Source organism: Rhodococcus sp. 008 (assembly GCF_001682295.1).
GTDB classification, from domain to species: Bacteria; Actinomycetota; Actinomycetes; order Mycobacteriales; family Mycobacteriaceae; genus Rhodococcus_F; species Rhodococcus_F qingshengii.
The window spans coordinates 2,406,504-2,521,846 of sequence record NZ_CP012749.1 but is presented as its reverse complement, the minus strand read 5'-3'; the positions used below and the strand labels follow the sequence as shown (position 1 = coordinate 2,521,846).

General features: G+C 63.3%; 97 protein-coding genes (2 of these 97 cut by a window edge). 40 read left to right on the top strand and 57 right to left on the bottom strand.

Annotation, left to right across the window (positions count from 1 at the left end; all coding sequences use genetic code 11):
• The 4 genes from AOT96_RS11755 to AOT96_RS11740 all read left to right on the top strand — a co-directional run.
• Positions 1 to 753 carry the 3' portion of a decaprenylphospho-beta-D-erythro-pentofuranosid-2-ulose 2-reductase gene (locus tag AOT96_RS11755; RefSeq protein ID WP_007731800.1) on the top strand. It extends 9 nt beyond the left edge of the window, so the window shows 753 of its 762 coding nt (coding positions 10-762); the start codon falls outside the window, past its left edge; its stop codon occupies positions 751 to 753.
• A gap of 90 nt (positions 754 to 843) precedes the next feature.
• Positions 844 to 2,697, top strand: a complete 1,854-nt coding sequence (locus AOT96_RS11750) for a galactan 5-O-arabinofuranosyltransferase (RefSeq protein WP_065352830.1) — start codon at positions 844 to 846, stop codon at positions 2,695 to 2,697.
• Between the two features lie 73 nt (positions 2,698 to 2,770).
• Entirely contained in the window at positions 2,771 to 3,379 is a 609-nt protein-coding gene (locus AOT96_RS11745; protein ID WP_003943927.1) for a TetR/AcrR family transcriptional regulator, read from the top strand.
• Between the two features lie 99 nt (positions 3,380 to 3,478).
• Complete coding sequence (locus AOT96_RS11740; RefSeq protein ID WP_202022615.1) at positions 3,479 to 4,111, top strand: hypothetical protein; 633 nt, start codon at positions 3,479 to 3,481, stop codon at positions 4,109 to 4,111.
• A 21-nt stretch (positions 4,112 to 4,132) separates the two neighbouring features.
• Here AOT96_RS11740 and AOT96_RS11735 read toward each other — a convergent pair whose 3' ends face one another.
• Positions 4,133 to 4,804 (bottom strand): MspA family porin, encoded by a 672-nt coding sequence (locus AOT96_RS11735; protein WP_003943954.1) that lies wholly within the window; start codon positions 4,802 to 4,804, stop codon positions 4,133 to 4,135.
• A gap of 334 nt (positions 4,805 to 5,138) precedes the next feature.
• Here AOT96_RS11735 and AOT96_RS11730 point away from each other — a divergent pair, with 334 nt between their 5' ends.
• Positions 5,139 to 6,971 carry a hypothetical protein gene (locus AOT96_RS11730; protein ID WP_063315256.1) on the top strand — a complete coding sequence of 611 codons (1,833 nt, stop codon included), beginning with the start codon at positions 5,139 to 5,141 and terminating at the stop codon, positions 6,969 to 6,971.
• 9 nt (positions 6,972 to 6,980) lie between these two features.
• Here AOT96_RS11730 and map read toward each other — a convergent pair whose 3' ends face one another.
• Complete coding sequence (map, locus tag AOT96_RS11725; RefSeq protein ID WP_063315966.1) at positions 6,981 to 7,745, bottom strand: type I methionyl aminopeptidase; 765 nt, start codon at positions 7,743 to 7,745, stop codon at positions 6,981 to 6,983.
• A 49-nt stretch (positions 7,746 to 7,794) separates the two neighbouring features.
• Here map and AOT96_RS11720 point away from each other — a divergent pair, with 49 nt between their 5' ends.
• The 3 genes from AOT96_RS11720 to AOT96_RS11710 all read left to right on the top strand — a co-directional run bounded on the left by AOT96_RS11720 (position 7,795) and on the right by AOT96_RS11710 (position 14,777).
• The gene (locus AOT96_RS11720) at positions 7,795 to 8,064 is read left to right on the top strand and encodes a helix-turn-helix domain-containing protein (protein WP_003943854.1); all 270 of its coding nucleotides are present in this window, start codon (positions 7,795 to 7,797) and stop codon (positions 8,062 to 8,064) included.
• A gap of 82 nt (positions 8,065 to 8,146) precedes the next feature.
• Positions 8,147 to 11,401, top strand: coding sequence for an arabinosyltransferase domain-containing protein (locus AOT96_RS11715; RefSeq protein ID WP_030535816.1), 3,255 nt, complete (start codon positions 8,147 to 8,149; stop codon positions 11,399 to 11,401).
• 73 nt (positions 11,402 to 11,474) lie between these two features.
• Entirely contained in the window at positions 11,475 to 14,777 is a 3,303-nt protein-coding gene (locus AOT96_RS11710) for an arabinosyltransferase domain-containing protein (protein WP_058038047.1), read from the top strand.
• Here the strand turns inward: AOT96_RS11710 and AOT96_RS11705 are convergent.
• On the bottom strand, positions 14,774 to 15,724 hold the full coding sequence (locus AOT96_RS11705) for a DMT family transporter (protein WP_003943901.1): 951 nt from the start codon (positions 15,722 to 15,724) through the stop codon (positions 14,774 to 14,776). The genes AOT96_RS11710 and AOT96_RS11705 overlap by 4 nt on opposite strands.
• Before the next feature lie 73 nt (positions 15,725 to 15,797).
• Between AOT96_RS11705 and AOT96_RS11700 the strand changes: the two genes are divergently transcribed.
• Positions 15,798 to 16,709: a LysR family transcriptional regulator gene (locus AOT96_RS11700; RefSeq protein ID WP_065351773.1), complete on the top strand. Its 912-nt coding sequence runs from the start codon at positions 15,798 to 15,800 to the stop codon at positions 16,707 to 16,709.
• Here the strand turns inward: AOT96_RS11700 and AOT96_RS11695 are convergent.
• From AOT96_RS11695 to AOT96_RS11615, 17 genes are all read right to left on the bottom strand, one after another.
• A complete protein-coding gene (locus AOT96_RS11695) occupies positions 16,706 to 18,247 on the bottom strand; it encodes an acyl-CoA carboxylase subunit beta (protein ID WP_003943957.1) in 1,542 nt (513 codons plus the stop codon). The genes AOT96_RS11700 and AOT96_RS11695 overlap by 4 nt on opposite strands.
• Complete coding sequence (gene pks13, locus AOT96_RS11690; protein ID WP_065351772.1) at positions 18,244 to 23,187, bottom strand: polyketide synthase Pks13; 4,944 nt, start codon at positions 23,185 to 23,187, stop codon at positions 18,244 to 18,246. The genes AOT96_RS11695 and pks13 overlap by 4 nt, the downstream gene beginning before the upstream one ends.
• A 37-nt stretch (positions 23,188 to 23,224) precedes the next feature.
• Positions 23,225 to 25,114, bottom strand: a complete 1,890-nt coding sequence (fadD32, locus tag AOT96_RS11685; protein WP_003943899.1) for a long-chain-fatty-acid--AMP ligase FadD32 — start codon at positions 25,112 to 25,114, stop codon at positions 23,225 to 23,227.
• A 182-nt stretch (positions 25,115 to 25,296) separates the two neighbouring features.
• Entirely contained in the window at positions 25,297 to 26,292 is a 996-nt protein-coding gene (locus AOT96_RS11680; protein WP_065351771.1) for an LLM class F420-dependent oxidoreductase, read from the bottom strand.
• A gap of 205 nt (positions 26,293 to 26,497) precedes the next feature.
• Entirely contained in the window at positions 26,498 to 27,451 is a 954-nt protein-coding gene (locus AOT96_RS11675; protein ID WP_003943848.1) for a cutinase family protein, read from the bottom strand.
• Positions 27,452 to 27,460: 9 nt separating this feature from the next.
• Entirely contained in the window at positions 27,461 to 28,012 is a 552-nt protein-coding gene (locus AOT96_RS11670) for a DUF732 domain-containing protein (protein ID WP_003943980.1), read from the bottom strand.
• A gap of 106 nt (positions 28,013 to 28,118) precedes the next feature.
• A complete protein-coding gene (locus AOT96_RS11665) occupies positions 28,119 to 30,002 on the bottom strand; it encodes an alpha/beta hydrolase-fold protein (protein WP_003943922.1) in 1,884 nt (627 codons plus the stop codon).
• A gap of 252 nt (positions 30,003 to 30,254) precedes the next feature.
• Positions 30,255 to 31,265, bottom strand: coding sequence for an alpha/beta hydrolase (locus tag AOT96_RS11660; RefSeq protein WP_007731818.1), 1,011 nt, complete (start codon positions 31,263 to 31,265; stop codon positions 30,255 to 30,257).
• A gap of 331 nt (positions 31,266 to 31,596) precedes the next feature.
• Positions 31,597 to 33,516 carry a flagellar motor control protein ZomB gene (zomB, locus tag AOT96_RS11655; protein WP_063315260.1) on the bottom strand — a complete coding sequence of 640 codons (1,920 nt, stop codon included), beginning with the start codon at positions 33,514 to 33,516 and terminating at the stop codon, positions 31,597 to 31,599.
• Positions 33,494 to 34,399 (bottom strand): decaprenyl-phosphate phosphoribosyltransferase, encoded by a 906-nt coding sequence (locus AOT96_RS11650; protein ID WP_003943808.1) that lies wholly within the window; start codon positions 34,397 to 34,399, stop codon positions 33,494 to 33,496. Before AOT96_RS11650 ends, zomB begins: the two co-directional genes overlap by 23 nt.
• Complete coding sequence (locus AOT96_RS11645) at positions 34,396 to 34,929, bottom strand: phosphatase PAP2 family protein (protein ID WP_003943893.1); 534 nt, start codon at positions 34,927 to 34,929, stop codon at positions 34,396 to 34,398. Before AOT96_RS11645 ends, AOT96_RS11650 begins: the two co-directional genes overlap by 4 nt.
• Positions 34,910 to 36,823 (bottom strand): glycosyltransferase, encoded by a 1,914-nt coding sequence (locus tag AOT96_RS11640; protein WP_065351770.1) that lies wholly within the window; start codon positions 36,821 to 36,823, stop codon positions 34,910 to 34,912. The genes AOT96_RS11645 and AOT96_RS11640 overlap by 20 nt, the downstream gene beginning before the upstream one ends.
• Positions 36,820 to 38,034 (bottom strand): UDP-galactopyranose mutase, encoded by a 1,215-nt coding sequence (glf, locus tag AOT96_RS11635; protein WP_063315967.1) that lies wholly within the window; start codon positions 38,032 to 38,034, stop codon positions 36,820 to 36,822. Before glf ends, AOT96_RS11640 begins: the two co-directional genes overlap by 4 nt.
• A 69-nt stretch (positions 38,035 to 38,103) precedes the next feature.
• On the bottom strand, positions 38,104 to 39,027 hold the full coding sequence (locus AOT96_RS11630; RefSeq protein ID WP_065351769.1) for an MBL fold metallo-hydrolase: 924 nt from the start codon (positions 39,025 to 39,027) through the stop codon (positions 38,104 to 38,106).
• 110 nt (positions 39,028 to 39,137) lie between these two features.
• Positions 39,138 to 40,289 (bottom strand): acyl-CoA dehydrogenase family protein, encoded by a 1,152-nt coding sequence (locus AOT96_RS11625; RefSeq protein ID WP_007731824.1) that lies wholly within the window; start codon positions 40,287 to 40,289, stop codon positions 39,138 to 39,140.
• A 2-nt stretch (positions 40,290 to 40,291) separates the two neighbouring features.
• Positions 40,292 to 41,473 carry a thiolase family protein gene (locus AOT96_RS11620; protein WP_007731825.1) on the bottom strand — a complete coding sequence of 394 codons (1,182 nt, stop codon included), beginning with the start codon at positions 41,471 to 41,473 and terminating at the stop codon, positions 40,292 to 40,294.
• A gap of 90 nt (positions 41,474 to 41,563) precedes the next feature.
• On the bottom strand, positions 41,564 to 42,973 hold the full coding sequence (locus tag AOT96_RS11615) for an amino acid permease (protein WP_003943879.1): 1,410 nt from the start codon (positions 42,971 to 42,973) through the stop codon (positions 41,564 to 41,566).
• Between the two features lie 171 nt (positions 42,974 to 43,144).
• Here AOT96_RS11615 and AOT96_RS11610 point away from each other — a divergent pair, with 171 nt between their 5' ends.
• Positions 43,145 to 44,638 carry a PucR family transcriptional regulator gene (locus tag AOT96_RS11610; protein WP_003943944.1) on the top strand — a complete coding sequence of 498 codons (1,494 nt, stop codon included), beginning with the start codon at positions 43,145 to 43,147 and terminating at the stop codon, positions 44,636 to 44,638.
• A 102-nt stretch (positions 44,639 to 44,740) separates the two neighbouring features.
• Here the strand turns inward: AOT96_RS11610 and AOT96_RS11605 are convergent, their stop codons facing one another.
• Entirely contained in the window at positions 44,741 to 46,303 is a 1,563-nt protein-coding gene (locus tag AOT96_RS11605) for a SpoIID/LytB domain-containing protein (RefSeq protein WP_030535824.1), read from the bottom strand.
• Between the two features lie 331 nt (positions 46,304 to 46,634).
• On the opposite strand from AOT96_RS11605, the gene AOT96_RS11600 reads away from it, so the two are divergent.
• Positions 46,635 to 48,608: an N-acetylmuramoyl-L-alanine amidase gene (locus AOT96_RS11600; RefSeq protein ID WP_054188659.1), complete on the top strand. Its 1,974-nt coding sequence runs from the start codon at positions 46,635 to 46,637 to the stop codon at positions 48,606 to 48,608.
• Positions 48,609 to 48,645: 37 nt separating this feature from the next.
• On the opposite strand, the gene AOT96_RS11595 is transcribed toward AOT96_RS11600, so the two are convergent.
• Genes AOT96_RS11595 through AOT96_RS11585 form a run of 3 tightly spaced genes read right to left on the bottom strand, consistent with a single transcriptional unit; the run spans position 48,646 to position 51,014 of the window.
• A complete protein-coding gene (locus AOT96_RS11595; RefSeq protein WP_037131235.1) occupies positions 48,646 to 49,467 on the bottom strand; it encodes a Cof-type HAD-IIB family hydrolase in 822 nt (273 codons plus the stop codon).
• A gap of 53 nt (positions 49,468 to 49,520) precedes the next feature.
• Positions 49,521 to 50,255 (bottom strand): lysophospholipid acyltransferase family protein, encoded by a 735-nt coding sequence (locus AOT96_RS11590; protein ID WP_054188660.1) that lies wholly within the window; start codon positions 50,253 to 50,255, stop codon positions 49,521 to 49,523.
• 3 nt (positions 50,256 to 50,258) lie between these two features.
• A complete protein-coding gene (locus AOT96_RS11585) occupies positions 50,259 to 51,014 on the bottom strand; it encodes a lysophospholipid acyltransferase family protein (protein ID WP_042921233.1) in 756 nt (251 codons plus the stop codon).
• 93 nt (positions 51,015 to 51,107) lie between these two features.
• Between AOT96_RS11585 and AOT96_RS11580 the strand changes: the two genes are divergently transcribed.
• Positions 51,108 to 51,947: a hypothetical protein gene (locus AOT96_RS11580; RefSeq protein WP_054188661.1), complete on the top strand. Its 840-nt coding sequence runs from the start codon at positions 51,108 to 51,110 to the stop codon at positions 51,945 to 51,947.
• 10 nt (positions 51,948 to 51,957) lie between these two features.
• Here AOT96_RS11580 and AOT96_RS11575 read toward each other — a convergent pair whose 3' ends face one another.
• From AOT96_RS11575 to AOT96_RS11560, 4 genes are all read right to left on the bottom strand, one after another.
• Positions 51,958 to 55,140 (bottom strand): beta strand repeat-containing protein, encoded by a 3,183-nt coding sequence (locus AOT96_RS11575; RefSeq protein WP_065352829.1) that lies wholly within the window; start codon positions 55,138 to 55,140, stop codon positions 51,958 to 51,960.
• Positions 55,141 to 55,392: 252 nt separating this feature from the next.
• Positions 55,393 to 58,608: an Ig-like domain-containing protein gene (locus AOT96_RS11570; protein WP_065352828.1), complete on the bottom strand. Its 3,216-nt coding sequence runs from the start codon at positions 58,606 to 58,608 to the stop codon at positions 55,393 to 55,395.
• Between the two features lie 363 nt (positions 58,609 to 58,971).
• Positions 58,972 to 60,225 (bottom strand): serine--tRNA ligase, encoded by a 1,254-nt coding sequence (gene serS, locus AOT96_RS11565; RefSeq protein WP_007736032.1) that lies wholly within the window; start codon positions 60,223 to 60,225, stop codon positions 58,972 to 58,974.
• A 65-nt stretch (positions 60,226 to 60,290) separates the two neighbouring features.
• Positions 60,291 to 60,686, bottom strand: coding sequence for an ankyrin repeat domain-containing protein (locus tag AOT96_RS11560; RefSeq protein WP_003945404.1), 396 nt, complete (start codon positions 60,684 to 60,686; stop codon positions 60,291 to 60,293).
• Between the two features lie 70 nt (positions 60,687 to 60,756).
• Between AOT96_RS11560 and AOT96_RS11555 the strand changes: the two genes are divergently transcribed.
• The 6 genes from AOT96_RS11555 (at position 60,757) to AOT96_RS11530 (ending at position 66,926) form a co-directional block, all read left to right on the top strand.
• Positions 60,757 to 61,863, top strand: coding sequence for a septum formation family protein (locus tag AOT96_RS11555; protein ID WP_003945397.1), 1,107 nt, complete (start codon positions 60,757 to 60,759; stop codon positions 61,861 to 61,863).
• A gap of 3 nt (positions 61,864 to 61,866) precedes the next feature.
• Positions 61,867 to 62,217, top strand: coding sequence for a metallopeptidase family protein (locus AOT96_RS11550; RefSeq protein ID WP_007736028.1), 351 nt, complete (start codon positions 61,867 to 61,869; stop codon positions 62,215 to 62,217).
• A 134-nt stretch (positions 62,218 to 62,351) separates the two neighbouring features.
• Positions 62,352 to 62,651, top strand: coding sequence for a PE family protein (locus AOT96_RS11545; RefSeq protein WP_003945399.1), 300 nt, complete (start codon positions 62,352 to 62,354; stop codon positions 62,649 to 62,651).
• Between the two features lie 60 nt (positions 62,652 to 62,711).
• The gene (locus AOT96_RS11540; protein WP_030535831.1) at positions 62,712 to 63,965 is read left to right on the top strand and encodes a PPE domain-containing protein; all 1,254 of its coding nucleotides are present in this window, start codon (positions 62,712 to 62,714) and stop codon (positions 63,963 to 63,965) included.
• On the top strand, positions 63,965 to 64,783 hold the full coding sequence (locus tag AOT96_RS11535) for an ESX secretion-associated protein EspG (protein WP_065351768.1): 819 nt from the start codon (positions 63,965 to 63,967) through the stop codon (positions 64,781 to 64,783). Before AOT96_RS11540 ends, AOT96_RS11535 begins: the two co-directional genes overlap by 1 nt.
• 40 nt (positions 64,784 to 64,823) lie before the next feature.
• The gene (locus tag AOT96_RS11530; protein WP_065351767.1) at positions 64,824 to 66,926 is read left to right on the top strand and encodes an acyltransferase family protein; all 2,103 of its coding nucleotides are present in this window, start codon (positions 64,824 to 64,826) and stop codon (positions 66,924 to 66,926) included.
• Between the two features lie 9 nt (positions 66,927 to 66,935).
• Here AOT96_RS11530 and AOT96_RS11525 read toward each other — a convergent pair whose 3' ends face one another.
• From AOT96_RS11525 to AOT96_RS11515, 3 genes are read right to left on the bottom strand one after another with little or no spacing between them, the layout of a single operon-like run.
• A complete protein-coding gene (locus AOT96_RS11525) occupies positions 66,936 to 67,604 on the bottom strand; it encodes a histidine phosphatase family protein (RefSeq protein ID WP_058038060.1) in 669 nt (222 codons plus the stop codon).
• Complete coding sequence (pheA, locus tag AOT96_RS11520) at positions 67,601 to 68,515, bottom strand: prephenate dehydratase (RefSeq protein WP_003945402.1); 915 nt, start codon at positions 68,513 to 68,515, stop codon at positions 67,601 to 67,603. Before pheA ends, AOT96_RS11525 begins: the two co-directional genes overlap by 4 nt.
• 31 nt (positions 68,516 to 68,546) lie before the next feature.
• On the bottom strand, positions 68,547 to 69,185 hold the full coding sequence (locus AOT96_RS11515; protein ID WP_065351766.1) for a hypothetical protein: 639 nt from the start codon (positions 69,183 to 69,185) through the stop codon (positions 68,547 to 68,549).
• Positions 69,186 to 69,324: 139 nt separating this feature from the next.
• Between AOT96_RS11515 and AOT96_RS11510 the strand changes: the two genes are divergently transcribed.
• The 5 genes from AOT96_RS11510 (at position 69,325) to AOT96_RS11490 (ending at position 73,485) form a co-directional block, all read left to right on the top strand.
• A complete protein-coding gene (locus AOT96_RS11510; RefSeq protein WP_058038061.1) occupies positions 69,325 to 70,104 on the top strand; it encodes a DUF2470 domain-containing protein in 780 nt (259 codons plus the stop codon).
• 10 nt (positions 70,105 to 70,114) lie between these two features.
• Complete coding sequence (locus AOT96_RS11505) at positions 70,115 to 70,936, top strand: CPBP family intramembrane glutamic endopeptidase (RefSeq protein ID WP_058038062.1); 822 nt, start codon at positions 70,115 to 70,117, stop codon at positions 70,934 to 70,936.
• A 160-nt stretch (positions 70,937 to 71,096) separates the two neighbouring features.
• The gene (locus AOT96_RS11500) at positions 71,097 to 72,332 is read left to right on the top strand and encodes an LCP family protein (protein ID WP_007736010.1); all 1,236 of its coding nucleotides are present in this window, start codon (positions 71,097 to 71,099) and stop codon (positions 72,330 to 72,332) included.
• Positions 72,333 to 72,431: 99 nt separating this feature from the next.
• Positions 72,432 to 72,902 (top strand): hypothetical protein, encoded by a 471-nt coding sequence (locus tag AOT96_RS11495; RefSeq protein ID WP_042453189.1) that lies wholly within the window; start codon positions 72,432 to 72,434, stop codon positions 72,900 to 72,902.
• A 37-nt stretch (positions 72,903 to 72,939) separates the two neighbouring features.
• Positions 72,940 to 73,485: a ferritin gene (locus tag AOT96_RS11490; RefSeq protein ID WP_003944176.1), complete on the top strand. Its 546-nt coding sequence runs from the start codon at positions 72,940 to 72,942 to the stop codon at positions 73,483 to 73,485.
• 11 nt (positions 73,486 to 73,496) lie between these two features.
• Here AOT96_RS11490 and AOT96_RS11485 read toward each other — a convergent pair whose 3' ends face one another.
• On the bottom strand, positions 73,497 to 74,438 hold the full coding sequence (locus AOT96_RS11485; protein ID WP_064113812.1) for a cytochrome c oxidase assembly protein: 942 nt from the start codon (positions 74,436 to 74,438) through the stop codon (positions 73,497 to 73,499).
• A gap of 126 nt (positions 74,439 to 74,564) precedes the next feature.
• Here AOT96_RS11485 and AOT96_RS11480 point away from each other — a divergent pair, with 126 nt between their 5' ends.
• Complete coding sequence (locus AOT96_RS11480; RefSeq protein ID WP_030535837.1) at positions 74,565 to 75,209, top strand: DsbA family protein; 645 nt, start codon at positions 74,565 to 74,567, stop codon at positions 75,207 to 75,209.
• On the opposite strand, the gene AOT96_RS11475 is transcribed toward AOT96_RS11480, so the two are convergent.
• From AOT96_RS11475 to AOT96_RS11465, 3 genes are read right to left on the bottom strand one after another with little or no spacing between them, the layout of a single operon-like run.
• Positions 75,210 to 76,157: a M56 family metallopeptidase gene (locus tag AOT96_RS11475; protein WP_007736002.1), complete on the bottom strand. Its 948-nt coding sequence runs from the start codon at positions 76,155 to 76,157 to the stop codon at positions 75,210 to 75,212.
• A complete protein-coding gene (locus AOT96_RS11470) occupies positions 76,154 to 76,513 on the bottom strand; it encodes a BlaI/MecI/CopY family transcriptional regulator (protein WP_003944179.1) in 360 nt (119 codons plus the stop codon). Before AOT96_RS11470 ends, AOT96_RS11475 begins: the two co-directional genes overlap by 4 nt.
• A gap of 28 nt (positions 76,514 to 76,541) precedes the next feature.
• Entirely contained in the window at positions 76,542 to 77,171 is a 630-nt protein-coding gene (locus AOT96_RS11465; RefSeq protein ID WP_042453198.1) for a M23 family metallopeptidase, read from the bottom strand.
• A gap of 179 nt (positions 77,172 to 77,350) precedes the next feature.
• Between AOT96_RS11465 and AOT96_RS11460 the strand changes: the two genes are divergently transcribed.
• Together AOT96_RS11460 and AOT96_RS11455 are read left to right on the top strand one after the other, a co-directional pair.
• Positions 77,351 to 78,277 (top strand): cation diffusion facilitator family transporter, encoded by a 927-nt coding sequence (locus tag AOT96_RS11460; RefSeq protein ID WP_065351765.1) that lies wholly within the window; start codon positions 77,351 to 77,353, stop codon positions 78,275 to 78,277.
• 154 nt (positions 78,278 to 78,431) lie between these two features.
• Positions 78,432 to 78,977: a ferritin gene (locus tag AOT96_RS11455; protein WP_030535839.1), complete on the top strand. Its 546-nt coding sequence runs from the start codon at positions 78,432 to 78,434 to the stop codon at positions 78,975 to 78,977.
• Here AOT96_RS11455 and AOT96_RS11450 read toward each other — a convergent pair.
• From AOT96_RS11450 to AOT96_RS11435, 4 genes are read right to left on the bottom strand one after another with little or no spacing between them, the layout of a single operon-like run.
• A complete protein-coding gene (locus AOT96_RS11450) occupies positions 78,974 to 79,792 on the bottom strand; it encodes an alpha/beta fold hydrolase (protein ID WP_065351764.1) in 819 nt (272 codons plus the stop codon). The two genes, AOT96_RS11455 and AOT96_RS11450, sit on opposite strands and share 4 nt — an antisense overlap.
• Positions 79,793 to 79,845: 53 nt before the next feature.
• Positions 79,846 to 80,760, bottom strand: coding sequence for a DUF5926 family protein (locus tag AOT96_RS11445; RefSeq protein ID WP_065352826.1), 915 nt, complete (start codon positions 80,758 to 80,760; stop codon positions 79,846 to 79,848).
• Between the two features lie 11 nt (positions 80,761 to 80,771).
• Complete coding sequence (locus tag AOT96_RS11440) at positions 80,772 to 81,536, bottom strand: glycerophosphodiester phosphodiesterase (RefSeq protein ID WP_064442952.1); 765 nt, start codon at positions 81,534 to 81,536, stop codon at positions 80,772 to 80,774.
• Complete coding sequence (locus AOT96_RS11435) at positions 81,533 to 82,510, bottom strand: DUF4328 domain-containing protein (RefSeq protein WP_083197616.1); 978 nt, start codon at positions 82,508 to 82,510, stop codon at positions 81,533 to 81,535. Before AOT96_RS11435 ends, AOT96_RS11440 begins: the two co-directional genes overlap by 4 nt.
• Positions 82,511 to 82,925: 415 nt before the next feature.
• Between AOT96_RS11435 and AOT96_RS11430 the strand changes: the two genes are divergently transcribed.
• Both AOT96_RS11430 and AOT96_RS11425 read left to right on the top strand, forming a co-directional pair.
• Entirely contained in the window at positions 82,926 to 84,707 is a 1,782-nt protein-coding gene (locus tag AOT96_RS11430; protein ID WP_065351763.1) for a hypothetical protein, read from the top strand.
• Between the two features lie 16 nt (positions 84,708 to 84,723).
• Positions 84,724 to 85,653 carry an LLM class F420-dependent oxidoreductase gene (locus AOT96_RS11425; protein ID WP_065352825.1) on the top strand — a complete coding sequence of 310 codons (930 nt, stop codon included), beginning with the start codon at positions 84,724 to 84,726 and terminating at the stop codon, positions 85,651 to 85,653.
• Between the two features lie 15 nt (positions 85,654 to 85,668).
• Here the strand turns inward: AOT96_RS11425 and AOT96_RS11420 are convergent, their stop codons facing one another.
• The 3 genes from AOT96_RS11420 to AOT96_RS11410 all read right to left on the bottom strand — a co-directional run bounded on the left by AOT96_RS11420 (position 85,669) and on the right by AOT96_RS11410 (position 88,207).
• Positions 85,669 to 86,265 (bottom strand): Rv1733c family protein, encoded by a 597-nt coding sequence (locus AOT96_RS11420; protein WP_231917433.1) that lies wholly within the window; start codon positions 86,263 to 86,265, stop codon positions 85,669 to 85,671.
• 111 nt (positions 86,266 to 86,376) lie between these two features.
• Positions 86,377 to 87,090 (bottom strand): peptide-methionine (S)-S-oxide reductase MsrA, encoded by a 714-nt coding sequence (msrA, locus tag AOT96_RS11415; protein WP_020905733.1) that lies wholly within the window; start codon positions 87,088 to 87,090, stop codon positions 86,377 to 86,379.
• On the bottom strand, positions 87,029 to 88,207 hold the full coding sequence (locus AOT96_RS11410; protein WP_047272742.1) for an acyltransferase family protein: 1,179 nt from the start codon (positions 88,205 to 88,207) through the stop codon (positions 87,029 to 87,031). Before AOT96_RS11410 ends, msrA begins: the two co-directional genes overlap by 62 nt.
• 260 nt (positions 88,208 to 88,467) lie before the next feature.
• On the opposite strand from AOT96_RS11410, the gene AOT96_RS11405 reads away from it, so the two are divergent.
• On the top strand, positions 88,468 to 89,091 hold the full coding sequence (locus tag AOT96_RS11405) for a superoxide dismutase (protein ID WP_003944189.1): 624 nt from the start codon (positions 88,468 to 88,470) through the stop codon (positions 89,089 to 89,091).
• Here the strand turns inward: AOT96_RS11405 and AOT96_RS11400 are convergent.
• From AOT96_RS11400 to AOT96_RS11385, 4 genes are all read right to left on the bottom strand, one after another.
• On the bottom strand, positions 89,088 to 90,437 hold the full coding sequence (locus AOT96_RS11400) for a hypothetical protein (protein ID WP_065351761.1): 1,350 nt from the start codon (positions 90,435 to 90,437) through the stop codon (positions 89,088 to 89,090). The genes AOT96_RS11405 and AOT96_RS11400 overlap by 4 nt on opposite strands.
• Before the next feature lie 43 nt (positions 90,438 to 90,480).
• Positions 90,481 to 91,629: an AI-2E family transporter gene (locus AOT96_RS11395; protein WP_042453218.1), complete on the bottom strand. Its 1,149-nt coding sequence runs from the start codon at positions 91,627 to 91,629 to the stop codon at positions 90,481 to 90,483.
• Positions 91,619 to 92,191, bottom strand: coding sequence for an HdeD family acid-resistance protein (locus AOT96_RS11390; RefSeq protein WP_003944155.1), 573 nt, complete (start codon positions 92,189 to 92,191; stop codon positions 91,619 to 91,621). Before AOT96_RS11390 ends, AOT96_RS11395 begins: the two co-directional genes overlap by 11 nt.
• Before the next feature lie 156 nt (positions 92,192 to 92,347).
• Positions 92,348 to 93,697, bottom strand: a complete 1,350-nt coding sequence (locus AOT96_RS11385; RefSeq protein WP_042453224.1) for a DUF1254 domain-containing protein — start codon at positions 93,695 to 93,697, stop codon at positions 92,348 to 92,350.
• 165 nt (positions 93,698 to 93,862) lie between these two features.
• Between AOT96_RS11385 and AOT96_RS11380 the strand changes: the two genes are divergently transcribed.
• Positions 93,863 to 94,390 (top strand): hypothetical protein, encoded by a 528-nt coding sequence (locus AOT96_RS11380; protein WP_003944138.1) that lies wholly within the window; start codon positions 93,863 to 93,865, stop codon positions 94,388 to 94,390.
• A gap of 294 nt (positions 94,391 to 94,684) precedes the next feature.
• On the top strand, positions 94,685 to 95,398 hold the full coding sequence (locus tag AOT96_RS11370; RefSeq protein ID WP_058227350.1) for a TMEM165/GDT1 family protein: 714 nt from the start codon (positions 94,685 to 94,687) through the stop codon (positions 95,396 to 95,398).
• Between the two features lie 3 nt (positions 95,399 to 95,401).
• Here the strand turns inward: AOT96_RS11370 and AOT96_RS11365 are convergent, their stop codons facing one another.
• Positions 95,402 to 96,436 carry an Lrp/AsnC family transcriptional regulator gene (locus tag AOT96_RS11365; protein WP_054781284.1) on the bottom strand — a complete coding sequence of 345 codons (1,035 nt, stop codon included), beginning with the start codon at positions 96,434 to 96,436 and terminating at the stop codon, positions 95,402 to 95,404.
• Between the two features lie 99 nt (positions 96,437 to 96,535).
• On the opposite strand from AOT96_RS11365, the gene AOT96_RS11360 reads away from it, so the two are divergent.
• The 3 genes from AOT96_RS11360 to AOT96_RS11350 are packed head-to-tail and all read left to right on the top strand — an operon-like array spanning position 96,536 to position 100,514.
• Complete coding sequence (locus AOT96_RS11360; protein ID WP_065351760.1) at positions 96,536 to 97,753, top strand: MFS transporter; 1,218 nt, start codon at positions 96,536 to 96,538, stop codon at positions 97,751 to 97,753.
• Positions 97,754 to 97,766: 13 nt separating this feature from the next.
• Entirely contained in the window at positions 97,767 to 99,029 is a 1,263-nt protein-coding gene (locus AOT96_RS11355) for an amidohydrolase (RefSeq protein ID WP_030535849.1), read from the top strand.
• 33 nt (positions 99,030 to 99,062) lie between these two features.
• A complete protein-coding gene (locus AOT96_RS11350; protein WP_065351759.1) occupies positions 99,063 to 100,514 on the top strand; it encodes an amidase in 1,452 nt (483 codons plus the stop codon).
• 12 nt (positions 100,515 to 100,526) lie between these two features.
• Here the strand turns inward: AOT96_RS11350 and AOT96_RS11345 are convergent, their stop codons facing one another.
• Both AOT96_RS11345 and AOT96_RS11340 read right to left on the bottom strand, forming a co-directional pair.
• A complete protein-coding gene (locus AOT96_RS11345; protein WP_003944194.1) occupies positions 100,527 to 101,540 on the bottom strand; it encodes an ABC transporter substrate-binding protein in 1,014 nt (337 codons plus the stop codon).
• Complete coding sequence (locus AOT96_RS11340) at positions 101,537 to 102,559, bottom strand: ABC transporter substrate-binding protein (protein ID WP_030535851.1); 1,023 nt, start codon at positions 102,557 to 102,559, stop codon at positions 101,537 to 101,539. The genes AOT96_RS11345 and AOT96_RS11340 overlap by 4 nt, the downstream gene beginning before the upstream one ends.
• Before the next feature lie 166 nt (positions 102,560 to 102,725).
• On the opposite strand from AOT96_RS11340, the gene AOT96_RS11335 reads away from it, so the two are divergent.
• From AOT96_RS11335 to AOT96_RS11325, 4 genes are all read left to right on the top strand, one after another.
• Positions 102,726 to 103,448 carry a FadR/GntR family transcriptional regulator gene (locus AOT96_RS11335; RefSeq protein ID WP_065351758.1) on the top strand — a complete coding sequence of 241 codons (723 nt, stop codon included), beginning with the start codon at positions 102,726 to 102,728 and terminating at the stop codon, positions 103,446 to 103,448.
• Positions 103,445 to 104,095, top strand: coding sequence for a sterol desaturase family protein (locus AOT96_RS11330; protein WP_020968076.1), 651 nt, complete (start codon positions 103,445 to 103,447; stop codon positions 104,093 to 104,095). Before AOT96_RS11335 ends, AOT96_RS11330 begins: the two co-directional genes overlap by 4 nt.
• A gap of 144 nt (positions 104,096 to 104,239) precedes the next feature.
• Positions 104,240 to 104,398 carry a hypothetical protein gene (locus AOT96_RS35675; protein WP_003944172.1) on the top strand — a complete coding sequence of 53 codons (159 nt, stop codon included), beginning with the start codon at positions 104,240 to 104,242 and terminating at the stop codon, positions 104,396 to 104,398.
• A 90-nt stretch (positions 104,399 to 104,488) separates the two neighbouring features.
• The gene (locus AOT96_RS11325; protein WP_065351757.1) at positions 104,489 to 105,901 is read left to right on the top strand and encodes an amidase; all 1,413 of its coding nucleotides are present in this window, start codon (positions 104,489 to 104,491) and stop codon (positions 105,899 to 105,901) included.
• Positions 105,902 to 105,921: 20 nt separating this feature from the next.
• Here the strand turns inward: AOT96_RS11325 and AOT96_RS11320 are convergent, their stop codons facing one another.
• From AOT96_RS11320 to AOT96_RS11300, 5 genes are read right to left on the bottom strand one after another with little or no spacing between them, the layout of a single operon-like run.
• Positions 105,922 to 108,120: an acyl-CoA dehydrogenase gene (locus AOT96_RS11320; RefSeq protein ID WP_065351756.1), complete on the bottom strand. Its 2,199-nt coding sequence runs from the start codon at positions 108,118 to 108,120 to the stop codon at positions 105,922 to 105,924.
• 4 nt (positions 108,121 to 108,124) lie between these two features.
• Positions 108,125 to 108,991 carry an SDR family oxidoreductase gene (locus AOT96_RS11315; RefSeq protein WP_007735961.1) on the bottom strand — a complete coding sequence of 289 codons (867 nt, stop codon included), beginning with the start codon at positions 108,989 to 108,991 and terminating at the stop codon, positions 108,125 to 108,127.
• Between the two features lie 41 nt (positions 108,992 to 109,032).
• On the bottom strand, positions 109,033 to 109,908 hold the full coding sequence (locus AOT96_RS11310) for a MaoC/PaaZ C-terminal domain-containing protein (RefSeq protein ID WP_007735959.1): 876 nt from the start codon (positions 109,906 to 109,908) through the stop codon (positions 109,033 to 109,035).
• Positions 109,909 to 109,915: 7 nt separating this feature from the next.
• Positions 109,916 to 110,347, bottom strand: a complete 432-nt coding sequence (locus AOT96_RS11305) for a type II toxin-antitoxin system Rv0910 family toxin (protein WP_030535858.1) — start codon at positions 110,345 to 110,347, stop codon at positions 109,916 to 109,918.
• Positions 110,348 to 110,389: 42 nt separating this feature from the next.
• Positions 110,390 to 111,580 carry a lipid-transfer protein gene (locus AOT96_RS11300; protein ID WP_054825852.1) on the bottom strand — a complete coding sequence of 397 codons (1,191 nt, stop codon included), beginning with the start codon at positions 111,578 to 111,580 and terminating at the stop codon, positions 110,390 to 110,392.
• 102 nt (positions 111,581 to 111,682) lie between these two features.
• Here AOT96_RS11300 and AOT96_RS11295 point away from each other — a divergent pair, with 102 nt between their 5' ends.
• Together AOT96_RS11295 and AOT96_RS11290 are read left to right on the top strand one after the other, a co-directional pair.
• Positions 111,683 to 112,366: a TetR/AcrR family transcriptional regulator gene (locus AOT96_RS11295; protein ID WP_007735953.1), complete on the top strand. Its 684-nt coding sequence runs from the start codon at positions 111,683 to 111,685 to the stop codon at positions 112,364 to 112,366.
• Entirely contained in the window at positions 112,363 to 112,914 is a 552-nt protein-coding gene (locus AOT96_RS11290; protein ID WP_065351755.1) for a GNAT family N-acetyltransferase, read from the top strand. Before AOT96_RS11295 ends, AOT96_RS11290 begins: the two co-directional genes overlap by 4 nt.
• On the opposite strand, the gene AOT96_RS11285 is transcribed toward AOT96_RS11290, so the two are convergent.
• The 3 genes in view from AOT96_RS11285 to AOT96_RS11275 are tightly spaced (at most 35 nt apart) and all read right to left on the bottom strand, a layout consistent with a single transcriptional unit that may run on beyond the window.
• Positions 112,892 to 114,349: an HNH endonuclease signature motif containing protein gene (locus AOT96_RS11285; protein ID WP_065351754.1), complete on the bottom strand. Its 1,458-nt coding sequence runs from the start codon at positions 114,347 to 114,349 to the stop codon at positions 112,892 to 112,894. The two genes, AOT96_RS11290 and AOT96_RS11285, sit on opposite strands and share 23 nt — an antisense overlap.
• A gap of 35 nt (positions 114,350 to 114,384) precedes the next feature.
• Positions 114,385 to 115,035, bottom strand: coding sequence for a DUF6308 family protein (locus tag AOT96_RS11280; protein ID WP_047272733.1), 651 nt, complete (start codon positions 115,033 to 115,035; stop codon positions 114,385 to 114,387).
• Positions 115,028 to 115,343 carry the 3' portion of a hypothetical protein gene (locus AOT96_RS11275; protein WP_030535862.1) on the bottom strand. The gene runs 275 nt beyond the window's last position, so 316 of the gene's 591 nt are visible here — the last part of the coding sequence; the start codon falls outside the window, past its right edge; it ends in the stop codon at positions 115,028 to 115,030. Before AOT96_RS11275 ends, AOT96_RS11280 begins: the two co-directional genes overlap by 8 nt.

Sequence of the window (115,343 nt, the reverse complement as noted above, 5' to 3'; positions counted from 1 at the left end):
GCTGTAGGTAACCCGCAAACCGTTTTGCTTCTCGGTGGAACCTCCGAGATCGGCCTCGCCATCTGTGAGGAATACCTGAAGAAGGCGCCGCTCCGCGTCGTTCTGGCGGCACTCCCTGGCGATCCGGGACGCGAAGCTGCGGTCAAGCAGCTCGAAGCCAAGGGCGCCACCTCGGTGGAACTCATCGACTTCGACGCCGTTGATTTCGAATCGCACCCGAAGGTGATCGACCAGGCGTTCTCGAACGGTGACGTCGACGTCGCCATCGTCGCCTTCGCACTGGACGGTGACTCCGAAGAGCTGTGGCAGAACCAGCGCAAGGCCGTTCTGGTGGCAAACGTCAACTACACCGCTTCCGTCTCGGTCGGTGTTCTTCTCGGCGAGAAGATGAAGGCTCAGGGCTTCGGCAAGATCATCGCGATGTCGTCGGTTGCCGGCGAGCGCGTCAAGCGTGCCAACTTCGTCTACGGATCCACCAAGGCGGGCCTCGACGGTTTCTACCTCGGACTCGGCGAGGCTCTCGCGGAATTCGGACCGCAGGTCACCGTCGTTCGCCCCGGCATGGTGCGCACGCAGTTCAGTGCCCACGTCAAGGAAGCTCCGCTGACGGTCAACAAGGACATCGTCGCGAAGCTCGCTGTTGCCGCCTCGGACAAGGGCAAGGAAATCGTCTGGACTCCCGGCCCGTGGCGCTTCGTCATGATGGGTCTTCGCCACGTGCCGCGCCCGATCTTCCGGAAGTTGCCGGTTTAAGCTCCTCCCGTGCCAGAAACAACAACTGCTCCGAGTACAGACCTTTCGACCCCGTCGCCGTGGCGTAATGCCGCGGCGACGGTGGTGGAAATGGCCCTCGGAGCGCTGGTCGCCGCTGTTGTAGCCGCTGTCGGGCTCTTTGCTTTCGGCCGAGTGCAGTGGCCGGCGTTCACCTCTTCCAATGTCACGCAGGCAGTCACGACGGTGCTGCAGGTGCTCTGCATCGCAGTGGTCGGTGTTGCGGTTCTGATGTTCCGCGCCCGCAAGGCCGAGCGGGTCGCAAAACTCCTCTCGTGGGCCGGGCTCTCCGGCTTCGTCACCACGACGCTCGGACTTCCCCTGGCCGCGACGAGTCTGTATCTGCACGGCGTCTCGGTCGATCAGCAGTTCCGCACCGAGTACCTGACCCGTCTGACGGATTCGGCTGCGCTGCAGGACATGACGTACGTGGATCTGCCGCCGTTCTACCCGGCCGGCTGGTTCTGGATCGGTGGACGCGTCGCGAACCTGCTGGGCATGGACGGCTGGGAAGCCTTCAAGCCCTACGCGATCGGCTCGTTGGCTGTCGTCGCCGTCGTTGCACTCGTGTTGTGGACCAAGCTGATTCGACGCGATTGGGCCGTCGTCGCGGCCTTGGCAGTCACTGCCGTCGTGTTGGCGTACAACTCCCCCGAGGCGTACGGCGCCGTCATCAACCTCCTGATCCCGCCGGTGCTGATCCTCGCGTGGGGTGCATTGGACCGGCCGGGGGCATCTCGATTTGCCGGAGCCGGCGCAATACTCGGGACGGGCCTGTTCCTCGGTTTCGCCGCAACGGTCTACACGCTCTATCTCGGATTCGCCGCGTTCGCAGTGACTCTGATGGCAGTGGTGGCCGCAGTACTTGCCGCACGCGCCCAGAACACGTGGAAAGCCGCACTGGGCCCCCTCGTCAGGCTCGCCGTGATCGCGGTGATCTCCGGCCTGGTGGCTCTGACCGTCTGGACGCCCTACCTACTGAAGGCACTCTCCGGTGCCACCGCAGAGTCCGGCACCGCAATGCACTACCTCCCCGATTCCGGTGCGGTACTGCCCTTCCCGATGCTGAGCTTCACCCTCGTCGGTGGACTGTGCCTACTCGGCACGATCTGGCTGATTTCACGGTTCCTGTTCTCCCGCCGCGCCCGAGCACTCGGTATCGGTGTCATTGCCGTGTACCTGTGGGCACTGCTGTCCATGACGTTCACCGTCGCCGGCAGTACGCTCCTCGGCTTCCGACTGGAGCCGGTCCTGATCGGACTCCTTGCCGCCGCCGGTGTGTTCGGTTTCTTCGAGTTCGCCGGTTGGATCGTGCTGGCCACCAGCGAAAATCCTCGCGTCAAAGCGGTACTGGTTGCACTCGGTGTCATCGGAGCCATCGCTTTCGCGCAGAACATCCCGCAGGTGCTGGCGCCGGATATCGCTGTGGCATACAGCGATACCGACGGTAACGGCGAGCGCGGCGACAAGCGGCCCCCGGGTGCCGAAGCCAATTACGCCGACATCGACCGGATCATTCGCGAGCAGTTGGGACGCGAACCCCATGACACGGTGGTCCTCACTGCCGACATCGGCTTCCTGAGCTTCTACCCGTACTTCGGCTTTCAAGGACTGACGTCGCACTACGCGAACCCGCTCGCCGATTTCCGTGCGCGCGCTGCGCTGATCGAGCAGTGGTCGGAGCTGAAGACGCCTGACGAACTGGTAACTGCGCTGGACTCGGCGCCGTGGCGCAGCCCCGACGCCTTCGTCTTCCGCCAGGGCGCCGACGGGTACACGCTGCGGTTGGCAGAGGACGTCTACCCCAACGACCCGAACGTCCGCCGCTACACGGTCACGTTCCCCAAGGAACTGTTCGACGATCCTCGTTTCACCGTGACCGAGCAGGGGCCGTTTGTGGTCGTTACCCGCTCTGACGCAATCTAACCAGGAGATACGTCACAAAAGGCTTACCGTCGGGGTCGTTGACGCGACCCCGACGCACCCCTAACTTCATACCGTGCCCCGAACCGATGCCCGAGCGGCGATGATCGATGCAGCCGAGCGTCTGGTTGCCGAGCGAGGTCTGGCCGCTCTGACTCTTCGTGATGTTCAGACCGAAGCCGGGCAGGCCAACAAATCGGCTGCGCAGTATCACTTCGGGTCACGTGAAGGTTTGCTGGCGGCCGTCGTCGAGTCCAGAATGCGACCTGCCGGTGAGCGTCGTCGTGAGTTGCTCGACACGATCGATCTCGACGCGAATCCACCGACGATGCGTGCCCTCGTCGAGGCTCTCGTCCTGCCGTTGGCGGAACAGACCATCTACCGCGAGGGCACGTTGTACGCGCGGTTCCTGGTGCAGTCGATCTTCGACCCGGCGATGTCGTCGACTATCCGTGACCACATGCAGGCCGAGAGTTTCCGCGAAGTTCAGCGGCGGATAGTCGCTGCGTCCTCGTTACCGGCAGAGATCGCCGAACTTCGGGCGGGAACTCTGACCGTGCTCACCGTCGTCACTTTTGCCACGTGGGAAGGCCGCGTCGACAGCCGCGAACGTGCTCACGTGATCGTTGCCGACCTGATCGAAAGTTGCCTCGGAGCACTCTCGGCCCCGGCTGCGCAAATCTGACACGCTGTCCGGCGAGTTTGTTTCCGAAACTGCCGGGGTACTCAGCCCCTCCAAGCGCAGTCGAGCAAACGGCCGCATCAACCACCGGCGGGGTAGGTGATGACAGTGAGCGAACTCGTTGCGCAAAGCCGCGAGCTTGTACCGCATCGTGCAGTTCTCGATTCCGCAGAGCATGTTCTGGTCATTGCGCGCGGCAAACCGTTCGGGCGCGAACAGGCTTTCCATGAAGTGTTGAGCGTCGCGATTCGCAATCGCATCGAAGTACTCACTCTGGCAAGGGCTCTCATCGACGTGTCCGAGTCCCGCGACTACCGCGCGATCCCGACCGACACCGCGCACACTGTTGCGGTGCTCGAATGGGGCGAGCTACTCGAGATCCCCACCGAACACCACGAGAAGTCCAGGGCCGAGTCATCCGAGGACGTCGATGAATCGAGTGAACCCGACGATCCGATCGAACCCGAGTATCTGGTCGAGACCGACGTGGGCGGACGGGTCGTCTTCGTCGCCCTCGCGTTCACGATCGGCGGGATAGTCGGATTCTTCGCGCACGACTGGGCACTTCTGCTTCTGATCACCGCCGTGTACCTCGTGTGGATCGCGGCACGGTTGGTCGCGAAACTCGTCAGTGTTTCCCGTAGTGCCCACTGGGCAGACGCTTCGCCGATTCGTGGCGCCGATTCGACCACACGGAACGCGGAAAACTCCCACCATCACGCTGTTGCAGCGTGACGGCGGGAGCATCCGCTTTCGCTAAAGCCTCTGCGGTACACCGTAAGTGACGACGGTATCGCCATTCGACGTGACAGCCTTCGCGTACGGCCTGATGGTCACCGGACCGATTGCTCCCTGTACATAACCGTGAACTCCGGACAGACGGACAGCGGCTTCGGGACCGTCGAACTCCTGATCTTCGAGCAGTGCGACGTCGGTGATACCGCCCGGCGCCAGATCGACGTCCAGTTCCTGCGACGGAATGATGTCACCACCGATGACGAACCCGTTCGATATGTCCAGTCCCAGTTCGAAGTCCGGAACCAGGCCGATCCCGAGGTTGGTTCCACTCTCGACAGCCCAGTCGAGACCAGGACTGTTGAGAACGACCGTCGCGCCGGTTAACGCGATCGGGTAACCGATCTGATAACCGATCGTCAGCTTCGTTCCGGTGAAGCTTGCCGCGTCCGGCCCGTCGATCTTCACGCCGGCAACCCCGTCGTGGAAGAACTCGACACTCAGCGGTGAGCTGTCGAGAGGCGGAAAGACATGGATAGCGGTATCAGCCTGGAAGACTTCTATCCGATTCCCTTTGACGTCGGTGATCGAACTGGTGTTGTCAACGCCTGCCGACGCCGTCCCACCCCCCAGGACAACGGCCAACAAGGCCACTGCTCCTACTGCGCTACTACGAACTGCTGTCTTCGACATGCACAAGCACCATCCCATCCGGTATAGGCCCCGGACGTAGGTTCCAACTCTTCGTCGAGGATGGGATTCGTCGGGGCTGCCTGAACAAACGCGAGCAAGATCCTTGTTGCGATACCCCGGTCACGAACCCGTCAAACGGTGCACGAAAACATTACTTTCCGGACAAGTCGGGCGGACCGGTTTGTCCCGCTGACTGCGCCCGCTCGCGGACGCGAACCGTTTTGTTCGTTACTCTGACAGTGGAAGTTATCGAATCGAGACCTAAGTAGGCCACCCCGAACTTCTGAGATCGCCACTTCAGGGATGGGCGCCAGAACCGAAAGGCACCGACTGCATGACCGAGACCTTGCCCGACGTCCAACTGCTCGAAGAAGCACGTCCAGGGCGAGTCCGTTCAGCAGTGCGGCGCTCGGTCGTCCAGCGCGGTCGTCTGGTCGATTTCGCGATCATGGCGACGTTCACCGTCGCGGCGATCTACGTGATGTCCAACCTGTGGAGCGATCTGCAGTCCGGCTATCTGTTCAACGCGGGCCGCGACCAGGCCATGTGGGAATGGTTCTTCGCCGATACCGCTCACGCCCTCGCCCAGTTCCGCAGCCCACTGTTCAGTGACCTGCAGAATTATCCACTCGGCGTGAACCTGATGGCCAATACCGCGATGTTCGGCATCAGTATCCCGTTGGCCCCGATCACGCTGATCTTCGGACCGACCGCCACGTATGCGATCGGGCTGACCGCCGGCCTCGGCGGCACCGCCATCGCTTGGTACTGGGCATTCTCGCGGCACGTACTGACCGGAGTCTCCGTCCGCTCCAAGGTCGCCGCCGCCGTCGGAGCGGGGTTCTGCGGATTTGCGCCCGCCATGATCTCGCATGCCAACGGCCACCCGAACTTCGTCGCGTTCTTCGTACTTCCGTTCATATTCTTGCAGGTAGTGCGCATTTCGAACGGCAAGCGTCCGGTTCGCGACGGTGTCGTGCTCGGCCTACTCGTCGCCTGGCAGATCTTCCTCGGCGAAGAACCGCTCCTCATCTTCACGATGTCAGCCATGGTGTTCGGCGCCGCCTATGCACTGCCCGACCTGGCCAAATCGCGCCAGGCGATCAAGCGCGCGATGCCCGGCCTCGTGATCGGCGGCGCGGTCACACTCCTGATCACCGCGGTGCCGCTGTGGTCGCAGTTCTTCGGCCCAGCGAGCTACGACGGCGTCTCACACGGTCAGGCAGGCAACGACACCGCTGCCCTCACCACGTTCCCGACCGAGTCGGTTGCGGGAGATCCTGAGGGCGCCGAGTTCCGAATGAACCCGACCGAGGAGAACGCGTACTTCGGATGGCCGTTGGTGCTCCTGCTTCTCGGTGCAACGGTGTGGCTGTGGCGCATCCGTCTGACCCGCGCTGCCGCCGCCGTGATCGTGGTGATGGGTGTGCTCTCGCTCGGTTCCGAACTGACCATCGACGGTGACAAGACCGGCATCACCCTGCCGTGGAAACTCCTCGCAGACTTGCCGTTGTTCGAATCGGTGCTCGAATCCCGATTCGCGATGGGCGCGATTCCGGCGATCGGACTGTTGCTCACCCTCGGCACCTACCGCGCTTTTGTCGAACTTCGTGGACCGCGCCGCACGGCAGCCGGTGTCTGGCTGGTGGCACTCGCCGTCGCGATGATTCCCCTGATCCCGACCCCCATCGACGCCGATCAGCGATCTGCGACGCCCGAATTCATCACCAGCGGCTCGTGGGAGAACTACGTCAGCGACGGCACCCTGGTGACGGTTCCCGTCGCGAGCGCCGAAGACGCCCGCGCACTGAGCTGGCAGGTCGACGCCGACTTCGGCTTCCCCATCGCCGGCGGGTACTTCGTCGGCCCGGATTCGAAGACCCGCGCCGGAATCTACGGCGCCGAGTCCCGGCCCACCTCGACCCTGCTGGTCAATGCCAAACAAACCGGCAAGGTCCCGTTGATCGACGTGGGCACCAGAGCGAACGCACTGACCGACCTGCGGTACTGGCACGCCGACGTACTGGTGCTTCCCCGATTCTCCGGCGACGACGCCCTGCGCCACACGGTCGACGAGCTGGTCGGCTTCGACGCCAAGCGCGTCGACGACGTGTGGGTGTGGGACGTACGAGACCTCGTGAGCGGCAAGACCTCCAACCAGAGCTGAGCGGGTTGATCAGCGGGTCATGATCACCGGACCGTCTTCGGTGATCGCGACCGTGTGCTCACTGTGCGCAGCCCTGGCGCCCGAAACGGTGCGAAGGGTCCACCCGTCGGCGTCGTGCCGGTAGTCGTCGGTTCCGTCGGCGATGAGCATCGGTTCGATGGCGATGACCAGGCCGGGCCGTAGCCGGAAGCCTTTGCCTGCTCGGCCTTCGTTGGGCACGTCCGGGCCTTCGTGCATCTCGCGGCCGATGCCGTGCCCACCGTGATCGGCGAGCATTCCGTATCCGAGGCCGCGCGCGTACTGTCCGATCGCGGCACCGATGTCGCCCAATCGGTTTCCGGGCTGGGCAGCGGCAATGCCACGGGCAAGTGCCTCATCGGTCGCGTCGATCAGTGCCTGATCCTCACTGCTCCCCCGCCCGACAGTGAAGCTGATGGCGGAGTCACCACACCAACCGTCGAGTCTCGCGCCGCAGTCGATGCTGACCAGGTCACCGTCGCGAAGCCGGTACTCATTCGGGATACCGTGCACCACAGCATCGTTCACACTCGCACAGATGGCGCCTGGGAACGGCGTCGGTGCCGTTGCCGGCCGGTAGTTCAAGAACAGCGCCGAGGCGCCGGCCGCCGAAATAACCTCCGCGGCAACGGCGTCCAATTCGAGCAACGTCACCCCGACGCTTGCCGCCTCACGCGCCGCAGCCAGAGCCTGCGCCGTGATTCTCCCAGCCGCCGCCATCGCGTCGATTTCCCCTGCGGTCTTGATTTCGACCATTTCGAACACCTTCCTTGTCGAATAACTATACCGGTATTACTATAAGCACATGGTGCGCGTACCGCTGACGGCGGAAGAACTCGAACGAGGACTACGACTGGGTGAACTCCTGCGATCTGCACGGGGAGACCGAAGCATGGTTCAGGTAGCGCTCGATGCCGGCATCTCGGTCGAAACGCTGCGCAAGATCGAAACCGGACGCATCGCGACACCCGCCTTCTTCACCATCAGCGCGGTCGCGGAAGTGTTGGGTATTTCACTCGACACCATTGCCCGAACACTTGAAACACCACAATCCGAACAGGAAGTTGCATCCTGAGTAGTTCTCTCAGGATGTGCGGGCCCACACTCGCCTAACATCGTTCCTTGTGCCGTCTGAAGTAGTAGTGCCCCCGAAACCCGTGCCCACTGGCCCCGAAGCTCCCCGAGAATCGGATTCCCAGCGAGTCCGGACGGCACGACTCATCGCGATAGTCACCGGCCTTCTTGGCCTGCTTCTTGCACTCGCGACGCCCTTCCTGCCCGTCAAGCAGGAAGCCGCGAGCATCGACTGGCCGCAGGGTGGGACCGTCAACAGCGTTTCGTCGCCGCTTATCTCCTACTCGCCCACATCGCTCGACATCAGCATCCCCTGTTCCACTCTCGGCCAGTTGGGCGGCAGCGGCGGCACACTGCTCTCGACCATGCCGAACGGGGCGCCGGACCGAAACGCCCGCGGCCTCACCGTCCGCACCACTGCCGACCGCCTCGAAGCACTCACCCGCGATTCGGTATTGATCTCGACCCCGCTCGATCAACTGAGCGGGTGCACGGCGATCACCATCACGACCAACTCCGAGCAGACCGTCGCGGCGGTCACCGGAATCGACGGCGTCGGCACCACCCTGACCGGTGACTACCGCCCACAGGTGGTCGGCATCTTCACCGACCTGCAGGGCGCAGCGCCCGCCGGACTGTCCGCCCACATGGACGTCGACTCGCGGTTCTCGTCCAGCCCCACACTTCTCAAACTGTTCGCGATGATCGTGGCGGCACTCTCGACCATCGTCTCGCTGTACGCACTGCACCGGATCGACGGCGTCGACGGCCGTCGTGCGCGGCGGTTCCTGCCGGCGCGATGGTGGAAGTTCACCGGCATCGACGCCCTGGTTATCGGCACGCTGGCGCTGTGGCATGTGTTCGGCGCCAACACTTCCGACGACGGTTACCTGCTCGGCATGGCCCGAGTCTCGGAGCACTCCGGGTACATGGCCAATTACTTCCGTTGGTTCGGCGTCCCCGAAGCGCCGTTCGGTTGGTACTACGACGTGCTGGCGCTGTTCGCGAAGGTCAGCACCGCGAGCATGTGGATGCGCCTGCCCGCGCTGATCGCCGGCATTCTGTGTTGGATGGTGATCAGCCGCGAGGTGATCCCGCGACTCGGTGTTGCGGTGCGCCGCAACAAGGTTGCCATCTGGACCGGCGGGCTCGTGTTCCTCGCCTTCTGGTTGCCGTACAACAACGGCCTGCGCCCCGAGCCCATCATCGCCCTCGGCGCTCTGCTCACGTGGTGCTCCATCGAACGCGCCATCGCTACCGGACGTCTGTTGCCCGCCGCGATGGCCGTGCTGATCGCCGCATTCTCGTTGGCCGCCGGGCCTTCCGGGCTGATCGCGATCGGCGCGTTGATCGCCGGCGCCCGGCCGATCCTGCAGATCCTGATCGCCCGCGGCAAGCGCGTCGGCTTCCTGTCCCAGATCATGCCGATTCTCGCCGCCGGAACCGTGGTGCTCGTCGCGGTCTTCGCAGATCAAACCCTCGCGACAGTTCTCGAATCGACCAGAGTGCGAACGGCCGTCGGGCCGAACGTTCCGTGGTTCGAGGAACGGTTGCGTTGGGACGCACTGATGACCATCTCCCCCGACGGCTCACTCGCACGCCGCTTCGGCATGTTCGTCATGCTCGTCGGACTCGTCTTCTGCGTCATGATGATCCTGCGCAAGGGCCGGATCCCGGGCACCGCTATCGGGCCCTCCCGCCGAATCCTCGGCATCGTGTTCGCGTCGCTGCTCCTGATGCAGTTCACCCCCACCAAGTGGACTCACCACTTCGGTGTGTACGCCGGTCTGGCCGCCACGGTGGCCGTCCTCGCCGCCGTCGGTGTGAGTGCGTCGAGCATGCGTTCCAAACGAAACCGCGCGCTGTTCGCCGCGGGCATCCTGTTCATCCTCGCTGTGGCGTTCACGAGCTCCAACGGCTGGTGGTACGTCTCGAGTTACGGCGTCCCGTGGTGGGACAAGCCGCCGTCAATCGCCGGCAAGGGATTCTCGACGGCCTTCCTCGGCCTCACGATTCTCGCGCTGCTGCTGGCCGCGTGGTACCACGTCATGGAGCCGCGCCGGCGAAACGGCACAGAGGACAGCGTCAAGAAGACCAGGCGACTCCGCCTTCTCGCCCCGTCACCGTTGACCATCGCGGCCGGAGCGGTCGTGCTGTTCGAGGTGCTGTCCCTGCTCAAGGGCGCGGTCGCGCAGTACCCCGCGTATTCGATCGGCAAGTCCAACATCGAATCCGTCTTCGGCGGAAGCTGCGGTCTCGCGGGTGAGGTACTCGTCGAGTCCGATCCGAACGCCGGCGTTCTGCAATTGACGGATCGGCCCACCGATCTCGCCGGCGCGGGTGCATTCGGTGCGAGCGAATCAACCGGGTTCTCGCCGGACGGGGTTGCAGGCGACCTCACGGCCGACGCAGAAGACTCGACGGCAGGCAGTGCAAACAGCCTCGACACCTCGACCTCGCAGTCCGGCACCACCACGCCGGGAACCGGATCCGGCACCGCCGGTGGCTCGCAGTCGACGGCCGGCGTCAACGGCAGCAACGTCGCGCTCCCGTTCGGGCTCGACCCCGCAAAAACCCCGGTGCTCGGTAGTTACGGAGCACCTCAGAACGCGTCACTGACCACCGGTTGGTATTCACTCCCCGAGCGCAACGACGCCGCACCGCTCCTGACCGTCGCGGCCGCCGGACGCATCCGCTACGTCAACTCCGACGGCATCGTCACCCCCGGCGCAGTGCTGCAGGTCGAGTACGGCAAGAAGCAGGCCGACGGGAGCGTCGACGCACTGGGACGTGTCGATCCGATCGACATCGGCCCGTCGCCGTCGTGGCGCAACCTGCGCGTTCCGATGGATCAGCTGCCCGCAGACGCCGACACCGTGCGTCTGGTGGCCAGTGACACCGACATCAGCGCCGACCAGTGGCTGGCGGTCACACCGCCACGAGTGCCGACCATGCGCACGCTGCAGGACGTCGTCGGATCCACCGATCCCGTGCTGATGGACTGGGCTGTCGGTCTGGCCTTCCCGTGCCAACGTCCGGTGGATCACCTGTACGGCGTCGCCGAGATCCCCGACTGGCGCATCCTGCCCGACCGCATCGGCGCGGAGTCCACCAACGCCTGGCAGGACCACTACGGCGGCGGACCGCTCGGCTGGACTACCGAACTGCTCTCGGCCAGGGCATTGCCGACCTATCTGGACAACGACTGGGATCGTGACTGGGGATCGCTCGAGCAGTACACACCGCTCGATTCGGACGCGGTTCCCGCGCAAATGAACGTCACCACAGAGACCCGATCGGGCACCTGGACACCGGGCCCGATTCGTTACCAGTCGTAACTGTTACGCGTGGACCTACCAACCACCTGGGCACGGTAGGTCCACGCTCAGCCCTGACATACCATCGGTAGCCGTGCCCGACGCCGTGACAGCTTCACCTCAGACTTCGAGTTCGCCGCCTCCTGCTGGTCAGGATGCCCGCGAGCGTTTCCATCGCACGCGATGGGTCGCGATCATCGCCGGCTTGCTCGGCTTCGTGCTCGCACTGGCAACTCCGCTGCTTCCCGTCGTGCAGACGACGGCTTCGGTCAACTGGCCGCAGAACGGCGTGATCGGCGACGTCGAGGCACCGCTGATGGCGCAGGTTCCCATCGACGTCAACGCATCGATCCCCTGTACCGCGGTCAGCTCGTTGCCGGAGGGCGGCGGCATCCTGCTGTCGACGGCACCTGCACAGGGCGACGGCGCGGCACTGTCGTCGATGTTCGTCCGGGTGTCCGCGACGAGCGTCGACGTGCTCGATCGCAACGTCGTCGTCGCTTCGGCGGCACGCGAGGACGTCGAGTCCAGTCGCTGTGGCGCCATCGCGTTCAGCTCTGACGTCAACCGAACCACGGCAGAGTTCGTCGGACTGACCTATCCCGACGGCAACCCGATTCGTGGCCAACTCGACGGTGACTTCCGCCCGCAGGTGGTCGGCGTCTTCAGCGACCTGCCCGACGGCGCTGCCCCCGAGGGCCTCGGCTTCTCGATGACGATCGACTCACGTTTCTCGTCGAGCCCGAGCGTCTTGAAGCTGGTCGCGATGATCGTGGCCGTCCTCTCGACCATCGTCGCGCTGGTCGCCCTGGCTCGCCTCGACGGCACCGACGGCCGCAAGCACCGACGCTTCCTGCCCGCACGCTGGTGGAAGTTCTCCGGTATCGACGGAGTGGTGGTCGGCACGCTCGTCGTGTGGCACTTCATCGGCGCGAACACCGCCGACGACGGCTACCTCCTCACCATGGCTCGAGTCTCACCGGACGCGGGATACATGGCCAACTACTTCCGTTGGTTCGGCGTTCCCGAGGCCCCGTTCGGTTGGTATTACGAAGTGCTGGCCGTGATGGCGAAGATCTCGACCGCGAGCCCGTTCATGCGTCTGCCCGCTCTGCTCGCCGGAATCCTGTGCTGGATGGTCATCAGCCGCGAGGTCGTCCCGCGTCTCGGCCGGGCGGTTCGCCGGAGCAACGTCGCCCTCTGGACCGGCGGTCTGGTATTCCTGTCCTTCTGGCTGGCGTACAACAACGGTCTTCGCCCCGAGCCCATCGTGGCTCTCGGCGCACTGCTCACCTGGTGCTCCATCGAGCGCGCCATCGCCACCGGACGTCTGCTGCCCGCGGCCACGGCAATCTTGATCGGCGCCTTCACTCTTGCCGCCGCACCCACCGGATTGATGTGTATCGCAGCCCTTCTCGCCGGTGTGCGCCCGTTGGTGCGCATCGTCGTCAAGCGTCACCGACTGGTCGGCACCCTGCCGCTTCTCGCTCCGATCGCCGCTGCCGGAACCATCGTGCTGGTCGTCATCTTCGCCGACCAGACCTTTGCCGGTGTCATGGAGGCCACGCGCGTCCGAACGATCATCGGCCCCAATCTCGAGTGGTACCAGGACTTCCTGCGCTACTACTACCTCTTCGTCCAGACGGTCGACGGCTCGGTTGCCCGACGCTTCGCGTTCTTGACGATGATCCTGTGCCTCTTCACGACGCTCTTCGTGTTGTTGCGCCGCGGCCGCGTCCCCGGCGCGGCAACCGGTCCGTCGTGGCGCCTGGTCGGCGTCGTCTTCGGCACGATGTTCCTGATGATGTTCAACCCCACCAAGTGGACTCACCACTTCGGTGCGTACGCGGGCATCGCCGGTTCTCTCGCCGCGCTGACCGCCGTGGCCGTGTCCGCGTCCGCCCTGCGCTCGCGTCGTAACCGATCGGTGTTCGTGGCCGGACTGCTCCTGATGCTCGCGTTGACGTTCGCCGGCATCAACGGCTATTGGTACGTCTCGAGTTACGGCGTGCCGTGGTTCGACAAGACCATCTCCTACGACGGCCGTGAATCCAACACCCTGTTCCTCGCGCTCTTTGCTCTCGCCTTGGCCTTTGCCGCCTGGCAGTACCTGCGTGAGGGATTTGCCGCCCCGCCCGAGAAGCCGAACACGGCCAAGGGCAGACGAATTCGCAAGTTCGCGGCCGCTCCCCTCACCGTGATTGCCGGTCTGATGGTCCTGTTCGAGGTGCTCTCGCTACTCAAGGGTGCAGTGTCGCAGTACCCGGCGTACTCGCTGGGCCGAAGCAACATCGAGGCACTCGCGGGCAAGACCTGCGGCATGGCCGAGGACGTTCTGGTCGAGACCGACGTCAATTCCGGGAATCTGCGGCCTCTGACCGCTCCCGGATTCAACGCCGAGGATCCGTTGTCGGGAGTTGATTCGAAGGGCTTCTCCCCCAATGGGGTTCCCAGCGATCTGACTGCGGATTACATCGAAGTCAAGCAGGGCATGGGCAATACCGACAGCCAGAGTGTCGGTCCCACCTTCGCCACCGGTTCCGGTGCCGGAACCAGCGGCGGCACCGGCAACGTCGGCGTCAACGGCAGCACGGCCAAGCTCCCCTTCGGCCTCGATCCGTCGAAGACACCGGTCATGGGCAGCTACCAGCCCGGCGTGCAGGAACCTGCTTCCCTCATCTCGAGTTGGTACGGATTGCCCACTCGCAGTGAAGAATCACCGCTGGTGGTCATGTCCGTCGCCGGGCGTGTGTGGTCCGTCGACAACACCGGTGCGATCACGTACGGCCAGTCACTGCTGGTCGAGTACGGCAGGACTCAGCCCGACGGAACCGTGCAGGTTCAGGGTTCGTACATGCCGCGAGACATCGGACCCGCGCCGTCGTGGCGCAACGTCCGCATCCCGATCGACGAACTCGCGCCGGACGCCGACGCCGTTCGGGTGGTCGCGTTCGATCCCAATCTCACGGGCGATCAGTGGATGGCATTCACGCCGCCGCGCGTGCCCAAGCTCGAGTCCCTGAACTCGTACATCGGCAACGAGCAGCCGGTGCTTCTGGACTGGGCTGTCGGCCTTCAGTTCCCGTGCCAACGTCCGTTCACACATCAGAACGGCGTGGCCGAGATGCCGAACTTCCGCATCCTCCCGGACCGTCCTCTTGCGGTCAGTTCCACCGACACCTGGCAGTCCGCGGACAACGGTGGCCCGCTCGGATTCACCGAGGTTCTTGCCGGTGCGACGACGGTTCCGACGTACCTGAAGGACGACTGGGCGCGGGACTGGGGATCACTCGAGCGCTACGACCGGTACTTCCCCAATGCGGTTCCGGCAGAGGTGGAGACGGGCACCGCAACCCGCTCGGGCATGTGGATGCCCGGCGAGATGCGGGTGCATTAGCCTGCGCTACCTACTCGGGTGACTGCTCGGGTGCGACGTACGGAGACGGCCGAGACCGCTCCGACAACGACGACGCACCCGAGTAGTTGCCCAACGCCTGGCCGTTCGCCGAGCAGCACAACTGCCAGCAGTACGGCGAGTACCGGTTGCATGAGCAGGAGCGTCGCGCCCACCTCGGCGGGAAGCCGAGGGAGCGAGTGCCCCATCAGCATCCAGCCGAACACCTGGCCGACCAGTGCCAGTGCCGCGAGCCAGCCGAACGCTTCCCAGCCCGGGACGAAATCGATCCGGCCCCACAGTGATCCGATGACGGACCCGGCGATGCCCGCGGACGTCGTCGAGATCAGCACCTGGCTCGCGGCCCGATCCGCCTCGCCCGTCCGGCCGACCACGAAGATGTAGCCGCCGTAGGCGATTCCGGAGACGAGCGAGAGCGCCGTTCCCCACAGCAAGTCGTCGCCGGTTCCCCCGCCCCCGAACACGCCGCCCGCCAAGGCGATTCCCGTGAACATGAACGGCAGGGCGAAGACGAACCGCATCGGCACCCGATTGCCGAATACCAACCAGGACAGTGCGGGCACCACGACCACCTGCACGTTCACGACGACGCTCGCCATCCCCGCGCCGATCATCAGAATCGACTGCGACCACAACGCGAAATCCAGTCCGAGCAGCAGACCGCCGAGCACCTGCAGAACGACTGCCCGCCGGCTCGGCTTGCCCACCCGGCGGTACTCCCGCCACGCCAACCACAACAGCGGCGGCAGGGCCAGGAAGCAACGGAAGAAGACGGCCGTCGAGGGCCCGACATCAGCCAACTTGATGAGGAGCGAACTGATCGAGATCGCAGCTGCGCCTCCGACGACGAGCAATCGAGGGTCGATGCGCCCCCGAGGAGTTCGGGTGGGTGTCGGTGTCTGCGCGGTCGCGGAGGTCAGTGTGGTCACTCGACAATGTTCCTGCCGCTAACTATTCAGCACAAGCAAATGTTCAGACCGTATATTCGGTAGCATTACTACTGTGTTGAATCTCGAAAGACTCCGCGCCCTGCACGCTGTCGCCGAGAACGGATCAGTAGCGGCGGCCGCCCGCACTTTGCATGTCACACCATCCGGGATTTCGCAGCAGTTGAACAAACTCGAGCGAGAGGTCGGTGTTCCGCTCCTCGAACCGCAGGGCCGCGGTGTACGACTTACCGAAGCGGGCCGAATCCTCGCGCGCCGAACCGCAGAGGTTCTCTCGACGCTCGCCCAGGCCGAGGCGGAAATCGCGTCGCTGCAGAGCGAGGTGACGGGCCGCGTACGTATCGGCGCCCTGGTCTCCCCCAGCAGGACGGTGCTGCCGCGAGCCATCGCCGAAATCAGGCATGCGCACCCGCAGCTCGAAATCACCTTCAACGAAGGCGAATCCGAAGAACTGCTCCCCGCACTGATTCGCCGCGACCTCGACGTCGTGGTGGTCGACAGTTGGAGCACTCTGCCCGTCGAACTTCCCGACGGACTCTCCTTCACGCCCGTGTACGACGACGTGGCGCTGCTCGCTCTCCCGACGTCACATCCGCTGGCGGAGAACAAGGTCGTCGCGCTCAGCGAGCTGTCCGAGCATGCCTGGGCGACGTGGACACGGGGAACGGACTTTCACACCTTCACCGTCCGGACCCTGCGCGCGCAGGGGTTCGACCCACGAATCGAGTACGAGGTCGCCGAGTTTCCCACCCAGGTCGAATTCGTCGCTCAGGGCCTCGCCGTCGCATTGATTCCACGTCTGGCGAGAGTTGTACCGCCGGAAGGTGTTCGAATGCTCGACACGGTTCCGCCGCTCGGCCGAGACATCTACCTCGCCTGGCGGACAGACAGCGAAAGGCCGGCCGTCCTGGCGGCGATAGAAGCGCTACGCCGCCAGTTCGACGCCCTCGGTGACAAAAAGAACTAGAGCGGCATCAAGTTGTGCTTGCGCGGGTTCTTGAAGATCGTCTTGTCCGCGAGCAACTTCAGAGCCTTACGGATCTCGAGACGCGTCTGCGAAGGCTCGATCACCGCGTCGATGTATCCGCGCTCGGCCGCGATGTACGGCGTCGCGACGAACTCGTTGTAGAAGTTGATCAGCTGAGCACGCACCGCGGGTGCATTCTCACCGGCCTCGGCGAGCTGACGCCGCCCCATGATGTTGACGGCACCCTCGGCGCCCATCACGGCGATACGAGCGGTCGGCCACGCGAGGTTGATGTCGGCACCGAGCTGCTTGCAGCCCATGACGGCATAACCGCCGCCGTACGCCTTACGAACCACCACAGTCACCTTCGGCACAGTGGCTTCGATGTACGAGAACAGGAAACGCCCGCCGCGCTTGATGACGCCGACCTTTTCCTGATCGACGCCGGGAAGGAAGCCCGGTGTGTCGACGACGAAGACGAGCGGGATGTTGAAGGCGTCGCACAGGCGCACGAAGTGGGCGGCCTTGTCGGAGCTGTCCGCGTCGAGGGCGCCACTGAGGTACGTGGGCTGGTTGGCCACGACACCGACGGGCAGGCCGTCGACGCGGGAGAATCCGGTGATCACGTTGTGCGCGACCTGGGCTCCGATTTCGTGGAAAGTGCCGTCGTCGAAGATCCGCAGAATGATGTCGTGCATGTCGTAGCCGGCGTTGTCGGCATCCGGCATGAACGCATTGAGTTCGAGATCCGACTCGGTGATCTCAGGTTCGAGGCCCGGGTTGATCAGCGGCGCCTTCTCCTGGCACGACGACGGCATGAAGCTCAGGTACTCACGCACCCAGTCGAAGGCAGCCTTCTCGTCGGGAGCGACGTGATGGATGTTTCCGTACTCCGCCTGCTTGCGGGCTCCACCCAAGTCCTCGAGGCTGACCTCTTCGCCGGTGACCGACTTGATGACGTCGGGTCCGGTGACGAACATGTACGACTCTTCGGTCGCGACCACGACGTCCGTGTTGATCGGGGCGTACACGGCACCGCCGGCGCATTTACCGAGGATGACCGAGATCTGCGGGCACAGGCCGGACAACGGCTCCTGACGTGAACCCATGTTGGCGTACCAGGCCAACGAGGAAACGGCGTCCTGGATGCGAGCTCCACCGGAATCGTTGATACCGACGACCGGGCAGCCCACCTTCAGCGCAAAATCGTTGACAGCTGCGACCTTACGGCCGAACATCTCTCCGGCGGCACCGCCGAACACCGTCTGATCGTGCGCGAACACGGCTACCGGACGCCCGTCGACGGTTCCGTGACCGGTCATGACGCCGTCGCTGTACGGGTTGCCCTCGCCCGCCATCTTCACCAGGGCACCGATCTCGATGAAGCTACCGGGGTCGAGCAACATGTCGATGCGCTGGCGCGGCGTGCTGTGCCCTGCTGCATCGCGCTTGGCAATGGCCCGAGCCGAGCCGGGTTCCTTTGCCTTCTCCAACTTTTCGCGGAGTTCAGCGAGCTTCTCCGCGGTGGTTGTCGTCACTTCTGAACTCCGGTTTCCGCTGCTTTGGTCTGAGCTGTCTCGATCTGGGCCAGCTTGGTGGTGAGGTCTGCCGCAACCTTCGCGATGTACGGCTCGTCGACGATCTGCAGGTGGTCCCCGCCGATGTAGACGACCTCGAGGTTCTTCACGTAGTCACCCCAGCCACCATCCGCCTTGCGGGTCTTGAATGCAGGCTCGAGCGTCATCAGCTCGTCGTGGTACTTGTCAGCCATGTAGAGCACGACGTCGCCGTCGTAACTGCTGAACTCGGCCGTCTGGATGGCGCGATTATCCAACCACGACGTCCGCTGATGCTCGATGATGCCGCCGGGAATCTTGGCGCCGCTCATCTTGATCATGTCCATCAAGATCTGGATCTGATCCTCGTCGGCTTCGGTGGAAGCCAGAACGTCAAGCGGCAGCGGCACATCCAGGTTGTAGGTGCGCTTGGCGAACTTGCCGTAGCGCTCCCAGCGCTTGCGTCGTTCCGCCTCGGTGTCCGGCACGACCTCGCCGGCCATGACGGTGTCGAGCAGCCCGACCACACGCACGTCGGCGCCCTGCTCGCGCAGCAACTTCGCGACCGCATACGACATCACGCCACCGAACGACCAGCCACACAGCACGTACGGCCCGTCGCCCTGGATCTCACGCAGCAGCGGAACGTAAGCAGCAGCGCGGGTTTCGATCGAGCCCTCGACCCGCTCGAATCCGTACATCGGCGTGCCGGCGGGCAGGCGCTTGAGCAGAGGCTCGTACGTCACCGTCGAACCACCGGCAGCATGGAAGACGAATACCGGTACGGCAGTGGAACCTTCGGGACGGGCACGCAGAGTACGTACGAGTCCGTCGATCTTGCCGTCGTCCTCGAGGTACTGGCGAACGACGTCCGCAAGCTCTTCGATGGTGGTGGAGTCGAGAACGTCGTCGAGAGTGATCTCGCCACCGGCACGCTCGGAAAGCCGAGCAGCAAGCTTCTCGGCGACCTCGTCACCGACGATCGGCAGATCGTTGAAGATGCCCTTGGCCGACTTCCCGGTGACAACCGCCCACGTCGCAAACGTCAAGCGCTCGGCCGCATCTCGCGGCGGAACGTCCGAGCCTGCGTCGTCGGCAGTTCCGGCTCGAGAAGGATCGGAAGGCGCAGCAGCAACCGGAGCAGTGGTAGGTAGTTCCACTGCCACCTCGGCGGGAGCAACGTCCTCGTCAGCAGCGTCGGCCGCCAACTTCTCCGCGGCCTGCTTGTCGGCCATCGCCTGAACCTCTTCGCGATTGTCGATCGCGTAGCGCAGGTACTTGTTGACCTCGTTGAGGCTCGCGTCCTTGACTGCCTGGAGCTGGAGCTGCGGAATGTCGAACTCGTACTCGACGCGGTTCTTGATACGCATCGCCATGAGCGAGTCGAGACCCAGTTCGATGAGCGGAACCTCGGCCGGCAGATCCTCCGGCGAGTACCCCATCGACTCGGCAACCACGATCTTGAGGCGGTCGTCGAGGCTCTGCGAACCGTTCGGATCCCACTTGTCTCCGGCGTCTTCGACGACCTCGGCCAGGGATTCCATCGGCGCACTGGTCTTGACCGGCGCGCTGACGACCAGCTCGGGCAGCGGCTCACCGGACGTGACGACGGCGTCGAACAGCAAACGGAACGTAGCACCCTCACGGGCGTGCACCTGCACCGACGCTCCACCCGGATGCGGGTTGAGTGTCGTGGTCAGGGTCGCAGCGCCGGCCAGCTCACCATGGGGAACGGCGGCGGTGAGAGCGACATCCGAGAGCACCTGTCCGGCAGCAGCGCTCACGAGCACAGCCAGATCGGTGACGGCGGATGCGTCGACCTCCCACACGTGGCGGCCGTCGGGCAGAGCGACGTGCGAACCGGGTACGCGAGCCGAACCGCCGGCACTGACGCGAATGTCGAGCCAATACGGCTTACGCAGGAATGCGGTACGCGGAACCGAAGCGAAATCGCCTGCGGGAAGCAGAGACTCGAGGTTCACGGCATGGCCGTGCACGTACAGCTGTGCGAGAGCGGCAAGAACACCCGCGGACTCGTCTTCCTTACGCTTGAGCGTCTGGATGAGCTCCATGTCGTGCAGGCCCGAATCGAAAGCGGTAGCCGCCACCGACATCAGCGTCACCGGGTTGGGTGCAAGCTCGACAAAAGTGGTGTGGCCGTGGGCAACTGCACCGCGTACCGCATTGGTGAAGTACACGCTGTGGCGAAGACCCTTGACCCAGTACGCCTCTTGATGGATCGGCTCGTGACCGGGACGGTAGAAAGTGTCCTTGTCGACGGACGAGTAGACGCCGAGCTTCAACGTGGTCGGCTCGATACCGGCCAACTCCGCGGCAAGCTCGCCGAGCAACGGATCGACCTGTGAGGTGTGGCTGGCACCCTTGGTCTGCAGGACACGCGCCATCTTGCCGTCGGCCTCGGCGGCCGCGACGATCGCCTGGATGTCCGGCTGTGGTCCACCGATCACCGTGTGCGTCGGAGCTGCGTAAACACAGACCTCGAGCTTGGGGTACGTGGGCAGTAGCGCCTCGATCTCGGATGCGCTGTACTCGAGCAGAGCCATCAGACGGATGTCGTCACCGACAAGTGCGCCCTCGGCCTCACCCATCAGCCGTGAACGTGAACAGATCACGCGGACAGCGTCTTCCAGGTTCAGACCGCCGGAAACGTACGCGGCAGCGGCCTCACCCATCGAGTGCGGAACCACGGCTTCGGCCTCGGCGCCGTGGTGACGCAGCAATGCGGCCAGACCGACCTGGATGGTGAAGATTCCCACCTGGGCGGTCTCGACGTTGTACTCGATCGAATCGTCGAGGAACATCTCGACCATCGAGTAGCCGGCCTCGTCCTGGATCAGCGCGTCGACCTCGTCGACGGCCGCCTTGAAGGCCGAGTTCTCCGTGTAGAGCTGCTTGGCCATCTTGCGGTGCTGCGAGCCGAAGCCCGAGAACACCCACACCGCGCCCTTGGGCGACGGCGAGTCGGCGGAGAAGACTCCTTGAGCAGGCTTGCCTGCGGCGACGGCGCGCAGCGAGCTGATGGCCTCGGAGCGCGTATTCGCCAGAACAGCGGCGCGCGAGCGTCCGTGGTTGCGACGCGCGAGTGTGCGGGCGACGTCGGCGAGGGGCGTCTTGCTTCCCTCTTCGGTTTCGAGCCAGTCGGCCAGATCAGCGGCTGCGCGGCGACGACGCGACGGCAGCGCGCCGGACACGGCCAGCACAACGGTGCTCTCGTTCTCTGCTGCCGGTTCGTCGACCACCGGGGCATCCACAACCGGTTCATCGACTACCGCGTCGGCAGGTACGTACTCCTTGACCACGACGTGCGCGTTGGTTCCACCGAAACCGAAACCGGAGACACCGGCGACAGCCTTGCCGGTGTAGCGCGGCCAGTCGGTGGCCTCGGGCGTCACCTGCAGGTGCGACTTCTCGAAGTCGATGTGCGGGTTCGGGCCCAGGTAGTTGATCGTCGCGGGAATCTTGTTTTCCTGCATCGCCAGAACGACCTTGATCAGGCCGGCGGCGCCCGCAGCTGCTTCCAGGTGCCCGAAGTTGGTCTTCGCACTACCGAGCAGAGCCGGCTTGTCTTCGTCACGACCACGACCGACGACACGACTGAGCGCGTCGGCCTCGATGGGATCACCGAGATCGGTACCCGTTCCGTGCGCCTCGATGTAGTCGACGGTGGTCGGCACGATGCCGGCGTCGCGGTACGCGAAACGCAACACGTCGGCCTGGGCATCGGGATTGGGTGCGAGCAGACCGTTGGAACGGCCGTCCTGGTTGACCGCGGATCCGGCGATCACCGCGAGGATGGAATCTCCGTCACGCTCGGCGTCTTCGAGGCGCTTGAGCACGACGAGTCCGCCGCCCTCACTGCGAACGATTCCCTGAGCCTGAGCGGAGAAGGCACGCAGTTTTCCGTCGGGAGCGAGCATCCCGGTCTGATCGAAACCGAGGGTTCCGGGAGGGGCCAGCAGCATGTTGACGCCACCGGCCAGCGCGATGTTGGAGTCACCGCTGCGCAGCGAGCGCACAGCCTCGTGAACGGCAACCAGCGAAGACGAACACGCGGTGTCCAGAGCGATGGACGGTCCACGGAAGTCGAAGAAGTACGAGACCCGGTTCGCGACGATCGCCGTCGACGTTCCGGTCAACGCGTACGGATGCGCCGTCGTCGGATCACTGACCGCGAGCAACTGGTAGTCGTTGGCGGAACTGCCGATGAAAACACCGACCTGCTTGCCCTTGAGCCCACTGGCCGGAATGCGAGCGTGCTCGAGTGCTTCCCACGCGAGTTCGAGTGCGAGGCGCTGCTGCGGATCGACGTTGACGACCTCGAGCGGAGACATCGCGAAGAACTCGGCGTCGAAGCCCTTGACGTCGTCGAGGTACCCGCCCTTGGTGTTCGCGTTCTCGACCGCGGCCTTGATGGCGGGATCCGACATGAACTCGGCCCAGCGGTCCTCGGGGAGGTCGCTGATGCCGTCGCGTCCGTCCGCCAGCATTTCCCACATGTCCGAAGGCGTGTGCCCGGCACCGGGGAATCGTGTGGACAGTCCGACGATGGCGATGTCGTGAGCGTCCGTCGTGCCGCCTGAGACGTAGTACGAGGCGTCGACGGTCTCCTGCGGCGCCTCGGGCTCACCTTCGATGATCCGAGTAGCCAGCGAAGCGATGGTGGGGTGTTGATAGGCAACCGTGGCGGTCAGCGTGACGCCGAGCAGATCCTCGATGTCTCCGCTCAGAGCGACTGCGTCCCGCGAGGCGAGCCCGAACTCTTCCATCGGGCGATCGTCCGTGATCGAACCCGCCGGCTGACCGGTCGCGTTGGCGATCCAATTGCGAAGCCACTCACGCAGCTGCGCGACACTCATCTCGCTCACAACGTCTTTGCTCTGCGCACCATCTTGTTCAACCATCAACTCACCAAGCCACCGATCATGAAGGGACTGCTCCTCAAACGCTATCGGGGAATGCGGTCTGCTGATAGCCGCCTCGCAACGTTCCCTCGATATAGCTCGCCTTACACGCGCGGCGAGCGATCTTGCCGCTGGACGTACGCGGAATCGAACCCGCGGGGACGAGCAGGATGTCTCGGGCCGTAACACCGTGACGGGAAGAAATCGCCGCACGCACGGTGTCCGCGATCGGCTGCGGATCGGCCTTGCCTGCGCCGGGAGCACGCTCGGCCACGATGACCAACTGCTCCGAGGAATCGTCGTCGTCGAACTTCAGACCCGAGTGCGTGTTGGAGAACACGACGGACGGCAGCTGGTTGGCCGGTACGGCAAACGCAGCGATGAAGCCGGGGCGCAGAGCCGGGCTGGCTTCCTGAGCCGAAGCCTCGAGGTCCTGCGGGTAATGATTGCGACCGTCGACGATCACGAGGTCCTTGACGCGCCCGGTGATGTACAGCTCGCCGTCGACGTAGACGCCGAAGTCGCCGGTACGCATCCAGTTGGCATCCGCCGGCGTGCCCTCGGTGTGGCTGTCTTCGCTCAACCGATTGTCCAGCTTGTTGTGGAAGGTCTCCGCCGTCTCGTCGGGGCGACCCCAGTAGCCGATACCGATGTTCTCGCCGTGCAACCAGATCTCGCCGACGTGATTGTCGGGGACCTCGGTCAGCGTCTCGGGATCGACGATCGCCGCCCACTGACTGCGCGAGACGTACCCACAGGAGACCTGCGCGATTGCGTTCTCGGAGTACTGGTCGACGATGACCATGCGTCCCTTGTTGAGTTCCGTGCGGTCGACGTAGATGACCTTGGCCTCGTCGGAATGCTTGGTCGAGGAGACGAAGAGCGTCGCCTCGGCCATGCCGTACGACGGCTTGATCGCAGTCTTGGGCAGACCGTACTGAGCAAAAGCGTCGTTGAACTTGCGCATCGACGACGTCGTGACCGGCTCACTGCCGTTGATCAGACCGATGACGTTGCTCAGGTCCAGGGTCTCGCCGTCCTTCGGCAGGCCACGCGCGGCAGCGTGCTCGAAAGCGAAGTTGGGAGCGGCAGCAAAGGTGCCGGCGCCGTCGGAAACCGCAGCAAGTTCCTTGATCCACCGGTACGGCCGCTGCACGAAAGCGCGCGGGCTCATGATGGTGATGTACTTGCCGCCCAGAGCAGGCAGGATGACCGTCAGCAGGCCCATGTCGTGGAACAGCGGCAGCCACGTGACACCGCGTGAGTCCTCGTTGAGTTCGATGGAGTCGACCATCTGGAGCGCGTTCGTTCCGACAGCACGATGGGTGATCTCCACGCCGGCGGGAACTCGGGTCGAACCCGAGGTGTACTGCAGGTACGCGATGTCGTCGAGTTCGATGTCGGGACGAACCCACGTTTCACCGACGGTATCGGGAATCGCGTCGACGGCGATGATGCGCGGACGCTCGGCAGCGGGAAGCGAGCGGAACAACTGGCGAACACCGGCCGCCGACGATGCGGCAGTCAGAATCGCAGTCGGCTTGCAGTCACCGAGAACAGCGTGAAGACGGTCGGTGTGACCGGGCTCGTCCGGATCGAAGAGCGGCACCGCGATGGAACCGGCCTGAATGGCCGCGAAGAACGAAATGACGTAGTCGAGTCCCTGCGGAGCAAGAATCGCGACGCGGTCGCCACGCTTGGTGACCTGCTGCAGACGGGCTGCAACAGCGCGCAGACGCACACCGAACTGCTCCCAGGTCAGCTCCAGGGCTTCACCGTCACGCTCGCGTGAGTAGTCGATGTACCGATACGCGAGCTCGTCCGCGTTGACACGCGAGTGTTGCTCGACGTAGTCGACCAGCGTGAAGCCTGGTTGCAGGCGGATCTGGCCCTTCTCGTCGAGAAAGCCATCGAACAGCGCGTTCATTCCATCTCCTCCGAAGCGATCACACAAGCACTGTCTTTCATGCCTGCGCCCCAGACTTCCTTCGCTCTCTCGGGTCCATCTTCGATCAATCGAATCGCACTTTGTGCGCAACTCACCTGAATCACTTCATCGATCCCAAACCATCGATATGTTACAGATTCGCATCGTCCGTATTCTCCGGCCTACTCGCCCGCCAGTAACGGGATGATCGGGGCGAACGCTTCCATCTGCGTCGGGAAGACCCCGACGTACGACATCGACGTCTTCTCGCGGACCAGTCGAATCTGGTCTGCGATTTCCTCGAAAGTGCCCACAGCCAGGTATGGAGAGTTCAACAGCTCCTCCACGCTCAGCTTACGATCCACTTCGATGTTCGGCGGAAAACCTTGGTCCAGAGCGGCGATTGCCATTTCGGCAGCCTGCTCTCGATCGTCGGTGATCATGATCATGGTGATGGTCCAGTTGAGTTCGATCTCATCGAAACGCTCGCCGGCAGCTTCGCGGATCCGCTCGACACGTTCGATGGTCTTTTCCATCGTGATTCCGGAGAGCAGAAGCCGCCCGTCACGGTTCGTCGGTGTGGCGACCGAGATGATGTCCGCGTACTTCGCCGCGAGAGCAAGCATCTTCGGGCCTCCGCCGCCCACGATGATCGGTGGCCGCGGGCCCTGCCGCGGTCGCGGGCTGCCCTTGAGGCCGCGCACCTGATAGTGCTTGCCTTCGAAAGTGCATTCCTGCCCGCGCAGAAGAACGTCGAGAATCTGCAGAGACTCCTCGAGCTTCTCGATGCGAACGCCCGGACTTTCGTAGGCGATGCCGCCCTTGTCGAACTCTTCCTTCATCCAGCCCGCACCGATACCGAGTTCGAGTCGACCACCGGACAGCACGTCGATAGTCGCCGCGTCCTTCGCGAGCACAGCAGGATGACGGAAGCCGTTGGCCAACACGGCGGTGCCGATACGAATCTTGTCGGTGGCCACCGCGAGCGCTCCGAGAGCGGCGATCGGGCCGACCTGATTACCCAGGTGATCCGGAATCATGAACGAGTCGTAGCCGAGTTCCTCGGCCTTCTGCGCGAGCTTGACGAAGCGTCGCGCACCACCCTCTTCGGCGTTGCCCTCGCCACCGGCCGCAAACCGAAATTTGCGTAGGGCATCGCTGCCGTGGGTGGAACTCATATATCGATCTCCTGTGATGGACACGTACGTCGTTCTCGAACTACAAACTCGGACAAATCGAACCTACTCGCCAGTCACTTACGTGACAGCACTGTAGAGGAAGCCCCCGGACCGTGCAGCACTCTACCGGGACCAAACGAGCAGATTACCCGCGAGCGAACTCCCGAGACGCCCGATTGTGACGAATCAACAGTGCGGCGGTGACTCAACTGTGGGGCGGCGTCGGTGCAGCGTCGATCTTCTCCGCAGCCCACTGTGCCATCCATTGGGTGGCCGTCGTGCCGTTCGGATCGACTTGGAAGGAGTTGTACATCGCGTGCACAGGGTTGTTGTAGTACTCGAGCAGTCGCGGCGCCGAACTCAGCCAGTTGGTCGGGTTGAGAGCGGCTGCCGGCGCGTCGCAGATACCGTCGCTCGGCGCGCAGATCTGATAGGTCCGATCGTTGAGGTCACCGAACCCGCCGGGCCTCGGGCCGGTCATCGTGAGACCGGGCAGCTTCAGCCCGTTCAGCGACAGCTCGGCGCCGACACCGGCAACGCTCGGGCCAACGGTGTTCCCGAACGCCGGATCGCGCCGACCGTCGGCGATCAAGCCGACGCCCAGAACCAGATCGGCAGGCACCGCGCCGGTACCGTCGCCGATACTCGCGGCGACGTCACCCGCGATCACCGCGCCCTGGGAAAATCCGGTCAGGACGTAACTCGTGAGCGGGCACTCGGCGTGCCGCTTCATCAGAAAGTCGTTAGTGGCAGCAGTTCCCGCGGCCCGACTGTTGTTGTAGGACTGCTGTCCGTCCGGCGGGATCGCAACCGGATTCGAAAACTGTGCGACATACGGAACGGTGTAGACGTCGGCCCGTGAAGTATCGAACTTCTCCTGCAGAGGACGGGTCACGTTCAGCATCAACGACGCCGGATTGGCCGTCGGGTTGTACGGGTCGTCGGTAGCGCTCGACTCCCACGTACCCGGTATGGCTACTACCTGGACATCGGGGCAACTGGCCGGCTGAGACACCGGAGGCTCCGGGCTCGGCGGGATCGGAGTCGGCGAAGGCACCCGCCCGGCCAGGATGTACCAACCGCCGATCACGACCGCTGCGACCACAAGAATGATCAGCAGCGGGATCAGGCACCCACGACGCTTTCCAGACCTCGCCATGACCCGCGCCTACTTGCAGTAGGTGGCGTTGGCGACGTCGATGTAGATCTGAGCGTTCGCACCTGCCTGCTCGGGAGTGATCTGCTTGCCTTCCGCCGACGCTTCCTGGCCGACGAAGGCGGTCACGAAGGTCAGGACCTCGTCGTCGGTCTGAGGACCGGCAGCGCAGATGTAATTGGCCGTGTTGACGGCGATGCTTCCGTCACCGGCTGGGGTGATGCCCTTCGCCTTCAGTCCGTCGAGGAACTTCTGTGCCTCGGGACTGACCTCGACGACTGTGGGACCCGGGAAGCCCTCGATGCTCTGCGGCTGCTCCGGCGGCGCGGTGGCCGCGGCTCCCGGACTGGTGGGCGCAGCCGACGCCGTCGTGGTCGCAGAGGCGGACGCAGATGCCGAACCGCTCGAGGACGAAGCCGCCGCGGACGTCGTGGTGACCGGATTGGAGGTTGCAGTGGAGTCGTCACTACCGCACGCGACAAGCGCGCCACCGGTGGCGAGCGCCAGGGCGCCGACCGCGATCGCGCGTGCACAAGTGTTTCGGTTACCCGAGAAAAGCGACATCAATGTCCGTCCTTGCCTTCAGTCGAAAGTCCATCAACAGGTTACGCAACGCACGCGGGCGGGCACCGATCCGTGATCGGGCCCGCCCGTCGTGCACCACTGTGAGTTAGTGAACTTCTGTCTTGTCACCGATCACCGTGATGTAGCCGAACTGGAAGTTCTGCTGGACACCACCGGGAATGTCGAACTTGTCACTGATCGGGAATCCGAGTCGTCCACCTTCGTATCCGACGCTCTTCCAACCGTCGAACAGCGGACCGTTCTCGACGGACCATGCACCGGTGCCGGGGCTCCAGTAGATGTTGCCGCCCTCGAACTCGGTGAAGCGTCCGTTGTCCTTGATCGGAACCTCGTTCGACTTCGGGAATCCGAGCCAGCCGTTTTCCCAGCCGAGTTCGCCGTACTTGCCCATGATCATTCCGAGAACCGCGTGAGTTCCATTGGCGCTGCTGTACATTGCGCCGATCTCGAATCCCTGGACCTTGCCCGGCTTGCCGGGGGTCGCGATCTCGTCGGCAGTCGGGTAGCCGAGCGGGCCACCTTCCCAACCCTGTGCGGACCACTCGGCGAGGATGTCACCGCTGACGGGGTGAGCGCCGGTCTGCGGGGTCCAGTAGATGGAGCCGTTCTGGAAGTGGTTGAAGCGTCCGCGTCCGTCGGGGGTACCGAGTTCGGGGGTACGCGGGAAGCCGAGCGGGCCGGCCGCTGCTCCGGTGTTCATGTACGCGCCGGCGATACGACCGGCGACGGGCTGGGCGCCCGTTCCACTGGTGAAGTAGATGCGACCGTTGCGGAAGTCCTGTGCCAGGCCACCCGCGACGCTGTACTCGGGGGTGATGCAGTCACCGATCCAGCCGTTGGCTGCGGCCGTCGCACCGATCTCACCCGAAGTGCCGCAAGCCGGCTTCTCGACCTCGACGCCGATGGCGTTGGCCAACTGCGGCCACAGCTGATGAAGCTCGAACTGCCAGTACGGCCACGAGTGGGTTCCGGACGGGCGGTAGTTGACCTGCGCGGGGATGCCGAGCTGGTTGAGCTTGGTCGCGAAGGTCTGCGAGGTCAGGCGAGCGAGGATCTCGAGGCCCATGCCTGCGTAGTTGGTGCTCACGCCGGGAATTCCCGACGGCTGGTCGTACGGGCCGGTCGTACCGCTACCACTCGAGACGTACAGGCTGACGCCCTTGAGCTTCTCGGCGAGCGCGTACGGATCGTGTGCAGCCCACTGCGGGTTGGACGGCGGCCCCCACATCGCGGCGGAGTTGTATCCACCGGCGTCGGTCATCGCGAACTGGATTGCCTGAGGCATGCCGAGCGAGGTGGTGGTGAGGATGCCGGAGAGCGAAGCGGCGAACTTGAAGAAGCCGGGGTTGCGCGCCGTGAGGAACATGGCGGACGTACCGCCCATCGACAGACCGACGACACCGCGTGTCTGCGTGGTCCGCCAGTCCTTTTCGAGGATGGGGGGCAGTTCCTTGGTCAGGAACGTCTCCCACTGGTAGTTCTTGCCGTTGTCGGGCTGGAGCCAGTCGGAGTAGAAGCTGGACTGACCGCCGACCGGGAGGATGACGTTGACGTTCTTGTCCGCGTAGAAGGACTCGGCGTCGGTCTCGTAGGTCCAGGCGTTCTCGTTGTCGGTCGCGCGAAGACCGTCGAGCATCCAGACCGAGGGGAAGCTGGCCGACGGATTGACGTTCCAATCGCGGGCCAAGAGGATCTGCACCTGAATCGGGGTGCCCATCGCGGGAGAGTTCACCCACAGCGCGACGCGACGCTCGCTGAGCCAGTCGACCTTCGTGACCGCTGCTCCGGTGGGGTTCTGGGTGGCGGCCGGTGCGGCCTGAGCAGGTGCCGGCGCGGCTGCCGCGGTTCCGGCCGTCGTCAAGCCCGCGGCGATCGGCAGAACCAGCATCGCTGCCAGTGCGCCGACGACCTTTGTCCGGAAGGTTGCCCGGGACCGGCGACGGTCCTCCGTGGCAAGGCCTACTCGCATGAGCTCACTCTCTTTCCTTACGTTCGGTCCGCGCGTCGATCGTGTGGCCGCCTGAGCAGCCAGACCCCCGTTGAAACTATTTCTACACGCAAACGATCCCCGCTTGGGGTAGCCGCGCTGTTACTGGTGGTGCAATTGTTACTGACATCGGGCGCTTGTGCAGCACCTGAATACACAAGTGCCGTCCCGGTTCTCCTTCGAGGAGTCCGGAACGGCACTGGTGAAGTGACTAGGTCACGGGATCGCGCACGATCACCAAGCGTTCATGGTGTCGAGGATCTGGCCGCGAGCCTTCCACAGCTCTGCCGACCAGTACGGCCACGAGTGCGTGCCGTTGGACGGGAAGCTGTAGGTGGCCGGGATACCCAGCGAGTTCATGCGGATCTGGAATGCACGAGTGTTGACCAGGGCGAGAGCCTCGAGGCCCATGCCGTTAGCCGTGTTGTAGTAGTCGATCGGTGCGCGCGGGTGGTCGTATTCACCGGGCAGGCCGCTTGCCGACGAGATGTACATCGACAGGCCCTGCAGACGCGGTGCGAAGACGAACGGGTCGTTGCGCAGCCAGGACGGGCTCCACGGCGGTCCCCACATGGAGTCGACGTTGAAGCGACCGGCATCGAGCATTGCGACGCGGATTGCCTCGCGCATGCCCGGAGCCGAGATGTTCAGGTAGCCCGACAGCGAGCCGGCGAACTTGAACTGGTCACGGTGGTAAGCAGCCAGCGTCAGAGCAGCGCTGCCACCCATCGAGAGGCCGAGGACCGCGTTGTTGGTGGGCGAGACGCCGTAGTTCGCGAGGAAGTTGGGCAGTTCTTCGGTGAGGAAGGTTTCCCACTTGTACGTGATCTGCTGGCCGTTGAAGTTCGACGGTGCATACCAGTCGCTGTAGAAGCTGGACTCGCCGCCGACGGGCATCACGAGGGTGATGTTGTCGTTGCGGTACTGGTCCATCGCATTGGTCTCGAAGCTCCAAGCGTTGGCGTCGTTACGCGCACGCAGGCCGTCGAGGAGGTAGAGGGCAGCGTTTCCGCCGCGAGCGGCCCACTGGACCTGGACCTTGATGTTGCCCATCGAGGAGGGCACCCACAGCTCGTCGTATCCGCCGGAGGGGGCGGTGTGGCTGGGAGCAGTGTGCGCAGGCGCAGCAGAGGCGACAGCACTACCGGCAACTCCTGCAGCAAGGGGGAGCACAAGTGCTGCGGCACCGATGGCCAACGCTCGGTGCTTGAGGCGCTGGGTCAGCCTCTTTCTGGCAAAACGCATGGATACTGCTCTCTCTCTTCGTCTGCGGAACCCACTCGGTGGAGTGGTTCCGGCGGATTCCGTCGGGGAACAGGCTTTTCTGCCAGCCCGAACGAGTTCGGGTCGGCAGCGGACCTCTTCCAAGTCACACTGCGCTCGCTGGACTTTATGTCACAGGTTCAGCTGTGACAAATAGGTGGACCGTTACGTCCCAATCCGCGAGCAACACCGTCATCACCCCTCGGGGGTGATTCAGGTTAGGTGAATCGTCTTCGAGTACATCGTGGCCAATCAATTCGGTGTTACTGAATCGAAATATTCAAACCCTCAACAGTCGGTGATGCTGATCACATCACCTGGGTGACTCCGGTGGAACGAGACCGCAGCGTTCCAATTCGTAGGCCGGAACCCGGTCGAATCGGTACTTCGCGAAGTCGAATGCCTGCTGGAAGTTCTGTTTGAATCTGGCCCAGGTCAGCTCGGAGCGGTACGACGTGAGCAGCTCCTGAGTTTCCGGGCAGGTGATGGCCAGCTTTGCGTCCGCAACCCAGTCTTCGTCGAGGAAGAACGGCAGCCACGGTCGAACGTCGATCATTCCCGTGTCCGCGACCACCCAGTCCGGATAGAGATTCTTGTCGTGCCCGATCCGGCCGTCCTCGAGTCGCTCGGTGTGAGCTGCCAGGGGATACGCCAGCCCCATCTGATCGAGCACCCGAACGTCGAGGCCGACGTTCATGCTCGTCATTCCGAGGTTGAGGAAGAAGACGACGTGCTCGGCCGGCTCTTCGATCGGTCCGGGTGGTGGGACGACGAACCAGGAGTCGTAGCTCGCGGACGGCAGCAGCAGCCCACCCTCCGGAGTCCGCGCGATGGTCTCGACCATGGCACGCATTCGCGGATAGTCGAGGTAGTCCTCGGCCAGGATCGGATGCTTGTGACCGGTGTTGAGTGCGTAGAACGCTCGCTCGTCGACGATTCCCGAGCGACCCACCACGGATCCTTCGGGCATACCCGTCGTGTTCGCGGCGAAGAAGGCCCAGATGATCGTGCCGATCCACAGCACCGCCGAGACTCCGAAGATCGCGGTGTCGCGATTACTTCCGAACGCTGCCCGCGCCGGCACCCGCAACGGAATGACCGCCACCGGGATGAGCAGGCAGAACAGCACCGGCAACAGGACGCGGCCGTGCATGAAGTCGCCGCCGACGCGCAGAGAGTAGATCCCGAGGATCAGCCCACTGCCGAGAATGAAGGTGACAATCGCCCGCGGCGTGCGCAGAAACTGCTGAAAGCGCTGCCACAGCGGGCGTGCGGGTTGATCTGCGGTAGCGGTAGGTGTGTCCGCTCGGCTTCGCCACACGAGCAGCAGCGCACCGATGAGCAGGAACAGCAACGGTAACCAGAGCAGGTACGGCCCGACGAGGTTCCACAGGTACGCAAAACCCTGCGCCCACTTCGCGCCACCGGCGTCCTTCGACACCGCGGTGTTCGGGTATGGCAAGGCGTAGTAGCCCATTCGCCAGATCTGATAGGCCACCGGGACAAGTCCGGCGACGACGACGATCAGTGTGCGAATCTTCCAGGTCAGGCCTGCGGAGAGAACGATCATCATCAACGCGGCAGCACCGGGAATCGCCATCTCGGGTCGAACCAGTGGTCCGAGTCCGGCCACGAACGAGAGAGTCAGGATCGACGCCGTGGACGGCGTCGACGCCTGCGCCCACCGAACGAGCAGTACCCACAGGAGCGCGATCCAGAAGATCACCAAGCATGTCTCGAGCCCGGAAGTGGCGAAATCTCGCGCAGGCGGAACCGCGATGTAGACGAGAACACCCGCCGGTACCAGCAGGATCGTTCCGCCCGCCGACGGCCGAACGCCGCGGTACAGACGACCGGTGCCGAGCATCGCCAACACGACGGCAGCAGTCGAGAGTACGAGCGCGATCGTCAGAACAACGTATTCGAGACGGATCTGCGTGAGCCAACTGAACGCGTAGACGATGTACGTCCACGCGGTACTCGTGTTCGCCTCGACACGCTCACCCGCGTTGAAGACCGGGCCGTTCCCCGCGAGCAGGTTGCGGACGGTTCGCAAGACGATGAGTCCGTCGTCGGCGATCCAGCGACGCTCCCACGCACCCCAGAACATGAGGGCAGCAGCAAGCACCACCCCGCCGAGAAAAACTCCTCGACTGAGGGTGGTGCGATTCGCCGCAGTGTCGACGTGCGGGTCGGCCTCGGTGCGTGGCTCAGACGAGGTAGACAGCGACACCCACTACTCCGATCCACGCAATCGCGAGGAGTTGCAGCACCCGGTCACCGAGCGCGATCTCCTCAGGCTCTCCGGCTTCGCCGCCGTCGACGTCCACCGCGTATCGCAGCACCGCGATGGTGAACGGCACCATCGAGATGGCGTACCAGTTGGTGCCCTTGATGGCGTCCTGCTGGAACGCCCACAGTCCGTAGCAGAGGACCAGCGTCGTCGCTGCCATCGTCCACACGAAACGCAGGTACGTCATCGTGTAGCTCTCGAGGGACTTACGGATCTTGGCGCCGGTCTTCTCGGCCAACTGCAATTCGGCGTAGCGCTTGCCTGCCGCCATGAAGAGTGAGCCGAACGCCATCATCAGCAGGAACCACTGCGAGAGATCGATCTCGGCGGCAACGCCACCGGCGATCGCTCGAAGCAGGAAGCCGGACGAGACGATGCAGATGTCGATGACGGCCTGATGCTTGAGACCGAAGCAGTAGGCGAGCTGGATGACGATGTACACGCCCATGACCACGGCGAGTTGCCAGTTGGCCAGGAAGGACAGCCCGATCGCACCGGCAAGCAGCACGACTGCCATGCCGTAGGCGATGTTGACGGGTAGAACGCCGGCCGCGATGGGACGGAATCGCTTCGTGGGGTGAGCACGGTCGGCTTCGACATCCATCGCGTCGTTGACGAGATAGATGCCTGATGCCGCCATACAGAACACGACGAACGCCAGCGCGACGGGCAACAGCACGTCGGCTTCGGTGGCGGTTCCGGCCGCGATGGGCGCTGCCAGTACAAGGACGTTCTTGACCCACTGACGTGGGCGAAGCGCCTTGACGATGCCGGCGGGCAGGGACTTCGGGGGTCCGCTGACCGTAGCCGGTTCCTCGCTCATTTATCTCCACATTTCTGTTCGGCTCTGGCTTCTTCGACCCGGCGAACTACCGCCGCGGATGCGGCTCCCAGTGCCGCTCCGGCGAGTACGTCGGTCGGGTAGTGAACTCCCAGGACCAGACGCGAGAGCATCATCGGGGGCACCAGCAACGCCGGTAAGGGTAGCCCGGTGAGCCGACCGATCAGCACAGCCGCCGCCGTCGTCGACGTCGCGTGTGATGACGGGAAGCTGAGCTTGCTCGGTGTCGAGACGTTGACCTGCACCGAAGGATCGGAAGGTCGCTTGCGCCTGACCACCCGTTTGATCACCACGGAGGCGGCGTGTGCACCGAATGCTCCGACGGCTGCTCCGGCCCATTCCCGTCGACGCGGCTTGTCCACAGCAGCTCCGACGGCAGCGATCGCGATCCACCCGAGGGAGTGCTCACCGAAGTGAGACATACCGCGGGCGACCTTGACGGCTCCCGGCAGCTGCCCGACGGTCGACTGAATCCCGGCCAGAATCTGTACTTCAGGAGATGCCGAAGACACGTTCCCACCTTTCCGTGCTGGTCAGTGAAGGAACGGCGTCCTGGTACTGCTTCTTGAGCTCGGGGAAACGGGCGGCGAGTTCGCGGCGCAACCGTGTTGCTTCCTTGAGCAGTTCGAGCGCGAGTTTCGGGTTTCGCTTGCGGTAGACGACGCCGCGACCGTCGGCCGTGGTGACGGTGACGCCGTCGACCTGCGAGAGCAGGAACCAACGGGCGTCGATGGTCGGAACATTGAGCTGAGGGCGCTCGAGGTGTTCCGGCTTGGCCGGCTTCACGTTGTGCACTCCGGCCCTGAGGACCCGGGTGATCTTCGCGACGGTCGACAGCGGCAGGCTCACGTCTCCGACATCCGCACCGGAGGGCAGCGGCAACGCAGTCGACGACGGCAGTACGACGGCGTCGGAGAATTCCTTGCGCTGGGCGTGGACCTCACCGAGTGCCGTCGGCAGCATGTTCGCGATGTGTTCCGGTCCGGCGAGGAAGTCCGCGATGGCCTTGTTCTGGATCGCGACGGTGGAGTACTCGAGGCACAGCAGGTGCTTGAGCGTTGCCTTCACCGTGTTGACCACGAGGCCACGGCCGTTGCCCGGCATGTGGAGCGCGGCCACCACCAGACGGTTACGGAGGTGGAAGTACGCCTGCCAGTCGATGGCGTCGTCCTTGTCGCTCCACGCCATGTGCCAGATCGCGGCACCGGGCAGAGTGACGGTCGGGTATCCGGCTTTCTTTGCGCGCAAACCGTATTCGCAGTCGTCCCACTTGATGAAAAGCGGTAGCGGCTGCTTGATTTCTTCGGCGACCTGGCGCGGGATCATGCACATCCACCAGCCGTTGAAGTCGACGTCGATGCGGCGGTGCAGGAGTTTCGATTCGCGCAGCGGCTTCTTCGAGAAATCGTGGTCGTATTCGACGTTCGGTGCCGCGGTCCACATGAAGATGCCGCGGTCGACCACTTCACCCATCACGTGGAGGTGGCTTCGTTCCTGCAGGTTGAGCATCTGCCCACCCACCAGCATCGGCGACTTCGCGAAACGCGAGAACGAAAGCGCACGCAGAATCGAGTCCGGTTCGATCTCGATGTCATCGTCCATGAACAGGATGTGCTGGCACTGCGTCGTCTTGAGTGCCTCGTACATGATTCGGCTGTATCCGCCCGAGCCGCCGAGGTTGCCCTGATCGTGAATGGCGAGCCGATCACCGAGCGCTGCAGCAGCTTCGGCGAATCCGGGTTCGTCACGCACCTTGCGGGTGCCCTGATCCGGCATGATGACGGCCTTGATCACGTCCGACACCAGCGGATCCGAAGCCAGTGCAGCAAGCGCCTTGACCGCGTCGGTCGGACGGTTGAACGTCGGAATACCAACGGCGACAGTCGCTTCGCCGGGAGCCTCGACGGGCGCGTACCAGCCGCCGCTCTCGACGACCACTGCCGTATCGGTGGTGATGTCAAACCAGATCCAGCCACCGTCCTCGAACGGCGCCAGTTCCACCTCGAACTCGACCGCGGCATCGCCGTCGGCAAATTCCTTGCCTTCCACGTGAATTCGCGAGGAATCCGCCTTGGAACGGTAGATGTCGACGCGGCCGTGGCCGGACAGCTCGAGACGAAGGACCACCGATTTCAGGATGGACCATCGACGCCAGTAGCTGGCAGGGAACGCGTTGAAGTACGTGGCGAACGAGACCTCGGTCTCGGCGCCGAGCGCTACCGACGTGCGCGAGGTCGAGTGCGCCCGCCGACTGTTGGACCAGGACTCTTCCAAGTACAACGTGCGGACGTCGAGCGGCTCACCGGCGCGGGGCAGGATGATCCGCTGAAGCAGGGACTTGCCGAGGTAGGTCACCTCGTCGCCGCTGACGGCATCTTCGCCTTCGAGTAGATGACGTGCGTTCATTCGCTCTCCCCTGCCAATTCCGCACCCGTTTCGAGATGCGGGCGCAGGGTGTTCTCGAACATCGTCAGCGCGCTGGCGATCGCCATGTGCATGTCCAGGTACTGGTAGGTGCCGAGACGCCCACCGAAGAGGACCTTGTTCTCCACGGTCTCCTTCTTGGCGCGTGAGCGGTACGCGGAGAGCTTCTCGCGATCCTCGGGAGTGTTGATCGGGTAGTACGGCTCGTCCTTCGCCTCCGCGGCACGTGAGAACTCACGCATGATGACGGTCTTGTCGGTCGGGTACTCGCGCTCCGGATGGAAGTGACGGAACTCGTGGATACGGGTGAACGGCACGTCGGCGTCGTTGTAGTTCATGACCGGGGTGCCCTGGAAGTCTCCGGTGGGCAGAACCTCGGTCTCGAAATCGAGGGTGCGCCATCCCAGTGCACCTTCGGAGTAGTCGAAGTAGCGGTCGAGCGGGCCCGTGTAGATGACAGGGGCGTCGGGGCTGGCGGTGCGCAGTTCGTCGCGGACGTCGAAGTAATCGGTGTCGAGGCGGACCTCGATCTTCGGATCCTTCGCCATGTTCTCGAGCCACGCCGTGTAGCCGTCGACAGGCAGGCCCTCGTACGTGTCGTTGAAGTAGCGGTTGTCGAAGTTGTAGCGGACCGGCAGGCGGCTGATGTTCGCGGCGGGCAACTCGGTGGGGTCGGTCTGCCACTGCTTAGCTGTGTAGTCACGCACGAACGCTTCGTAGAGCGGGCGTCCGATCAGGGAGATCGCCTTCTCTTCGAGATTGGAGGCGTCCTTCGAATCGATCTCGCTGGACTGTTCGGCGATGAGGGCGCGTGCTTCTTCGGGAGTGAAGTACCGACCGAAGAACTGCGACACGAGACCGAGTCCCATTGGGAACTGATACGCCTGTCCCTTGTGCAGCGCGAAGACACGGTGCTGGTAGTTCGTGAACTCCGTGAACTGGGTGACGTAGTCCCAGACCTTCTTGTTCGAGGTGTGGAACAGGTGGGCACCGTACTTGTGGACCTCGATGCCGGTCTCCGGCTCTGCCTCCGAGTATGCGTTCCCCCCCAGGTGGTGACGGCGATCCAACACCAGCACGCGCTTACCCAGCTGGGTAGCGGCACGCTCGGCGATGGTCAGCCCGAAGAATCCCGAACCGACGACGATCAGGTCGTACTGGGCACGGGCGGTCTCTGAATTTGCAGCGGTCACGATGAACCAGGGTATCGGACCTGTTCGGACGCCGAGGGTTGGATGCGTCACCAGGGACGATGCGGCAAGTCAGGACGTTGCAAGACCGATCAGACCGGAAGCACGAGGTGCACCGCTCGAATCGAATTCGATCACGATCGGTTCGTCGACGGGGAAGTGTGCGGGAAGTAGAAGCAGTCCCTCCGACGCGCAGCGTTCGAGAAGTTCGCGGCGGGTGACCCTGGCGATCTCGGGATCCGCGTCGCCGCCCTGGCTGAGGTCCGGGTACAGAAACTGGATCGGATGGTGGATCACGTCGCCGGCGATGACGGCGCCGCCGTCGGCAGTGCGGATCTCGATCACGATGTGACCCGGCGTGTGGCCGGGCGCGCTGCGAACGACGACGCGTGTGCCTTCGGACTCGGCCAGGACGTGGCCGTCGTCGACCGCCTCCCACTTCGCCCCGTCCAGAACGGGACGGACGCTGTCCTCGAAGGTCTGCGCCAGATCCGAGACCACTCCTTCGTGTGGACCGTCGGCGGCGAGTTGTTGGAGCGCGGCCAGTTCGGTGCGATCGAAAATGTAGGTCGCGCGGGGGAAGGTAGGCCGCCAGGTTTCGGCGTCGAGGGCGGTGTTCCAGCCACAGTGGTCGGGGTGCAGATGTGTGCTGACCACCAGATCGACGTCGTCGACTGACACACCGGTGGCTGCGAAGCGTGAGAGGTAGTCGGTACCGAACATGTGATGCGGCAAGAGGTTCGGCCGGTGCTTGCTGTTGCCGTTGCCGGTGTCGACGACGACGGCCTTGCCGCCGATCTCCACCAGGTAGGTGTGGATGGCAAGCACGAGGTCACCACTACCCTCGTCGAAGAACTCCGGTGTCAGCCGCGCCGACGCTTCCTCTATCTCCGCCTCACTCGCCTGGGGAAAGAGCTCTCGCGGCGGAAACGGCCAGTGCGCCAGCTCTGTCAGTTGGGTGACGCGTGCCGACCCGACGTCGATGGTGAAGCTCATTAGTGTTTGCCTTCCGAACAGCTCGATACCGCTTGTGGGCACACACAAAGGCACCCACCGAAATGCTCGGTGGGTGCCTGGTCGGTGTCAATGGTTTTCGACGCCGGTGATCAAAGACTCTTCGCGATGATGCCCTTCATCACTTCGTTGGCGCCGGCGTAGATCTTCTGGACGCGGGAGTCCTCGTACATGCGCGCGATCGGGTATTCACGCATGTAGCCATATCCGCCGTAGAGCTGCACGCACCGGTCGACGACGGCGCATTGCTGCTCGGTGAGCCAGTACTTGACCATCGCGGCGTCTGCGCCGTCCAGCTCGCCGTTGAGGTGATCCTCGATGCAGTTGTCGAGGAAGACACGGCAGGTGCGTGCGATCGTCTGGCACTCGGCCAGCTCGAAGGCGGTGTTCTGGAACTCGAAGAGGCTGTGCCCGAACGCTTGACGCGCCTTGGTGTATGCGACGGTCTCCTCGACTGCACGCTCGATGGTGCCGATGGCCTGCGCGCCGATGATGAGGCGTTCCTGCACCAGCTGCGCCATCAACTGACCGAAGCCGAGCCCCTCGGACTCACCGAGGAGGTTCGAGACGGGAACGCGAACGTCGGTGAAGGACAGCTCCGACGTATCGGCGCCGTGCTGACCGACCTTGTCGAGCACGCGGCCGACCGCAAAGCCTTCGCAGTCACGAAGATCCACAATCAGGAGCGAGACACCCTTGGCGCCCGCCTTGGGGTCGGTCTTGACGGCAAGCACGATCATGTCTGCGCTGCCACCGTTGGTGATGAAGGTCTTCGACCCGTTCACGACGTAGTGGTCACCGTCACGGATCGCGGAGGTGGTGATTGCCTTGAGGTCGGAACCTGTTCCTGGCTCGGTCATTCCGATGGCGCCGAGGATTTCGCCCGTCGCCATACCTGGCAGCCAGGCCTTCTTCTGCTCTTCGCTTCCGTATTCGAGCACGTAGTGGGCGACGATGCCACTGTGCACGGAGTTACCGAGCGCATAGTCACCGCAGTAGCCCTGCGCCTCGAAGACAGCGAGATCGTGCGCGAAAGTTCCACCGCCCCCGCCGTATTCCTCGGGAATCGAGCAGCACAGCAGGCCGAGCTTGCCGGCTTCGAGCCACACGGACCGGTCGACGCGATGCTGAGCGTCCCACTGCTCACGCTTGGCGATCAGTTCACGATCGAAGAAACCACGGGCCAGTTCGGCTACTGCGGTGATCTCGTCGTCGTGCCACGACGGCTTGCGCTTGGTCGCCATGATCAGACCCGCTTCAGCAGGGCAGCGAGTGCCTGACCGCCGCCGATGCACATGGTGACGATGCCGAATTCGAGGTCGCGGCGGACCATGTCGCGGGCCGCACGCAGGGTCAGGATGGCTCCGGTGGCGCCGACCGGGTGTCCGAGGGCGATCGCTCCGCCGTACGGGTTGGTCTTCTCCGGATCCAGGCCACTGTCACGGATGACGGCGATGGCCTGCGAAGCGAACGCCTCGTTGACCTCGGCGGTGCCGATGTCGGAAGGCTTCAATCCTGTTTGTGCAAAGAGCTTTTCGAGAGCGAGCACGGGAGCGTAGCCCATCAGGCCGGGCTCCATGGCTGCCGTCGTGACGGTTTCGAGCGTGACCAGTCCGGTGAGACCGCGCTTGGCTGCCTCGGTGCCCGTCGCGAGGACGAGTGCGCCGGCGCCGTCGTTGATGCCCGACGCGTTACCGGCGGTGACGGATCCGCCCTCTTCGAATGCGGGGCGCAGCTTGGCGAGGGTTTCGACGGTGGTTCCGGGCTTGGGATGCTCGTCCTCGGTGACGGTGACGGAGCGCCGACCACCGGTCTCGACGGGAGTGATTTCCTCGGCGAATGCCGCCTTCGCTGCGTCGGTAGCGGCGCGGCGCTGAGATTCGACGGCGAACTCGTCCTGCTGCTCGCGACTGACGCCGTACTTACGGGCGACGGCTTCGGCAGTGCGGCCCATGTGAGCCTTGCTGAACGGGTCGGTGAGCATCGCGACGGTGCCGTCGACGAGGCTGCGATCGCCGAGCTTGTAGCCCGAGCGGGCGGCGAAGTCGTAGAAGGGCATGCGAGACATGCTCTCGTCACCGCCAGCGAGCGTGATGGCAGCTGCGCCCCATCGCATCTGCATCGCCGCAGACCACACAGCCTGCAGGCCGCTGCCACAGAGGCGGTTGACGGTGTAGGCGGGGACGTTCTCGGGCAGTCCGGCGGCGATGCCGACGCGGCGTGCGTTGTAGGCGTCCGGGCCGACCTGGCCGATGCAGCCCATGACGACCTCGTCGATGTCTTCGGGCGCAACGCCGGCGCGGCTCAGCGCGGCCTTGGCTGCTGCGGCGCCCAGCTCGTGTGCGGGTACGTCCTTGAAGACGCCGCCGAAGCTACCGACGGGGGTCCTGGCCCCGTCGACGATGACGATCGGTTCGGGTGTGGTCATGATTGTCCCCATCTGCTGTGCTCACGTCGATTTCTCTGTCCGTGGCCGATACTAGGACATCGAAGTATCTCGCAGATGGGGACGTTGGTGTCAGGGTGTGGGAGCGCTCTCGGCGACGGGCACGACCTCGGCGTCGGTGTCGGTGTCTTTGTGGTTCCGGTAGCGGTAGAGCCCGATACCCACGAGGATCGCTGCAAGTCCCAGGGACACGATCATCTGGCTGCGCGTCGAGTCCAGGGTGAGCATTCCGATGCAGAGCGCGATGATGGCGGCGATCGTGGCGTAGGTCAGGTACGGGAAGAACCACATCTTGAGTTCCAGCTCCTGGCCCGAAGCTTCGAGCTTGCGGCGGGTGCGCAGCTGGGACACCGAGATGACCAGCCAGACGAACAGCGCGATCGCACCGGAGGAGTTGACCAGGAACAGGAAGACCTTGTCCGGGGAGAGGTAGTTCATGCCGACGGTGAGGAAGCCGACGATCGTCGAGACCAGGACAGCGCGCATCGGGACGCCGGTCTTCTCGATACGTGAGAGCGACTTGGGGGCGTCGCCGCGGCCGGCGAGGGAGAAGATCATGCGGCTCGCGGTGTAGAGACCCGAGTTGAGGCAGGACAGAACCGACGTGAGGACGACGACGTCCATGATGTTGCCCGCGGCCGGAATGCCGTAGGAGTCCATGACGGCGACGTACGGGCTGAGTGCAACCGACGCGCTGTCCCAGGGAAGCAGGGTGACGACCACCGCGATCGAGCCGATGTAGAAGATGAGAATTCGCCAGACGACGGATTTGACGGCTGCGCGAACAGCTTCGAGCGGGTTGGCCGATTCACCGGCGGCGATCGTGGCGATTTCGGCCCCGAAGAACGAGAACACGACCACAAGGACTGCGGCGAGCATCGCTCCTGTTCCGTTCGGCAGGAAGCCGCCGTGACCGGTCAGGTTTGTCATTCCGGGTGCTTCGACGCCGGGCATCCATCCGCAGATCGCCACGATGCCCATGCCGAGGAACGCGATGATGGCGACGACCTTGATGGAGGCGAACCAGAACTCGAACTCGCCGAACGACTTGACCGAGATGATGTTGGTCAGCGTCAGCACGATCATCAGAATCAATGCCCAGGTCCACTGGGGAACCCCCGGAACCCAGCGATTCATGATGAGGGCACCGGCGGTGGCCTCGATGCCGAGCACGATGATCCAGAACCAGGCGTACAGCCAGCCGATCGAGAAGCCCGCCCAGCGGCCGATGGCCTTGTCGGCGTACGAGGAGAACGAGCCGGTTTCCGGCGACGCTGCCGACATCTCACCGAGCATGCGCATCACGAGGATGACGACGACGCCGGCAAGCGCGTAGGAAATCAGGACACCGGGTCCCGTCTCCTGGATCGCCACACCGGAGCCGACGAACAGTCCGGCGCCGATGACGCCTGCGATCGCAATCATCGACAGATGCCGCTTCTTCAGCGTGTGCTGAAGTGCCGGCTGGTCTGTACTGGACATCAGTACTCCTTGTGGGCTGTTCGGAACGTGGATCTCGGTGGCGCTCTATCCGGAGCGCATTTTCGATAGCGCCAGTGTCGGACCTTCGGCAAGCTCGCGTCAGGCTCCACTTTGTACAAACGTGACCGCAGGCACTACAAAGTGGCGAGTTCGAGGTGTCAGACTGGACTCATGCCCATCACGCTCCGCCAGCTTTGTGCGACCGAACAGTTCGGCCTTCGCGTCCTGGCTGGGCACGACCAGCTCGATCGCACCCTGACCTGGGCACATGTCTCCGAACTTCCCGACCCGACGCCCTTCCTCGACGGCGGTGAACTACTACTCATCACCGGGGTGTCACTACCGACGACGGCCGCGGAAACGACCCGATTCGTACGGACCCTGGTGGCGGCCGGAATTGCCGGAATCGGTTTCGGAACCGGCCTCGGATACGAGCAGGCGCCACAGACTCTGGTGGATGCGGCCACCCGTTTCAGTGTGCCCCTTCTCGACGTCCCATTGCGAACACCTTTCATCGCCCTGACCAAAGCGGTGTCGAAGGCGCAATCCGACGACGACATGAAAGCGCTGCGCAGCAATTACCAGAGCCTGCGGCGACTGCTTCAAGCTGCGGTGACGGTCAACGGCACCCGGGCAGTCGTACGACGGGTGGCGGAATTGATCGGCGGATGGGCGGCTCTGCTGGACTCGGCCGGACATACCGTCGAGATCTCACACACCGCCGCGGCCGCCGGAATCGAGCGAACTGCCCCCGAGCGCGACGCCCGCCCGATGGAAGTCAGTTTCCTCACGAGTGAGAACGAGGACGTCATCTCCCATCCGCTGCTGACGTCGAGGGGAAAGCTGATGGGGTACCTCGTCGCCGGCTGCCCCGGCGCCGTCGGTTCACTGAATCAGGGCATCGTCATCGCAGCCGCGTCTCTGCTCACGTTGATGACGGCTCGAACCCGAGACGCACAGCTGACGATGAACCACCTTCGTACCGTTGCGATGCATCAGCTGTTCGAGGGACAGAATGCGCTCGCCCGCAACATCTCCGGGGAACTGTGGGGAGGATTTCCGGTCGAGCCTTTCCAGGTCTTCCACGTAGCGGGCCCGAGTGGCCTGCTCGAGAGCGTGTCCGTCTCACTGCTCGATGGTCTCAGCCGCGATCTGGCGTTCGGCATCACCGACGGTGCACTGATTGCCGTCGTCTCGGCTACCGACAGCGGGCGAATCCTCGCCCGTGTCAACGAAATCGACGTCACCGTCGGCGTGTCGGACATGCTGTGGTGGGACGATCTCTCGCGCGCCAGACGCCAAGCCGCGCAGGCAGCAGCCGAGGCCGGTGCCCGCAACCTGCCTTCGATGCGGTTCGCCGAACTCTCGGAGAGCGGATTGTCCGCATTTCTCGACCAGGATCGCTCGACGGCATTCGCGGCGGCACACTTGCGCCCGCTTCTGGAAGCGAAGGGCGGTAGCGATCTCTACCGGACCTTGGCCATGTGGTTGGCACACAACGGGGTGGGCGACGCCGCAGCCACAGCGCTGAATATTCATCGGCATACGTTGCGCAGCAGACTCGCTCGGATCGAGAGCCTTCTCCAGCTCGACCTCGGCTCCCCCACGGAACGTGCGGAGTTGTGGCTCGAGTACCGCCTGCTCGGCGACGCCCCGACCATCTGACCGACAACCAACGAACCCTGAACGACCTGAAGGGCCTCCGCCGGGTTACGGCAGAGACCCTTCAGAGTCGATACGTGCGAGTCGCTACCGACCGACCTTCCCCTAGCTTCCGCCCGTCGGTATCCACTCGCGGAGCACGTTGGCATCAACTACCTGCGCGCCCAAAACCTTTGTCCAGATGATGGTTCCGTTTTCGTAGACACGGAAAGTGCCTGCTTCGGAGGGCAACTGCATCTCCGGGCCGGCAGGAGCACCGAGAGAGCCGCTTTCACCGCCGAGCTCCCGATACTTCTTCTCGATCTGCGTCTCCGTAACCGTACCCGATGGATCGTCGGATGGCGAATTGGATTCCGGCACTGTCGATTCCGAATCCGGTGCCACTACCACACCCGCACCGTCACCGATGGTGAACCAGTCGGATTTCAGGCCGAGTTTCTGGCGGAACTGAATTCCGGTGGCGCCAACAGTTGCATCTGTTCCGACTACCTCGACTGCCGTCACTCGCCCGCCGTCGGTACCGAATCCGTTGCGCGAGAGGATCTTGAGCGATTGCAGCTCACCCACATCGAAGGCGTCCGCAATCTGCCCTGCGGTCAGATTCACTGTCCAGTCATGATTCGGAGAAAGGGCGTCACCGAGATCCTCGACGGCCGGGAATTCACCGCCGGAGCTGTAACCTCCTGTGGACGAGGAGAATTCGGTGGCAACGATCTTGCCGTCACGCGACAGAACGGCGCCGGCGGTGGACCGGACGGCTTCGGTGGTGCGGGGATCTTCCTTGCCCGCTCCGCCGTAGACCTGGCAGTCCTGAGTGTCGCAGGTGTCGGCGTACGAGCTGCGATGCTCGGTCGCAGCGTACGAGCGTGCTGCCACGGCTTGCGCCCGTAGCGCTTCGGCCCCACCGGAATCGGCCCATTCGGCCTTCGCTTCGACCGGCACCACGCCGAGCAGGTAGTCCTCCATGTCGAGGAGATTGACTGTCCGAGCCGAGCCGTTGTCGAGCACTACGCCGAGGGCGCCTCGATAGGGCGCGTCGTTGTTGCACAGCTTCAGGAACTGGTCGGCGGGTCGATCAGGACCGAGGTCCACCGGGTCCACCCACGGATGGTCGGTGACCGCTTCCCAGACAACCCCGCCACCACACCCGCTGGTGACCACTACCTGCGCACCGCCACCGGGCAGTGCAGTGAGATGGGCAGCCTCGCCGGGCGCGGTGCGCTGACCGTTGACCACGAGGCCGGCGTCGGAGTAGACGTCGAGCGTCGAGTTGTCCTGGGCCGTGAGCCGCACACTCATCTGGGCAGGCGGCATCGAGTCCAGGACGGTTCCGCCGTAGTAGTGACTGAGGATTCGCTCGCCGGACCAGCCGTCGTTCTTGGCGTAGCCGTAAGCGCCCCACTGGCCCATTCCACGGCCATGTCCGTTGCCGTGCCCGGAGAGCGTGAATTGCGTGTCGGCAGCGACGGCGTGCAGGATCGACGGCTCGTCAGCGCGGATTTGCGTGAAACCTCCGATCGCGACGCCGAGCGCAAGAGCCGGAACGAGACCGAGGACCGAGATCCGCATCAGCGAGGTTCGCCTCCCGGGTCCGCCCACCAGAAAGCGACCTGCGCGACCGGACACAGGCTTCTTACCTGCAGTTCCGCTTCTTCCGCTTCTCGCCATCAATGCTCTCCTCATCGCTACCGGCCTCACGAGTCCGCGAAGTCGGTACTTCGCGCGCAGGCCAGTCCACAACGATTTAACTAAAGTCTCACCCTAAGGTTGAGCGTTATGGACTTTTGTGACTAGTGTGGCAAGAGTGTTTGGAGTTAGCAACACCAGTCACACGAGTCACATCAGCATCACGAGTTGCAGACGTACGCGTCCGAAAACTGGAGTTCAACCCCAGAACATGGCATCCGACCTGCTCGGATCCGGTTTTGAAGGATTCCGTTCACGGCCGTCATCGGCCCTGAAGTTCGCTCGCAAGTAACTACAACCGAGGAGTAATCCCTTGCCACACCGTCGACCGAAGCCCTCGCTCGTACTCGGGGCTGTAGCCGCAGTGGCTGTCGCAAGTCCTTTTGCGGTCTACGGCTTCACGAGCACTACGTCCGATGTACGTTCCGCGAACGAGACGACGTCAGTAGCAGTGCCGACCCAGATCGCAGAGGTGCTCCTCGCGTCGGTGCCCGACATCATCATTCCGGTCAAGGAGCTGACCGGTCTCGATCTCCCCGACATCAACCTCGGTGATCTGAGAAACCTCAAGCTCCCGACCGAAATCCCGCTACCTCCCGGGATCACGCTGCCGACCGAGCTGTTCCCGGCACCCGCTGCTCCCGGCGCCCCGACCGAAACCGCTCCGGTTCCTTCCGAGGAAGAGCCAGGTGCCGTGGTCAAGGAAGTCACCCGCGACACTCCGTTCAGCATGGTCGCGTTGACCTCGGACACCATCGCCTCGGCGCAGTCCAAGGTCCGCGCCCTGGCCGAAGACGGCACCTGGGGCCCGTGGTTCACCCCTGACGCCATCGACTCCGCCAGCTCGGATCAGGCCACCAACTCCGGCACCGCCACCGAACCGGTCTTCGTCGGCGCCACCAAGTCCATCCAGATCCTCACGCCGCAGGGTGCCGCTGCTCCCGCAGCCGAGGTTGCGCCGGCCCCGACTCCGGAAGCTGCCCCCGCGCCCGCTCCGGAAGCTGCCCCCGCTGAAGCACCCGCAGCCACCGGCGAACTCGGGTACACACCCGCTTCGGTGTCCAAGCCGCTTCGCCAGGTGACGACGGCAGCAGATGCCGTCACCGCCGTGTTGATCGACCCGGGCGCCAGCGAGGCAGACAGCAATCTGCAGGCCGTCGCAGCGCCGCTCGGCGGCAGCGGACCGTCCGTCATCACCCGTGCTCAGTGGGGAGCAGACGAGTCACTTCGCTGCGACTCCCCCACTTACGACGACTTCATCGGTGGCGCGACCGTTCACCACACCGCAGGTAGCAACAACTACACGAAGGCCGAATCGGCCGGCATCGTCCGCTCGATCTACGCCTACCACGCACAGACGCTCGGCTGGTGCGACGTCGGATACAACGTCCTCGTCGACAAGTACGGTCAGACCTTCGAAGGCCGCGCAGGCGGACTCGACAAGGCAGTTCAGGGTGCACACGCGGGTGGATTCAACGAGAACACCACCGGTATCGCGATGATGGGCGACTACTCCACCGTCGAGCCTTCGCAGGCGACGCTCAACGCCGTCGGCAAGTTCCTCGGTTGGAAGCTCGGCATGGCCGGACTCGATCCCAAGGGCCGAACGACGATGTACTCCGAGGGCACCGAGTTCACGCCGTACCCGCAGGGCGCAGCAGTCGATCTGCCGATCATCTTCGCCCACCGCGACGTCGGAAACACCGCGTGCCCGGGTGATGCCGCATACGCACACATGAACGACATCCGGAACATCGCGGCCGCGAACATCGGGGGAACGTTGAACCCCTCGAACCCCTCCAATCCGTCGACGCCTGCGCCCAAGCCGACCACTCCGGTCGACACGGTCACCGGTGGCACCGGTTCGTCGATCCCGGATCTGGTCACCCAGATTCTGCAGATCACCGACAATTCACCGCTCGCGCAGAAGTGGATCGCCGAAGGTGGCGAGATCGGACGCCTCGGCCAGGCACTGTCCGGAATTCTGCAGGCGAAGCTCGGCAACCAGGGTGCGCTGTTCCAGAACGGCGCTGTCTACACCTCGCCGAACGGCGGAGTGTTCACCGTGCTCGGCGAGATCTTCAAGTCGTGGCAGAGTTTCGGTTCCGACGCGGGTGAACTGGGATTGCCGATCTCGGACGAGTACTCGATCCCGGACGGCCTGCGAAGCGACTTCGAGAACGGTTCGCTGATCTTCAACCAGATCACCGGCATGGTCACGAAGGTCCTCAAGACCTACAACGAGACCTTTGCCCAGGAAATGGCCAACAGCGCGCCTGTCGGCTGACACTCGAGCAGTACACGTCCTCGGGCGCTGGTGGGTTCTACGACCACCAGCGCTCGAGGACTTTTGCGACCCCGTGTGCCGAATTGGTGTCGGTGACCTCGTCGGCTGCGGCTTTGGCTTCGGGGTGAGCGTTGCCCATGGCAACGCCGAGGCGTGCCATCCCCAGCATCGGGATGTCGTTGGGCATGTCCCCGAAGGCCACCAGACCCGACAGGTCGAAGCCGAACCTCTCCGCGGCGGCAACCAGGCCCGACGCCTTCGTGATGCCCGGCGCCGAGAGTTCGATCAGTCCGTTCTCGGTGGAGTACGTCATGTCGGCGAGCGCACCGACGTGCGGGGCGAGCGTGTCGTACATCGCCGTGCTGGTCATGCCTGGACGGCGAATCAGGAGTTTGACGGCCGGCGCCGCAAGCACTTCGTCCTCGGACATCTCGGTGTTGTCCGGGTTGAGCCAGGCATGTTCGTAGTCCGGTGAGCTGACGAATTGTGGGGTGGCGGCGTCATGTGCGCTCTCCCCTACTCGTTCCGCGGCCAAACCTGCGCCCGGGAGTGCAACCAGTGCCAGCTCGGAGAGTTCGGTGAGTGCGTCGACCGACAAGGTCGCGGCGCTGAGGACGCGGTCGGCGTAGCTGTCGTAGACAACGGCTCCATTGGCGCAGACGGCGAGTGGCGCGTATCCCAAGCCCTCGACGACGGGCGAAATCCATCGCGGAGGACGCCCGGTTGCCAGCAGGAACGGCGTGCCGGATTCGACGACGGCATGCACGGCGGCGCGGGTGCGGGCACTGACCAACTCGTCGTGATCGATGAGGGTGCCGTCGACATCGGTCGCAACCAAGGTTGGGCGGTCAGGGCTGATACGACGGTCTGGGCTCACACCGCCATTGTGCCTGCCCGGTACGACGGTCTCGCTCAGCGCGCCCGCTTCGCGCGTTCCTGTGCGTCCATGGCCGCAGCTTCCTCCGGCGTCGGTGCGCCACCGCCGAGTCGGCGCGGCACCCAGTACGCCCCGGGCTCGTGCACGAACCCGTCCTGCACGTGGCGCAGGATTGCATCCATCTCGATGCGCAGAATCTCGCTCAACGCTTCGGCGGGCTCGACCGGATCGATCGGTGCACCCACCTCCACCGAGATCGGGAAATGATTGCGGCCCAGATTTTTCGGTCCGCCCTTGGTGACGATCCGCTGGGCGCCCCAGACGATCAGCGGAATTATCGGAACGCCGGCGTCGATGGCCATCCGAGCTGCTCCGGATTTCATTTCCTTGATCTCGAAGCTCCGGCTGATCGTCGCCTCCGGGTAGACGCCCACCAGTTCGCCCCGTTTCAGGGCGTCGACTCCGGCTCGATACGCCTGCGCTCCGGCAGAGCGATCCACTTCGATGACGCCGCATCCACGCATGAGGAAGCCGAGGACCTTGTTGTCCGCCAGCTCAGCCTTGGCCATCACTCTGAGCTTGCGTTTCGCGGTGCCGACCGCCAGGGCCGCCGGTATGAAATCGAGGTAACTCGTGTGGTTGATCGCGATGACGGCACCGCCGGACACCGGGACGTGTTCCGTCCCGGTGCGGGTGACTTTCACGCCCTGGAAACCGCTCAGACCACGCGCGACTACCTCGACGGCGGTGTAAACGGGTTCGAAGGGCATGGGTCAGCCTTCGGACTTCCGCGCCTCGCGAGCCTTGGCTTTCGCCTCGGCCTCATCGGCATCCATCTTGTCGGCCTGCTCGAGCGTCGGCGCGCTGCCACCGAGGCGGGCCGGCACCCAGTACTCGCCGGCGGGATGGTCGTAGCTCTTCTGCAGATCGAGCAGCAACTCCTGCATCGTCGACCGCAGCTTCGCCGTCAGCTCACTCGCCGGCTCGAAAGGTGCAATCGGCTCGCCGACGGCAATGGAGATGGGAGTGTTGGTGCGGCCCAAACGCTTCGGATAACCCTTCGTCCACACGCGCTGAGCGCCCCAGATGACGACGGGAACGATCGGGACGCCCGCCTCGATCGCCATCCGAGCGGCGCCGGACTTGAATTCCTTGATCTCGAAGCTCCGACTGATCGTGGCTTCGGGGTACACGCCCACCAATTCGCCGCGCTTCAAGAAATCTACGGCCGCCTTGTAGGAGTCGGCGCCCGCGCCGCGGTCGACCGGGATGTGCTTGAGGGCCCGCATGATCGGTCCGGAGATCTTATTGTCGAAGACCTCTTTCTTGGCCATGAACCGGATGTAGCGCTTCGGGGTCCGTGCCGGCAGTCCCGCATACGTGAAGTCCATGTACCCGGTGTGGTTGATCGCGATCACGGCGCCACCGGACGCCGGGATGTTCTGCTCTCCCTTGACGGAGAACTTCAGGCCCTCGAAAGCGAAGACGGTACGGGCGATGCCGATGACTGTTCTGTAAACGGGATCCACAGTTCGCTAGCGTAGACGGGAATCCGTGATCTGACCCGCAGCAGTTCTGGGGTGGATGTTGGTCAGAATGTCGCAAAAGGGGCGTACGAACGAATGAAGTCGGCAGGACGAGCGGCAGTGGGGGCAGTCGCACTCGCCATGACGTTGGCGATAACCGCATGTGAGGACGACGGACGGACGGGAATCCTGACGGACGAACCGTCTCCGCCGACGACTGAAACCACGACAACAACCACTCTCGCACCCACGACGACAATTGCGCCCGCTGCGCCGGTCGCGCCACCTCCGGTTGGTGACGTGCCCGGCAATCCGGCTGCTGCGCCGGCCTTGGCAGCTTGGGCAACGGACCTGGTGTCCTTGGACGTGGCTGCGCTCACGAATGCATGCTGGACGATGCCGCCCACAACGATCGCCGACCGATATTCGGATGTTCCCGCCATCTTGACGGCCGTCGCTGCACCAGGCGTCGACGGCCAGTACGCGGTCACCTGGAGCAGCGGCGGACTCTCCGTCGCCGCCAAGCGCTCGGAGATCGCTTCCGGCTATGCGTGCCCGTTCGTCTTCCCTGCGGGGCAATCAAACTTCTACACCGCGGCCGACGCTTCCCACGCCGTCGTCAGGTTTCTCTCACGCGCCACGGGACGGCCGGTCAATACCCGCGACGTCGAGACGTTCTATCCACTGATCTGCCCCGGCAACAGCCCGTGGGATCCCGACGGCACCGGCGCAACCGGCCAGCCGCCACTCAAGCTCGATCCGAATCAACTGGCCGGTATCAAGTCTTTCGACGCCGACGCTGCAACAGTCACTCCGGTTCGCGGCGACTACGTCCGTGTCACCCTGCCCGTCCGCGACGGAACGGGTAACTCACGCTCGATGCAGTTCACCCTGTCGATCGGCCCCGAGGGATATTGCCTCGGGGCCGCGACCTGAACTGTTCCGGTCAGGAACCGAACGGAAGGAAATCGCTCGAGCCAGCGCTTCCTGAACCGAGGCTGCCCGTGCCACCGCCGGTTGCAGCCTTGACCTGAATTGCGTGGGCCGCCGAGGTGGAGCCTGTGAATCCGGCTGCGCCACTGTAGATTGCCGAAATCGAATGCGTGCCAGTTGTGGTGAAGGTGTGGTTCAGCGCCGCGATCCCGTTGACCACTGCCACAGCGTCACCGATCGAAGTATCCCCATCCATGAACTGCACCGTTCCACCGTTCTGCACCGAACTGACAGTCGCCGACAGGGTCACCGACTTGTTCACCACGGCATCACCAGGCACCGTCACCACAGTCTCCGTGGTGACATCCGAAGGCGCAGGGTCCGTTACATTCACCGTCCGCGCCTGGGCCGAGGATCCGACTACACCGGCTCCTCCCGAATAGACCGCAGTGATGCTGTGCGCACCCGCAGAGGTAAACGAATGCGTCAGGCCGGCAGCGCCGGCCGTAACCGCTTCAGGACCGCCGATCGCGACGCCACCGTCGTAGAACTGCACGGTTCCGACGCCGACAGCATCATCCGACGACGTTCGGACGGTTGCCCACAAGTCGGTCGCCACACCAGTTTTGGCGTCGGTCGGGATATTCAGTTCGACGACGGATTCCTGGTCGGCAACACTGACCTGAACTGACTTCGCACTTGCAACCGAGTTCTTGAATCCGGCACCAGCGGTGAAATCCGCGGTAATGCTCTGTGCACCAGCAGCATCGAAAGAATGTGAGAGGGTCGCGGTGCCACCGGACACCGTCACCGGGGAACCGATCGCAGTGCCATTTGACTTGAACTGCACCGAACCCACAGCGTTGTTCGGAGCTACCGTCGCGGTGAGATCAACAGCACTACCCGTAACCGCCGTAGCCGGAACCGACAGCGACGTCGTCGTCTCGACATCCACCGGAGCCGGATCAGAAACGGTCACCGTCTGAGCAGATGCCGACGAACTCACAAAGCCAGCACCGGCGGTGAAATCGGCCGTAACACTCTGAGCACCAGCAGCATCGAACGCATGCGACAGCGTCGCAACACCCGACGTGACTGCCACCGGAGTGCCGATCGCAGTGCCATTCGACTTGAACTGCACCGTACCGACAGCGTTGTTCGGAGCTACCGTCGCGGTGAGATCAACCGCCATACCCGTATCCGCCGTCGCCGGAACCGACAACGACGTCGTCGTCACCACATCCACCGGAGCCGGATCAGAGACCGTCACCGCCTGAGCCGATGCCGAGGAGCTGACGAACCCTGCACCGCCGGTGAAGTCAGCCGTAACACTCTGAGCACCAGCAGTATCGAACGTATGGCTCAATGTCGCAACACCGCCAGTCACCGTCACCGGTGAACCGATCGCCGTGCCATTCGACTTGAACTGCACCGAACCGACAGCGTTGTTCGGAGCAACCGTCGCCGTCAGATCAACCGCAGTACCCGTGACGGCAGTCGCCGGAACCGAGAGTGAGGTCGTGGTCTGGACATCCACCGGAGCCGGATCCGACACCGTCACCGTCCGAGCCGACGCCGACGAACTCACAAACCCTGCAGCAGCAGTGAAGTCAGCGGTAACACTTTGAGCACCAGCAACACTGAACGCATGCGACAGAATTGCGGACCCACCGGCAACAGTCACCGGAGAACCGATCGCCGCACCGTTCGACTTGAACTGCACCGAACCCACAGCATTGCTCGGAGCAACCGTCGCAGTCAGATCAACAGCAGTACCCGTAACCGCCGTAGCCGGAACTTGAAGCGTTGTAGTCGTACTCAGCGATGAGCTCGAGATCTCGATGGTCTGAGCTTGCGCGGTCGAACCACCAAAACCTGCAGTACCTGAGTAGACCGCAGTGATCGAGTGCGATCCCGCCGTAGTGAACGTGTGATCCAGGGTCGCCGCTCCGCCAGTCACCGCGATGGGTCCGCCGATGTCGATGCCACCGTCCTTGAACTGGACCGTTCCGCCGTTAGCTGCCGGTGAGATGTTTGCGGTCAGCGCGACCGAGGTCTGCTCGACGGCACTACTCGGGACTGTCAACGACGCAGTCGTCTGTACATCGGCAGCGGCCACGCTCACTGTGCGTGCTGGTGACGTGGATGTCAGAAACTCGAGAACACCGTCGTATACAGCGGTGATGGAGTGATCGCCTGCCGCGGTGAATGTATGTGGCAGTGTGGCAACGCCATTGACGACGGCCACCGGGGCGCCGATGTCAGTTCCGCCATCCTTGAACTGAACGGTGCCGCCTGTCGGTGCCGGGGAGACCTGCGCAACCAAATCGGTCGACTGACCGACCGTTGCAGCCGCGCCGGATGTCACTGTGGTCGAGGTCGCCGCCTGCGAGACGACGTTGACGGTGGCCAATGCCTGACCACCCGCATTCAACCCACCACCACTCGAATCGCGCGGAGAGCAGTTGTAGCGCTCCCAGTACCCCGGCCAAAGGGTCTCGTACTGCAAGAACGTGAACGCATTCTTCGGCGAATTGAACGCACCCGAATCACCATCTGTGGCACGCAACTTCGGCTGCACCGTACTACCCGCGGCACCGGCAACCACCGTCACGTCGATCGCGGGCAACCGGAAGGTCTTCCCTGCCCCTACCTCGATTCCACCGTCACTGTTCTTGCTCGTGCTCGGGCCGTTACCGCCCTTGTTGTTCGAGTCAGCAGTCTGATTGTTCCCCGAAATACGCAGATGCGTACCCGCGCCATCCGGCGAACCGCCGTCGTTGATCCGAATCACCGACGGAGTTACACCGGACAAATTCGACGAAGTACCTGCCACGACCTGAGCATCCACCAACGACACCCCTGCAGGTATATCGAAGTCGTACTTGAGCCGCGTCCATTTACCGACACTGCGGCCTGCATGCCCACCCGTCGGCACCGACATCACGTTCGGCTGAACCCGATAGGTGAACGTCGACCCCGCCACCACCTTCTCCGGTGCAGACACCGTCACACCCGTCGAATGAAACACATCCGCGATATCAACAGCCAGATGTTCATAACCATCGCAACCCAGCTTGAACCCGATCGAGTTCTCCACCGCGGGAGATGACGTCGGAGCTGCCGAAGCAACGCCACCTGCCACCAGCACGCCACCGACCAACGCCGCCACCACGACCGCGGAACTTCTTCTCACCAACACGAACTCTCCTCAGCTAGCAACAGACGTGGATCGGGAACCGCACGGAAGGAGGTCACTCGAACAGAGCGGAAATCGGAATGGAGCTGGACGCTCGTACAGTACCCGTCAAAAGTAGTACTTGTATCAGTTATTTCAGACAAATATTCACGAATTGCCAATAGTTCAGCTAACGACCAATCCGCGATTCCCGAAGAGCAATGCCCCCTTGCACCTATGGGCGCAAGGGGGCATCACATCATCGGAGAATCATGAACCGAACGGCAGCGACAGCGAACCGAGCGAACCGGAGCCACCACCCCCGTTACCGACGTTCACAACCGATGCAGTCGACGTGGAACCCGTGACGCCCTGGGCTCCGCTGTAGACCGCGGTGATCGAATGGTTGCCGGTCGTGGTGAAGGTGTGGCTCAGCACGGCCTGCCCACCGACAACATCAACGGCAGTTCCGATCGGAGTCGTTCCGTCGAAGAACTGGACGGTTCCCGACGTCGCGCCGGAAGAACTGACCACAGCCTTCAGCTGCACCGCCGTGCCGACCTTTGCCGAGGACGGAGCCGTCAACGACGTAGAGCTTTCGACATCCGACGGGGTCGGAACCGTGACATTGACGTCGACAGACTCCGCAGCGGACGACGTGAACACACCGGATCCACTGAATGCAGCCGAGACTGCAAAGGTGCCTTCTGCTCCGAACACGTGCGGCAGCTTGGCAACTCCGTCAACAACCGCGACCGGGGCGCCCAGATCGACTCCACCGATCTTGAACTGGACCGTTCCGCCGGACGGCACCAGGGCGTCCGAGGGATCTTCGGACACTGTCGCGAAGAGATCAACAGGCAGTCCGACCTTGGCTTCACCCTGAACACTCAGCACCGTCTTTGTCGCCTTGTCGACCGGAGCCGGATCCGACACCGTCACCGTCTGAGCAGGCGCCGACGAACTCACAAACCCAGCACCAGCGGTGAAGTCAGCGGTAACACTTTGTGCACCAGCAACATCGAACGAATGCGAGAGCGTCGCAACACCCGACGTGACTGTCACCGGTGAACCAATGGCCGTGCCGTTCGACTTGAACTGCACCGTACCGACAGCATTGTTCGGAGCAACCGTCGCCGTCAGATCAACAGCCGTACCCGTGATCGCCGTCGCCGGAACCGACAACGACGTCGTCGTCTCCACATCCACCGGAGCCGGATCCGACACCGTCACCGTCTGAGCCGACGCCGACGAGCTGACAAAGCCAGCTCCAGCGGTGAAGTCGGCCGTAACACTCTGCGCACCAGCAACATCGAACGCGTGCGACAGAGTCGCAACACCACCAGTCACCGTGACCGGGGAGCCGATTGCCGTGCCGTTCGACTTGAACTGCACCGTACCGACAGCAGTATTCGGAGCCACGGTAGCGGTCAGATCAACAGCCGTACCCGTGATCGCCGTCGCCGGAACCGAGAGTGACGTCGTGGTCTCCACATCCACCGGAGCCGGATCCGACACGGTCACCGTCTGAGCAGGCGCCGACGAACTCACAAAGCCAGCACCAGCGGTGAAATCAGCCGTAACACTCTGCGCACCAGCAGCATCGAACGCGTGCGAAAGCGTCGCAACACCGCCAGTCACCGTGACCGGGGAGCCGATTGCCGTGCCGTTCGACTTGAACTGCACCGTACCGACAGCAGTATTCGGAGCCACGGTAGCGGTCAGATCAACAGCCGTACCCGTGATCGCCGTCGCCGGAACCGAGAGTGACGTCGTGGTCTCCACATCCACCGGAGCCGGATCAGAAACGGTCACCGTCTGAGCAGGCGCCGACGAACTCACAAAGCCAGCACCAGCGGTGAAGTCAGCCGTAACACTCTGCGCACCAGCAGCATCGAACGCGTGCGACAGAGTCGCAACACCGCCAGTCACCGTGACCGGGGAGCCGATTGCAGTGCCGTTCGACTTGAACTGCACCGTACCGACAGCAGTATTCGGAGCAACCGTCGCCGTCAGATTAACCGCCGTACCCGTGACGGCAGTCGCCGGAACCGAGAGTGACGTCGTGGTCTCCACATCCACCGGAGCCGGATCAGAAACGGTCACCGTCTGAGCAGGCGCCGACGAACTCACAAAGCCAGCACCAGCGGTGAAGTCAGCCGTAACACTCTGCGCACCAGCAGCATCGAACGCGTGCGACAGAGTCGCAACACCGCCACTCACCGTGACCGGGGAACCGATTGCAGTGCCGTTCGACTTGAACTGCACCGTACCGACAGCAGTATTCGGAGCAACCGTCGCCGTCAGATTAACCGCCGTACCCGTGACGGCAGTCGCCGGAACCGAGAGCGACGTCGTCGTCTCCACATCCACCGGAGCCGGATCAGAAACGGTCACCGTCTGAGCCGACGCCGACGAACTCACAAATCCTGCACCAGCAGTGAAATCAGCCGTAACACTCTGCGCACCAGCAGCATCGAACGCATGGCTCAATGTCGCAACACCGCCAGTCACCGTGACCGGAGTGCCGATCGCCGTGCCGTTCGACTTGAACTGCACCGTGCCGACAGCGTTGTTCGGAGCCACGGTGGCCGTCAGATCAACCGCCGTACCTGTGATGGCAGTAGCCGGAACCGAGAGTGACGTCGTGGTCTCGACATCCACCGGAGCCGAAGCAATGCTGATCGTCGCGAGTGGACCTGCACCAGCGTTGAGAGGCGTGGTGTCCTTGTTCTCGCGAGGCGAGCACCGGGTCGGAGCCCACTGTGTACCAAGGAAACTCGCCTTTGCGAGCTGAGTGCTGAAGTTTTCGCTGGCACCGAGGTTGCCGGCCGCACCCGCGGTCCTCACCTTCGGCTGGATCACTCCCGTCGCACCAGCGACCATTGTTACGTCGACTGCGGGAAGTCGGAACCACGTGTCTCCGTTGCCGTTTGTCGAGCCATCGAGGTTCTTCTTGGACTTCGGTACTCGAATTCCACCCTCCGAGTTCGTGCTCGTCGTCGGACTGTTGCCGATCACCTGGTTGTTTCCTGACAACCGCAGGATCCCGCCGCTGCCGTCGACATTGCCAGAATCGTTGACTCTGAGAACATTCGGTGCGACATTGTCGAGTCCGATGGAGGTACCTGCGACGACGGTAGCGGAAACGTACGTCGCATTGCTCGGGATGGCATAGTCGATTTTCAGACGTGACAAGTTCGTAGTAGTCGCTCCGGAGTCCTTGTCCGGATATGACGTTCCGCTCGGCTGAATTCGGTAGGTGAAAGTCTCGCCGGGCTGGACAGAAGCCGGGGCGTCGACCGTGATGAGGTTGTCGGTGACCTTGTGGACGTCTCCGATAATCGATCCGGCAACGCACGCTGTTTTGAAACCGGTGGTCGAGATAGCAGCTGACGCGGGCGTGCCGACCAGCAGCATTCCGGCGACCATGGCGGTTCCGGTTATGGGCACGGCGAATCGCCGCAACTGAGAGATTTGGGGCATGGGCACTTCCTTCGGAAGGGCAAACATGAGCAGTGGATTCGGACAAAACGTGTGCGCGCCGTCACAACATAACGAAAAAACTAGTACGTGTACCACTTTTGGCAAGACACTTGTCCAATTCACCCCGGACTCACCCTCGTATCACCAGACGCGGGATGGAAAAGCAGGGTATGGAAACTCGATTGAACGCAAAACTATCGCCAAAGCGGCCCATCGACAACGCTTTTGGTGGTCACCGCGCCAATCGGCGGGAAAAAGTTGATATTTCGTCAGTTCAGAAAAAGTTCCAAACCTACCAGTACGAAAGTACGAAAAGGGCCGCGACGGAGTCCGTCGCGGCCCTGATTGTGTTGGTTCAGCGTGTCAGCGAAGCACATCCGTGCCGACAAACGGCACCAATGCCTCGGGCACTCGCACCGAGCCGTCGGCCTGCTGATGGTTCTCGAGAATCGACACGATCCAGCGCGTCGTAGCCAAGGTGCCGTTGAGAGTGGCGGCCGTCTGCGGCTTGCCGTTCTCGTCGCGGTACCGAACTCCGAGGCGGCGGGCCTGGAACGTCGTGCAGTTGGACGTCGATGTCAGCTCGCGGTAGGTGCCCTGCGTCGGGACCCATGCCTCGCAGTCGAACTTACGCGCAGCCGAAGAACCGAGGTCTCCGCCGGCGACGTCGATCACGCGGTACGGAACGTCGATGGCCGCCAACATGTCTCGCTCCCACCCTAGGAGACGCTGGTGTTCGGCGTCGGCGTCCTCGGGACGGCAGTACGTGAACATCTCGACCTTGTCGAACTGATGAACACGGATGATGCCGCGGGTGTCCTTGCCGTAGCTTCCGGCCTCGCGGCGGAAGCACGACGACCAACCGGCGTAGCGCTTAGGGCCTTCGTTCAGTTCGAGGATCTCGCCCGAGTGGTAGCCGGCCATGGGTACCTCGGAAGTTCCGACGAGGTACAGGTCGTCATCCTGCAAGTGGTAGATCTCGTCCGAGTGAGCACCGAGGAAGCCGGTACCGGCCATGATTTCCGGGCGTACGAGCACCGGCGGAATCATCATCGTGAATCCGTTGGCGATCGCCTTCTGCGCAGCCAACTGCAGCAGTCCGAGCTGGAGCATGGCCCCGTAGCCGGTCATGAAGTAGAAGCGCGAACCCGAAACCTTGGCGCCGCGTTCCATGTCGATCAGGCCGAGCGACTCGCCCAGCTCGAGGTGATCCTTCGGCTCGAAGTCGAACTTCGGAATCTCACCGACGTGTTCGAGAACGATGTAATCGTCCTCGCCGCCGGCCGGCGCACCTTCTTGTACGACGTTGGAAATCGCGCGGTGTGCGGCGTCGAGCGCGGCCTGCGCCTCGTGCTGCGCGGCCTCGGCTTCCTTGACCTTTGCCGCCAGTTCCTTGGAACCTTCGAGCAGTGCGGGACGCTCCTCCGGAGATGCCTGTCCGACCTTCTTGCCGAAGGCCTTCTGCTCTGCACGGAGGTTGTCTCCGGTCAGAACGGCAGCGCGTCGGGACGCGTCGGCTTCGAGCAGAGCGTCGACCAGTCCTGGATCTTCTCCACGGGTGCGCTGCGACTCGCGGACGATTTCGGGGTTCTCACGGAGAAACTTGAGGTCAATCACGACTTCGAACTTTACCCACTCACTGCAGCTCTCCGACGGTCACGTCCACGTCGGAGAGGGAGAGATCACGATTCGAGCAGACTCAGGTAGTCCTCGCGTCCGAACATCCGAGCCGCGTCGACGGCAGTCGGGTGTCCACCTTTCGGGTCGGCTCCCCCGCTCACCAGCGCTTTCACCACCGCATCCTCACCCTTGAAGACCGCTCCGGCAAGGGGCGTCTGGTTCTTGTCGTTGGGCCGGTTGACGTCGGCGCCGCGCTCGATCAGGGCAACGACGGCGTCAGCGTGACCGTGGTACGCCGCCAACATGACGAGCGTGTCGCCACTCTCGTTGGTCAGATTGACGGGAACTCCGGCATCGACGTACGACGCCAGCCCGGCTGCATCACCGGTTCGTGCCATGTCGAAGAGCCGGCCCGCCAGCTCGACAGCCTCGGGATCGAGTGGGGTGTTTTCGCTCATGACTACAAAATACTCACAGACGCGATTGTGAGTTTTGTAGTGAAGGTTCGATATCGCCACGGCAACAGGCATGATGGAATCGATGTCCGAAGACAAGATCGAGAAGTCGCCAGATCCGGCCGATCCCCAGGGGACGCCGGCGAAGAAAACTGTCTCCGCGAGTCGCACCCGTCGGGTCCTGGCTGCTGTGGCGGTAGGTGCGGTGGTCGCCGCGATCGCAACGATCGCGATTTCCGGTGGATTGAACAAGGACGACTCGTCCTCGGTCAGTGTCAGTGGCGGTGGTCCCGCAGCGACGGGATCGACTCGCGACGACGCCTTCACCGCGGCTGCGGCCGGCGACTGTCTCAACTGGACGCCTGCGACCGAGTCGGGCGGAGACCGCACGGACATGTCGAAGGTTCAGTGCGGAACTGAACACCGCTTCGAGGTAGCCGGACCACTCGACCTCTCGGTGTTCCCGGGCGCCGAGTTCGGCCCCGGTTCCCGGTACCCGGGCGCCCTTCGATTCGCCGAACTACGCGACGAGCACTGCACACCCATCGTCATGTCCTACCTCGATTCGAAATTCGATCCCAAGGGCAAGTTCAGCGTCGGCTTGATGTTCCCGAGTGAATCGGGTTGGGCTTCGGGCGAGCGCGCACTGCGTTGCGGGTTGCAGTTCTCGACCACGACCGGCGAGCTACAACCGTTCGTTGGCCGCGTGGCGGACCAGGACCAGTCGAACGTGTGGGACGTCGGCACGTGCATCGGCATCAACCAGAACCTCCCCACCGATCCGGTCGATTGCGCGAAACCGCATGCATACGAGGTTATTTCGGTGATAGACCTCGGCACTCAATTCCCGGGCGCAATGCCGTCGGTCGAAGATCAGGACCGCTATCTCGAGGGCGTCTGCACTCAGGCGTCCAACGAGTACCTTGGTTCCGCAGACGCGCTTCGCGACAAGACGCTGACACTGTTCTGGGACAACATTTCACTGGAAAGCTGGTTGGCCGGCAGCCGCCGAGTCAATTGTTCGATCGGCAAAGAGGTCGAAACCGGCGGGTTTGCCGCGATCACCGGAAGCGCCAAGGGCGACATCCTGATCAACGGCGCCGCTCCGGTCCCGCCACCCGCTGCACCGGAAGGTCGGTCGTTGCCGACGCCGTTGCCCGGCGCAGCTCCGCCGTCGTAAGCCATGACGGTAACTATGACGCCCGACCGGTTCGAGGAACTGGTCGGCGAGGCGCTCGATCTGATTCCGCCCGAACTTGCCAAGGCAATCGACAATGTCGTGGTGCTTGTCGAAGCACGTGACGAGGAAGAGCCGGGGCTGCTCGGTTTGTATCAGGGCGTCGCTCTGACCGAGCGGGATTCTCATTACGGTGGGTACCTGCCGGACACGGTCACTATTTTCCGCGATTCGATACTCGACATCTGCGCATCCGAGGACGAGGTTGTTCACGAGGTTGCCGTGACCGTCATCCACGAGATCGCGCACTACTTCGGCATCGAAGAAGACAGATTGCACGAACTCGGCTGGGGCTGAGGGCAAAGTCGTCCGATTTCGGGGGGAACCAAAAGCGGGCGGTAGGCATCAAAGTATGTGCGGGGGGATATCGACGGCTGTGCGCACGGCCTCCCGACCACTTATCCGCCCTGGTCAGGAAGGAGTTCGGCACTATGCACGTCGACCCTCAAGCCCTAGTTGCCGCCGCAATGGAACTCGAGTCTGCGGCGACGCGATTGCGCGGAATCGTCTCTACTGCGCAGCCGACGCTACGCGTTCTCCCAGCGGGATCCGAAGAAGTGTCCGGTAGCGCGGCAAATTACTTCAACACCATCTCGGGCAGCCTTGCCTCGTCCACCGATCGGGCAATCGAGGAGCTCACCGCGGCTGCGGCAGCTCTGCGCAAGAATGCAGCTGCCTACGAGCTCGAAGACCAGCTCACCAAGTCCAGCCTGGCAGCCGCACCGATCTGATCGACAGAAATCGAGCTCGGTAACTCGGCAACACAGTCACACTTCCTGGGGGGAAGAACAATGGTCGGCATCACCGGCGTCATCTGGTATCCACGGGGCGCAGCACCCAACTCCGCAGCACTGGTCGCCGGAGCCGGGCCGGTCCCTCTCGGCGTGGCGGCCGGGGCCTGGTCCACCGTGTCGTCCGGACTGACCGACACCGCTGCATCAATCTCTCGCGTGATGGCGGACCTTCGCACCGGGTGGTCCGGAGAAGCAGCGGATGCCGCATTGAGCAAGTTCGCGCCGTTTCAGGAATGGGCTGCTGCTGCCGCGTTGCTCGCGGGAGAAACTGCAGGTAAGGCCCAGGTGCAGTCCGGTTCGTACACGGTTGCCACCCTCGCCATGCCGTCCCTGGCCGAGATTGCAGCAGTTCAAGCGGCCAAGGTCGCCGCGTATTCCATCGGCGGGGCGCTGGTAGGCGGAGCCGCTGCAGCCGAGGCTGCCGAAGAAGCTCTCAAAATTCGAGCGGCGGTGACAATGGAAACGTACGACGCCGCAACGGCCCATCTGGCCGTGCAGCAGAACTTCGACTCACCACCGTCCATCGCGGAACCCACAGCTGGGGCATCCGCTTCGGCCGAAAGCCCAGGCAGCGCCGCACGACAGTCCGTCGTGCAAGCGGCATCCACGCTCGCTGACGCAATCGCGGATCCCGTGCGCGCCGCCACCGCTGCTGTCGCATCCGTAGTTTCCAACCCGGTATTTGCCGCCGCTGCCTCACAGGCCGGTGCCATCTCCGGTGGAGTTGCCACCGCAGCCAGCGCCACCACCACCGCAGTCACAGGCGCCACCACTGCCGCATCAGCTCTCGCGACGGCAGGAGCAGGACTCACCGGACTGGGCGGCGCGGGACTCGGCGGCGCAAGACTCGGCGCTTCCACACCATCACTGTTCGGCACCCCGTCGGCAAGCCGGGCACCGGCACAGGTCAGCGCAGCATCCGCGACTACCGGAGCCGGAGCAATCGCGGGCTCGTCGTCGAGCAGCAGCACCGGTCGGCACGCTCTTCCTGATCCCTCCACCGGCCAGAGCGCCACGCGCCAGAACCCCGTGACCTCGCCGGTTCAGGGCACCGCGGATACCGTCAAGGTGGATCCGGCCCGAACCGCAGGCGGATCTGCGCCGATCGCCGGCGGCCGTCATGCGGCCCAATCTGAAGACGAGACCGAGCACGACACACCCGATTACCTGAAGCACTTCGAGCACTTCGCCGACGGCCGAACAGTCATCCCGTCCGTGATCGGTGGCGCACTCGAAACTGCAGAGCATTGATGGTGGACCTCGGCACCTCACCTGAGGGGTGGAATTTACCTGTCGTCGCCCTGTCACAGGACGAAATCGACTATGTACGTGAGCGACTCGGACTCGATGCGCTTCCCGTGGTTCTCGGTGGCGCGACGGTTCACGGCAGTGCGAGCGCTCACCGTACGGCGATGCAGTCCGCGGCAGATTCACTCTCCGAGCGCGATCTCCTCCCCGGCGGGGAGATCCATCACGAACTCAGTGCCCGCCTGCGCGTCCTGACCCACCCCAAGTGGGAGTTGGCGCTGCGTCGGCATGTCGGCGGAAGCATTTCACGCCTCTGCGTCGCGCAGGGCGAATTCCTTTGTGTCGAAGCGACTTCAACTGATTCTTCGTTCGCATTGCGCAGCGTCACCGCCGAAGCGACTGCACCCGTTGTCACCGCGCTCGGCAGCGCCGAAGCAATGCCGATTGCCGTGATCAACGCACCGACCGAGATGCTCAGCCTGGCATTCGGCGCCGGCCCGGATGCAGGCAGCGTAACCTCGGCCTTGATCAACGCCGGGATACCCGAAGACGACGCGCGCCAACTGGGTAGCGCAATCGTCACATGCACCGCCTTCGCCGAATTGGTCGGAATACCACACAGTTTGGGAGCGACGACGCTCATGACCGGCGCAGTGACTGTGTACGACACCTTGTCGGGTCGGCTGGTCGGTTCGACCACTCGGGCCGCCGACGGCACCGAATGGACGTCCATCAGTTCCGGAACATCCCATCGCCTCCGACAAGCCGTGAACGCGCTGGTAACCGAACTCGAGGAATCGGCGCCGGAGACTTCCGGGTAACCTCGGGGCGTCCCTTCAACGCCCGGAGCCTTACTTCAGCATGCAGTTCTCGCGTCAACCGTCGTCACCGGGCGAACAAGGCTCGGTCGCCACGATCGACCGGCCGAACGAAGAACGGGCAACAACACCGCACCGACAAGACCTGAACGGACTGCGTGGCCTCGCCATCGGTTTGGTGGTCGTGTTCCACGTGTGGTTCGGACGGGTATCGGGCGGGGTGGACGTCTTCCTGGTTCTGTCCGGATACTTCTTCGTCGGCTCACTGGTTCGACGCGCCGAAGCCGGGGGTTCACTCAACCCGGTCCCGGCACTGCGGCGGGTGTTTCTGCGGCTGTTCCCCCTGATCGCGGTGGTCAGCATTTTGACCGCACTGGGGACCGCGTTGCTGCTGCCACGCACACGCTGGGCCGATCTGGGCGATCAACTGATCGCGGTGCTCGGGTTCTTCCAGAACTGGCAGCTCGCCAGCACCGCAAGCGACTACCTGGCCGCCGACGGCTCGGTCACTCCCCTGCAGCACCTGTGGTCGATGGCCGTACAAGGTCAGTTCTATCTCCTGGCCATCGCACTGGTCTCCGTGATCGCTTATGTCGCTTCACGCGTGAATCCCAACTATTTCCGCCCGTCACTCGCGGTCACCCTTCTGGTTCTGACCGCAGGATCTTTCCTCTACGCACTCGCCAAATCTTCGCGTCACCAAGCCTGGGCGTACTACGACTCCGGCGCCAGGTTGTGGGAATTGGCCCTCGGTGGTCTGCTGGCCGTTCTGATGACCAGCACACGCAGTCGGCAGATCGCATCCCTGCCGTTCTCGGTCAGAGCAACGATCGGCTGGGCGGGGCTTTCGTCGATCCTGTTGTGCGGCATAGTGCTCGACGGCGCCCAGCAGTTCCCCGGCCCGTGGGCGCTGGTGCCGGTGCTGGCCACTCTTGCGCTGATCCTGTCCGGAGTCGGCGACGACACGCCTTGGACGTCGAAGACGCTCGCCCATCCGGCACTGACGTGGCTCGGCTCGTTCGCATTCGCGCTGTACCTGATTCACTGGCCGATTCTGGTGTTTGCACTCGTGATCACCGGACGCCCCGAAGCCGGCCTGCTCGGTGGGGCACTGATCATCGCCCTCTCCGTCGCGGGGGCGCTTGCACTCCGGCGCCTGATCGAGGTTCCGGTGGAACGTGGAGGCCGCTCGCGCCGGTACACCGTCCTGGCATGCGTCGTCACCGCTGCCGTGGTCCTCGCCGCTTCGGTCGCCTGGCAGTCGTACGCGAGCAGCCAGACGACGGGCCAGCGGGCAGTCGACACCCTCGACCTCTTGACCCATCCCGGCGCACTCGCGCTCACCGACGGTGCCGAAGTACCCAAGGCGTCGATGGTTCCCTCGATCTTCGATGCGCCACTGGACCTTCCGGCCAGTACGCTCGACGGCTGTATCGCCGATTTTCTCGAGCGGGACGTCGTCCACTGCACCTACGGCGACGCCGACGCCGACAGAACCATCGCCCTCGCAGGTGGTTCGCACTCCGAGCACTGGCTCACTGCGCTCGACGAACTCGGCAAGAGTCACGGGTTCCGCGTCGACACGTATCTGAAGATGGGCTGCCCGCTCACCATCGACTCCATGCAGACGTTGTCGGACAACGACTATCCGGATTGCGTCGACTGGTCGCGTGGAGTGCTGACCGAGTTGGCCGACGCCTCACCCGATTTCGTGTTCACGACGGCAACCAGGCCGAGTTCCGACGGCCCTGGCGACGTGACGCCCGAGTCTTACGTACACGTGTGGGAGGAACTGGGGCGCGACGGTATCGACGTACTCGCCATCCGCGATACCCCGTGGCTGCACCACGACGGCGTCGCCTACCGCGCGATCGACTGTCTGGCGACAACCACGTCACCCGATCACTGCGCGATGCCACGGTCCGAAATGCTCAGCGACGTCAATCCGGCGCCGTCGGCGATCGGCGATCTGACCAACGTCCGTCTACTCGACCTCAGCGACGGCGTCTGCGGACCGGAGTTGTGCCGCGTCGTGGAGGGAAATGTGTTGGTGTATCACGATTCCCACCACCTGACAGCCAGCTACGTGAGCACGCTGTCCGCTGAACTCGGGCGCCAACTGAGCGTCCAGACCGGTTGGTGGTGAAGCCGACCGTCAGCCCATCACGTCGTCGGCACCGGGGATGAGTCGATGCTCGAACGGCGGGTTGACGGTTCCCCAGCGCAGGCACTCCCAACCGCCGTCGACCGAAGGCAACAGTTCGACGGTCTCGGTGTTGGCCAAGTGGTTGTTGGCTGCGAACAGACCGGGGACACCGGCAAGCTGGGCTGCGACAAGACGGATCGCCGCACCATGACTGACCACGACGATGTCGCCGCCGTCTCGTGAGCCTTCGAGAAATTCTTCGCGCAACGAATTGACGACGGGGACGTACCGCTCCAGGACGTCGTATCCCGTTTCACCACCGGGGATGCGAGCGCCGAGGTTGCCGGTGTGCCAGTGATGGAACGTCTCCATGAACAGTCGGTGCGCGGCCTCGTCGGTACGATCTTCGAGGTCACCGGCCTGCACCTCGTGCAATCCGTCCCGCACATCCAGAGTGACACCGGCGGCCTGCTCCACGAAACCTGCGGTCTGCCGGGCACGCAAAGCCAACGACGATACGAGTGCCAGCGGAGGCGCCGAAGCCAGGCCGATGCCCAACGTCTCGGCCTGCGCCAACCCTTCCGGCGTGAGCTTTGCTCCGGGTAGTGCGGTGTCGAGACGTTTGGCGACATTCGCCTCCGTCTGACCGTGCCGAACGAGGATGAGCCTTCCGGTCATCGTTCTCCCCCTCCATGCTTGAGTTCGTCGATCCACCGAATCGCTTCTTCGTCCGAAGGAGGTTGTGGCCCGGTCGAATTCGCTGTCGCCCACGACCCCAGGAAGCGGACTCCGGATTTACGATGCAGCGCACGCATCGCCTCGGCCACCAGCGAGTCCTCGACGTGTCCGACGCAGTCCACGAAGAACCGGTACGTGCCCAATTCCGTTCGCATCGGCCGTGATTCGATCCGAGTCAGGTCGATACCGCGAGCGGCGAATTCGGAGAGTGCACGCACCAGGGAGCCGGGAGCGTTGTCGAGATGAAGCACCAGCGCGGTGCGATCGGCACCGGTCCGCGCCGGAACCGGGGCCGGCTTGGTGACCAACACGAAACGTGTGCGGGCGCCGCCTACATCGGCGACGTTGTCCGCCAGGCTGTCGAGTCCGAGCATCTGACCTGCCAAAGCCGTGGACACACCGGCGTCGACGGTTCCGGCCTGCACATCCAGGGCCGCACCGGCGTTGGACGACGCCAACACCACCTCGGCCTGGGGCAGGTTCTCGGCGATCCATCCGCGGACCTGCGCGCCCGCATGCGGGTACGCGCCGATCGTTCGGACCTGATCGGCGGTGGTCCCGGCCCGAACCAGGATGGAGAAACTCACGTCCAGATCGGTTTCGGCGACGATCTGCAGCGGAGAACCGAGAGCGAGTGAATCGAGCGTCGGAGCTACGCCGCCTTCCACCGAGTTCTCGAAGGGAACCACGGCTCCGTCCACGGAACCGTCGCGAACCATGTCGAGAGTCGCCGGTGGACTGCCGGCCGGTACTCGCTCGACGGTTTCGCCGAACGCGCCCTCAGCCTCCAACTGGGCGAGAGCTATCTCCGTGAAGGTTCCCGACGGACCGAAATACGCGATTCTTGGCACGCCTAAAAGATTACGCACCGACCCACGCCGGTCACTGCAAACCCGCGGCACGCAAAGCCGTTTCCACTGCAGGCAGATCCGCGACCTCGATCGTGAGCAGCACCTCACGCATGGCCGACGCGGCTTCGGGGATCAGCGCGGCAAGTTTTTCCGGCCTCGGATCGACCATCGCGGCGCGCACGTCGTCGCCGCGCAGTGCAGCGACGGTGCCACACAGCAGGGCGATCACCTCGTCGCCGTCGGCCGCGCGGGCTACGAAACCGACGGACTCGTGCGCGAGTACCGCCAGGAAATCAGCCACTTCGGTGGGCGTAAGACCGGCGGCGAGTCCGGGGATCCGGCCACCTTCGCACAGACGCAGCGCCGCTTCGGCGGGTGTCAGATCCTCTTCGCCGCCGTCGACATACACAGCGAGCGGAGCGGGCAGGCGCAGCGCGATCGCGTCGTCGATCTGGTCGGTGGTGACGTCGACGTCGAATCGGACGGCCTCGTACGACGCTTCCGTGTCCGCACGCAGTTCTTCCGGATCGATATCGAGACGGACGACAACCCGGCCTGCTGCTTCGCCACCGATCAGAACCGACGCCGGAACAACCGGGAGAAAGAGTGCTTCGAGGAGTCCGCGCGAGTTTCTCGGGGCGGGCAGCCCGAGTGAGAGAGGAATGGCCACAGACAAACCGTAACCCCGGCGCAGGCGGCGGATTCCACGCGAGTTGCGCAAAAGTCTTGCGATTCACACCGAAGCGCCTTAGGTTAGGGTTACCTCATCATCCGATGGAGTTCGAGAGAACACCCGCCAAGGGGGCAGCATGGCAACGAAGACCAGCACCGGCCCGTCCACCGCCGAACGCGTCCGCAGCGCCTGCGTGCGCGCACAAGACGCAGTTCTCGCCATCGAAGGCAGCGATCCCACCGTCACGTCGGTGCATCACCTGCGTTCGAACGGTGACGTCGTCGTTGCAGTCCCACATGCCTCCGCAGCTGCGGCCCTGGCCTGGAACTCCGGCGGCGGCGGCCTGCCTGCCGTCCTCGAGATCACCGATCACGCACCACTGCGGCTGCGTGAGCCCGTACGCTCCCTCGTGTGGCTTCGCGGCTCGTTGCACGCCGTGCCCGACTACGAGGCACGCGTTCTCGCCGACGACGTCGCATCCGAACATCCATACCCGGGGCTCCTCGACATCGGCCACACCTCGGTCCTCCTTCGCTTGAGCCTGGCCTCGGCTGTAGTCGCTGATTCAACGGGGGCAGAACCCGTCGCCGTGGACGAACTGATGAACGCCAGCCCCGATCCCTTCTGGGAAATGGAGACCGCATGGCTGCAGCATCTCGACGAAGACCACCGCGACCTCGTGGACCTGCTCGTGCGCAAGCTTCCCCCGTACATGCGCACCGGACGCGTTCGCCCACTCGGCATCGACCGCTACGGACTTCGCCTGCGGGTCGAGGATCACACCGGTGACCGCGACGTGTGGATGCCGTTCGCCAACCCCGTCGACGACGCTCCCGCGCTGAGCCGCGCCATCCGCATGCTGGTCGGGTGCCCTTTCCTCAACGGCCTCCGATCGGGCGGCGCATCAAACGGCTAGCGTTGCGCGGGTGAATGCCCGCGAAACCGTCCGCACCTGGTTACGGCCGCCGACTCCCGTCCCGGCCGGCCCGGCCCTCGATCCGGCCGCCAGACGCGGAGTCTGGATCGAGATCACGATCGTCCTGCTGGTCACCTTCGGACTCAGCGGATTGTCCGGGATCCTCTCGCTCGCCGAATCCTTGGCGACGCCGGTTGCGCTCTCGGATCAGACGGTTGCACTCAACCCGTCGCGGGCCGCCATCGACTGGATCGACCTGGCGCGCCAATTGCTGGGCGTCGCAAAGCTTCTCGCGTGGGCAGCGCTGGGACTCTATCTACTGTGGCGTTCGGGGGTCGGTCCACGTGCTGCGGGACTGACCCCCAAGCCTCGATTCGGGCGCGACATAGCACCGGGATTCGGCCTCGCCGCTGTGATCGGTCTCCCCGGTCTGCTGTTCTATCTCGTGGCTCAGGCACTGAGCATCAACCTCACCGTCCAGGCCAGTGCGCTCGACGATCACTGGTGGCGGGTGCCGATCCTCGTACTGTCCGCGATCGCGAACTCCGGTGCCGAAGAGGTGCTGGTCGTCGCCTACCTGATCACTCGCCTCCGAACGCTGGGTTGGAGCGAGAACAAATCACTGCTCGCGTCGTCACTCCTGCGCGGCAGTTACCACCTCTATCAGGGGTTCGGTGGCGGCGTCGGAAACGTGATCATGGGGCTCGTGTTCGGCCGGTACTGGCAGCGCACCGGGAAACTCTGGCCGCTGGTCATCGCCCACGCTCTCATCGACATGGTGGCGTTCATCGGTTACGCCCTCCTGCGCGATCACGTCTCCTGGCTGCCGTGACCGGTACCGTGAACTGGTGACCGGCGACTCCGAATATCCTCAGCGCCCTCCGCGGCGCCAGCCGCCAGGGCCACCTCCGCGTGGACCGATGCCTCCGAGGCAGAACCCTCCACGCCAGAATCCACCCCGTCAGGGCCCACCCCCGCAGCGGCGTCCACCGATGCCGCCGGAAGGGCCGACGGTCATTCGCCGCGACGGACGCCCGCAGCAGCAGAATCCGGCCAATCAGGCCTGGTCACAGGTCCCACCACAAGCGCCGCAGCAGCCCAGGCGTGAGGACTGGGCGCCGACCCAGCGCCCGCAACCGTTTCAGGACGACCCGCGCAGGCAGGGTCCGCCGCGTCAGGATCCGCAGCGCCAGGCGAAGTACGCGCCCGCACCGCCGCGCCGTACCCCGCCGAACGCCCCGCCGCGCCCTCCAGAACCTCCGAAGCAGCGACGCCCCCGCAAGCGTCGTAGCTGGGGTAAACGTATCGGCATCACGTTGTTGGTCTTGCTGCTCGCGCTGGCCGGCGCGATCTACTACGTCGACAGTTCGCTCAATCGAATCGACGCGCTGCCCGACTACGCGGGACGCGTCGCCGATACTCCGGGCACGAACTGGCTGATCGTCGGCTCCGACAGTCGTGAGGGGCTCACCCCCGAGCAGGAGCAAGCCCTTGCGACGGGCGGTGACACCGGCCCCAAGCGCACTGACACGGTCATCTTGGTCCACGTCCCCAAAAGTGGGAAGACGACCATGGTCAGCATCCCTCGCGATTCGTACGTTCCGATTCCCGGCTACGGGTCGGACAAGATCAACGCCGCCTTCGCCTTCGGTGGCGCTCCATTGCTGGTGCAGACCGTCGAAGAGGCAACGGGGCTTCGCATCGACCACTACGCCGAGATCGGATTCAGCGGGTTCGCCGGCATCGTCGACGCCGTCGGTGGCGTCAACGTGTGCCTGGCACAGCCGATCGACGATCCGCTGGCCGGGATCAACCTCCCCGCCGGATGCCAGGACTTGAAGGGTTCGGATGCACTCGGGTTCGTGCGAACTCGCGCGACGGCGCTCGCCGACCTCGACCGCATGAACAACCAGCGCCAGTTCATGTCGGCGTTGCTGTCGAAGGCGACGAGTCCGACCACGTTCCTCAATCCGTTCCGGTTGTGGCCACTCGTCTCCGATACCGCCAAATCTCTACAGGTCGACGAAGGCGATCACATCTGGAATCTGGCCTCACTCGCCTGGGCGCTTCGCGGCGGGATGACCACCACGACGGTTCCGGTCGCCGGTTTCGAGGACGTGGACGGTTCGGGCAACGTGTTGTTGTGGGACAAGGCGCGCGCTTCGCAGTTCTTCGACGCCCTGGCCAACGATCAGCAGATTCCACAGGATCTGATCACCACGGGGTAATCGCCCTGAGTTCCGGTAGTACCGCGGGAGGACAAGCCCGGCGAACAAATCGCTTTCCGGCAGGACGCGGAATCGGCGGCCGAAAAATACCGTGAAGGTATGAACACAACACACCGCCGATTCCGCACTCTCGCCGTCGTTGCCGCCGCCGTCGGAGCTGCTGCACTCGTGACGTCCTGCTCCGGAACCTTCGAGAAGTTCGACGACTCCAAGGCGTACAAGAAAACCGAAACCTTCTCTTTTGCACAAGCATCCAACGGAATCGACACACTGCCGAGTTGGGTTCCCGCCGGCGCAACGGGTATCGACGAGGTCATCCGCACCACCGGCAACGAACGCATCCTGCGAATGACTGCGAACATCGCGGAGATAGATCACAACAGCTGCATCGCACGACCCACCGTCGAAACTCGTCCCGCATCGTTGTCCGCACAGTGGTGGCCGACGGGGGTCGAGAAGGGCAGTTCTTTTCAGTGCGGCGATTGGTACGTCGGCGAAAAGGACTCGTTCGTCTACGGGTACCGACCGGAAACTGTGGGCTTCGTCATCGATCAGCTCGACAAGAAGTAGCTCCCTCTCAGCGGCGACGACCCAGTAACCTGTTGGGATGACACAGGCGAAGAACTCGAGCGAATTCACCACTCTGCTGCGTCAGCAGATCCGTAACGAGTTCACTGCATCGCAGCAGTACATCGCGGTAGCGGTGTACTTCGATGCACACGATCTTCCGCAGATGGCCGCGCGCTTCTACAGCCAGGCCACCGAGGAACGCGGTCACGCGATGATGATGATCCAGTACCTGCTCGACAACGACCTCGACGTGGACGTTCCGGGCATCGACGACGTCGTGACGAAGTTCGACAGTGTCCGGGCTCCGGTCGAGTTGGCACTCGAGCAGGAGAAGACGGTCACGGAGCAGATCACGCAGCTGGCACGCACCGCGCGCGATACCGGCGACTACCTGGGCGAGCAGTTCATGCAGTGGTTCCTCAAGGAACAGGTCGAGGAAGTGGCAAGCATGACAACACTTCTCACCATCGTCGACCGCGCCGGCGACAACCTGTTCCACCTCGAAACATTTGTCGCACGCGAGATGAACACCCCGGCCGCTGCCGACGCAATGGCGCCGACGCCCGCCGGCGGCGGCGTCTGAGGGCCACCGGCCTACCGAGTCTCAGGCCGCTCGGCGGCGTTCAGTGATCTGAGGAAATTGTTGTACGCCTCCAGATCACTGTCGCCGTCGATCTCGGCGCGGCGGTCCAGGTCGGCATTCATCCGTTTGTCGTCGCGGTTCCAGCGCATCGCGAAGATCACGACCACCACCAGCGCGACGGGCTCTCCGTACGACCACGCGAGGGCGCCCGCCAGCTGCTGATCCTGCATCACGTCCACGCCCCACTCGGGAGGCGGATCCACGAACGTGGTCAGCAGCGGCTTTGTCGCCATCATGAGTACGACGCCGATGAACACGTGCAGCGGCATCTCCACGAACAGGTCGAAACACCGGCCGAGGTAGCTCTGTCGCACCGGCAGTGGGCCGGTGGCGAGCACCGGCATGATGAAGAGCAGACCGCTGGCGAGAAAGAAGATTTCGAGAAAGACGTGTCCAGCCGGTAACGCCGAGACGGTGTCGAAGATCGGCGACAGGTAGATCCCGTAGTAGCTGAACAGAAATACCGGGATCGTGAACCCGGGGTGCAGCATCCACCGCGCCGGTGGGCTACGCAATGCCGAGAGGGCAAGCGCGAGAATGCCTTTTCCTATTCCTCGGTGCGGCGTCGAACGTAGTAGCAGCAGTCCCGGCGAGCCCAGTACCCAGAGCGGCGGGATCGCCATCGAGAGCGTCAGGTGTTGGAACATCCAGACGCTGAAGAGTTCGTAGCCGTAGCTCTCGACCTTCAGTCCGGTTACCGCGATCAGCAGCAGGCACCCACCGAGGAAACACGCTGTCCGATACCACGGCCATGGTCGCCCACTCGCGCGAACTCGCTGAGCGCCAGTCCAATACCAGAGTGCAAGAACAACTCCCAGGGCAGGAAGAAGCGGGAGGGATGAGGTATCCCACTCCAGCATCTGCCCGATCGACGGCGGCGGCGTGTCATTCACGAACGCTTCACCGGCGGGTCCTCCTTCGTCTCCATGCGGGTACCGTCGACTCTACACCTAACTACTATGTTGGATAGTATTTAGGAATTCGACGGAAGGTACGGGTGCACAGCAGTGTCCAGAAGCATGAAGATATCCGCCGCCCTGATCGCGGTGTTCGCGGTAGCACTGATCACGTTCATCACCGTCGATCCGATTCGGGCAGACAACGAGAACGCCGATCGGGCAGCACAATCCACCGCCGTCCTCACCGACGACGCGTACCGATTGACCTCGGCCGCCGATGGCAAGGTGAACCTGGTCGAATTCCTCGACTTCGAATGCGAAGCCTGCCTCGCACTGTACCCGACGATGGAGCGGATCAGAGCGGAGTACGAGGATCGAATCACGTTCGGCATCAGATACTTTCCGATTCCGAGTCACACCAACAGCACTCTCGCGGCGCAGGTCGTCGAATCCGCATCTCGCCAGGGCAAATTCGTCGAGATGTACAAGCGAATGTACGAGACGCAGTCGCAATGGGGTGAATCCGCCGAATCACAGGAGGCGCTGTTCCGTTCCTACGCACAAGATCTCGGACTTGACATGGCCCGATTCGAATCCGACCTCGGCAGCCGCGGCGTCCGCGAGCGGGTCGAGCGCGACTTCGAAGAAGGCCGACGCCTCGGCGTCCAAGGTACTCCGACGCTGTTCCTCAACGACGTGAAGCTGGACCAGATGCCGAGCTACGAGCAGTTGAAAGCCCAGATCGATTCGGCCTTGGGAGAATGATCAGGTCAGAACAGCGCAGATCCCCGCGGAGACGGCCACCGTCACGGCTGCGGCAACGGCCGTCGTGACAGCGGCCGGCACACAGGCCGCCACCGCGCAGGTCAGTCGCCGAGGCGACGCCACGTCGCCGTCGACCAGGGAACTCAATCGCACCGCGGTCGCGCTGCCGCGATCGCTCAAGCTCCAGTCCGGCTGAGGAAGCGGCGATTTCGACACCACGGCAAGGGCGGAACGCACCGCAGCCGGGCTGGTGACGCGAGCGGCGTGTCTGTCCGCCGACAGTTCGACGATCGCGCCGACGGCAGCGGGTGCCGCCGCGAACAACGGCACTCGCGGAAGAACAGCGGCCAAGACTTCGCACGCACCGACAATTCGGTGATGACCGCCGCTCAGGTGTGCACGCTCGTGCGCGAGGACAGCATCCCGCTCGCCTCCACTGAGAGCGGATGACAAGCCTTGCGTCGCAACAACAAATCCAGGCTTTCCGGCGACGCTGTACGCCATAGGCAGCGGATGATCCAACCACAACACGTCGGACTCCGAGTTGTCGCGGCGCGCGACGATCGAGAGAACATCACGATGGAAATCTCGGACCCTCGCGTGCTCACGTGCCTGCTTGCGGCCGGCCAGCACGATCCGAACGGCGATCACACCCACCACAGCAACGGCTGTGCCGGTGATCAGTTCACCCACCCATGAACTCGTGCCGTGCGCGAAGGCGCTGAAACACCGAGCGATACCGTCGACCAGCCCCTCGACCGGCGCGTGGCTCGGCCACACCAGAACCAAGACCGCGGAGAGAGCGAGATACAAAGCCGACGCCATGCTGCCGAGCCACGCCGCGAGCAGCACCGCCGGTGACAACGCCGAGGAAACGGCTCGCAACACTCTCGGAACCAGGAATCCCACGAGCATCGCACCGAGAAACATCGGCAACGCCAATGTCATTGCACACCTTCCCCGGAAAGACCCCGGCGCAGGGCCTCGTTCTCGGCATCTGTCATGGTCTTGGCGAAGTGCAACAGCACGGCAGCGGAATCGGAACTGCTGTCCAACAATTCGCGCAGTGCTCTGGATGTGGCCTCTTCACGGCTGCGACTCGGCCGATAGAAGTAGGCGCGACTCTTCTTCTCACGACTCACCCAGCCCTTGTCGTAGAGATGCGTCACGACGGTCAGGATGGTGGTGTACGCAAGTTGTCGACGCTCACCCAGGGTCTCGACCAGATCCTTGACCGAGAGCGCGTCGTCGGACTGCCAGAGCACATCCATGACCTCGGCTTCGAGTCCGCCAAGCCCCTGCATTGCTCCTCCATCGCGTCGTGACAGAACTTCAGTCGCCCGTGGTCTTCTCCCCGAACGACACGCCCCGGGAATTCAGGTACGCGAGCGGATCGGTCTTCTGTCCGTCAGATTGCCACACCTCGTAGTGCAGGTGTGGTCCTGTCGATTGTCCACGATTGCCCACGGTCGCGATCAACTCACCCGCCCGCACCTTCTGACCCGCAACCACGAGCGCCTCGTTGATGTGTCCGTAGACGCCGACGGTCCCGTCGTCCTGCTGGATGCGGACCCAGAGCCCGAATCCCGCGGCGGGACCGGATTCGAGCACAACACCGTCGGTCGCCGACACGATGGGCGTTCCGATCGCGTTCGCGATGTCGAGGCCGTAGTGGGTGGTTCCCCACCGTGGACCGAAGTTGGACGTCATCGTCCCGCTGACGGGGGCCATCACCTGTGGCTTTTCGGCCTCGAACGCCAGCGCCGCTCGCTCGGATTCGAGTTGTCGCGTCTTGCCGAGTTGTTCGGCTATTCCAGCAAGATCCGTCGGCCGGACAAGGTCGAGGATCTCCGGCGCCGACACCGCAGATGCATCCTCGACTGCAATCGGCGGCGGCGACGCGTGCCCGATGGAAGTGCCGGACGCGAGGATTGCACCCGTCGCCACGGAAACCGCGGCCATGCGCCCGCCGGGTCTGATCGGCTCGGATTTTCGATGTCTTCCCACTTCTCGGTCCTCGCGTCGATGACAAATGAAGGTCTACGCCGCCACCTTACAACTATGTTGCATAGTTTTTAAGACATGCACTATTGCGCATATATGCATATGTGTCTAGGCTGGCGTCGACGAAAGGACCTTCGATGTCACACGGACACGGGCACGGAATCTCCCCCGCCGAGGCTGCGACCAGCAACAGCGGCAAGCATGTCAACAAACTGTGGATCGCCGCCGGCCTCGGGTTGGTGACCTTCGTGCTGCAGGTGACGGTCGGCCTCTTGACCTCGTCACTGGCCCTGCTCTCGGACTCGGCGCACGTGTTCACAGACATCTTCGGCATCTTCATGGCGCTCGCCGCGATCCTCGTCGGACAGCGTGCCGCCCGGCGCCCCGACCGTACTTTCGGCATGTACCGCACGGAAGTGTTTGCGGCACTGGCCAATGCGATCCTGCTCTTCGCAGTCGCCGGGTGGGTGCTTTACGAGGCCGCCAGCCGCTTCACGGATCCGCCCGAGGTTCCCGGCCTTCCCGTCGCGACAGTCGCCGTCGTCGGTCTGGCGATGAACGTCATCGCCTTCCTCATGCTGCGCAGCGGCGCGAAGGAAAGCATCAACATCCGCGGCGCCTACCTCGAAGTCATGGCGGACATGGTCGGGTCCATCGGCGTCCTGGTCAGCGGCTTGGTCACGCTCGCGTTCGGTTGGCGCTACGCCGACCCCGTCATCGGCGTCGCGATCGGCCTCTTCGTCTTGCCACGTGCCTTCAACCTGGGCCGCCACGCCGTTCGCATCCTCCTCCAGCAGGCTCCCGACCGCATCGACGTCACCTCGATCATCGAGAAGATCAACGCTCTGCCGGGAGTCGTCGACGCGCACGATCTGCACGTCTGGACACTCACCTCGGGGATGGAAGTTGCTTCCGTTCACGTCACCGCGGTCAGTGACGCCGATCCCACAACGGTGCTCGCAGCAACCCGAACCTTGCTTGCCGAGGAATTCGAACTGGGGCACGCCACCGTACAGGTGGAACAACAGGGAAGCGACGGTAAATGCGCGGAACTCGCCTGGTGAAATGGACATTCCAAAATGAAACATTCGAATTCACCAGGCTCGATAACCTCACCGAATTCGAAGAAAAATTAGGTCTTCTTTAGTTTGGGAACGCTTACCACAATAAGGTCATACTGGGATGACAGGGCCTCTGACCTGCACTATCTTGGAATTCATGACTTCTGGGGAGACTCACATGACCAAATTCCACGCACTACTCCGAGACCAGATTCGCAACGAGTTCAACGCTTCGCATCAGTACATCGCGACAGCGGTTTACTTCGACAATGCGGACCTGCCACAGCTGGCAAAGCACTTCTACAAGCAGGCTGTGGAAGAGCGTAACCACGCCATGATGATCGTTCAGTATTTCCTCGATCGCGACATCAACGTCGAACTCACCGGCGTCGACGCCGCGAAGGCCGACTTCAAGGATGCCCGTGAGCCCATCGCTCTCGCGCTGACGCAGGAGAAGACGGTCACCGAGCAAATCGTCCAGCTCGCGAGCACTGCCCGCGAAGAAGGCGACTACCTCGGCGAGCAGTTCATGCAGTGGTTCCTCAAGGAGCAGGTCGAGGAAGTTGCAAGCATGACAACACTTCTCACCATCGCGGACCGCGCAGGCGCCAACCTGTTCGACCTCGAAGACTTCGTGTCCCGCGAGATGAGCACCGTCGGTGACACCACCGGTGCACCGAGCGCAGCCGGCGGAACCATCTAGCCTGCAGCACTCACGGATTTTGCCCTCGAGCCGAACGGTTCGCTTCCTGCCAGCAGGATCGAACTGATCAGCTCGGGGGCATCTGTCATCGGTACGTGCCCAAGGCCGGGCAGAACCATCAACTTTGCCTGCGGGAACGGCTTTTTCACGCGCTGCGCCTGATACACGGGCAGGATGAGATCGCGTCGACCCCACGCAACCGTCACCGGCACAGTGGGATCCACGATGGGCGACAGCACGAAGTCCATCTCGAGACCGAGATCGACGAGTTCGTTCGACACGAGCGAACGGCAGTCGGCCAACGCCGCCGCATAACCGACATGACTCGGATGAGCGAAGAACGCGGCGAGCGCCGGATAGCGAATCAGCTTGTACCGCAATGCGCGTGGCAATCCGTCACCCATGAGCTTGGCCGTGCCGCGCAGTGCACGGAACGTGTTGATCGCTCGCACCTGATCGAGATGATTGACAAAGAACCCGGCCGGCGAAAGAGCTGTCGCCGACGCGACATCGCCGCGCGCTGCCAGCGAGAGGGCAATCCAGCCGCCGAGGGAGTTTCCCGCGACGTGGGCACGCTCCCCCGCCGGCGTCACTTCCTTGACGAACTCACTGACATCGTCGATCAGCTGTCCCATGACGTCCGGACCGAGTTCGGGCAGCAGCGACTCTCCGTGACCCGGCAGGTCGACGGTGACGACGCGGCGGTACGGCGTCAGCTGGTCCAAAAGCGAATCCCACGCCTGCCGTCGATGGACGATGCCATGGACGAGCACAAGCGTGGGACCACTACCGGAGATGTCATGCGACAAGGTCATGTCACCAACATTAACCGTAACTTTGCGTAACGCCTATAGTTCGGGCGAAAAAATCAGCGCAGCGTGACCTGACGACCACGAAGTCCGTCGCGCGAGCGAAGCTCGGCCGAGGTCAGCGGAGCATCGACGGCCAGAGCCTCGGCAAGACGCTCACCGAGCTCGACGGTTGCCGCTACCCACTCGTTTGCATGCTTTTCGCGGTCGAGGTCGAAGACGGGAACCAACAGGCCGTGGGTGCGGAACGAGCCTGCGTAGCGCGAGCCCTCACCCAGATGCAGTCCACCGGTCGCGTGCACGCGCGCCAGCGCGAGCATCAGGTCGTCTTCGCTCTCGGGACGAACCCAACGCAGGTGCGCCTTCTCGCCGGCGTCGACCCACCACGCGGCAACGAGGCCGTCGCCTTCGAGCCGTGCAGAGGGCATGATCGCCGAGTTGGCGTGCTGCACGGTGGCGGCAACCTCGGGATCGGTTTCGACGCCCTCGGGGATCCACCAGTTGAAGTTCTGGTGCACGGTGATGTCGAGCAACGCCGCGGGATCGACGACAGCGGTGACTGCGGGGGTCTCGGAATCGGGGTTCGCGGCAGAAAGCGCATCGCCGGGGGCCGCGTCCTTGATCCAGTTCACCGAAGCGGCGAGGTCTGCGCCGAGGTCGGCCGAGTGCGCCTGAACCTGGACACCGACAAATCCTGTGGCCGTCTCGCCCTCGTCGCGGACGAGTGCGGCAACCGCGCCGGGGAGGACCGTCGCCAACGTGACGGGTCGGTCGGAGCCGATGACCGGCAGCGGAGCCGTGGCGGACGGAACGAATTCGCGCAGCGCGACCAGATCGCACTCGGCGGCAAGGCCCTCGAACGGGCGGCTGACTACGCCGGCAGCGGCTTCACGCTCTGCTTGGCGTGCCGCCAGCTTCTCTGCGCGTGCGCTGCCCTGCTTCGGTCCACTGTTTCTTTTGCTCTTCTTGGCCACGAGGGCAAAATCTACACGCTGCCCAGCCATTGCTTCGTGCGCCCGGGATGGTTGGTGGCAACCCAACTGACCCCGAGCTCACGACACAGGTCCACATCCGCCTTGTCGTCGACGGTCCAGCAGTACGTCGCGCGACCCGCAGCGGCGGCCCGATCGACCAGATCGGGATGTTCGCGCAGCGCCTTGATCGACGGCCCGATCGCCGTAGCGCCCACAGCCGTCGACGCACCGCCGCCGAGGTACCGCGACGCGTCACCGAGCAGGACCGTCGGCAGCAGCGGTGCCGAACGACGCACTCGCCACACCGCACTCGCCGAGAAAGACATGACGACAGCCCGCGAGTGATCGGCCGACGGCGGCGACGCGATCCCGAAGCGGTGCAGTTCCGCCAGGAGTTTGGCTTCGACCAATCCGCCGAATCGCACGGGGTGCTTGGTCTCGATGAACAGCTTCACCGGGCGCGCAAAATCCAGAGCGAGGGTGATGAGGTCGGAGAGAGTCAGCAGTTCGGCCGGTTCGCTCGTCGACCCGTAGTCCAGAGCGTTCAGCGAATCGAGCGTCATCTCGCTGACGATCCCCGTCCCGCTGGAGGTGCGGTCGACCTTGCGGTCGTGAACACAGACCAGGTGCCCGTCACGGGTGAGCCGGACGTCGCATTCGAGCCCGTCGGCACCCTCCGCGAGGGCCAGTTCGTAGGCGGCGAGGGTGTGCTCCGGCCGCGCAGCCGACGCACCTCGGTGCGCAACGACGAGTGGACCTCGACGATCTGGGCTCACAGGGCAGCGGTCTCTTTCTGTTCCAGCACCGTCTTCTCTTCCAGCACCGTCTTCTCTTCCAGCACCGAGCGCGGCACTGGCACCCACCGGGTTTCCGATTCCGGTTCACCGCGCCAGCTCTTGCGCTCGATCCGGCGGATCACGACGAGTGTCAACGCCGCGGTGACGGCAGCGATCAGTGCGATGAAAGCGTTCAGCAGAACCCCGTCGGCCATTGCCTGAATCCCCGGGCGTGATCGCCAGTACGCGTTGACCACCAGCAGCAGAGCGCTGAATGCCCAGAAGCCCCACCAGATCTTGACCAACAGGGTTCCGCGCGGATCGCGGCGGACCAACTCGAAGAGATAAACGGCCGGCATCACCAGGTTGAGGATCGGCACAGCGCAGCCGACGACAACTTCCGACGCTGTGCGTGGATCGGATTCCCGGGCACTTGCGAAGTGTTCACGACGCCGACGAAGCAGCCAGCACACAGCGGCGATTGCCGCGAAGACCGAGATCAGCAGTCCACCCAACTGAGTGAAGTACACGGCGGCGTCGGAGACCGTGAGCAGCGGCTGCGGGATCAGCCTGGTGCGGTTGCGGACCAGGATCGCGTATCTGCCCAGTTCGGCGAACACTGCCAGTCCGTAGAGGATCGTTGCGAGCGTCAGCAACGGCCCGACTCGGTCGGCGATCCGGTCCGCTCGCGAGGGCGGCACCGGTGAGTTGTCGACGACGTCCTGGAGTCCCCACTGCGGGACAGCGTCGTAGCGCGGAGTGGAGAAGCTACGACGCACTGGTGCGTCCCCCACGCCGCGGGGGTCGGACGGGGAGCGCGCGATCCAGCGGAAGCCACGGCGGTTGGGCGGTTGGTAGATCTCGGTGCGGGTGGGGATCAGCAGGACGCCGCTGCAGCGCGGGCACCACTGCGTCGGGCCGCCGACGACAGGCCAGCGTGCGGCGCACCGGGCGCAGACCTGAACGACACTCACAACTTCGATTCTGTCACGCCGTATCGGTAACGGCAGCAAATGGATTCACTCCCGATTTGTGATCGAACCTCCACCGCGTTCACCTGCATTGTTCGAATAATGTGACCTCCGCCACTTAAAAACTCGAGTTATCCACAGTTTCCACAGGTTCATCCACAGTTCTGGATGAATGAATCGGGCTTTATCCACAGGTCACGGGCAAGACCCTGAGAATTTGCTGACAGGTGTTAGCGAACGATGCACAGGCTCGAGGATGAATTTGACACCGCAGGTCAGTGAACTTTCGGGCGTCGACGTCATTTATCCCGGCAAAGTTCACAATCCATTCAGAAATTGCTCCCGAAAAGACAGAAAAGACCGGTATCCCCTTTTTATGAGAAGTCGGTTTTTGACACACCTGGAAGCATGACCGTCGATGACTTCTCCACAGCCCGAGCCAACTCTGACGTTCACCCCGAGACGGGTCACGCAGCTCGCGTTCGTGTTGATCGGATGTCAGCTCGTCATTCGCGTCTGGGTTGCCGCGAGCAATTACTTCTACTGGGACGACCTCATCCTGATGGGCCGCGGAGGACGCTTCCCACTCTTCTCGAGCGAACTCCTGCTCTACGACCACGACGGTCACTTCATGCCCGCGGCCTTCTTCTTCACCGGGTTGATCGCCCGTTTCGCGCCGTACAACTGGGCGCTGTCGGCGGCACTGCTCGTCGTCGGTCAGGCCGCCGCGTCGTTGGCGCTTCTGCGCACTCTTCGGTTGGTCCTCGGCCGGCGACCGGCACTGTTGATTCCGTTGATCCTGTATCTGTTCGTCCCGCTGACACTTCCGGCGTTCTCGTGGTGGGCAGCCGCGCTCAATGCATTGCCGCTCCAGATCGCGCTGGCCTGGGCATGCGGCGACGCGATCAAGCTGTACCGCACCGGGCAGGTGCGCTACGTGTTCTCGGGCACCGCGGTTTTTGTCGTCTCCTTGCTGTTCTTCGAGAAAGCAGTGCTCGTTCCGTTCGTCGCACTCGCTTTTCTGGTGCTGTACTTGCGCACACAAGGTGAAGGAACGCCGATACGAAGTGCGGTCACGAAGTGCCGACTCCTGTGGACGGCCTGCGCCGCCGTGCTCGCGATCTGGATTCCGGTGTATCTGACAACTGTCGAATCTCCGATCACCGGATACGGCCGTTCGATGTCCACCGAACTGCTGCATCACGGAACGTCTTTGGGGATGCTTCCCACTCTTCTCGGCGGCCCCTGGCGCTGGGAGCGGTGGATCCCCAGCCCCGCCTGGGCCGATCCGCCGACGCTTTTGGTGGTCGCAGCCTGGGTCGCGCTGCTGACGACGGCCGTGATGACAGTGCGTGCCCGACGCGGCGCTGCCTGGATCTGGGCTGCCGCGGCGCTGTACTTCCTGGCCTCCGTGGTGGCGATGACCGCAACCCGATCCGACGCCGACACCACGTACGAGTTGGCGCAGACCTTGCGTTACTTCACGGATTCGGCGACGGTGTTCGCCCTCGCCGCCGCTTTGATTCTCGCTGCGCCTCGGCGACGTCCGGCCCGTGTGCCCGTCGCAGTCGCCGCCGGCCTGTCAGTGCTCTTCGTGATCAGTTCGCTCGTCTCGACCGTCACGTTCGTCGACATCTGGCGCGAGAACCCGACCCGCGACTACCTCGCGAACGCGCGAATGTCGTTGTCACAGAATCAGGACGCTCCACTGCTCGAGCAACCCGTCGCGATCCAAGTGCTCCTTCCCGTCGCCTTTCCGAACAATTTGGCAAGCAACGTTCTCGCGCCGCTGCCTGATCGCCCCGAATTCTCTTCCAGCACTCCGATTCTGCGCACCATCGACGACAGCGGTCAGATCGTCGATGCCGAAGTGACCTGGACGAGAAGGATTCCCGAAGGAACGGCACCGAACTGCGGCATCCGTGCCGAAGGCCCGACCGAGCTCCCCCTCGACGGCCCCCTGGCCGGCTGGGAATGGACGGTTCAGCTCAATTACCTCGCCAGCGCCGACGGAACGATCGATGTTGCGTTGGAGTCCGGCGACGCAGTATCCGTACCCGTCACCCAAGGTTTGCACTCGGTGTTCGTGCGCCTGGTCGGCCACGGAAACAGTGTGAAGATCACGCCGACAACGCCGGGACCGACCCTGTGTTTCGGCGCCGGACAAGTCGGTGCCGTCGTCCCGACCTCCACAAAATAGTGGCAGAGTGGAAGTCATGGAGCTGCGTATATTCACCGAACCCCAGCAGGGCGCTACCTACGAACAACTACTGACTGTTGCCCAGACCGCCGAAAGACTCGGCTACGGCGCATTTTTCCGCTCGGACCACTATCTCGCCATGAATTCCGACGGTCTTCCCGGACCCACCGACGCATGGATCACGCTCGCCGGAATCGCCCGCGAAACATCCACCATCCGCCTCGGCACTCTGGTGACGTCGGCTACGTTCCGTCACGCCGGACCGCTGGCCATCTCGGTCGCACAGGTCGATCAGATGAGTGGTGGCCGCGTAGACCTCGGCATCGGTGCCGGCTGGTACGAGGAAGAGCACCAGGCGTACGGCATCCCGTTTCCGGCGCTCAAGGATCGCTTCGAATTGCTCGAGGAAACTCTCGACGTCGTGACCGGTCTGTGGCGTACGACGGTCGGCGACACGTTCGACTACGACGGTAAGCACGTGCAGATCAAGAACTCTCCCGCGCTTCCCAAACCGCACCAGGTCGACGGTCCGCCGATCCTGATCGGTGGCACGGGCAAGAAGAAGACTCCAGCGCTCGCCGCTCGGTTCGCAAACGAGTTCAACATCCCGTTCAAGTCCCTCGAGGAAACGAAGGACATCTTTGCGCGGGTTCGTCAGGCTTGCGTCGAGCACGAGCGCGATCCGAACGAATTGGTGTACTCCAACGCTCTCGTCCTGTGCTGCGGCCGCGACGAGGCGGAGATCAAGAAGCGCGCCGAGGCTATCGGACGCGACGTCGACGAGCTACGTGAGAACGGTCTGGCCGGAACACCTTCGGAGCTGGTCGACAAGATCGGCACTTTCGCCGACGCCGGTTCACAGCGCGTGTATCTGCAGACTCTCGATCTCGCCGATCTGGATCATCTCGAACTCGTCGCAAGCGAGGTCATGCCCCAACTGCAGTAAAGAATGGGCCGGGATCTACAGCGCGTTCGCGTCGAGGAACGCGCGTAGGTCTCGGTCCCACTGGGCCGAGCGGGAACGGTCGAGAAAGACGCGCACCAGCATGAAAGCGATGACCAGCAACGACATCACGCTGAACCAGGTGAAAACCCCGGTCACCACGGCTGCGACGTCGGCAGCGCTCTGAGTGATCGGAGCTACGGTCTTGTCGCCCTGATCATTGACGTAGATGGGGATCTCGGTGCCCGCGGGCGTCGCCGAGTCGACAGTGACATCACCCGTATGAACCTGGCCGTTCCAGTTCCACTGCGCGCTGGCCATTTCGGTGGTCGGCGCAATGTAATCGGCTGTCGAGGCGGTGGTCTGCGTCGAATCTGCTGTCGTCGTCGCCGAAATACTGTGTAATTCGGCGGATTGTTTGGCGATCAGTGCGTTCTGGCTCGAAGCAGTCGCAGCCCCTGCCCATACCGCGAGAGGCAGCAGAAGAATCGCGAAAATGATCAGACCGAAGGACATGAACCCTTCGATCCGATCACTGCGGCGAACCATCGGATCGTGGCCTACATGAATGGTGCGTCGGAGCAGCGACGCAGTTCCTCGCGTACTACCTGACATTGTGAGCTCAGTTCTCTCGACGACACACTCTTACATCGAGATTCCCTTTGTTTCGATCTAGTTGCAAGTGTTAACGAGCTGAATCACATGTGTCCTCCAACACCTGTCCAGTTATTCGCTCGGCGGAAGGATGTCCGTCTGCGCCGGAACCTGATCCTGACGGAGCAATCCGACCGGGCAACTGACGCCCGTGGCATGCACCGGGCAGTAACCGCCGGGATTCTTCGCCAGATACTGCTGGTGGTAATCCTCCGCGTAGAAGAAGTCGCGCAGCGGGCCGATTTCGGTGGTGATCGCTCCATATCCGGCTTCGGCAAGCCGTTCACCGAAAGCGACGGCCGACGCATGAGCGATTTCTTCCTGCTCCGCGGACGTCGTGAAGATCGCCGAACGGTACTGCGAGCCCTGGTCGTTACCCTGACGCATCCCCTGCGTCGGATCGTGGTTCTCCCAGAAGTGCGCCAGGATCTGCTCGTAGGAGATCACTGCGGGATCGAAGACCACCAGCACGACTTCGGTGTGACCCGTACGTCCGGAGCACGTCTCTTCGTACGTCGGGTTGGGCGTGAAGCCGCCCGCATAACCCGCAGCGGTCGTGTACACGCCGGGAAGCTGCCAGAACTCCTTCTCGGCGCCCCAGAAACAACCCATCCCTACGACGACCGTCTGCAGTTCGGCCGGAAACGGCGGCGTCAGCGGATGCCCGTTGACGTAGTGCGCGGTCGGAACCGGCATTTTCTGCTCTCGGCCCGGGAGTGCGTCCTCAGGCGCGATCAGCGTGGATTTTGCGGACGCTCGTCCCAGAATGTCGTCGTACCAGCTCATGCTTCGATGCTACGCGCGAGCGACTGTTTCGCCACGCCGTGATCGCGCGGGCGCCGGGCAGCTCCACCCACCGGTAGCCGATTTCTGCTACCGCGGCCGTGGCCAGAAGGAAGAGCGCAAACGCCAGCGTCGGTCCGACGTACAAAACAGTGTTCTCGACGACGCGGTACAGGATCAGGGTGTGCACGAGATAGATGACGTAACTACGCGTCGAGAGCCACTTCACGACCGGCCAGCGCGTCGGGACGCCGTCGTAGCGGCCGATGAGAACTACCGCTGCAGCGACTACCGAAATGGTCCACAGATAGTGCTCACCGGCCCAGTAGACGCGGAACTGGGTCGCCACGATGATGACGTGCATCTGGACGAGGACGGCCGCGATCAGCCAGCGGCCGGGAGCGAGCTTCGCCCACGCGAGGTACATGATCTGGCCGAGGAAGACGGCCGGCAGCGTCGCGGCGATCTTGGACAGCATCGGCACGGTGTACGGCAGCGGCGCGTAGACGTTGTAGAGCAGCACCAGCGAGCACAGCGCACCACCGGCGAGCGGCATGACGATCGGTCGCAGCCGCAGTATCGGGCGAGCCGCTACACATGCGAGATAAAAGAGGAATTGAACGGTGAGTGTCCAGGTCACTCCCAGAACTGCCACCTCGGGCTTGAGAAAGAATCCGCCGAGAAAAAAGCTCATCAACGCTTCGGTATCGGAAATACCTTCCTGACCGCTGAACATTCCGTTGATTCCGAGGCGGACCAGAAGAATGGCAATCGCGGTCGCCACCCAGAATGCGGGCAGCAGTCGACTGAATCGGTTGGTCAAGAACTTTCCGGGGCCGTCGCGAATCGCGGATCGCGTCACCAGAGCACCGGTAAGCATCATGAATACTGCGACGCCGACAAAAGAGAGGTGCTGGTTGAGTTCGGCAGGCTCGATCAAAACGCCGTAGACGACGTCGATCACCCACCAACCCGAGCCGAGATCGTCGATGACGTAGAAAGAGATGTGGGAGTAGATCACGGCGGCAACCGCCAGGGCTCGCAGCAGGTCAGCGCCCGGAAGATTCACCCGAGGCGCGGCCGCCTCTGGTGATTCCGGGAGGAAAACTGGTGCGGGCATCGCGCAAGTTTAAGGTTCCGTTCACCTTTACGACGAATTTGCGCATATTAGCTTACCCTTAGATCGGGGCAAGTTCGGTTTCCCAAACTTTATTCTTTGGTGATTACTACCTGAGCCGGACTGTTGCGGACGGTGTACGAATGTTATTGGGTGGAAACCCGAAGAATGATTTGCACATACGCGAGTGACGTCACGCCGTGACCGGTGATCGACGCACTCTAAAGCACCAGGGCTCACCAGCCCGCAAAGAAGGGACCCTCGTGTCTGTTTACACGCTGCCGGAACTCCCCTACGACTACGCAGCCCTCGAGCCGCACATCTCGGGCAAGATCATGGAGCTGCATCACGACAAGCACCACGCGGCTTACGTTGCCGGTGCCAACGCTGCACTCGAGAAGCTGGCCGAGGCTCGTGAGAACGACACCATCGCAGCGCAGGCCAACCTGCTCGAGAAGAACCTGGCGTTCCACCTCGGTGGCCACACCAACCACACCGTTTTCTGGAACAACCTCAGCGCTGACGGTGGCGACAAGCCCGAAGGTGAACTCGCCGCAGCGATCGACGACAACTTCGGTTCGTTCGATCTCTTCCGCGCTCACTTCTCCGCGAACGCCAACGCCATCCAGGGCTCCGGCTGGTCCATCCTCGCGTGGGACTCGATCGGACAGCGTCTGATCATCGTCCAGCTCTACGATCAGCAGGGCAACATCTCCATCGGCCTCACGCCGCTGCTGCTCCTCGACATGTGGGAGCACGCTTTCTACCTCGACTACCAGAACGTCAAGGGCGACTACGTCAAGGCATTCTGGAACATCGTCAACTGGAACGACGTTTCGGCTCGCTTCGACCGTGCACGTACCCAGACCGCAGGTCTGATCGTCTAGTCACGCTCTTCTCGCGAACGGCGGCGCCTCACCAGGGGCGCCGCCGTTCGTGTCAGCAGAGCACCACCGAGCAGGACCGTCGTGGCTCCGAAGACCAATGCCAGTGTGCGAGTTCCGGAGTCACCGCTGCTCGCGGTGGTCTGATTCACGGCCACCGGATCCGACAGCACCGAGGTCAGCTGAACCTGCTGCGGGGTGGTCATCGCGGGAATACCGGATTTTGCGCCGTCGAGGCCCGTGACCAGTGACTTGGCGATTCCTTGCAGCGTCGTGAATCCCTGGGTGATCTGATCGGTCACGTCACCGAGCATCTGCGGCGCCTGATCAGCGATGGGAATGAGGCCGTCGTTCAATTGTCCGGCAGCACTGCTAAGTTGATCGCTCGCGCCTTGCAGCTGCCCGACAGCGGTGCGGACTAGATCACCGAGCTCCGTATCGGGCCCGACCGAGCCACCCAACAGCGCCGGAACGGTGCCCAATTGCGCATTCAGCGCACCGAGATCCGAACTCACACCGGCCAGTTGCGCTGTCACGTCAGGCGGGATCGGAAGGCCGTTCAGCGCAGTCTGCAGCGTGTCGATTCGTGTCTTCAGTTCCGCGGTCGAGGACGACGCCTCCCCAAGCGTCAGGCCCAGTGAGTCCGCGCGCGTGGCCAGCTCTTCCGCCGACCCCGACGCCTGATCGACAACACCGGACACCTGATCCGCGACGCTCATCAGCTCCAACGCCCCGGACCGTGCGGTCTCGAGGTACGGCAGCAGAGTGCCTGCGCCTGCTTTCACCTGATCGATGGACTTTCCGGCCTCGTTGGTTCCGGCGACCAGAATCTGTGCGGTGGTGAGGTTTTGATCGATCGAGCGTCTGGCGGCCGACGTCTGAGCCAGCAGGCCCTTGATGCCGTCCGCGCCGACCTGCGCCGACACGGCCCGAGTCAACTCGGCCGACTTCTCCGAATCCGAGCCCTTCACCTCGAGGTCGACGCTCGCCTGCCGTGGATCCATGCCGAACATCGACGCGACGGTTTCGCTGAAGTCCTCCGGCACGGTCAACGTCGCGAAGTAGTTCCCGCCGGGGTTGTCGACCACCTGGAAGTCGAAGTCTTCGTTCTTGCCCAACGTGTCCACCAGTGTGTCGCCGGCCCGAAGTTCCTTGCCGTCGAGCGTGGTTCCCGCGTCGGCGTTCACGATCGCGACGGTGTTCGAGGTGTCGGCACCGCCCGCGAAGATCACGAACCCGATCCCCGCCACCGCAGCCGCGACGATCGCGGCCACACCACCGACTGCCAGCCGTCGACCGAGTCGTGACGGCCGGCGATGGGAGTTTTCTGTGGTGTTCTCGGCGCTCATGGGCGAGACGATAAAGCAACAACTTGTAGAAACACTGAGAGCCCTAGCCTGCGGGCGTCGCCGGCTTCTCAGACTCCTCGGGTTCCTCCTTCGGCATGTCCCGAGGGCCACTGATCAGGATGTCGGCCCAGCGCGTGGCTGGGTCGATGTCGAGCAGGACGGCCTTCACCAACAATGAGAGCGGGATCGCCAGCAGCGCTCCGAGCGCCCCGAGAACCCACGACCAGAAGACAAGTGAGAGGAACGTCATCGTCACCGACAGTCCGACGGCGTCGCCGACGAACTTGGGTTGGATGATGGACTGGATCACGAAGTTGATGACGGAGTAGACGACGATCACCCACAGCATCAGCCACGGCCCGCCCTGCAACAGTCCCAGGAGCGCCGGTGGAATCACGCCGATGACGAACCCGATGTTGGGGATGTAGTTGGTGATGAAGGACAGCAACGCCCACAGGACGGGCAGCTGAATGCCCATGAGCCACAGCGCGCCACCGTCGAGTACCGCCACGATGAGACCGAAGACCGTCGAGACCACCAGGTATTTGCGAGTTCCGGCGGCAAAGGTGGAGAGCGCGTAGGAGATTTCGGGACGTTGCTCGGACAACACATGCAACCGCGAGCGGATGCTCATGCCGTCGAAGGCCATGAACAGCAACAACGCGAGAATGAACACCAGATCCGACAGGATGCCGAGCAGGCCCTCCAGTCCGCTTTCGAGGACGCCCACAACCTTCGTGAGATCGACACTGCTGAGCGTGCTTTGGATCTGTTCGGTGCTCACGCCGAAGTCGGCCAACTTGTCGCGGCCCTCGTTGAGGAGGTTGGTCATCTCCTCGGAGTACTGCGGCAGGATCGTCGCCAACTGAGCCGTCGACACGATCAACGACGCCGCCAACCCGAGCAGGATCAAGTACACGGTGACCAGTGAGCCCAACATCCCGACCCACTTGGGCCACCCTCGGCGCTGTGACCAATCCTGAATGGGCTGAACGGCAATCGTCAGCACCAGGGCCAGGAATACCGGTCCGAGGATGCCGCCGAACACCTTCATTCCGCCGACGGCGACCACGGTGGCGGCAATACCGAGCAGGACGATCAAACCGCGCGGGATCGACCAGTTCTCACTACCGGACAGCGTGGGGATCGGAGTGGGAGCCTCGACGGCCGGCTTTCCCTTCTTAGAGAACACCGGCTTCCTTTGCCCGGCTCCTGATCTGGAATGCTCCCACGATCATGAAGAGGCCGAACAGGATTGCGTACCAACCCAACAACCAGATGAGGCTGATGATGCCTTCACCGGGCGCGATGAGAAGAATGATGCCGAAGATGACAGCAAGCACCGATGCGGCGAGCAACCATCCCCAACTGGATCCGGGCAGCGCCTTCATCTTGAAGGCGCCGACAATTCCGAAGATTCCGAACATGATGGCGTAGAAGGCAATTATGTACAGCAGCACCAGCGCAGTGATGCCCGGCCAGACCAGCGCGACGATGCCGGCTCCGACCGAGACGACGCCCGTGAACACCCACCAACCCCACGAGCTCAGATGCTCGCGGTCCCGAATGGCGCGAACTATCGTGATCAAACCGTCGGCGATGGAGTAGATACCGAACAGGAAAACCAAGGCCACCACGGTAATTCCCGGCCACACGAGCGCGATGATTCCGAAGATCACGCCGAAGATTCCGCGGATCAGGATCATCCACCAGATCTCTTTGCCGTACTGCACGAACGGATTCTGCGTGACCATCAGTAGCCTCCGAAACAAGCGGGTGTCTCTGACCGATTCAACAGCTCTTCAAACAGGGCAGTACCGACAGATCGTATGACTCTTGTGACCTTTCCGCCCATCGAAACGCGCGGCTGATACCGAGTTGTGCTCTTCGGGTACGAAGCGAGGGGACTTTCAGCCTGCTTCTCGAATACTTGCTTCTCGAATACCGGGCGCAGTCCACGATCCCGACAGCACTGCAGCCTTCGGCCAGTACAGGCGCAGAAAGACGTTGAAGTCGCCGGACGGAGCCGGCAGCCAGTTCCGCTCCTTCTCACCACCAGGGGATTCGTGCTGGAGATAGATGTCGAGGGAACCGTCGTCGGCAAACACCAGATCGCTTCGATCGCCAATCGCGTATCGGTCGATCGGGTTGTCCACGAAGAACTGCCGCTCGTTCATCATCGTGAGCGACCAGAAGCCCTCGACCGGTGGCAGCTCGTCCTTCTCGAAGTGCAGGACGTACTTCTTCGCCCCGGTCAGCGGCTTCCCGTCGACGTCCGTCGTGGCATGCGGGTACACGGCATCAGCGTCGAGATTGGCCCCGAAACCGAGCCAGACGATCAGAGCCCGCTGAGCGTAATGGGTTCCGTAGTGCCCCAAGCCGCGGTGCATCGTCCAGCCGTTCTTCGGACTGCCCTCGGCCTCTTCGGCGATCTCGCTCAGCACATCCATACCGGTTCGCGCAGCTCTATCGAGGGCATCACGTACCTCCTGCGGACGCGACCTCCAGGGCAAGGAGGAGCCGATTCCTATGTCGGACAGTTGTTTCATCATCTCGGTGTCCTCCGGACGCGGAGGATTGTCGTCGAGAAGTGCGTCGAGTCTGGTGAAGAATGCCTCGCCGTCCATGGCGGCCACCTGGTCCACCGGCGGCGTCCGCGTGTCGACGGCAGGGTTCACCGGCATTTCACCGGGCGTGTAGTCCTGCGGGTCACCCGTCCACTCCGACAGAGGAGTGAGTCGCGTCCGGTCCTGCAGGCTGTGCACTTCTGTCAGGTCTGTTCCCCCCGACGTCGCGTAGCGGGCGACTATCCAGTTCATCGCCGTCGGAGACCGCAGCAGCGTCAAACCCTTGGGCACGTTGCCTTTCCAATTCGGCCCGGCCACCAGGTACGGTCCCCCGGTCCGCCCGACTGTCCGAGATCCCGGAACCGTGAACACGTCGCTCCACGCGTCGAGGATGGGGACCAGCCAGTACCGGGTGCCGAAGTCCGGCAGTGAGAGCACCTGCGGTTCCGTCGAGACGTCCAGCCACCCCGACGAGTAGAGAGTGTCCGCGTTGGGTGAGACGACATCGGTGAAGGTCGCATCCGGCGTCGTACGCGCGTATGCGAACTGGTTGAGCGGGGCTTTCATCGCCACCGGCGAAGGCACCGCCGTCATGACATCCCGCGATACCGCAGCAATCAACAGGGGATATCCGAAGATCCACGCCTGCGTTGCCAGGTCTTCCAGCCGAGAACGGTTCTTCGACAGAGTCATGTCTGCGCATACCACCGCCCTCACCAGCGCAAACCTGGCTGGCACTCTCCCTCTCTTGTGTGCCAGTACCGAATGGGTGCATATTTCGATTACCCAACGAGGTGTGCCGGACCGACGCATGCGCGTCTGCCCGAGATTTGCCCCAGCACCGAGGGAGGAACAGAAATGAACAGAAACGAAGCAATAGGCATTTCTCCGTTCCAAGCCGCTGGGTCTTTGCAGGGGTTCGTCATTTCCGGTCGTTGGCCGGACACCACCCAGGAGTGGGCGCAGCTTCTCGCATTGGCTGTCCGCGTGGCCTCGATGCCAGGTTTGTTGCCGACCACGACGGTCTTCGGGGTCCGTGAAGACGTTCCCGAAGATCCGCAGCCGGGCACCGTCGGTCTGGTGGTTGCCGAAGGTCCGGTACTCGGCGATTTCGCCTTGACACCCGGCCGTTTCTCCGACCATCAGCCACCGGCGCTGATCATGCTGCACCCACCGTCGGAAACCACGCCCAGCCTGCCGGAATGCGAGGGCAGCGCGTCGGGGTGTGTACTGCTGCCAGGCCTTCCCTATCTGGGTTTGGAGCATCGTGCGGCGTGGGTCGAGGCTGAGCCGGACGGCACAGTCGTCTCCATGATCAGTCGTGTCGGCATCGATCCGATCAGCGATCCCGACACCGCTGTTTTGGCCATGCTCCTCGCCTCGTGACGGCCCCGGTAAGCGATAAGTTCGGACTCCCAAACTTGCTGTGCGCTTTGCCAATTCGTTTCAGGCGCGCTAACGTGGGCAGCAACGAAGGGGAGTAGCCCCCAATCGCCCGTGTCGACATACTGGTTCGACGCGCTCCGCCTGGTGCGGATCGCGAAGCACCCGGCCTGGCGAACCGAAGGTCTTGTGGCCTCGGTGGGCGAGACCTTCGGCCGGACAAGCGCACCCACTGCGCCTGCCCAGGCCGGAGGCTCGCATTTTTCCTCCGACCTACACCGACCGGAGGAGTAAATCTTGCTTGCCGCAATACTTTTGAGTTTCGGCGTCATTTTCGTCGCAGAACTCGGTGACAAGTCGCAACTGATGGCAATGACGTTTGCCTTGCGCTATCGCTGGTGGGTCGTCCTCGGCGGAATCACCGTCGCCACCACCCTTGTTCACCTCGTCTCGGTCGCCGTCGGCCACTACCTGGGCGTCGCCCTCCCCACCGCGGCGATTTCCATCGTCGGCGGTATCGCTTTCCTGATCTTCGGCCTCTGGACCTTGCGCGGTGACGATCTCACCGACGACGAGCAGAACAAGGCCGGTCGCGTCACGCGATCCGCCTTCATCGCCGTCGCCTCGGCCTTCTTCCTGGCAGAACTCGGCGACAAGACCATGCTCGCCACCATCACCCTTGCCACCGACAACGACTGGATCGGCGTCTGGATCGGGTCGACGGTAGGCATGGTGGCGGCCGACGCTCTCGCCATCATCGTCGGCTCGGTGCTGGGCAAGCACCTTCCGGACGGATTCATCAAGATCGGCGCCGCGGTGCTGTTCTTCGTCTTCGGTGTCTGGCTGCTGCTCGAGGGCATCTTCCCCGACTCGTCGGCCGGCATCATCGGCGGTGGCGTTGTCCTGGCCGTGTCCGTGCTGGGCGCACTGGCTCGGATGATCTGGAAGCGCTCCCGTGCGACCGACTCCGCTACGCACCTCGTCGACGACAATCGGACGCCGATCGACTGACGCTCAGCGAAGAAGGTCGCCGGCACCCCAAATTGCGACCGGGACATGACCTTCCGCCACTCCGCTTGGTCCGAGCAGCTGTCCGAATCGCTTCATCGGGTACAACGAGACACGTCGATCAAGGATCCGCACACTACCGATTCGACGGAGGCGATCCTCGACGACAAGACTCTGCGCGAGGCTGCTCAGCCACACGCTGATCAACATGTTCGCTGTTCCGGTGGTCGCTACCAACAATCTGATCTCCGGCCAACTCGACACAAGATTGCCGAGTTCGTCGGTGGAACCGTCCACAGCGACGTCGAAGATCACTTCGAACGGTGAACCGACGGCCTGTTGCGAGACATCGCAGCGGAAAATCAACTGTTGCGACGCAGTCAGTTGGGCCAAGCGCCGTCGAATCGCAGTCTCGTTCGTTCCACAAATCGCGGCGAGACGCGCATAGCTGGCACGTCCGTCACGGCCGAGCGCCTCCAAGAGGGCACCGTCGGACTCGCGGAACTCTGTCGGATCTGCCGGCACCGCAGCGCCCTTTGTCGATGCCGTTGCCAGCTGAGCCCGACCCGCTTGCCCCAGAGCGCCCGGCTCCCAGCTGAACCCGTCCCGGTACACCTTCACCCCGACCCGGCTTCTGATCGACAGAATTCCAGGATCGGCGGCAAGGTGCTCACACACCAAAGCGTCCAAACTCTTGTGGTCGGCGGCCACGACTCCGACGAAATATTCGTACTCGCCTTCCGTCCTGGCCAACAGATAGGCACAGGAGAGTTGACGTAACAGCTCCCCCACGTCGGCAACGGAATCCTGTGTGGTCCTGATCAGGAGATAGCCGAATATGTGGGTTCGACCGATTGCGACCGCGTTGACCCACGAATGACCGTTCGAAACGAGGCGACGCCACCGGCGGGCGATCGTCGTCGAATCCATGTCGAGCACTGACGACAACTGCGTCCACGACGCGCGGGGGTTGAGCTGAAGTGCATTGATGATCTCCAGATCAGATTCCGCGATGACAAATGCGTCGGATTCCGGCTTCATCGGCCCAGTATTGCCGGATTACTGCATTCTGGTCGGTGATCCCTGCCTGTTTGCCAAAGATGTGTGAATCACTTCACAGGTTCACCACTTGGAGGCCCAGTGCTTCGCTCCACCAAAGTCACGGTCGCGTTGCTGTTCGTCGCGTACGCGATCGACTACATAGATCGGCTGGCGATCAACCTCGCTCTCCCCTTGCTCGGTGAGGAGTTCGATCTCGACTACTCCCAGCGTGGATTGATCATCTCCACGTTCTTCATTGCATACACGCTGGCCCAACTGCCTGGTGGACTGCTCGCCGATCGATACGGCGCAGTCCGGATGGCTCTGATCGGGTTGGTGGCGTGGAGTGCCTTCACCGGCCTCACTGCCCTTGCCTGGTCGTTCGGGACGCTTCTGGTTGTTCGCTTTCTCTTCGGTCTCGCGCAGGGAGTGTTTCCGGCAGCTGCAGTAAAGCTCGTTGCCGAGCGGAGCATCCCGGAGCAACGTGCCACTGCCACAGGATGGATGAACAGTTCCAACGCCGTCGGTACGCTTCTTGCCATCGTTGTTGCGGCAGCACTTCTCCCGTTGATCGGCTGGCGTGGAATGTTTCTGGCCGTCGCGGCGCTCGGCGTACTATCGCTCGTCAGCATCAAGTTGTGGCTCCCGCCGGCACTTCCGGCGGAGAACGACCACGGTCTTCACGGTCCGGATTCCTCCTGGGACAACATGCGCACCGTACTTCGCTCCCGCGCGATGTGGCTCTTCGCCTTGATGTTCTTCGGATACGACTTCGTGATCTGGGGGATGTCGTCGTGGGTTCCGTCGTACCTCCATGACGAACGTGGAATCGCCCTCTCGAGTGCAAGCCTCCTTCTGATTCCGGCTACCGTGGTGGCCGCCGTGACCACCGTCATCGGCGGGCGAATCTCCGATCGGCTGGCTGGCAACAGTCGTGTCGTCGTGGTGCCGTCCATGCTCGCGTGCATCGTGATGCTCGTTTCGATTCCTTTCGTCTCCAACACGGCCTTGTTCGTCGTTCTCGTCACCCTCGGATCTGCCGCTGCCTCTTTCGCTTTCATGCCGTGTTTTGCACTGCCCCTGCGGGCTCTGCCTTCTTCGGTGGTCGGGGCCGCCTCGTCGATGATCATTTTCGGCGGCATGGTCGCCGGAATAGTCGCACCGCTTGTATTCGGATTCATCGTGGACCATCTCTCCTGGTCAGCGGCGTTCGTATCGCTCGCACTCGGGCCCGTCGTGGCGATCGTCGCGGTCATGGCAGCACCACAAACCCGAGAAAAGATGCTGAACCTGGTGCAACTGAAAACCGCCAACTGAAAGAAGATCAACCATGAATCAACTGCTTTCGAATCTCGAGTTCGGAGACCCGTCGCGGTTGCGAACCGTCGAGCCGCACTGGTTCGAGCTCTACCGCGACCTACACGCACACCCCGAGTTGTCCGGCGACGAAACTCGCACCGCCGCAATTGTTGCCGAGGAACTTCGGCGAATCGGCGGCTGGGACGTCACGGTCGGGGTCGGCGGTACGGGTGTCGTCGGTGTTCTCGAAGGGAGCAGCGGTCCGGTGATCCTGCTACGCGCCGACATGGACGCGTTGCCGGTGGCAGAAGACACCGGGCTGTCCTACGCCTCCAGAACTGATGGAGTCATGCATGCGTGTGGCCACGATGTCCACGTAACCGCGCTACTTGCCACGTGCGCCGCACTTTCCGCGGATCCGACATCGATCACCGGGACTGTTGTCGCGGTCTTCCAGCCTGCCGAGGAGACCGGCTCCGGCGCTCGTGCGATGGTCGACGACGGAATCTTCGACCGCTTCCCACGACCGGACCTCTGCCTGGGACAGCACGTGGGCCCGACTCCTGCGGGGATGTTGGTCAGCAAACCCGACATCTTGATGGCAGCATCCGACACGATACGAGTGGTCTTTCACGGCCGTGGTGGACACGCGTCCTCACCGTACGCATGCATCGACCCTTTGTTGATGGCAGCGTCTTTCGCGCTGCGCATTCAAAGTCTGGTCGCTCATGAAGCGGCAACCCCGACAGCACCTGTGCTCACGGTGGGAGCCTTGCACGCCGGCACAGCTGCGAACATCATTGCCGACGACGCCGAACTGCTACTCAGCCTGCGAACTTTCAGTGCATCGTCGCGAGATCACATGCTCGAATCGGTGGGCAGGATCGCTCGCGCAGAAGCTGACGGGGCAGGCGCCGTCGAACAGCCGGACGTTCATGCGTACAACGGCTTTCCGGCCACGGTCAACACTCCGGACGCCACGTCCACGGTGATGTCCGACCTGCGACAGGCCGGCTTGGGAATGCATACTCTGTCACAACCACTTTCGGGTAGCGAGGACTTCGGCATCTTCGGCACCGCCGCCCAATGCCCCTCCGTATTCTGGCATTTCGGCGGAACGGCACTTCAAAGTTTCGACGGAACCGCCCTTGCCGCGCTCGCTGAGGGACGGATACCACCCGGCACGCCGTCGAATCATTCACCGCGCTTCGCCCCAGATCCCGCCGCGGCCCTACCCGAAGGTGTTACAGCCATGACCGCGGCCGCGCTGGGAGCCCTTGCGCGGAGCGCGTGATTCCCACGCATACTGTCCCAGGGAGATAACGTCATGTCAGACGAACTGCACTACCTCAGCGCCACCGAAGCCATTGCTCACTTTCGCGCGCGGGAATTGTCTCCGGTCGAACTGCTACAGGCAATCATCGACCGAACTCAGAAGTTCGAACCTCACATCAATGCCTTCACCGAAGAGATGTTCGACGAGGCACTCGCAGGCGCCCGGGATGCCGAGAGCCGGTATCGCGGCCAAGGACCCGACCCGCGGCCACTGGAGGGAATTCCGGTAGCTGCCAAGGAAAAACATGCCATTGCCGGAAAGTCGCTGACCGAAGGCTCTCTGGCGGGGCGCGGCAACATCGCCCGCGAGAACGCACCGGTGATCGACCGAGTTCTGGCAGCAGGCGGTCTGATTCACGCACGCACGACGACACCGGAATTCTGCGTCGCGGCATTCACACACTCTCCTTTGTGGGGCGTGACCCGCAATCCCTGGAACCTCGATTACAGCCCCGGAGGTTCATCCGGAGGAGCCGGCGCCGCACTGGCCGCCGGAACTACTACTCTGGCAACAGCATCCGACATCGGCGGGTCGACGCGAGGCCGGGCAGGCTTTACCGGCACCGTCGGTCTCAAGGCCTCGTACGGGCGTATCGCCGGGGTCGCCCCGCTGTCCATGGATTCCTACCGTGGCGACGGTCCGATGGCCCGAACTGTCGACGACGCAATTCTTTTGGCCAACGTTCTGATCGGGCCGGATCCGCGTGACCATTCTTCCCTGAGGCCGGCGATCACGCTGCCACACGAGTACCCGTCGGTCGAGGGAATGCGAATTGCCCTGTGCCTGCGGCTCGGTGACTTCCCCATCGAGCCTGACATCGAGGCGAACACCCGGGCTCTCGCACAGTCGTTGGTCGATGCCGGCGCGATCGTCGAGGAGATCGAGTTGCCGTGGACTCGTGATTCGATGGCAGCAGCGGTGAAAGTCCATTTCGGAACGATCATGGGTGCATCCGTCGCGGAAGTTGCTCGCGTCCACGGTGATCTTCTTGCCGACTACACGCTCGACAACGTCGCGATCACGTCGAAGGGCGCTGCGGAAATGTCATTTCTGGACGGCCTTCGCAAGGAAACCCAAATGCAACGAGAGCTCGCCGAGGCGATGGCTCCCTTCGATGCGCTGATCTGCCCGACTTCGGGCACCATCGCCTTCCCGGCAGGCGAGTCTTTGCTCGACGGCCTCACTGTGGCGGGTCAGCACGTGAATAACACCGCCGAAGCACTTCTCACATTGCCGTTCAACGTCGCCAATCGGTGCCCCGTATTGGCGGTGCCGAGTGGACACGCACACAACGGCGTTCCCACGGGCGTCCAGATCGTCGGCCATACGTACGACGAACCGACCGTGTTCCGGATCGGCAAAGCACTGGAGAAGATCCGCCCGTGGGCATACACCGACCAGCATCAACCGAAGCTGAATGTGGTGACGCCGGCGTCCTCTTGATTGCTGAGGAGATCAGAGCTTGGCTCTGATCTCCTCAGCGATCGGCTGGAACTGCTCGAGGAATGTCAGGGCCCAACCGAAGGACGCGACGCCCTCGTAGTCGAACGAGTACACCTGATCATTCTTGACGGCGCGCAGACGCTGGAAGATGGTGTCGTTCGCCAACTTCTCGTTGATGGGGCCCTTGCCACTGTTCGTGATGATGACGTCGGCCTCGTCGAGTAGCTCCAACTGCTCCCTCGGGAACCACTCGTTGCTGCCGGCGGGAATTGCGAGTGAACGGTCGTTGAACTGGAACCCGGCCTCGCTGATGACCGTCGTCTGATACTTGGTCGGCGAGTACAGCGAGAAACCACTCTCCTCGAAGTACGTGGTGTAGACGACCTTCACCTTGCTCAGCACATCAGCGTTGTCGCTGCGGAACTTGGCGATCCGCGCCTCGTACCGATCTGCCAACTCTTGAACCTTCGCGCTCTGGTTCAGCGCGTCCGCGACTCCGAAGGCGCGCTCCTTCCATGCGTACTGCCCGTCCTCGGCAAAAACCGCGGTCGGTGCGATCGACCGGATCTGCTCGTAAAGATCCGGGTTGTTCTCCGACAGCAGGTTGGTCATCACGATCAGGTCGGGAGACAAAGCCGCTATCGCCTCGGCGTTGGGCTCGTACCAGCGTCCCACCTTCGGGAGAGACCGCAGAGCGGACGCATAGGGTTCCGGGACGCCGTCGGCGTTCTCGTAGTCGACCGGCAATCCGACCGGTGTGAACCCGGCGTCGAACATCGCGGGGCCCGTGTAGTAATCGGCGCTGACCACCCGTTGCGGGTTGGTGGGCACTTCCACCTGCCCCAGAGCCGTGTTGATGGTGCGCATCGAACCCTCGGCCGATTCACCGGAGCTGGTTCCGCAGGCCGTGAGCAATCCGATCCCCGCCAAGGCACCGGCTCCGAGGAAACCGCGTCGGGTAAGTGCTGCGGTGATGCGAGCGAATTCGGCATCGGTGTCAGCGGTGGGCAATAGAAGTGATGTCATGAAAGTGCCTCCAAAGCGCCGGTTTCGAGTTCGTTGAGCCAGTTGATTGCAGTGCCGTAGTCGGTGACCTGAGTGCTGATTCCGAATACCCGGCCCGAAGCTGCTGCCGGAATGCGGCTCCACAGCGGGCTGGTGAAGACGGATTTCATTCCTGCAGAATCAGTTCCGTTCGGCTGCTTCGGGTAGATGACGACGGTGACGTCCCGCAGCATTTCGAGTTGTTCGAGCGGGAAGGCTTCGAAGCCGGTGGCTGGGCGCAGGTCCGGGATGAATTCGCCGCGGGTCACGTTCAGGTCGGCGAGCATCGCGCCGGTCACTCCGGTTGGATACAAGATGGAGAAGTGCCCTTCCGAACCACCGATAGCAACCTGGGCCCACCGATTCTCGCCAAGCTGCGCGGCGTATTCGGTGCGGATTCGCTCTTGCATCGCCTGATACTTCTCGCGATTCGACGTCAATGCCGAACCCTTGTTGACCGCGTCTGCGACACCCTCGGCGACAGCGCGCCAATCCGATCGGTTCGTGCCCGAATACACCGCTGTCGGAGCAATTTTCGAGAGCTCGCGGAACATGTCCTCGTCGATCTCGTACGCATCGCCGACAATGAGATCAGGCGCGGCAGCCACGACGGCTTCGCGGTTGACCTCGAGGAAAACCCCCACCGTGGACAAGCCGTCGATGAACTTCTGCTGTGTCGGGGTGAACTGGTCGATGTACGCGCTGTAGTCGAGCGTCGCGACGGGTCGGGCGCCGACGGCTTGCAACTGCCACGGGGTGTTGTAGGAGACGGCGACGATGCGCTGCGGATCAACGGGAACATCCACGGGTCCGTAATGCGTCTGCACCGTCCGAGTTTCGCCTTCCGCACCGCCACCGCCGTCCTCACTGCTGCATCCGGCAAGGGCGAGCATGGACAGTGCGGCGGCACTTCCACCCAGAAAGCCGCGTCGGGTCAAGGCCGCGGCGACGCGAGCGAACTCTGCATCGGTATCTGGAGTCGGTAACAGGAGTGATGTCATGGGTTTCCTGACGGTTATCCGAATTAGGGCTACCTAAAATTACTCTCACCTGCACCGTTACGGTGAAGCCTCTTGGCCAAGACGTATCTCTTTCGCGCCAAGACGCCAATCGTTGAACTGGTATTACCACTTGACCTCTTACCGATAAGCGGGTTACGGTCGGTACATGTTTCAACCCGTTGCACGTACCTCGGCCTCCGGCGCAGTCTTCGACCAGATTTCGGTGAAAGTGCTGGCCGGAGAGCTGGCTGCGGGCGAGGCGCTACCCAGCGAGCGCAAGCTCGCCGAGGCATTCGGCGTCTCGCGACCCGCAGTCCGCGAGGCAATTCAGAAGCTCGCCCAGGCCGGGCTCGTCGAGGTCCGCCAGGGCGAGTCCACGTCGGTGCGCGATTTTCGACGCCAGGCCGGACCCGAACTTCTCCCCCAGCTGCTGGTGCGCGACGGCGTCCCCGACCTGAGCGTGGTGCGCAGCGTCCTGGAAACTCGCGAGTTGATGGGACCGCAGATCGCTGTGCTGGCCGCCCGTCGCATCTCCGCGGAATCCGCCCGAGAACTCGACGCGGCCGTTGATCAACTAGGCGCCACCGAAGATCCAGTGGAGTTGCAAGACCGCGCTCTGGCGTTCTGGGACGTCGTCGTCGACAGCGCAGATTCCATTGCCTTCCGTTTGATCTTCAACAGCCTTCGGGCTGCATACGAGCCGGCTATGACTGCACTTGCATCCGTCATGGTCGCCGAAGTCGGCCAGACCGACCTGTATCGAAAACTGGCCTCCGCCATCACTTCACACGACGAGCCAACTGCCGAGGCGTCAGCCGCACAGCTCCTTCACACCGGCACGACGGCAATCGGCGACGCTCTCACCTTCCTGGAAGGACTGAAACCATGAGCAAGCCTCTTACTCTCGCCGATGCGGCACGGACGTTCCGCAAGTCACCGACGCCGTGGATGATCGGCACCATGCTGCTGGCCGCCGCGGCGGCGCGCATCGCAGTGGGCAACTGGCAGATCACCGACGCCCTCGTTCCGCTCGTGATGCTTGCCGCATTCCCCTTCGTGGAGTGGATCATTCACGTCTTCGTTCTTCATTGGAAGCCACGAACCATTGCCGGCGTCACACTCGATTCACGGCTGGCGCGCAGCCATCGGGAACACCACTTTGCGCCGCGAACCGTCTCACTCATCTTCATCCCGTGGCAGACGCTCCTGATCGTGATTCCCGTTCTGACAGCCGTCGCCCTCCTGGCATTTCCCCGCGTCGAACTCGGTCTGACGTTCCTGACCTGCATTTCCGTGCTCGGCCTCGGTTACGAGTGGACACATTTCCTCATCCACAGTGACTACAAGCCGAAAACTGCTCTCTACCGGTCAGTTTGGCGCAACCACCGCAACCACCACTTCAAGAACGAGCACTACTGGTTCACCGTCACCACCGCGGGAACTGCCGATCGAGTACTGGGCACGTACCCCGATCCCAAATCCGTCGAGACCTCCCCGACAGCCAAGAACCTGCACGGCGCAGCGTCCAAGCTGTGAAGGAAGACCGATTCCTGGCCCCCAGCTGGCAATGAACTTGAACTTGCCTGTGTATCAGCAATTTTCGTTGAAACTCGTCAGAACCGTGCTTAGTGTCGATGGAGTCAGAAGTTCGAAAAACGCTGTAACCGAAGGACACAACACATGTTCAACGATGTATTCAACAACGTCATCCACCCGATGGTCACGAACTTCCAGCAGTTGGGCCCCCAGCAGTTCATTCCGCAGCAGTTCATCCCACAGGGAGTGTTCCAGCAGGCGCCGCAGGCAGCAGAGCAGGCAGTGACGATCTTCGGTAGCTGATACCGCAATCCACAGATAGCGCCACTCAGGGGTCGTCCGTCCAATATGCTGGACGGACGACCTGAGTGCCTCCGCCTGACAAGGATCCCCATGACCGCGAACACCCCCATCCACGCTTTCACCGACGACGCCCTGGGCGACCTCGACGCCACCGGCGTCGCCGCCCGGATCGAATCAGGCGAGGTGACCGCACGGGAAGTCATGGAGGCATCAATCGCCCGCGCCGAGGCAGTGCAGGGGCAATTGAACGGTCTGGCCTGCACTGATTTCGATCGTGCCCTCGCCAGGAGCAACCGGCCCGCCAAGGGCGTCTTTGCCGGTGTCCCCACCGCGATCAAGGACAACACCGACAGCGCCGGCCTTCCCACCCAGCAGGGCAGTACCGCCTTCACCGCGATCCCCGCCAAAACCGACAGCGATTTCGCGAAGCAGTTCCTCTCCACCGGGGCCATTTCGATCGGCAAGACCCGACTGCCCGAGTTCGGATTCAGTGCGTCCACCGAATACATGACGGAAGAACCCGTGCACAACCCGTGGAATCCGGCGTACTCGTCGGGCGCTTCCTCGGGAGGCGCAGCCGCGCTTGTTGCTGCCGGCGTACTCCCGATCGCGCACGCCAACGACGGCGGTGGATCGATTCGCATTCCCGCCGCTGCCTGCGGACTCGTCGGACTCAAACCCACTCGCGGACGCACCATCGCCGATCCGGCCGACAAGTCGATGCCGATCCGGTTGATCGCCCAGGGCGCCGTTACTCGCACTGTTCGCGACACTGCACGATGGATGTCTGCGGCTGAGAACTACTACCGCAATCCGCGACTCGCACCGGTTCGCTTGATCGAAGGACCCAGCTCAACCCGCCTGCGCGTCGGCGTGATCGCCGATTCCGTCACCGTCACCAAGACGGACGACGAGACGCGCAAGTCCGTCGAAGCTACGGCCGAACTCCTTGCAAGCCTTGGCCATCATGTCGAGGACGCGGCACTGCCCGTCGGCCCCGAATTCATCGACGACTTCAGCATTTACTGGGGCTTTCTGTCGTTTGCCATCTCCACCGGTGGCAAACAAATGCTCGGACCCGACTTCGACAAGTCCGGCACCGACAATCTCACCAAGGGCCTCTACACGCTGTACCGGAAGAACCTGGTGAAGACGCCGCGCGTGCTCTATCGTCTGCGACGGCTCCAGCAGCAATACAGCGCCATGTTCTTGAAGTACGACGTCGTGCTCTCGCCGGCCCTGGGGCACACCACCCCCGAGCTGGGATACCTCTCTCCCGCTCAGCCTTTCGAGGAGCTTTTCGACAAGTTGATCGCGTACACGTCGTTCACACCGCTCAACAACATTTCCGGTGGTCCCGCGATTTCGCTACCGATGCATCAGACCAGCAACGGTTTGCCGTTGGCTTCGCATTTCTCCGCCGATCTCGGCGACGAGCGCACACTCCTCGAATTGGCCTTCGAACTGGAAGAGGCTCAGCCCTGGAGAAGAATCCAGGACTGAGCCCCACCCGATAAATACCCTCAGTCTCGCGGTAATCCGAGCATGCGCTCACCGATCACGTTGAGCTGCACCTCGGTTGTGCCACCGTAGATGGTGGTGGCACGACCCGAAATGAGTTGCTCCATCGCCTTGTCGCTTGGCTGACCTGGGATGCTGACCGCTCCGGCAGCACCCAGTTCGGCGACGACGAACTCGGCGATCGACTGGCTGATCTTCATCGCCAACAGCTTGCCGACGCTCGACGTCGTACTCACGTCGATTCCCGAAAGTTGCTTGAGCACAACGCGGGAACCGATGAGATCGATCGCCTGACTCTCCGCAACCAGCTCGCCGACACGGTAGCGTCCGATCGGGCTCAGGTCTGCCGACTTCGCGAACTTCAGCAGATCGGAGTCCGAGGCGTACGCCTCCATCTTCTGGCTGAGCGCGACGCGCTCGCCGGCCAGCGTCGTCCGGGCGACGTTCCACCCGTCGTTGACCTCACCGACCACGTTCTCGTCGGGGATGAACACGTCGTCGAGGAACACCTCGTTGAACAACGCCGAGCCCGTCATCTCACGCAGCGGGCGGACGGTGATGCCCGGTGTCGACATATCGAGCACGAAGTAGGTGATGCCCTGATGCTTCGGCTTGCCGGCGTCCGTGCGGGCGATCAGCATTGCCCAGTCGGAGAACTGCGCAACCGTGGTCCAGATCTTCTGACCGGTGATCTTCCAACCGCCGTCGACCTTTTCGGCCTTCGTGGACAATGACGCAAGGTCGGAACCAGCACCGGGCTCGCTGAAGAGCTGGCACCACACCAGCTCACCCTGCAGGGTAGGCACGGCCAGCTCTTGCTTCTGCTTGTCCGAACCATGTGCCACGACGGCCTGCACTGCCCACGTTCCCATCAGAAGCTGCGGCATCGAGATACCGGCAGCCTTGATTTCCTGGGAGATGACGATCTGCTCGAGCGGAGCGGCGCCGCGCCCGTACGGCTTCGGCAGGTGAGGCTGAACCCAGCCGCCGTCGCCGAGCGCGATCAGCTGGTCGTCCTCGTCGAGCTCGACCAACTTGGCAAGCTCGGCCGCGATGCCGCCGCGGATCTCCTCTGCCTCCGGCGGCAGTTCGAGAACCGAAGCCCGGCTGACACCGTCAAGTGCCTGCTGCGCAACACGGTTGGCACGATCCTCGCGGGTACCGAGAATGCCGCGGATCGAGAGCGCGCGCCGGTAGTACAGGTGGGCGTCGTGCTCCCACGTGAAGCCGATGCCGCCGTGGACCTGCACACAATCCTGCGCTACCTGCACTGCGGCGTCCGGCACGATGACTGCTGCGATATCGGCGGCAAAATCTGCCGTGTCGTCGCCCTTGTCCAATGCGCTTGCCGCATCCCACACAACGGCGCGTGCCTGCTCGAGCGCAATGCCCATCTGCGCACACTTGTGCTTGACGCCCTGGAACTGGCCGATGGGTCGCCCGAACTGCACGCGTGTCTTGGCGTACTCCGACGCAGTGGAAACGCACCAGGACATGACGCCGACGTCTTCGGCGCCGAGAACGACTGCGGCAATGGACCGTACCCGCGCCTCGGTGAGACCGTCGAGTATCCGTTCGGCGCTGATCTGAGCATTGTCAGCTTCGATCCGCGCACTACCGCGCAGCACGTCGATGCTGTCCTGAACGGTGATCGCGACTGCGCTGCTCTCGAGCACCGCGTAGCGAACGCCCTCGGGCAACTGGATCGGAACCAGCAGTACGTCGGCGTGCTCACCACCGAGCACACCGTCGAGTGCGCCCGTGATCTTGTACCCACCGTCCGACGACTCGGCCGCAAACGGTGCACCCAAGGCGACTGCTGCCGTACGACTTCCGTCGATCAGACCGGGCAGGAACTCGGGTCCCGCCTTGGAATCGGCGACACCGAGAACGGCACTTGCCAATACCGTCGGAACGAACGGGCCGGGAGAGACTGTGCGGCCCAATGCTTCCAGTGCCACTGCCAAGGTCAGCAGGCCGGCGCCGTGACCACCTTGCTCTTCCGGAACCGCGAGCCCGAGAAGGTCCTGCCCGACGAGCGCCGTCCAGAACTGGGGGAACTTGTCCTCGGTCCGCGACTCCACGGCCGCGCGCACCTGCTCGGTGGTGATGGTGCGCTCGGCGAAGGAGCGCACCGAATCTGCAAGCGCGGTGTGCTCCTCACTCAGCCCGAGACCGAGTTCGTATGCGTTGCGTGCCATGCGCTTACAGTCGTTCTGCGAGGTCGGCGGTGGTCCAGGGACCCTCGCTCTCGATGGTGTTCACACCGTGCCAGCCGGCGAGTTCCGTGATGGCCCCACCCTGAACGGCATACACCTTGCCGGTCAGCTTGCAATCCGCTGCCGCTAGATAGGCCACCAGCGGGGAGATGTTGGACGGCGCAAACGCGTCGAACTCACCCTCGGGGACCTCGGCGGCGAACAACGCGCCCATACCGGGTGTCGCCAGCGTCAGCCGAGTACGCGCGATCGGCGCAATAGCGTTGACACGCACGCCGTATCGATCGAGCTCGTCAGCGGCCACCAGAGTCAGGGCTGCGATGCCCGCCTTGGCGGCGCCGTAGTTGCCCTGGCCCGCGTTGGGCATGAAGGTACCCGAAGCCGAAGCGGTGTTGATGACCGAAGCGTTGACGGTCTCGCCTGCCTTGCTCTGGTCCTTCCAGTACGCGGCAGCGTGGTGCAGCGTCGCTGCGTGCCCCTTGAGGTGCACGGCAATGACTGCGTCCCACTGGCTCTCGTCCATACCCGCGATGAAGGCGTCACGAAGAATGCCGGCGTTGTTGACCAGGACGTCGAGTCGGCCGAACTCACTGACGGCCTGCTTGACGAGGCCCTCGGCACCGTCCCAGGTGGCGATGTTGTCGGTGTTGGCAACGGCCTTGCCGCCTGCGGCAACGATCTCGTCGACTACCTGCTGCGCGGGGCCGGCATCTGCACCGGAACCGTCGTTTGCGCCGCCGAGGTCGTTGACCACGACGCTCGCACCCTCACGAGCGAAGAGCAGCGCATGCTCACGGCCGATGCCGCGTCCTGCTCCGGTGATGATCGCTACGCGACCGTCGAGACTTCCCATCAGTTCAAATTCCCATCAGTTCAATTGTCGGACATGAAGACTCATTTGTCGGCGATGACCGCGAGGCCGTCCTTGATGACCAGGTCACCGACCGCGCTGGTTTCGTACGAGTACGACGTGGCTCCGTCTGCCGAACCCGACTTGTAGAACACCGTCTCGATGTCCTGGGTCGGGAGCACAGGCTTCGCGAATCGCACTGCGAGACGGCGTAACCGCTCGGTCTCGCCGCCTGCCAGTTCGGTCAGGGCTCCCCATGACGTGAACGCCATCGTGCACAGTCCGTGATTGATGATTCCGGGGAGACCGGACATGCGAGCAATCTCTTCGTCAAGGTGGATCGGCATCGGATCGCCGGAAGCCGGTGAGTACCGGAACGTCTGGTCCTCGTCGATATGCTGGTTCACCACCGCTGCGGGACTACCAGCACGAAGAGCGTCGTCGAATCGGTGTTCGGGAGCCTTCTCGCCCAGTCCGGGGCCCGCGTCGACCTTGCGGAAGAACGCTGTCATCCATTGCTCGTTGACCAATTCACCCTTGTCGGTTTTGGTTTCGACGTAGATGACGACGGTGGACCCGTTGTCCCGGCCCTCGAAGCCGATGGGCTTGGCGCGAGCGATCAGATGGTCGCCAGGGTAGATCGGACGGTGGAACAGGAAGTCCTGCTCACCGTGAACGAGCTTCATCAGCAGTTCGACCGGCGCCACCGACAGCGCAGCGGGTGCCATCGACATGAAGACGGGTACCACCGCGAAGACCGGCGGAGCGATCTCTCCTTTCAGGTGTCGCTCGATGGGGTCGTTTGTGGCAGCGGCATATTCGGCGATGCGCTCGGCTGTCACCTCGAAGTGCTCCGGATCGGTCCATACGTCCAGCCCGGACGTATCGAATTCGACCGCGTTGGTCTTCGGTGTCGTCATCGAGCCGTTACCCGACCAGCTCGGCGAACTTGGCCAGCGAGGCCTCGAGATCAGCCTTGGCGTTCTTGGCAACTGCCTTGCCGATCGGCCCGACGATCATGGTGCCCTTGAAGCTGGCGTCGACGGTTGCCTTCGAACCCGCACCGTCGGCCTCGACCGAGAGGATGAATTCGACGGTGACGCCGGCCATTCCGGTACCGGCAATCTTGACCATCTTCGGAACCTCGACCTCTTCGACGGTCCACTCGATCTTGTTGGCCATACCCATCACGGAGACGACCTCGGTGAACTTGGCGCCCAACGCGACCTCGGTGGGGAGTTCACTCTTCCAGCCCTGGTGAATGGTGAGCCACTCCTCCCAGCGCGACAGGTCGGAGAGCGCATCCCAGGTCTTCTCGGGGGATGCGGGCAGTACGGCGGAGACGGAAACGGAAGCCATGATGAAACTCCTAGTGGGTAGCTAGCGGGTTGAGGGTGTGATTCAGCGTGCGTAGGGCTTGTATGCGGTCACGACAACTGCACCGCCGAGCCCGATGTTGTGCTGGAGGGCGACCTTCGCGCCGTCGACCTGACGCTTGTCCGCGGTTCCGCGGAGCTGCCAGGTGAGTTCGGCGCACTGCGCGAGGCCTGTTGCTCCGAGGGGGTGGCCCTTCGAGATGAGGCCGCCGGACGGGTTGACCACCCAGCGTCCGCCGTAGGTGGTGTCGTCGGCGTCGACGAGCTTGCCGCCGTCACCTTCGGCGCACAGTCCAAGTGCCTCGTAGGTCAGCAACTCGTTGGTGGAGAAGCAGTCGTGGAGTTCGATGACGTCGACGTCGTCGGCGGTGATCCCGGCCTGGGCGTATACCTTCTCGGCGGCCTTGCGGGTCATGTCTGCGCCGACGAGGCTGATGGCGCTCTTGTCCTCGAAAGTGCTGTTCATGTCGGTGACCATGGCCTGCCCGACGATCTCGATCGCCTGAGAAGCGAGGCCGTGCTTCTCGACGAATGCTTCGCTGGCGATGATCGCCGCGCCGGATCCGTCCGAGGTAGGCGAGCACTGGAGCTTGGTGAGCGGCCCGTGGATCTGGCGTGCTTCGAGGATCTGCTCGAGGGTGTACTCGTCCTGGAACTGGGCATACGGGTTGTTCAGCGAGTGCTTGTGGTTCTTGACGGCGATCTTCGCGAACTGCTCTGCAGTGGTTCCGAAGCGTTCCATGTGCTCGACGCCGGCCGCGCCGAACATGTACGGAGCGGGCGGCATCGCGAACTCCTGCAGCTCGGCGAGAGCGAGGAGGTGCCGCATGAGTGGCTGTTCACGGTCGTCGTAGGTGGATCCGAGGGACCCGGACTGCATCTTCTCGAAGCCCAGCGCCAGTGCGCAGTCGGCCTGACCACTCTTGACTGCCTGCGTGGCGAGGTAGAGCGCGGTCGATCCCGTCGAACAGTTGTTGTTGACGTTGACGATGGGGATGCCCGTCAGACCCAGCTCGTAGACAGCCCGCTGACCTGCGGTGGACTCGCCGTAGACGTAGCCGACGTATGCCTGCTCGACCTCGGTGTAGTCGATACCCGCGTCTTCGAGCGCCTTGGTACCCGACTCGCGTGCCATATCCGGGTAGTCCCACTCGCGGGCTCCCGGCTTCTCGAACTTCGTCATGCCGACGCCGACGACAAAAACCCTGTTACTCATTGCCACTCCTGAAGAGAACGGTATCTGTGTGTGACACGCTGTCCCACCAAAGTATGTGAGACATCTTGTCCAGTCAATGGCGGGGTGAGTATCGTTCGATTTATGACAAAAACAGCCGAGTCGGCGCAGCCCGACGGGCGCAGCACTCGCTGGAATGATCACAAGGAACAGCGCAAAGCGCGGATCCTCGACGCAGCACTCGATGCAGTCAACGAAGGTGGCGCCGACGTCGGCGTCCAGCAGATCGCCGAGCGCGCCGACGTCCCCCGTTCCGTTGTCTACCGGATCTTCAAGGATCGAGCCGACCTCGACGAGCAGCTGCGAGTCCGCATCCTCGAGATGATGATGACCGACCTGACCCCCACCCTCACGCCACAAGGCACCGTCGGCGAGGCCATCTCACGGGCCGTCGAGACCTACCTCCAGTGGATTGTGAAATATCCACGACTGCACCACTTTTTAGGCAAGGGCTCGCCGAGTACGCGGGCCACCGGTTCGAAAGTGGTGACCGGAACCAAGACGGCCATCGCCGTCCAATTGGGAAATTTGTTGGGCACGATCCTCACCAGCCGTGGCAAACCGTCGAAGATGGCGGAGCCCTTGGCTTTCGGCGTCATCGGATTGGTCGACGTCAGCGTCAACCGTTGGCTCAGCCAGCCGGGTTCCGATGTGACCAGTGCGGAATTGGCCGAATTCCTCGAACGCTCCATCTGGCAAGTCCTCGACGGCAATCTCCGGAGCATCGGCGTCGACATAACGCTGTCGACGCCGATCGCCGACCTGTGACAGTCACCGAACTACCCTGGACACTCGGCGGACGTGGACTTCAACTGGTCCAGGTTCCATCACTCGCCCTGCACGCACTGGGTGAAGACAACGCCACTCTTGCAATGGAACTCGCACCCAACCTCCTGACCCCGTATCTCCTCGGCGAAGAATGCCAGGGCTTGTGGCGCTACCGGAGCAAGCAGATAGCAGAGAATCCCCTCGACAGCGCGTGGATCACCCGCATCGCAGTCGATGCCCGCACCTCGACGCCGGTGGGGTTGGCCGGATTCCACGGTCGCCCCGATGCGCGCGGGATGGTGGAGGTCGGATATCGCATCGACCCGGCGTTCCGGCGCCAGGGATACGCACGGGCCGCCCTCGAGATACTTCTCGACGTCGCAAGTCGCGAATCCGAAGTACACACCGTTCGAGCGACCATCAGCCCGGACAACATCGCATCACGAAATCTGATCAGCCAGTACGGTTTCAACGAAGTCGGTGAGCAGTGGGACGAAGAAGACGGTCTGGAAACCATCTTCGAAGTCAGTGCCTCTCCGGAACCGTGACAGCCGTCAACCCGCTGGTTTTATCGGTCCAGTGAATGGCACGGTCCTCCAGCATCACCGGTGTCCACAACCTGTATGTCTTCACCTGATGGTGATGACGACACAGGCATTGGAGGTTGCTCGCAATGGTCCACCCACCGCGTCTCGGATCGGAAGGATCGAACTCGGTGATGTGGTCGAGTTGGCACCTGTTCGCGGGCACCGAACAACCAGGGAACCGGCAGTGACCGTCGACGGCCCGCACCAATGCGGCCAGAGCCGCTCCCGGAGCATAGGTCAGCGCGCCGGGAGGCGGATCGTGCTGGGCGCCATGCCCATCCGATCTTCGAACGATGTCCGGGGATCGCGCGACCAACCGTTGCATTGCCCGAATCCGATCCCCGCAGCCGTTCGGTTCGTGACTTGGGCGATCACGTCGGGTGACAAGCGGCAGGACAGTCGGAGCATGCTGCCGACGCGGTCGGTTCCCCGCGGCCTGGGCGCGGAAATCGACGAACAAGGCCTGCCAGGTGGAATCAGCGGCGAGCTCGCGAGCAAAATCAGGATCGATCGGCCCGTATCCGTCGATGCTCGCGGGATCTGACGTCAATCCGAGGAGCGTCGCCAGATCACACACGATGTGCAACACCGGCTTCCTACGTGAGGGCGCAGTTGATCGAGCTGCTGTGGATGCTGCCTCGCACGTTTCGCTGCCACACTGACAAGTCAGCCCCTGTTCGCCGTGCAGCAGAGCTACCAGTGCGTCGGCCCTACGGGTCGAGACATTTCGTGGATCGTGGTTGCAGACGCTTCCGGCGGCCTCGTTGATCAGGCCAAGCGCTTCGACGGCCTCGGTCGCGCTGAGTGTTGCCTGCAGCTGGGCGAGTCCGTGACGGTCTGCACGCGTGCGAACATCGCGGTGTTCCAGCATCTTCCGGCGACGTTCGGCGGCAGCATCCGGATCGTAGGCAAAGAGCTGGCGCTCGATGTCGCGCTCGAGTTGCCCGGGCGGAAGACGGTGCGCGGAGGCAAGTACCCGGCGCTCGAGCGCTGCGATCGCCTCCGGGTCGGCCCCGGTGAGTCCGTCGACAACCTTGCGCACGCGCGCATAGTCCAGCTCGCCGGCAGCGAAGGCGGCCTTGGTGAGCGGAAGGAACTCCCGTAGGGCATCACCGATCTCGATGTGGACTTCGGCAGTACGACGCGAGCACGTGAGCATGACCGCGATCTCGTTGCATGCGATCCGCCACGCCTTGTCGACATCACCGGACACGTCGAGTTCGGCGTTGAATCTCGACTCCGACAACATGGATGCACCGAGCACCTTTTGCGCGGCTAGCATGTTCTCGCTCTGCGCCGTCGCAAAGAGCATGTCCGGCAACACGAGTGGGTCGACGACAGGACAGCCGTCATCGACGGATGTCCCCACACCGCTCGCCAATCCCTTATCGAACATACATTCGACACTAGACCTGCCCACCGACAAGAAAGCTAGAGTGCCGGTTTGTATCCCTTACCCTGCATCCACGCCAGCACGTCCAACACCCTGATGACCGGAACGGATTCGTCGAGACCTGCTCGTGCACGTAGATCGAGGAGTCGACTCTGCAACTCGTCTTCCCGCATGGCTACGCGAACGGGTTCCAGGTGGGCCGACTTGGTTCCCAACTCCCGCCCGATGACGTCGTCGTAGATCGGGAAGAGTCGCGGACGCTTGCGCGCGATCAGTTTGGACGCCATGGTTCGCCCGACGCCGTGAATCTCTCGAAGCGCCGTCTCCAACCGCCACACCGGAGATTCCGGAGTGAAGGGATCGGCTTCGTTCGACAGATCGCGATCCGGGCCCACGTCCGCCAGGAGTCGGTTCAGTTCGGCATTGTTCTCCCCGAGCAGGAAGAAGGCTCCTTGCGCCGGAACCTGAACCGACAGAAGCGTCACCGCAACAAGATCTTCCGCGGTGAAGATGTTCGCATCACGATCGCGATTGCCACTGGGATCCCAGGAATCCCACAACGCACCGGTTCGGAGATAACCGGTCTTTCGGAGCGGCCTCGTGAAATATTCCTGCAGCACGTCGACCGCGCCGTCATCGTCCCCGTCTCGCAGCACACGCGGGAGTCGGATGGGCAACTGATCAACCATGGTCGAGCGACCTTTCCAGTACATATTTGGCGAACCCGGCGTTGTGATACTGCCGAAATGGGCCCTTGCCCTTGGCAACAAGATGCTCCGCGAGCGGACGAACCGTCGTCATGTCGACGGGCAGTTGAGCAAACTGTTCCAACGCATCCGAGTCCTCGAGACTGCAGTCGATCACGGTCCCGTCGCCGTCGGCGGACGCCAACTCGGTGCGTCTGATGGCGACCAGATCGTGCTTGGCGTCGAGTTCTTCGATGCTGCAGCCGGTTCGCGATTCCAGTGCCGAACTGGATACGTAGACGGACATGACG

What these genes read in the sequence shown, in the direction of transcription:
- AOT96_RS11385 (WP_042453224.1), bottom strand. Translation starts at nt 93,697, where the DNA reads ATGACTCTGTCGAAGAACCGTTCTCGGCTGGAAGACCTGGCAACGCAG.
- AOT96_RS11570 (WP_065352828.1), bottom strand. Translation starts at nt 58,608, where the DNA reads ATGCCCCAAATCTCTCAGTTGCGGCGATTCGCCGTGCCCATAACCGGA.
- AOT96_RS11320 (WP_065351756.1), bottom strand. Translation starts at nt 108,120, where the DNA reads ATGGCACGCAACGCATACGAACTCGGTCTCGGGCTGAGTGAGGAGCAC.
- AOT96_RS35675 (WP_003944172.1), top strand. Translation starts at nt 104,240, where the DNA reads ATGTTCAACGATGTATTCAACAACGTCATCCACCCGATGGTCACGAAC.
- AOT96_RS11680 (WP_065351771.1), bottom strand. Translation starts at nt 26,292, where the DNA reads ATGAGTTCCACCCACGGCAGCGATGCCCTACGCAAATTTCGGTTTGCG.
- msrA (WP_020905733.1), bottom strand. Translation starts at nt 87,090, where the DNA reads ATGAGCTGGTACGACGACATTCTGGGACGAGCGTCCGCAAAATCCACG.
- AOT96_RS11500 (WP_007736010.1), top strand. Translation starts at nt 71,097, where the DNA reads ATGCCGCCGGAAGGGCCGACGGTCATTCGCCGCGACGGACGCCCGCAG.
- AOT96_RS11460 (WP_065351765.1), top strand. Translation starts at nt 77,351, where the DNA reads ATGTCACACGGACACGGGCACGGAATCTCCCCCGCCGAGGCTGCGACC.
- AOT96_RS11720 (WP_003943854.1), top strand. Translation starts at nt 7,795, where the DNA reads ATGGTGCGCGTACCGCTGACGGCGGAAGAACTCGAACGAGGACTACGA.
- AOT96_RS11345 (WP_003944194.1), bottom strand. Translation starts at nt 101,540, where the DNA reads ATGACATCACTTCTATTGCCCACCGCTGACACCGATGCCGAATTCGCT.
- AOT96_RS11555 (WP_003945397.1), top strand. Translation starts at nt 60,757, where the DNA reads ATGATGGAATCGATGTCCGAAGACAAGATCGAGAAGTCGCCAGATCCG.
- AOT96_RS11350 (WP_065351759.1), top strand. Translation starts at nt 99,063, where the DNA reads ATGTCAGACGAACTGCACTACCTCAGCGCCACCGAAGCCATTGCTCAC.
- AOT96_RS11280 (WP_047272733.1), bottom strand. Translation starts at nt 115,035, where the DNA reads ATGGTTGATCAGTTGCCCATCCGACTCCCGCGTGTGCTGCGAGACGGG.
- AOT96_RS11550 (WP_007736028.1), top strand. Translation starts at nt 61,867, where the DNA reads ATGACGGTAACTATGACGCCCGACCGGTTCGAGGAACTGGTCGGCGAG.
- AOT96_RS11610 (WP_003943944.1), top strand. Translation starts at nt 43,145, where the DNA reads ATGCCCATCACGCTCCGCCAGCTTTGTGCGACCGAACAGTTCGGCCTT.
- AOT96_RS11305 (WP_030535858.1), bottom strand. Translation starts at nt 110,347, where the DNA reads ATGGCTTCCGTTTCCGTCTCCGCCGTACTGCCCGCATCCCCCGAGAAG.
- AOT96_RS11495 (WP_042453189.1), top strand. Translation starts at nt 72,432, where the DNA reads ATGAACACAACACACCGCCGATTCCGCACTCTCGCCGTCGTTGCCGCC.
- AOT96_RS11315 (WP_007735961.1), bottom strand. Translation starts at nt 108,991, where the DNA reads ATGGGAAGTCTCGACGGTCGCGTAGCGATCATCACCGGAGCAGGACGC.
- pks13 (WP_065351772.1), bottom strand. Translation starts at nt 23,187, where the DNA reads ATGGTTGAACAAGATGGTGCGCAGAGCAAAGACGTTGTGAGCGAGATG.
- AOT96_RS11310 (WP_007735959.1), bottom strand. Translation starts at nt 109,908, where the DNA reads ATGACGACACCGAAGACCAACGCGGTCGAATTCGATACGTCCGGGCTG.
- AOT96_RS11490 (WP_003944176.1), top strand. Translation starts at nt 72,940, where the DNA reads ATGACACAGGCGAAGAACTCGAGCGAATTCACCACTCTGCTGCGTCAG.
- AOT96_RS11425 (WP_065352825.1), top strand. Translation starts at nt 84,724, where the DNA reads ATGGAGCTGCGTATATTCACCGAACCCCAGCAGGGCGCTACCTACGAA.
- AOT96_RS11650 (WP_003943808.1), bottom strand. Translation starts at nt 34,399, where the DNA reads ATGAGCGAGGAACCGGCTACGGTCAGCGGACCCCCGAAGTCCCTGCCC.
- AOT96_RS11605 (WP_030535824.1), bottom strand. Translation starts at nt 46,303, where the DNA reads ATGGCGAGAAGCGGAAGAAGCGGAACTGCAGGTAAGAAGCCTGTGTCC.
- AOT96_RS11620 (WP_007731825.1), bottom strand. Translation starts at nt 41,473, where the DNA reads ATGACCACACCCGAACCGATCGTCATCGTCGACGGGGCCAGGACCCCC.
- AOT96_RS11590 (WP_054188660.1), bottom strand. Translation starts at nt 50,255, where the DNA reads ATGCCCTTCGAACCCGTTTACACCGCCGTCGAGGTAGTCGCGCGTGGT.
- AOT96_RS11740 (WP_202022615.1), top strand. Translation starts at nt 3,479, where the DNA reads ATGACAGTGAGCGAACTCGTTGCGCAAAGCCGCGAGCTTGTACCGCAT.
- AOT96_RS11470 (WP_003944179.1), bottom strand. Translation starts at nt 76,513, where the DNA reads ATGCAGGGGCTTGGCGGACTCGAAGCCGAGGTCATGGATGTGCTCTGG.
- AOT96_RS11510 (WP_058038061.1), top strand. Translation starts at nt 69,325, where the DNA reads ATGGCAACGAAGACCAGCACCGGCCCGTCCACCGCCGAACGCGTCCGC.
- AOT96_RS11625 (WP_007731824.1), bottom strand. Translation starts at nt 40,289, where the DNA reads ATGGCGACCAAGCGCAAGCCGTCGTGGCACGACGACGAGATCACCGCA.
- AOT96_RS11365 (WP_054781284.1), bottom strand. Translation starts at nt 96,436, where the DNA reads ATGAAGCCGGAATCCGACGCATTTGTCATCGCGGAATCTGATCTGGAG.
- AOT96_RS11560 (WP_003945404.1), bottom strand. Translation starts at nt 60,686, where the DNA reads ATGAGCGAAAACACCCCACTCGATCCCGAGGCTGTCGAGCTGGCGGGC.
- AOT96_RS11660 (WP_007731818.1), bottom strand. Translation starts at nt 31,265, where the DNA reads ATGCGTTTTGCCAGAAAGAGGCTGACCCAGCGCCTCAAGCACCGAGCG.
- AOT96_RS11380 (WP_003944138.1), top strand. Translation starts at nt 93,863, where the DNA reads ATGAACAGAAACGAAGCAATAGGCATTTCTCCGTTCCAAGCCGCTGGG.
- AOT96_RS11640 (WP_065351770.1), bottom strand. Translation starts at nt 36,823, where the DNA reads ATGAACGCACGTCATCTACTCGAAGGCGAAGATGCCGTCAGCGGCGAC.
- AOT96_RS11355 (WP_030535849.1), top strand. Translation starts at nt 97,767, where the DNA reads ATGAATCAACTGCTTTCGAATCTCGAGTTCGGAGACCCGTCGCGGTTG.
- AOT96_RS11300 (WP_054825852.1), bottom strand. Translation starts at nt 111,580, where the DNA reads ATGAGTAACAGGGTTTTTGTCGTCGGCGTCGGCATGACGAAGTTCGAG.
- AOT96_RS11390 (WP_003944155.1), bottom strand. Translation starts at nt 92,191, where the DNA reads ATGGTCACGCAGAATCCGTTCGTGCAGTACGGCAAAGAGATCTGGTGG.
- AOT96_RS11330 (WP_020968076.1), top strand. Translation starts at nt 103,445, where the DNA reads ATGAGCAAGCCTCTTACTCTCGCCGATGCGGCACGGACGTTCCGCAAG.
- AOT96_RS11615 (WP_003943879.1), bottom strand. Translation starts at nt 42,973, where the DNA reads ATGTCCAGTACAGACCAGCCGGCACTTCAGCACACGCTGAAGAAGCGG.
- AOT96_RS11525 (WP_058038060.1), bottom strand. Translation starts at nt 67,604, where the DNA reads ATGACCGGAAGGCTCATCCTCGTTCGGCACGGTCAGACGGAGGCGAAT.
- AOT96_RS11430 (WP_065351763.1), top strand. Translation starts at nt 82,926, where the DNA reads ATGACTTCTCCACAGCCCGAGCCAACTCTGACGTTCACCCCGAGACGG.
- AOT96_RS11410 (WP_047272742.1), bottom strand. Translation starts at nt 88,207, where the DNA reads ATGCCCGCACCAGTTTTCCTCCCGGAATCACCAGAGGCGGCCGCGCCT.
- AOT96_RS11450 (WP_065351764.1), bottom strand. Translation starts at nt 79,792, where the DNA reads ATGACCTTGTCGCATGACATCTCCGGTAGTGGTCCCACGCTTGTGCTC.
- fadD32 (WP_003943899.1), bottom strand. Translation starts at nt 25,114, where the DNA reads ATGAACGCGCTGTTCGATGGCTTTCTCGACGAGAAGGGCCAGATCCGC.
- map (WP_063315966.1), bottom strand. Translation starts at nt 7,745, where the DNA reads ATGGTCGAAATCAAGACCGCAGGGGAAATCGACGCGATGGCGGCGGCT.
- AOT96_RS11340 (WP_030535851.1), bottom strand. Translation starts at nt 102,559, where the DNA reads ATGACATCACTCCTGTTACCGACTCCAGATACCGATGCAGAGTTCGCT.
- AOT96_RS11335 (WP_065351758.1), top strand. Translation starts at nt 102,726, where the DNA reads ATGTTTCAACCCGTTGCACGTACCTCGGCCTCCGGCGCAGTCTTCGAC.
- AOT96_RS11530 (WP_065351767.1), top strand. Translation starts at nt 64,824, where the DNA reads ATGCAGTTCTCGCGTCAACCGTCGTCACCGGGCGAACAAGGCTCGGTC.
- AOT96_RS11285 (WP_065351754.1), bottom strand. Translation starts at nt 114,349, where the DNA reads ATGTTCGATAAGGGATTGGCGAGCGGTGTGGGGACATCCGTCGATGAC.
- AOT96_RS11540 (WP_030535831.1), top strand. Translation starts at nt 62,712, where the DNA reads ATGGTCGGCATCACCGGCGTCATCTGGTATCCACGGGGCGCAGCACCC.
- AOT96_RS11455 (WP_030535839.1), top strand. Translation starts at nt 78,432, where the DNA reads ATGACTTCTGGGGAGACTCACATGACCAAATTCCACGCACTACTCCGA.
- AOT96_RS11420 (WP_231917433.1), bottom strand. Translation starts at nt 86,265, where the DNA reads ATGTCAGGTAGTACGCGAGGAACTGCGTCGCTGCTCCGACGCACCATT.
- AOT96_RS11465 (WP_042453198.1), bottom strand. Translation starts at nt 77,171, where the DNA reads ATGGCCGCGGTTTCCGTGGCGACGGGTGCAATCCTCGCGTCCGGCACT.
- AOT96_RS11400 (WP_065351761.1), bottom strand. Translation starts at nt 90,437, where the DNA reads ATGAGCGCCGAGAACACCACAGAAAACTCCCATCGCCGGCCGTCACGA.
- AOT96_RS11325 (WP_065351757.1), top strand. Translation starts at nt 104,489, where the DNA reads ATGACCGCGAACACCCCCATCCACGCTTTCACCGACGACGCCCTGGGC.
- AOT96_RS11475 (WP_007736002.1), bottom strand. Translation starts at nt 76,157, where the DNA reads ATGACATTGGCGTTGCCGATGTTTCTCGGTGCGATGCTCGTGGGATTC.
- AOT96_RS11670 (WP_003943980.1), bottom strand. Translation starts at nt 28,012, where the DNA reads ATGTCGCTTTTCTCGGGTAACCGAAACACTTGTGCACGCGCGATCGCG.
- AOT96_RS11535 (WP_065351768.1), top strand. Translation starts at nt 63,965, where the DNA reads ATGGTGGACCTCGGCACCTCACCTGAGGGGTGGAATTTACCTGTCGTC.
- AOT96_RS11630 (WP_065351769.1), bottom strand. Translation starts at nt 39,027, where the DNA reads ATGAGCTTCACCATCGACGTCGGGTCGGCACGCGTCACCCAACTGACA.
- AOT96_RS11545 (WP_003945399.1), top strand. Translation starts at nt 62,352, where the DNA reads ATGCACGTCGACCCTCAAGCCCTAGTTGCCGCCGCAATGGAACTCGAG.
- AOT96_RS11665 (WP_003943922.1), bottom strand. Translation starts at nt 30,002, where the DNA reads ATGCGAGTAGGCCTTGCCACGGAGGACCGTCGCCGGTCCCGGGCAACC.
- AOT96_RS11675 (WP_003943848.1), bottom strand. Translation starts at nt 27,451, where the DNA reads ATGGCGAGGTCTGGAAAGCGTCGTGGGTGCCTGATCCCGCTGCTGATC.
- AOT96_RS11750 (WP_065352830.1), top strand. Translation starts at nt 844, where the DNA reads ATGGCCCTCGGAGCGCTGGTCGCCGCTGTTGTAGCCGCTGTCGGGCTC.
- AOT96_RS11480 (WP_030535837.1), top strand. Translation starts at nt 74,565, where the DNA reads ATGAAGATATCCGCCGCCCTGATCGCGGTGTTCGCGGTAGCACTGATC.
- AOT96_RS11295 (WP_007735953.1), top strand. Translation starts at nt 111,683, where the DNA reads ATGACAAAAACAGCCGAGTCGGCGCAGCCCGACGGGCGCAGCACTCGC.
- AOT96_RS11735 (WP_003943954.1), bottom strand. Translation starts at nt 4,804, where the DNA reads ATGTCGAAGACAGCAGTTCGTAGTAGCGCAGTAGGAGCAGTGGCCTTG.
- AOT96_RS11730 (WP_063315256.1), top strand. Translation starts at nt 5,139, where the DNA reads ATGACCGAGACCTTGCCCGACGTCCAACTGCTCGAAGAAGCACGTCCA.
- AOT96_RS11580 (WP_054188661.1), top strand. Translation starts at nt 51,108, where the DNA reads ATGAAGTCGGCAGGACGAGCGGCAGTGGGGGCAGTCGCACTCGCCATG.